At 69.2% G+C, this 115,343-nt stretch carries 98 protein-coding genes, 2 pseudogenes and 1 riboswitch (2 of these 101 running past the window's edge); of the genes and pseudogenes, 37 read left to right on the top strand and 63 right to left on the bottom strand.

Going from position 1 to position 115,343, the window contains the following annotated elements:
* From DEU38_RS07800 to DEU38_RS29050, 4 genes and pseudogenes are all read right to left on the bottom strand, one after another.
* Nucleotides 1-292: pseudogene (locus DEU38_RS07800) on the bottom strand (sigma factor) (its annotated part extends 414 nt beyond the left edge of the window); the annotation flags it as partial.
* An 8-nt stretch (nucleotides 293-300) separates the two neighbouring features.
* On the bottom strand, nucleotides 301-708 hold the full coding sequence (locus DEU38_RS07795) for a YciI family protein (RefSeq protein WP_114719718.1): 408 nt from the start codon (nucleotides 706-708) through the stop codon (nucleotides 301-303).
* 128 nt (nucleotides 709-836) lie between these two features.
* On the bottom strand, nucleotides 837-1,433 hold the full coding sequence (locus tag DEU38_RS07790) for a TetR family transcriptional regulator (RefSeq protein ID WP_114720024.1): 597 nt from the start codon (nucleotides 1,431-1,433) through the stop codon (nucleotides 837-839).
* Between the two features lie 80 nt (nucleotides 1,434-1,513).
* On the bottom strand, nucleotides 1,514-1,639 hold the full coding sequence (locus DEU38_RS29050; protein ID WP_258557711.1) for a hypothetical protein: 126 nt from the start codon (nucleotides 1,637-1,639) through the stop codon (nucleotides 1,514-1,516).
* A 284-nt stretch (nucleotides 1,640-1,923) separates the two neighbouring features.
* On the opposite strand from DEU38_RS29050, the gene DEU38_RS28325 reads away from it, so the two are divergent.
* The gene (locus DEU38_RS28325; protein ID WP_174909684.1) at nucleotides 1,924-2,076 is read left to right on the top strand and encodes a hypothetical protein; all 153 of its coding nucleotides are present in this window, start codon (nucleotides 1,924-1,926) and stop codon (nucleotides 2,074-2,076) included.
* 77 nt (nucleotides 2,077-2,153) lie between these two features.
* Here DEU38_RS28325 and DEU38_RS07785 read toward each other — a convergent pair whose 3' ends face one another.
* From DEU38_RS07785 to DEU38_RS07695, 19 genes and pseudogenes are all read right to left on the bottom strand, one after another.
* Entirely contained in the window at nucleotides 2,154-3,866 is a 1,713-nt protein-coding gene (locus tag DEU38_RS07785) for an alkaline phosphatase (protein WP_114719716.1), read from the bottom strand.
* Between the two features lie 137 nt (nucleotides 3,867-4,003).
* Nucleotides 4,004-5,590: an NADH-quinone oxidoreductase subunit NuoN gene (gene nuoN / locus DEU38_RS07780; protein ID WP_258557710.1), complete on the bottom strand. Its 1,587-nt coding sequence runs from the start codon at nucleotides 5,588-5,590 to the stop codon at nucleotides 4,004-4,006.
* Complete coding sequence (locus DEU38_RS07775) at nucleotides 5,587-7,167, bottom strand: NADH-quinone oxidoreductase subunit M (RefSeq protein WP_114719714.1); 1,581 nt, start codon at nucleotides 7,165-7,167, stop codon at nucleotides 5,587-5,589. Before DEU38_RS07775 ends, nuoN begins: the two co-directional genes overlap by 4 nt.
* Nucleotides 7,164-9,080: an NADH-quinone oxidoreductase subunit L gene (gene nuoL, locus DEU38_RS07770; RefSeq protein ID WP_114719712.1), complete on the bottom strand. Its 1,917-nt coding sequence runs from the start codon at nucleotides 9,078-9,080 to the stop codon at nucleotides 7,164-7,166. The genes DEU38_RS07775 and nuoL overlap by 4 nt, the downstream gene beginning before the upstream one ends.
* Before the next feature lies 1 nt (nucleotide 9,081).
* Nucleotides 9,082-9,381, bottom strand: a complete 300-nt coding sequence (gene nuoK, locus DEU38_RS07765; protein ID WP_114719710.1) for an NADH-quinone oxidoreductase subunit NuoK — start codon at nucleotides 9,379-9,381, stop codon at nucleotides 9,082-9,084.
* On the bottom strand, nucleotides 9,378-10,205 hold the full coding sequence (locus tag DEU38_RS07760) for an NADH-quinone oxidoreductase subunit J (RefSeq protein ID WP_114720020.1): 828 nt from the start codon (nucleotides 10,203-10,205) through the stop codon (nucleotides 9,378-9,380). The genes nuoK and DEU38_RS07760 overlap by 4 nt, the downstream gene beginning before the upstream one ends.
* A gap of 11 nt (nucleotides 10,206-10,216) precedes the next feature.
* A complete protein-coding gene (gene nuoI, locus DEU38_RS07755) occupies nucleotides 10,217-10,762 on the bottom strand; it encodes an NADH-quinone oxidoreductase subunit NuoI (RefSeq protein WP_114719708.1) in 546 nt (181 codons plus the stop codon).
* Nucleotides 10,763-10,820: 58 nt separating this feature from the next.
* Nucleotides 10,821-12,068: pseudogene (gene nuoH / locus DEU38_RS07750) on the bottom strand (NADH-quinone oxidoreductase subunit NuoH); the annotation flags it as partial.
* Nucleotides 12,065-14,524 (bottom strand): NADH-quinone oxidoreductase subunit G, encoded by a 2,460-nt coding sequence (locus tag DEU38_RS07745; protein ID WP_114719704.1) that lies wholly within the window; start codon nucleotides 14,522-14,524, stop codon nucleotides 12,065-12,067. The gene DEU38_RS07745 and the pseudogene nuoH, both read right to left, overlap by 4 nt.
* Nucleotides 14,521-16,641, bottom strand: a complete 2,121-nt coding sequence (gene nuoF, locus DEU38_RS07740; protein ID WP_114719702.1) for an NADH-quinone oxidoreductase subunit NuoF — start codon at nucleotides 16,639-16,641, stop codon at nucleotides 14,521-14,523. Before nuoF ends, DEU38_RS07745 begins: the two co-directional genes overlap by 4 nt.
* A complete protein-coding gene (gene nuoD / locus DEU38_RS07735) occupies nucleotides 16,638-17,972 on the bottom strand; it encodes an NADH dehydrogenase (quinone) subunit D (protein ID WP_114719700.1) in 1,335 nt (444 codons plus the stop codon). Before nuoD ends, nuoF begins: the two co-directional genes overlap by 4 nt.
* On the bottom strand, nucleotides 17,969-18,721 hold the full coding sequence (locus DEU38_RS07730; RefSeq protein ID WP_114719698.1) for an NADH-quinone oxidoreductase subunit C: 753 nt from the start codon (nucleotides 18,719-18,721) through the stop codon (nucleotides 17,969-17,971). Before DEU38_RS07730 ends, nuoD begins: the two co-directional genes overlap by 4 nt.
* Nucleotides 18,718-19,293, bottom strand: coding sequence for an NADH-quinone oxidoreductase subunit B family protein (locus DEU38_RS07725; protein WP_114719696.1), 576 nt, complete (start codon nucleotides 19,291-19,293; stop codon nucleotides 18,718-18,720). Before DEU38_RS07725 ends, DEU38_RS07730 begins: the two co-directional genes overlap by 4 nt.
* 39 nt (nucleotides 19,294-19,332) lie before the next feature.
* The gene (locus DEU38_RS07720) at nucleotides 19,333-19,704 is read right to left on the bottom strand and encodes an NADH-quinone oxidoreductase subunit A (RefSeq protein ID WP_114719694.1); all 372 of its coding nucleotides are present in this window, start codon (nucleotides 19,702-19,704) and stop codon (nucleotides 19,333-19,335) included.
* Between the two features lie 234 nt (nucleotides 19,705-19,938).
* Nucleotides 19,939-20,352, bottom strand: coding sequence for a response regulator transcription factor (locus DEU38_RS07715; protein ID WP_114720018.1), 414 nt, complete (start codon nucleotides 20,350-20,352; stop codon nucleotides 19,939-19,941).
* Nucleotides 20,353-20,429: 77 nt separating this feature from the next.
* Complete coding sequence (locus tag DEU38_RS07710) at nucleotides 20,430-21,113, bottom strand: M23 family metallopeptidase (protein WP_114719692.1); 684 nt, start codon at nucleotides 21,111-21,113, stop codon at nucleotides 20,430-20,432.
* A gap of 57 nt (nucleotides 21,114-21,170) precedes the next feature.
* Nucleotides 21,171-21,788 carry a YdcF family protein gene (locus DEU38_RS07705; RefSeq protein WP_114719690.1) on the bottom strand — a complete coding sequence of 206 codons (618 nt, stop codon included), beginning with the start codon at nucleotides 21,786-21,788 and terminating at the stop codon, nucleotides 21,171-21,173.
* Between the two features lie 103 nt (nucleotides 21,789-21,891).
* Entirely contained in the window at nucleotides 21,892-22,575 is a 684-nt protein-coding gene (locus DEU38_RS07700) for an O-methyltransferase (RefSeq protein ID WP_114719688.1), read from the bottom strand.
* 9 nt (nucleotides 22,576-22,584) lie between these two features.
* A complete protein-coding gene (locus DEU38_RS07695; RefSeq protein WP_114719686.1) occupies nucleotides 22,585-24,324 on the bottom strand; it encodes an acyl-CoA dehydrogenase family protein in 1,740 nt (579 codons plus the stop codon).
* 201 nt (nucleotides 24,325-24,525) lie between these two features.
* Between DEU38_RS07695 and DEU38_RS07690 the strand changes: the two genes are divergently transcribed.
* Genes DEU38_RS07690 through DEU38_RS07665 form a run of 6 tightly spaced genes read left to right on the top strand, consistent with a single transcriptional unit; the run spans nucleotide 24,526 to nucleotide 31,153 of the window.
* Nucleotides 24,526-25,461 (top strand): oxygenase MpaB family protein, encoded by a 936-nt coding sequence (locus tag DEU38_RS07690; RefSeq protein ID WP_114719684.1) that lies wholly within the window; start codon nucleotides 24,526-24,528, stop codon nucleotides 25,459-25,461.
* Nucleotides 25,462-25,469: 8 nt separating this feature from the next.
* The gene (locus tag DEU38_RS07685; RefSeq protein WP_114719682.1) at nucleotides 25,470-26,813 is read left to right on the top strand and encodes a cytochrome P450; all 1,344 of its coding nucleotides are present in this window, start codon (nucleotides 25,470-25,472) and stop codon (nucleotides 26,811-26,813) included.
* 21 nt (nucleotides 26,814-26,834) lie between these two features.
* Nucleotides 26,835-27,425, top strand: a complete 591-nt coding sequence (locus DEU38_RS07680; protein WP_114719680.1) for a TetR/AcrR family transcriptional regulator — start codon at nucleotides 26,835-26,837, stop codon at nucleotides 27,423-27,425.
* 28 nt (nucleotides 27,426-27,453) lie between these two features.
* Nucleotides 27,454-28,983 carry a succinic semialdehyde dehydrogenase gene (locus tag DEU38_RS07675; RefSeq protein WP_114719678.1) on the top strand — a complete coding sequence of 510 codons (1,530 nt, stop codon included), beginning with the start codon at nucleotides 27,454-27,456 and terminating at the stop codon, nucleotides 28,981-28,983.
* Nucleotides 28,984-28,991: 8 nt separating this feature from the next.
* Entirely contained in the window at nucleotides 28,992-30,341 is a 1,350-nt protein-coding gene (locus tag DEU38_RS07670) for an AMP-binding protein (protein WP_258557702.1), read from the top strand.
* Nucleotides 30,338-31,153: an SDR family NAD(P)-dependent oxidoreductase gene (locus tag DEU38_RS07665; protein WP_114719673.1), complete on the top strand. Its 816-nt coding sequence runs from the start codon at nucleotides 30,338-30,340 to the stop codon at nucleotides 31,151-31,153. The genes DEU38_RS07670 and DEU38_RS07665 overlap by 4 nt, the downstream gene beginning before the upstream one ends.
* Before the next feature lie 493 nt (nucleotides 31,154-31,646).
* Here the strand turns inward: DEU38_RS07665 and DEU38_RS07655 are convergent, their stop codons facing one another.
* On the bottom strand, nucleotides 31,647-33,392 hold the full coding sequence (locus DEU38_RS07655) for a proline--tRNA ligase (RefSeq protein WP_114719669.1): 1,746 nt from the start codon (nucleotides 33,390-33,392) through the stop codon (nucleotides 31,647-31,649).
* Between the two features lie 91 nt (nucleotides 33,393-33,483).
* Here DEU38_RS07655 and DEU38_RS07650 point away from each other — a divergent pair, with 91 nt between their 5' ends.
* From DEU38_RS07650 to yaaA, 4 genes are all read left to right on the top strand, one after another.
* Nucleotides 33,484-34,899, top strand: a complete 1,416-nt coding sequence (locus DEU38_RS07650) for an alpha/beta hydrolase family protein (protein WP_258557700.1) — start codon at nucleotides 33,484-33,486, stop codon at nucleotides 34,897-34,899.
* 213 nt (nucleotides 34,900-35,112) lie between these two features.
* A complete protein-coding gene (locus tag DEU38_RS07645; protein WP_258557699.1) occupies nucleotides 35,113-37,236 on the top strand; it encodes a hypothetical protein in 2,124 nt (707 codons plus the stop codon).
* Nucleotides 37,237-37,427: 191 nt separating this feature from the next.
* On the top strand, nucleotides 37,428-38,792 hold the full coding sequence (locus DEU38_RS07640; RefSeq protein WP_114719667.1) for a hypothetical protein: 1,365 nt from the start codon (nucleotides 37,428-37,430) through the stop codon (nucleotides 38,790-38,792).
* A gap of 171 nt (nucleotides 38,793-38,963) precedes the next feature.
* On the top strand, nucleotides 38,964-39,707 hold the full coding sequence (yaaA, locus tag DEU38_RS07635; protein WP_114720012.1) for a peroxide stress protein YaaA: 744 nt from the start codon (nucleotides 38,964-38,966) through the stop codon (nucleotides 39,705-39,707).
* Between the two features lie 10 nt (nucleotides 39,708-39,717).
* Here the strand turns inward: yaaA and DEU38_RS07630 are convergent, their stop codons facing one another.
* The 9 genes from DEU38_RS07630 to mqo form a co-directional block, all read right to left on the bottom strand.
* Entirely contained in the window at nucleotides 39,718-42,246 is a 2,529-nt protein-coding gene (locus DEU38_RS07630; RefSeq protein WP_114719665.1) for a polynucleotide kinase-phosphatase, read from the bottom strand.
* Complete coding sequence (locus DEU38_RS07625; protein WP_254622894.1) at nucleotides 42,247-43,641, bottom strand: 3' terminal RNA ribose 2'-O-methyltransferase Hen1; 1,395 nt, start codon at nucleotides 43,639-43,641, stop codon at nucleotides 42,247-42,249.
* Nucleotides 43,642-43,758: 117 nt separating this feature from the next.
* Nucleotides 43,759-45,237 carry a DHA2 family efflux MFS transporter permease subunit gene (locus DEU38_RS07620; RefSeq protein ID WP_174909651.1) on the bottom strand — a complete coding sequence of 493 codons (1,479 nt, stop codon included), beginning with the start codon at nucleotides 45,235-45,237 and terminating at the stop codon, nucleotides 43,759-43,761.
* A gap of 11 nt (nucleotides 45,238-45,248) precedes the next feature.
* Nucleotides 45,249-46,475: a uroporphyrinogen-III C-methyltransferase gene (gene cobA, locus DEU38_RS07615; RefSeq protein WP_114720008.1), complete on the bottom strand. Its 1,227-nt coding sequence runs from the start codon at nucleotides 46,473-46,475 to the stop codon at nucleotides 45,249-45,251.
* A gap of 47 nt (nucleotides 46,476-46,522) precedes the next feature.
* Nucleotides 46,523-46,894 (bottom strand): cobalamin biosynthesis protein, encoded by a 372-nt coding sequence (locus DEU38_RS07610; RefSeq protein WP_114719661.1) that lies wholly within the window; start codon nucleotides 46,892-46,894, stop codon nucleotides 46,523-46,525.
* Nucleotides 46,887-48,293 carry a cobyrinate a,c-diamide synthase gene (locus DEU38_RS07605; RefSeq protein ID WP_397484423.1) on the bottom strand — a complete coding sequence of 469 codons (1,407 nt, stop codon included), beginning with the start codon at nucleotides 48,291-48,293 and terminating at the stop codon, nucleotides 46,887-46,889. The genes DEU38_RS07610 and DEU38_RS07605 overlap by 8 nt, the downstream gene beginning before the upstream one ends.
* Nucleotides 48,290-48,904, bottom strand: a complete 615-nt coding sequence (cobO, locus tag DEU38_RS07600; RefSeq protein WP_114719657.1) for a cob(I)yrinic acid a,c-diamide adenosyltransferase — start codon at nucleotides 48,902-48,904, stop codon at nucleotides 48,290-48,292. Before cobO ends, DEU38_RS07605 begins: the two co-directional genes overlap by 4 nt.
* 37 nt (nucleotides 48,905-48,941) lie before the next feature.
* Nucleotides 48,942-50,885: a magnesium chelatase subunit D family protein gene (locus DEU38_RS07595; RefSeq protein ID WP_258557698.1), complete on the bottom strand. Its 1,944-nt coding sequence runs from the start codon at nucleotides 50,883-50,885 to the stop codon at nucleotides 48,942-48,944.
* 60 nt (nucleotides 50,886-50,945) lie between these two features.
* Nucleotides 50,946-51,022, bottom strand: a riboswitch (cobalamin riboswitch).
* 145 nt (nucleotides 51,023-51,167) lie between these two features.
* The gene (gene mqo, locus DEU38_RS07590) at nucleotides 51,168-52,706 is read right to left on the bottom strand and encodes a malate dehydrogenase (quinone) (RefSeq protein ID WP_181818698.1); all 1,539 of its coding nucleotides are present in this window, start codon (nucleotides 52,704-52,706) and stop codon (nucleotides 51,168-51,170) included.
* Nucleotides 52,707-52,930: 224 nt separating this feature from the next.
* Here mqo and DEU38_RS07585 point away from each other — a divergent pair, with 224 nt between their 5' ends.
* The 6 genes from DEU38_RS07585 (at nucleotide 52,931) to DEU38_RS07560 (ending at nucleotide 63,306) form a co-directional block, all read left to right on the top strand.
* On the top strand, nucleotides 52,931-53,950 hold the full coding sequence (locus tag DEU38_RS07585) for an alpha/beta hydrolase (RefSeq protein WP_181818697.1): 1,020 nt from the start codon (nucleotides 52,931-52,933) through the stop codon (nucleotides 53,948-53,950).
* Entirely contained in the window at nucleotides 53,947-55,341 is a 1,395-nt protein-coding gene (mtr, locus tag DEU38_RS07580; RefSeq protein WP_114719651.1) for a mycothione reductase, read from the top strand. The genes DEU38_RS07585 and mtr overlap by 4 nt, the downstream gene beginning before the upstream one ends.
* An 83-nt stretch (nucleotides 55,342-55,424) precedes the next feature.
* On the top strand, nucleotides 55,425-56,639 hold the full coding sequence (locus DEU38_RS07575; RefSeq protein WP_114719649.1) for a lipase family protein: 1,215 nt from the start codon (nucleotides 55,425-55,427) through the stop codon (nucleotides 56,637-56,639).
* A 215-nt stretch (nucleotides 56,640-56,854) separates the two neighbouring features.
* The gene (locus DEU38_RS07570; RefSeq protein ID WP_114719647.1) at nucleotides 56,855-58,300 is read left to right on the top strand and encodes an MFS transporter; all 1,446 of its coding nucleotides are present in this window, start codon (nucleotides 56,855-56,857) and stop codon (nucleotides 58,298-58,300) included.
* Nucleotides 58,301-58,373: 73 nt separating this feature from the next.
* Nucleotides 58,374-61,799, top strand: a complete 3,426-nt coding sequence (locus DEU38_RS07565; RefSeq protein WP_114719645.1) for a BTAD domain-containing putative transcriptional regulator — start codon at nucleotides 58,374-58,376, stop codon at nucleotides 61,797-61,799.
* 118 nt (nucleotides 61,800-61,917) lie between these two features.
* The gene (locus DEU38_RS07560; RefSeq protein ID WP_114719643.1) at nucleotides 61,918-63,306 is read left to right on the top strand and encodes an FAD-binding oxidoreductase; all 1,389 of its coding nucleotides are present in this window, start codon (nucleotides 61,918-61,920) and stop codon (nucleotides 63,304-63,306) included.
* A 108-nt stretch (nucleotides 63,307-63,414) separates the two neighbouring features.
* Here the strand turns inward: DEU38_RS07560 and DEU38_RS07555 are convergent, their stop codons facing one another.
* From DEU38_RS07555 to DEU38_RS07525, 7 genes are all read right to left on the bottom strand, one after another.
* Nucleotides 63,415-64,083 carry a methionine ABC transporter permease gene (locus DEU38_RS07555; protein WP_114719641.1) on the bottom strand — a complete coding sequence of 223 codons (669 nt, stop codon included), beginning with the start codon at nucleotides 64,081-64,083 and terminating at the stop codon, nucleotides 63,415-63,417.
* A complete protein-coding gene (locus tag DEU38_RS07550) occupies nucleotides 64,080-65,114 on the bottom strand; it encodes a methionine ABC transporter ATP-binding protein (protein WP_114719639.1) in 1,035 nt (344 codons plus the stop codon). Before DEU38_RS07550 ends, DEU38_RS07555 begins: the two co-directional genes overlap by 4 nt.
* Nucleotides 65,114-65,947 carry a MetQ/NlpA family ABC transporter substrate-binding protein gene (locus DEU38_RS07545; RefSeq protein WP_114719637.1) on the bottom strand — a complete coding sequence of 278 codons (834 nt, stop codon included), beginning with the start codon at nucleotides 65,945-65,947 and terminating at the stop codon, nucleotides 65,114-65,116. The genes DEU38_RS07550 and DEU38_RS07545 overlap by 1 nt, the downstream gene beginning before the upstream one ends.
* Before the next feature lie 31 nt (nucleotides 65,948-65,978).
* On the bottom strand, nucleotides 65,979-66,977 hold the full coding sequence (locus DEU38_RS07540; RefSeq protein ID WP_114719635.1) for an isopenicillin N synthase family oxygenase: 999 nt from the start codon (nucleotides 66,975-66,977) through the stop codon (nucleotides 65,979-65,981).
* A 367-nt stretch (nucleotides 66,978-67,344) separates the two neighbouring features.
* On the bottom strand, nucleotides 67,345-68,850 hold the full coding sequence (locus DEU38_RS07535) for a SulP family inorganic anion transporter (RefSeq protein ID WP_114719633.1): 1,506 nt from the start codon (nucleotides 68,848-68,850) through the stop codon (nucleotides 67,345-67,347).
* A 57-nt stretch (nucleotides 68,851-68,907) separates the two neighbouring features.
* Nucleotides 68,908-69,474, bottom strand: a complete 567-nt coding sequence (locus tag DEU38_RS07530) for an alpha/beta fold hydrolase (protein ID WP_114719631.1) — start codon at nucleotides 69,472-69,474, stop codon at nucleotides 68,908-68,910.
* Nucleotides 69,475-69,515: 41 nt separating this feature from the next.
* Nucleotides 69,516-70,817, bottom strand: coding sequence for a serine hydrolase (locus DEU38_RS07525; protein WP_114719629.1), 1,302 nt, complete (start codon nucleotides 70,815-70,817; stop codon nucleotides 69,516-69,518).
* A gap of 153 nt (nucleotides 70,818-70,970) precedes the next feature.
* On the opposite strand from DEU38_RS07525, the gene DEU38_RS07520 reads away from it, so the two are divergent.
* From DEU38_RS07520 to DEU38_RS07510, 3 genes are read left to right on the top strand one after another with little or no spacing between them, the layout of a single operon-like run.
* A complete protein-coding gene (locus DEU38_RS07520; RefSeq protein ID WP_397484417.1) occupies nucleotides 70,971-71,336 on the top strand; it encodes a GntR family transcriptional regulator in 366 nt (121 codons plus the stop codon).
* A complete protein-coding gene (locus DEU38_RS07515; RefSeq protein ID WP_114719627.1) occupies nucleotides 71,333-72,253 on the top strand; it encodes an ABC transporter ATP-binding protein in 921 nt (306 codons plus the stop codon). The genes DEU38_RS07520 and DEU38_RS07515 overlap by 4 nt, the downstream gene beginning before the upstream one ends.
* Nucleotides 72,250-72,999: an ABC transporter permease gene (locus DEU38_RS07510; RefSeq protein WP_114719625.1), complete on the top strand. Its 750-nt coding sequence runs from the start codon at nucleotides 72,250-72,252 to the stop codon at nucleotides 72,997-72,999. Before DEU38_RS07515 ends, DEU38_RS07510 begins: the two co-directional genes overlap by 4 nt.
* Here DEU38_RS07510 and DEU38_RS07505 read toward each other — a convergent pair.
* Nucleotides 72,980-74,500, bottom strand: a complete 1,521-nt coding sequence (locus DEU38_RS07505) for a cobyric acid synthase (RefSeq protein WP_181818706.1) — start codon at nucleotides 74,498-74,500, stop codon at nucleotides 72,980-72,982. The two genes, DEU38_RS07510 and DEU38_RS07505, sit on opposite strands and share 20 nt — an antisense overlap.
* An 8-nt stretch (nucleotides 74,501-74,508) precedes the next feature.
* Nucleotides 74,509-75,366 carry a type I methionyl aminopeptidase gene (gene map, locus DEU38_RS07500; protein WP_114719621.1) on the bottom strand — a complete coding sequence of 286 codons (858 nt, stop codon included), beginning with the start codon at nucleotides 75,364-75,366 and terminating at the stop codon, nucleotides 74,509-74,511.
* Nucleotides 75,367-75,532: 166 nt separating this feature from the next.
* Here map and murJ point away from each other — a divergent pair, with 166 nt between their 5' ends.
* The gene (murJ, locus tag DEU38_RS07495; RefSeq protein WP_114719619.1) at nucleotides 75,533-77,140 is read left to right on the top strand and encodes a murein biosynthesis integral membrane protein MurJ; all 1,608 of its coding nucleotides are present in this window, start codon (nucleotides 75,533-75,535) and stop codon (nucleotides 77,138-77,140) included.
* Nucleotides 77,141-77,173: 33 nt separating this feature from the next.
* On the opposite strand, the gene DEU38_RS07490 is transcribed toward murJ, so the two are convergent.
* Nucleotides 77,174-78,031: an alpha/beta fold hydrolase gene (locus DEU38_RS07490; RefSeq protein ID WP_114720002.1), complete on the bottom strand. Its 858-nt coding sequence runs from the start codon at nucleotides 78,029-78,031 to the stop codon at nucleotides 77,174-77,176.
* A 131-nt stretch (nucleotides 78,032-78,162) separates the two neighbouring features.
* Here DEU38_RS07490 and DEU38_RS07485 point away from each other — a divergent pair, with 131 nt between their 5' ends.
* A complete protein-coding gene (locus tag DEU38_RS07485; RefSeq protein WP_258557695.1) occupies nucleotides 78,163-78,492 on the top strand; it encodes a hypothetical protein in 330 nt (109 codons plus the stop codon).
* Nucleotides 78,493-78,524: 32 nt separating this feature from the next.
* On the opposite strand, the gene DEU38_RS07480 is transcribed toward DEU38_RS07485, so the two are convergent.
* The 5 genes from DEU38_RS07480 to ppk2 form a co-directional block, all read right to left on the bottom strand.
* Nucleotides 78,525-79,874, bottom strand: coding sequence for a diacylglycerol kinase family protein (locus DEU38_RS07480; protein ID WP_114719615.1), 1,350 nt, complete (start codon nucleotides 79,872-79,874; stop codon nucleotides 78,525-78,527).
* Between the two features lie 42 nt (nucleotides 79,875-79,916).
* Nucleotides 79,917-81,332, bottom strand: coding sequence for a DUF2252 domain-containing protein (locus tag DEU38_RS07475; RefSeq protein WP_114719613.1), 1,416 nt, complete (start codon nucleotides 81,330-81,332; stop codon nucleotides 79,917-79,919).
* A 110-nt stretch (nucleotides 81,333-81,442) separates the two neighbouring features.
* Nucleotides 81,443-83,146, bottom strand: a complete 1,704-nt coding sequence (locus DEU38_RS07470; protein WP_114719611.1) for a SulP family inorganic anion transporter — start codon at nucleotides 83,144-83,146, stop codon at nucleotides 81,443-81,445.
* 75 nt (nucleotides 83,147-83,221) lie between these two features.
* The gene (locus DEU38_RS07465; protein ID WP_114719609.1) at nucleotides 83,222-86,017 is read right to left on the bottom strand and encodes a cation-translocating P-type ATPase; all 2,796 of its coding nucleotides are present in this window, start codon (nucleotides 86,015-86,017) and stop codon (nucleotides 83,222-83,224) included.
* 33 nt (nucleotides 86,018-86,050) lie between these two features.
* Entirely contained in the window at nucleotides 86,051-86,854 is an 804-nt protein-coding gene (gene ppk2 / locus DEU38_RS07460; RefSeq protein ID WP_258557742.1) for a polyphosphate kinase 2, read from the bottom strand.
* 409 nt (nucleotides 86,855-87,263) lie between these two features.
* Between ppk2 and DEU38_RS07455 the strand changes: the two genes are divergently transcribed.
* Both DEU38_RS07455 and DEU38_RS07450 read left to right on the top strand, forming a co-directional pair.
* Nucleotides 87,264-87,713: a DUF6325 family protein gene (locus tag DEU38_RS07455; protein ID WP_114719607.1), complete on the top strand. Its 450-nt coding sequence runs from the start codon at nucleotides 87,264-87,266 to the stop codon at nucleotides 87,711-87,713.
* A gap of 17 nt (nucleotides 87,714-87,730) precedes the next feature.
* Entirely contained in the window at nucleotides 87,731-88,018 is a 288-nt protein-coding gene (locus DEU38_RS07450; RefSeq protein WP_114719605.1) for an SHOCT domain-containing protein, read from the top strand.
* Here DEU38_RS07450 and DEU38_RS07445 read toward each other — a convergent pair whose 3' ends face one another.
* Together DEU38_RS07445 and DEU38_RS07440 are read right to left on the bottom strand one after the other, a co-directional pair.
* Complete coding sequence (locus DEU38_RS07445; protein WP_114719603.1) at nucleotides 88,019-88,720, bottom strand: GntR family transcriptional regulator; 702 nt, start codon at nucleotides 88,718-88,720, stop codon at nucleotides 88,019-88,021.
* Nucleotides 88,717-89,259, bottom strand: a complete 543-nt coding sequence (locus DEU38_RS07440) for an HD family phosphohydrolase (protein ID WP_114719601.1) — start codon at nucleotides 89,257-89,259, stop codon at nucleotides 88,717-88,719. Before DEU38_RS07440 ends, DEU38_RS07445 begins: the two co-directional genes overlap by 4 nt.
* Before the next feature lie 97 nt (nucleotides 89,260-89,356).
* On the opposite strand from DEU38_RS07440, the gene DEU38_RS07435 reads away from it, so the two are divergent.
* The 6 genes from DEU38_RS07435 to DEU38_RS07410 are packed head-to-tail and all read left to right on the top strand — an operon-like array spanning nucleotide 89,357 to nucleotide 95,152.
* Nucleotides 89,357-90,484 carry a TIGR03364 family FAD-dependent oxidoreductase gene (locus DEU38_RS07435; RefSeq protein WP_181818696.1) on the top strand — a complete coding sequence of 376 codons (1,128 nt, stop codon included), beginning with the start codon at nucleotides 89,357-89,359 and terminating at the stop codon, nucleotides 90,482-90,484.
* A gap of 24 nt (nucleotides 90,485-90,508) precedes the next feature.
* Nucleotides 90,509-91,192: a phosphonatase-like hydrolase gene (locus tag DEU38_RS07430; protein WP_114719597.1), complete on the top strand. Its 684-nt coding sequence runs from the start codon at nucleotides 90,509-90,511 to the stop codon at nucleotides 91,190-91,192.
* A gap of 47 nt (nucleotides 91,193-91,239) precedes the next feature.
* On the top strand, nucleotides 91,240-92,298 hold the full coding sequence (locus tag DEU38_RS07425) for a 2-aminoethylphosphonate ABC transporter substrate-binding protein (protein WP_114719595.1): 1,059 nt from the start codon (nucleotides 91,240-91,242) through the stop codon (nucleotides 92,296-92,298).
* 1 nt (nucleotide 92,299) lies between these two features.
* Nucleotides 92,300-93,478 carry an ABC transporter ATP-binding protein gene (locus DEU38_RS07420; RefSeq protein WP_114719593.1) on the top strand — a complete coding sequence of 393 codons (1,179 nt, stop codon included), beginning with the start codon at nucleotides 92,300-92,302 and terminating at the stop codon, nucleotides 93,476-93,478.
* Nucleotides 93,475-94,380, top strand: a complete 906-nt coding sequence (locus DEU38_RS07415; RefSeq protein WP_114719591.1) for a 2-aminoethylphosphonate ABC transporter permease subunit — start codon at nucleotides 93,475-93,477, stop codon at nucleotides 94,378-94,380. Before DEU38_RS07420 ends, DEU38_RS07415 begins: the two co-directional genes overlap by 4 nt.
* Nucleotides 94,355-95,152, top strand: coding sequence for an ABC transporter permease (locus DEU38_RS07410; protein ID WP_114719589.1), 798 nt, complete (start codon nucleotides 94,355-94,357; stop codon nucleotides 95,150-95,152). The genes DEU38_RS07415 and DEU38_RS07410 overlap by 26 nt, the downstream gene beginning before the upstream one ends.
* Nucleotides 95,153-95,225: 73 nt before the next feature.
* On the opposite strand, the gene DEU38_RS07405 is transcribed toward DEU38_RS07410, so the two are convergent.
* The gene (locus DEU38_RS07405; protein ID WP_114719587.1) at nucleotides 95,226-96,017 is read right to left on the bottom strand and encodes an SGNH/GDSL hydrolase family protein; all 792 of its coding nucleotides are present in this window, start codon (nucleotides 96,015-96,017) and stop codon (nucleotides 95,226-95,228) included.
* A gap of 203 nt (nucleotides 96,018-96,220) precedes the next feature.
* Here DEU38_RS07405 and DEU38_RS07400 point away from each other — a divergent pair, with 203 nt between their 5' ends.
* The gene (locus DEU38_RS07400) at nucleotides 96,221-98,392 is read left to right on the top strand and encodes a hypothetical protein (protein ID WP_114719585.1); all 2,172 of its coding nucleotides are present in this window, start codon (nucleotides 96,221-96,223) and stop codon (nucleotides 98,390-98,392) included.
* A 136-nt stretch (nucleotides 98,393-98,528) separates the two neighbouring features.
* Complete coding sequence (locus tag DEU38_RS07395; RefSeq protein WP_147283478.1) at nucleotides 98,529-99,143, top strand: hypothetical protein; 615 nt, start codon at nucleotides 98,529-98,531, stop codon at nucleotides 99,141-99,143.
* Between the two features lie 70 nt (nucleotides 99,144-99,213).
* Here DEU38_RS07395 and DEU38_RS07390 read toward each other — a convergent pair whose 3' ends face one another.
* Complete coding sequence (locus DEU38_RS07390; RefSeq protein WP_114719998.1) at nucleotides 99,214-100,839, bottom strand: AMP-binding protein; 1,626 nt, start codon at nucleotides 100,837-100,839, stop codon at nucleotides 99,214-99,216.
* 96 nt (nucleotides 100,840-100,935) lie between these two features.
* Between DEU38_RS07390 and DEU38_RS07385 the strand changes: the two genes are divergently transcribed.
* Nucleotides 100,936-101,811: a helix-turn-helix transcriptional regulator gene (locus DEU38_RS07385; protein WP_114719581.1), complete on the top strand. Its 876-nt coding sequence runs from the start codon at nucleotides 100,936-100,938 to the stop codon at nucleotides 101,809-101,811.
* Between the two features lie 73 nt (nucleotides 101,812-101,884).
* Nucleotides 101,885-102,685, top strand: coding sequence for a nuclear transport factor 2 family protein (locus DEU38_RS07380; protein WP_114719580.1), 801 nt, complete (start codon nucleotides 101,885-101,887; stop codon nucleotides 102,683-102,685).
* A gap of 11 nt (nucleotides 102,686-102,696) precedes the next feature.
* Here DEU38_RS07380 and DEU38_RS07375 read toward each other — a convergent pair whose 3' ends face one another.
* The 4 genes from DEU38_RS07375 to dxr form a co-directional block, all read right to left on the bottom strand.
* Nucleotides 102,697-103,533 (bottom strand): GNAT family N-acetyltransferase, encoded by an 837-nt coding sequence (locus DEU38_RS07375; RefSeq protein ID WP_114719578.1) that lies wholly within the window; start codon nucleotides 103,531-103,533, stop codon nucleotides 102,697-102,699.
* Between the two features lie 123 nt (nucleotides 103,534-103,656).
* Entirely contained in the window at nucleotides 103,657-104,811 is a 1,155-nt protein-coding gene (gene ispG / locus DEU38_RS07370; protein WP_114719576.1) for a flavodoxin-dependent (E)-4-hydroxy-3-methylbut-2-enyl-diphosphate synthase, read from the bottom strand.
* Between the two features lie 79 nt (nucleotides 104,812-104,890).
* Nucleotides 104,891-106,120, bottom strand: coding sequence for an RIP metalloprotease (locus DEU38_RS07365; protein ID WP_114719574.1), 1,230 nt, complete (start codon nucleotides 106,118-106,120; stop codon nucleotides 104,891-104,893).
* A gap of 6 nt (nucleotides 106,121-106,126) precedes the next feature.
* Complete coding sequence (gene dxr / locus DEU38_RS07360; protein ID WP_114719572.1) at nucleotides 106,127-107,284, bottom strand: 1-deoxy-D-xylulose-5-phosphate reductoisomerase; 1,158 nt, start codon at nucleotides 107,282-107,284, stop codon at nucleotides 106,127-106,129.
* Nucleotides 107,285-107,433: 149 nt separating this feature from the next.
* On the opposite strand from dxr, the gene DEU38_RS07355 reads away from it, so the two are divergent.
* Nucleotides 107,434-107,703, top strand: coding sequence for a DUF2631 domain-containing protein (locus DEU38_RS07355; protein WP_114719570.1), 270 nt, complete (start codon nucleotides 107,434-107,436; stop codon nucleotides 107,701-107,703).
* 77 nt (nucleotides 107,704-107,780) lie between these two features.
* Here DEU38_RS07355 and rlmN read toward each other — a convergent pair whose 3' ends face one another.
* Nucleotides 107,781-108,893 (bottom strand): 23S rRNA (adenine(2503)-C(2))-methyltransferase RlmN, encoded by a 1,113-nt coding sequence (gene rlmN, locus DEU38_RS07350; protein WP_114719996.1) that lies wholly within the window; start codon nucleotides 108,891-108,893, stop codon nucleotides 107,781-107,783.
* An 80-nt stretch (nucleotides 108,894-108,973) separates the two neighbouring features.
* Here rlmN and DEU38_RS07345 point away from each other — a divergent pair, with 80 nt between their 5' ends.
* Together DEU38_RS07345 and DEU38_RS07340 are read left to right on the top strand one after the other, a co-directional pair.
* A complete protein-coding gene (locus tag DEU38_RS07345) occupies nucleotides 108,974-109,375 on the top strand; it encodes a lipopolysaccharide assembly LapA domain-containing protein (protein WP_114719568.1) in 402 nt (133 codons plus the stop codon).
* 71 nt (nucleotides 109,376-109,446) lie between these two features.
* On the top strand, nucleotides 109,447-110,286 hold the full coding sequence (locus DEU38_RS07340) for a CoA ester lyase (protein WP_114719566.1): 840 nt from the start codon (nucleotides 109,447-109,449) through the stop codon (nucleotides 110,284-110,286).
* A 3-nt stretch (nucleotides 110,287-110,289) separates the two neighbouring features.
* Here DEU38_RS07340 and DEU38_RS07335 read toward each other — a convergent pair whose 3' ends face one another.
* From DEU38_RS07335 to tsf, 6 genes are all read right to left on the bottom strand, one after another.
* Nucleotides 110,290-111,534: a lipase family protein gene (locus DEU38_RS07335; RefSeq protein WP_258557691.1), complete on the bottom strand. Its 1,245-nt coding sequence runs from the start codon at nucleotides 111,532-111,534 to the stop codon at nucleotides 110,290-110,292.
* A gap of 95 nt (nucleotides 111,535-111,629) precedes the next feature.
* On the bottom strand, nucleotides 111,630-112,373 hold the full coding sequence (locus DEU38_RS07330) for a class I SAM-dependent methyltransferase (RefSeq protein ID WP_114719564.1): 744 nt from the start codon (nucleotides 112,371-112,373) through the stop codon (nucleotides 111,630-111,632).
* Complete coding sequence (locus DEU38_RS07325; protein ID WP_114719562.1) at nucleotides 112,370-113,230, bottom strand: phosphatidate cytidylyltransferase; 861 nt, start codon at nucleotides 113,228-113,230, stop codon at nucleotides 112,370-112,372. The genes DEU38_RS07330 and DEU38_RS07325 overlap by 4 nt, the downstream gene beginning before the upstream one ends.
* A gap of 2 nt (nucleotides 113,231-113,232) precedes the next feature.
* Nucleotides 113,233-113,790, bottom strand: coding sequence for a ribosome recycling factor (frr, locus tag DEU38_RS07320; RefSeq protein ID WP_114719560.1), 558 nt, complete (start codon nucleotides 113,788-113,790; stop codon nucleotides 113,233-113,235).
* A gap of 67 nt (nucleotides 113,791-113,857) precedes the next feature.
* Nucleotides 113,858-114,586: a UMP kinase gene (pyrH, locus tag DEU38_RS07315; RefSeq protein WP_114719558.1), complete on the bottom strand. Its 729-nt coding sequence runs from the start codon at nucleotides 114,584-114,586 to the stop codon at nucleotides 113,858-113,860.
* A gap of 279 nt (nucleotides 114,587-114,865) precedes the next feature.
* Nucleotides 114,866-115,343, bottom strand: partial view of a translation elongation factor Ts gene (gene tsf, locus DEU38_RS07310; RefSeq protein ID WP_114719556.1) — the 3' portion only. The gene runs 347 nt beyond the window's last position; 478 of the gene's 825 nt are visible here — the last part of the coding sequence; its start codon lies off the right edge, out of view — the gene reads right to left on this strand; the stop codon is at nucleotides 114,866-114,868.

Below are 115,343 nucleotides of genomic sequence, written 5' to 3'. Positions count from 1 at the left end.
ACAACTGGAGCGTGTCGTCCAACCCCTGCGCGGGCCCGCGCTCGGGCTCCTCCTCGAACAACTCCTCACGCCGACGGCGCGCCGCGTCCGCCCGGGTCGCATCGAGGTACCGGCGCCAGGCCACGGTGACCAACCAGCCCTTCGGGTCCCGCGGCGGGTCGGCCGGCCAGACGCGAACGGCCTCGACCAGCGCGTCCTGCACGGCGTCCTCGCCTGCCGCGAAGTCGGCTCCGCGGCGGACGAGGATCGCGAGGACGCTCGGTGTGAGGCTCCGGACCAGGACCTCGTTCACCTCGGCGGTCATTCCGTGATGGTGGGCGGCTCGGTCAGGAACGGGCGCACCTCGAGCCACTCGTGGATGGGCTTTCCGCCTGCACCGGGCGCGGCCGACAGCTCCCCGGCCAGTTCGAGGGCCCGCTCGCGGCTGTCGACGTCGATCACCATCCAGCCGGCAATCAGATCCTTGGTCTCGGCGAACGGACCGTCGGTGACCGGCGGGCGACCCTCGCCGTCGTACCGGACCCACATTCCCTCGGGGGCGAGCGCCTGACCGTCGACGAACTCACCGGTCCCTTCGATCCGAGCCGCGAAGTCCTGCATGAACTGGATGTGGGCCGAGACCTCCTCGGGCGTCCACTGGTCCATGGGCACGTCGTTGACCGCAGCCGGGGCGCCACGGTAGTGCTTGAGCAGCAAGTACTTGGCCATCGTGTTTCTCCTCGGTACCGGTGCGATCCATTCTGGTCGCACTCACTACTGGGACGAAGCCAGTCACCGATTCTCGACATCGTCGTCCGCCACTTCACCGATTACCGGATCGGGACGCTGCTCGCCGCTCAGGAATAGTCGGCGAGGACCAGCCGACTCACGTCCTGGACGTTGCGCAGGGCCTCGGGAAACCCGATGCGGCCGGTGGTCCACAGGACCAGCGAATTGAGCATCGTGCTGCCGATCGACAGCGACGCCAGCCGGGCCCGTTCGGCGGGAACGCCGTCCATCAACTCGAACAGCCCCGTTCTGTTCACGGCCGATCGCTCGTCGAGCGTGTCGCGAACGTACGGGTCGTCCGACGTCTGCAGTTCCACCTCCAGGCGCGCGAAGTTCGGTCCGCGCTGGAACGCCTTCATCTGGCGGCTGTAGAGGTCGACCACCCGGTCGAGGACCGAACCCTGTGCGCGACTGCGACTCCCCGAGGCCTTCTCCTCGGCCAGACGCTCGGCGAGAATGTCGTTCCACGCGACCATCGAGGCCGCGAGCAGGTGTTGCTTCGCCGGGAAGTACCGGTACAGCGTGCCGAGAGCCACCCCCGACCGTTCGGAGACCTCTCGCATCTGGATCCTGTCCGGGCTCGTCTCGGCCAGCATGGCGATCACGGTGTCGAGCAGGTGCCGCCGACGCTCGCGCTGTGAATCGGTCATGTCGTCGGGGCTCATCGGCACGGCAACGGAATCGCTCACGGGTGCAGCCTAGTCACCGTCACCACCCGGCCGGCTGCTCCGTTGCGGTAACCCGGTCACCGCGGCTCCCTCGGCAATCCGAGGGTCTGCTCGGCGATGACGTCGAGCTGGATCCGGAGCACGCCGGCCGGATCGAATGGAACGACGCAACCGCCACACTGCCAGCCCAGTTGAACGGCCATGTGCGGATGATCGACACGGGCACCGACCGACGTCGACGCTCGCCCCACCGACCGGCGCGCGACCGCTACCAGATCACCTCCACGTGCGACGGTCGAATGCCCGAATCAGGGGCCCCGAGTAGGGGATTCCGTAGGTGAACGGGAGGCAGGACGATTCCCCTAGCAGTCCCCTAATCGCCCCCTAACCTGCCGCCGATCCCCCACGTCGGCGGCCCCGTGCACGGTCCACTGGCTCCTGACACCAACCGGTGTCGACCTGGATCGAGTGACCCACAGGAGCGAATATGTCCATCTCCGCGATCTTCTCGGCCCTGCTGTCCGCGATGTTCGGAGGCAATATCGGATTCGGTTCGGACGGCGGTTCGGCCGGCTCCGAGGCAGGAGCTGCCGGTGGCGGCGCCGGTGGCGCCGGTGGCGGGTTCAACTTCGGTTCCTGACGCACGACCCGCTGGAGGCCCCACCGACACGGTGGGGCCTCCAGATGGTTGTGTCACGGCCCGATCCCGGCCGACCGTCAGTCCGACTCGAGCACCGCCTGCCCGGCGGGGGTGCGGAACGATTTCGACGTCACCACATCGGCGTTCGGGTTCAGCTTGTCTACCGTGCGGAAGCTGAAACGCGCCTCGCCGGCGTCGACGTCGAGCAGTCCGTAGCCGTGGCTGACCATGTCGGCGTGCTTGATGTGTGGGTTGTGGTCGCGCCGGTTGATCTCCTCGGCCCGTGCCGCGCCGACCGGGTCGCCACTGCTGCCGCCGACGGTGTACCCGCCGTCCCCGGTGTTCGTGGACGTGACGGACGGGACCACGAACTCGACGCCCGCCCGCGCAGTGCCGGGCGCGTTCACCTGCTCACCGCTCGACGTGCCCGGGGCGAATCCGGTGTCCCACAACTCCCCCGCCCACCCGTCGTGGTCGTCTCCCGTGACGAGGACCATGTTCCCGACCGACTGGGCCGCGGTGGACAGGATCTCGGCCCGCTCGGCGCCGTAGCCGTCCCAGGTGTCCATGTAGGCCCGGGTGCCGTTGTCCGCCACCACCATGCCCATCATCATGTTCGCGTTCGCGACCACCTTCCAGGTCGCGTCCGACCCGGTCATGCCGTCGAGCAGCCACCGCTTCTGCGGCGCGCCCAGCATCGTGCGGCCCGGTGCATCGGCGTCCGCGCACACGATGTGATCGAGCGAATCGCCGCACGCCTGACGGTCTCGGTACTGCCGGGTATCCGGTGCGAACAACTCCACCGTCCGCCCCACCCGCAGCGACCGGTAGGTGCGCAACGGGTCGTCCGCGAACCGTGGCACCGGCATGTGCTCGAACCACGCCTGCCACGCCCACTGCTTCTTCTGCTGGAACCCGATCGCGCCGTCGATCGGTGAGATCACCGGGAAGGTCCACCCGTCCTTGCTGTAGTTGTTGCGGAACTCGTGGTCGTCCCAGATCGGCAGGAACGCGTGCCGGCTGTGCATCAGCCGCAGGTCGGCGTCCGAGCGGTACCTGCGGTACTTGTCCCGCATGCTGTCGAGCCCCTGTGGGAACGCATTGAGATCGAACCCACGGACCCCGGGCATGGTGAACTCGTAAACGTAGTCGCCGAGGCACACCACGAAGTCCAGGTCCTCCTCGGCGAGGTGGCGGTGGGCCGCGTAGTAGCCCTCCTCGAATCCCTGGCAGGTGAACCAACCGATGCGGACCGGTTCGTTGGAGTCGGCGGGCCGCAACGTCCGGAATCGGCCGACCGGGGACTCTCCCCCGTCGCCGCGGAACTGGTAGTAGTAGGTCTCGCCGGGGGCGAGCCCGGTCGCATCGAAATGCACTGTGCCGTCAGCATCCTCGCGCACCTGGACCCGCTCGGCCAGGACCGGCGCGGACAGGTCCTCCCGGGTGGACACGATCACCGCCAGTTCGCCGCCCGCGGCGCCGGCGCTGCCGAGCGCGCCGGAACCGAGGCTGCCGGGGCCGAGACTGCCGCCGGCGCTGGCGGAACCGAGGCTGCCGCCCCCACCCGGCGCACCGATCCGCGTCCACAGCGTCGCACCGTCGGTGCGCGGCACACCGGCCATGATTCCGTTCCCGAACTCCGGATTCCGAATCAATCCGGCCCCCGAGTCGGGGGCCTGGCGCAGGACCGGCGTCGCCTGTGCGGCGACGGGGAACACCGCCGCGGCGCCGACCACCGACAACCCCGTGAGGAAACTACGACGGGAGACGTTCCGGTCCGGAAAGCTCATGGGCCACCTCGGGGTTCGCGTGGAAGGATGGCGCTGACCATAACGTCGCTCGTTTCCCTGCGTGTGGGTTTTGCGTAACCCAGGTGAACGTCGGGTGTCGCACCCCGCGCCCGAGGTTGCGTGCCAGAACCGCCCGATCAGACGAGGGCGCTCGCCGCCCGCTCCGCGAGATCGAGCACTGGTTGCGGCACGATGCCCAGGATCACCGTCACCGCCGCCGCCACGGTGATCGCCGCGATGGTCGGACCACTGGATACCACCGTGGTCGGCGCGCCCGCCGGAGGGTCCGAGAAGAACATCAGCACGATCACCCGCACGTAGAAGAACGCGGCGATCGCGCTGCTGATCACGCCGACGATGACCAGTGGCACGGCACCGCCCGACGCCGCGGCCTGGAACACCGCGAACTTGCTGACGAATCCGCTGGTGAGCGGGATGCCCGCGAAGGCGAGCAGGAACAGCGCGAAGACCGAGCACAGCATCGGCGAGGTCCGGCCGAGCCCTGCCCACCGCGCCAGGTCGGTGACCTCGGCCCCGCGCGAGTCACGGACCAGGCTCACCACCGCGAACGCCCCGAGCGTGCTGAAGCCGTACGCGAGCAGATAGAACATCGTCGACGAGAGTCCGGCCTCGTTGCCGGCGATCAACCCGGTGAGGATGAATCCGGCGTGCGCCACCGACGAGTACGCCAGCATCCGTTTGACGTCGGTCTGGGTGACCGCGAGGACCGCGCCGACGACCATCGTCAGGATCGCGACCGCCCACAGCAGCGGACGCCAGTCCCAGTCCAGCCCGGGCACGGCCACGTAGAAGACTCGCAGCGCCGCACCGAAGGCCGCGATCTTGGTGGCCGACGCCATGAACGCCGTGATCGGCGTGGGCGCGCCCTGGTACACGTCCGGGATCCACGAATGGAACGGCACCGCACCGACTTTGAAGAGCAGGCCCACCGAGAGCAATCCGAGGCCGATCTGAGCCAGGGCCTCGTCGCCGGTCCCCGGAGCGATGGCGTCGGCGATACCGGACAGTTCGACCGTGCCGGCATAGCCGTACAGCAGCGCGACGCCGAAGAGGAAGAACGCCGACGAGAAAGCTCCGAGCAGGAAGTACTTGAGGGCGGCCTCCTGGGAGAGCAGTCGCCGTCGACGGGCCAACCCGCACAGCAGGTACAGCGGCAGGGACAGGACCTCGAGCGCGACGAACATCGTGAGCAGGTCGTCGGCCGCGGGGAACAGCAGCATGCCGCCGACCGCGAACATCGTCAGCGGGAACACCTCGGTCTGTGTGACCCCGGCCCTGGTCGCCTCCTTCTCGGCCACACTGCCCGGGACGGCGGACGCGCGCGGCGTGAACGCGTCGACCGGTCCGCCGCCGGCCGCCGCACCGACCCGATCGGCGCTCCGGTCCGTGCCCCGGTCGGCTATCAGCGCGATCGCGAGCATCGACACCAGCAGGATCGTCCCCTGCAGGAACAGCGTCGGACCGTCGATCGCGACGGACCCCGAGACGGCGACGGCCCGTGTCCCGGACAGCGCGACGACCGCGACGAACGCCGCAGCGAGACCGCCGAGCGCGAGCACGACGTGGGTCGCGTACCGGATGCGCCGGGGCCCGAACGCCTCGACGAGGACACCGACGACCGCGACACCGAACACGATCAGCATCGGCGAGAGCAGGCTGTACTCGATGCTGGGGGCGGGCAGAACTCCGTCGGCGAGAGTCACCGGGGGCCACCTCCGTCCTGCTCGGCGACGACCGGCCCGGGATCCTGCCGATCGATCGTGGTCAGCATGTTGTCGACCGCGGGTGTGATGACGTCGAGGATCGGCTTGGGATAGACCCCGAGGATCAGGAGCAGCGCGATCAGCGGCGCGACCACCGCGATCTCACGACGTCTCAGATCGCGGATGCGTTCGTTCCCGGTCCGGACCGGGCCGGTCATCATCCGCTGGTACAGCCACAGCACGTACAGCGCCGCGAGGACCAGCGCGATCGTCGCGAGGACCGCGGCCAGCGGATAGCGGGTGTAGGTCCCGATCAGCACGAGGAACTCGCTGATGAACGGGGCCAGCCCCGGCAGCGACAGCGTGGCCAGGCCGGCGATCAGGAACGTGCCGGCCATCAGCGGCGCCACCTTCTGCACACCGCCGTAGTCCGCGATGGCCCGGGTGCCGCGGCGCGAGACCAGGAATCCGGCCACCAGCATCAGTGCGGCGGTGGAGAATCCGTGATTGACCATGTAGAGGGTCGAGCCGCTCTGGCCCTGGCTGGTCATCGCGAACACGCCCAGCACGATGAAGCCGAAGTGGGAGATCGAGGTGTACGCGATCAGGCGCATCACGTCGGTCTGACCGATCGCCAGCAGCGCGCCGTACACGATGCTGATCACGGCGAGCGTCACCACGAGCGGCGCGAAATACTGTGCGGCGTCGGGGAACAGCTGCAGGCAGTAGCGCAGCATCGCGAACGTGCCCACCTTGTCGACCACGGCCATCATGAGGACGGCGCTGACCGGGGTGGCCTCGACCGCGGCGTCCGGGAGCCAGCTGTGCAGCGGCCACAGCGGCGCCTTCACCGCGAACGCGAACATGAACCCGAGGAACAGTGCGTTGGCGACCGGCGCATCGATCGGCAGCGCGCCGGAAGACACGGCGTCGACGATGGCCCGGAAGTCGAACGTCCCCGTCTCGAACGGGCTGTCCGCCCCCGCCGTCACCACGTACAGACCGATCACCGCGGCGAGCATGATCAGGCCGCCGAACAGGTTGTACAGCAGGAACTTCACGGCCGCGCGGGACCGACCGATGCCGGCCGGCCCGAACCCACCGATGAGGAAGTACATCGGGATCAGCATGGCCTCGAAGAAGACGTAGAACAGCAGGATGTCGAGGGACAGGAACGACATCAGCACCATCGACTCGACGATCAGGATCAGCGCGACGTACATGTGCGTGGCGCGCGGCCGAGAATCGTCCGGGGCCACATCACGCCACCCGGCCAGCAACAGCAGCGGCACGAGGACGGCGGTCAGCAGCACCAGCGCCAACGCGATGCCGTCGAGACCCAGCTCGTACCGGGTCCCGAAGGCCGGTATCCACGAATGCGATTCGACGAACTGATACTGCTCGCCACCCGGGTCGAAGCGGATCGCGAGGACCACGGCCACCACGAGGGTCAGCAGTGCCGCCGCCACCGCCAGCCACTTCGCGACGACCCTCGTCCGGGCCGGCGTCCCCAGTGCCGCGGCCGCACCCACCAGTGGCAGTGCCCACAGCACCGTCAGCCAGGGAAAGTCGTTCATCCCGCCCTCCCGACCAGTGCGGCGGCGACCACGACGGCCGCGCCGACGAACATGTACAGGGCGTACGACCGGACGAAGCCGGTCTGCAACCGCCGCAGCGCCACCGACGCGACACCGAGCAGGCCGGCGACACCGCCGACCACTCCGTCGATGCCCTTGTCCTCGACCGTCGTCAACGCCCGCACCAACTGCTGTCCGGGGCGCATGAACACGGCCTCGTCGACGGCATCGCCGTAGAGGTCGCTGCGCGCGGCGACGGTCAGGACCGACACCTCCTCCGGCGCCGAGGTGGGGACCGGGCGTGTCGCGTACTGCCGCCACGCGATGCCGACACCGACCAGGACCACCGCCAGCGTGACGACGGTGATCGCCCACACCGGGACGGCGAGTTCCGCATGCTCCGCGGCCGCGCCGAACTCGGTCCAGACCGGGTCGAGCCAGTGCTCGAGCGTGCCGCCGATCGCGAGCAACCCACCGGCCGCGACCGAGCCGACCGCGATCACCACCATCGGCACCGTCATCACACCGGGCGACTCGTGCGGATGGGTGCCCGCTTCCCAGCGCCGTTCGCCGAAGAACGTCATCAGCATCACGCGCGTCATGTAGAACGCCGTCAGACCGGCACCGAGCAGCGCGACGGTGCCGAGGGCGGCGCCACCGACACCGCCCGACCCGAACGCGGCCTCGATGATCTTGTCCTTGGAGAAGAAGCCGGAGAACGGCGGTATCCCGATGATTGCGAGGTAGCCGAAACCGAAGGTGGCGAACGTGATCGGCATCAGTGTCCGCAGTCCGCCGTAACGGCGCATGTCGGTCTCGTCGTTCATCCCGTGCATCACCGATCCGGCGCCGAGGAACAGTCCGGCCTTGAAGAACCCGTGGGCGAGCAGCAGCATGATCGCGAACGCGTAACCCGCCGGACCGAGTCCGGCAGCCATTACCATGTAGCCGATCTGGCTCATCGTCGACGCCGCGAGCGCCTTCTTGATGTCGTCCTTGGCGCAGCCGATGATCGCGCCGAACAGCAGGGTGACCGCTCCGACGAGCACGACCGCGACCTGTGCGCCGGGCGACGCCTCGAAGATCGGGCCGGATCGGACGATCAGGTAGACACCCGCGGTGACCATCGTCGCCGCGTGGATGAGCGCCGACACCGGTGTGGGGCCCTCCATCGCGTCGCCCAGCCACGACTGCAGCGGAACCTGCGCCGACTTGCCGCACGCCGCGAGCAGCAAGGTCAGGCCGAGCGCGGTGGTCACTCCGCCGCTCGCGTCGCCCACACCGCCGAGGACGTCGGTGAACGACACCGAGCCGAACGTCGCGAACATGATCATCAGCGCGACGATCAGACCCATGTCGCCGACGCGGTTGACCACGAACGCCTTCTTCGCCGCGGTCGCGGCGGTCGGCTTGAACTGCCAGAACCCGATGAGCAGGTACGACGCGAGACCCACACCCTCCCAGCCGACGTAGAGGCCGAGGTAGTTGTCGGCGAGGACCAGCAGCAGCATCGCGGCGAGGAACAGATTGAGGTACGCGAAGAACCGCCTGCGATCGGGATCTGTCTTCATGTAGCCGACCGAGTAGATGTGGATGAGCGATCCGACGCCGGTGATCAGCAGCACGAAGCTGATCGACAACTGGTCGAGCCGGAGGCCGAAGTCCACCTGCAGCCCGGCCACCGGAAGCCACGTGAACAGATCCTGCTGCGCGACACGGTCCGACGCGTCCCGGCCGATCAGGTCGACGAACAGTGCCACCGCGACCACGAAGGATGCGAGCGCCGCGGTGCACCCGAGGAGGTGGCCCCAGCGGTCGCTGCGCCGACCGGCGAGCAGTAGGACCGCGGCGCCGACCAGCGGCAGTGCCGGCAGGAGCCAGATGAGTGACTGAATTCCCGTCCCCCCGTTCACGTCAGTACTTCAGCAGGTCGGCGTCGTCGAGCGAGGCCGAACGACGGGTGCGGAAGATGGTCATGATGATCGCGAGTCCGATGACGACCTCGGCCGCGGCGACCACCATCGTGAAGAACGCGAACACCTGGCCGTCGAGGTTGCCGTGCATCCGGGCGAACGTCACGAAGGCCAGGTTGGCGGCGTTGAGCATCAGCTCGATGCACATGAACACGACGATCGCGTTGCGCCGCAGCAGCACTCCCGCCGCGCCGATCGTGAAGAGCAGCGCCGCCAGGTACAGGTAGTTCTCCGGGTTCATCGCTCCCCCTCCGGGTCGGACGACTCGGCGGCCGGCGGAACACTGCGCGGCGTGAGCAATTTGCTGACCGATTCCCGCGCGTAGGTGCCGTCGGGCAGTCGCGCCGGCATGTCGACGGCGTTGTGCCGCGCGTAGACGCCGGGGCTGGGCGGTGGCGTGACGCGGGCGGTCGCGTCGGGCTCGCCCGCACCCCAGTCGCGGAACCGCTGCTGGGACATCTCCCGCTGACCGAGGCGCCGCTCGAAGCGTTCGCGGTGCGCCAGCACCATCGCGCCGATCGTCGCGGTGATCAGCAGCGCGCCGGTGAGTTCGAACACCCACACGTACCTGATGAACACGACCTCGGCGAGGCCCTCGACGTTTCCGCCGGCATTCGCCCGGTCCAGGCCCACGAATCCGACCCGCGTGCCGTCCGGGCCGATCGACCCGACCGTCGCATTGCCGAGTCCCCCGATCAGCAGCAGCCCGAACCCGACCCCGGCCACGACCGCGGCAATCCGCTGCCCGCGAAGCGTTTCGACCAGCGAATCGGACGAGTCCACGCCGATGAGCATCACCACGAACAGGAACAGCATCATCACCGCGCCGGTGTAGACCACCACCTGCACGACGCCGAGGAACAGCGCACCCTGTGCAATGTAGAAGACCGCGAGGATGATCATCGTCATCGCGAGGAAGATCGCCGAGTACACCGCCTTGGGCGCGCACACCACGCCGAGCGCGCCGATCACCGCGATGGTGCCCAGGATCCAGAACTGCACGCCCTCACCGGTGGATGTCCGGGTGAAGGTGTCCGCGGCCAGCAGCGCCGTCGCGTTCAACATCCCGGCGTCCACTAGGTCACCTCCCCGGGTCGCGTCGCGGGACCGGTCGCCGTGCCGGTCACCGTCCCCCGGTAGTAGTCCTCGTCGGTGCTGCCCGGCGCCATGGGGTGTGGCGGGGGTTCCATGCCCGGCTGCAGCGGCGCGAGCAGCCGGTCCTTCTCGTAGATCAGGTCGGCGCGGTTGTCGTCGGCCATCTCGTATTCGTTGGTCATCGTGAGCGCGCGGGTGGGACACGCCTCGACGCAGAGCCCGCAGCCGATGCAGCGCAGGTAGTTGATCTGGTAGACGCGGCCGTACCGCTCCCCCGGCGAGAACCGTTCCTCGTCGGTGTTGTCGGCGCCCTCGACGTAGATCGCGTCGGCCGGGCACGCCCACGCACACAACTCGCAGCCGATGCACTTCTCGAGGCCGTCCGGGTGGCGGTTGAGTTGGTGGCGGCCGTGGTACCGCTCGGCCGTCGGCACCTTCTGCTCGGGATAGAACTCGGTCACGGGTTTCTTGAACATCGTCGAGAAGGTCACACCGAAACCCGCTACGGAGTCGAAGAAGTCAGGCATCGAAATCCTCCTTTCCGGAGTGGCCGGACCGCACGAGCGTGCGGTCGGACCGTGCGCCCTGGCCGGGCAGGGGCGGAACCGGGAATCCACCGGCCATCGGGTCGAAGGGTTCGCGCACCGACGGTGTCTCCGGGCCCGGCACCGGCGGTCCGGAACGCAGCTTGCGGTACAGCAGCGCCAGCAGGAGCAGTCCCACGACCGCGCCGCCGACCGCGAGGACAATCCACCGGGTCTCGTAGCCCTCGATGCGCATCGCGCGCACCGCGGCGACCACCATGACCCACACGACGGAGACCGGGATGAGCACCTTCCATCCGAGGTTCATGAACTGGTCGTAACGCAGGCGCGGCAGGGTGCCGCGCAGCCAGACGAACACGAAGAGGAAGCCCCAGACCTTCGCGGCGAACCACAGCAGCGGCCACCACCCGGAGTTGGCGCCGTCCCACATGTTCAGCGGCCACGGCGCGTGCCAGCCACCGAGGAACAGCGTCGCCGCCAGCGCCGAAACCGTCACCATGTTGACGTACTCGGCGAGCATGAACATCGCGAACCGCAGCGACGAGTACTCCGTGTGGAAACCGCCGACCAGTTCGCCCTCGGCCTCGGGCAGGTCGAACGGCGCCCGATTGGTCTCGCCGACCATCGACGTGACGTAGATGAGGAACGACGGCAGCAGTAGGAACACGTACCAGTGGCCGTTCTGCGCGGCAACGATTCCCGACGTCGACATCGTGCCGGCATCGAGGAACACCGCCGCGAACGACAGCGCCATCGCAACCTCGTACGAGATCACCTGCGCGGTGGACCGCAGGCCACCCAGCAGCGGATAGGTCGAACCGGATGCCCACCCCGCCAGCACGATTCCGTACACGCCGACGGAGGTGACGGCGAGGATGTAGAGGACGGCCACCGGCAGGTCGGTGAGCTGCAACGGTGTCCGGTGTCCGAGGATCGAGACCTCGGGACCGAACGGGATCACCGCGAACGCCATGAACGCCGGCACGGTCGCGATGATCGGCGCCAGGAGGTAGACAGGTTTGTCGACGCCCTTGGGGACGATGCCCTCCTTGAGCGCGAGCTTGATGCCGTCGGCGAGGCTCTGCAGGATGCCGCGGGGGCCGACCCGGTCGGGGCCGACCCGCATCTGCATCCACGCCAGCACCTTCCGTTCGGCGTAGATCGCGATCAGCACGGTGAGCACCAGGAACACGAAGATGCCCAGTGCCTTCGCGACGACCAGCCACCACGGGTCGTGTCCGAACATCGACAGGTCCGTGTAGGCCAGGGTGGTGATCGGGGTGGTCATCGCCGAGCCTCCCCCCGTGCCGGATTCGCCGCTGCGCCGGCGAACTCTCCGCGGCGGATGCGTACGACGTCGCCGGGCCCCCGGCCGAGTTGCCGGTACACCGCCGACCCGGGCGAGTTCAGCGGCAGCCACACCACCCGGTAGGGCAGGTCGGTCACCTCGAGCGGCAGCGTGACGGCTCCCGTGTCGCTCTCCACGGTCACCGGATCACCGTCCCGGGCACCGATCTCGTCGGCGCAGTCGGCCGAGAGTCGCAGCACCGGTGCGCGGGCCGTGCCCGCGAGGTACGGTTCGCCGTCCTGCATCCGCCCGGCGTCGAGCAGCATCCGCCAGCCCGCGAGCACGGCCTCGCCCGGACCCGGTTCCCGTGCCCCGCGCGGAACCACGTCGGGCGCGGTGGGGCGAGTCCCGTCCCACACCCCGAGCCGTCCGAGTTCGGCGTGCGCGGCGGCTACGTCCGGCAGACCGAGGCGGGCACCCATCTCGGCGGCGAGGGCGTCGAGCACCCGCTGGTCGGGCACGGTGCCGGTGGTGCGCAGCGCGGCCTCGAACGGTCGCCCACGGCCTTCCCAATCGACGAAGGCGCCGTCCTTCTCCGCGACGGGCGCCACCGGGAACACCACATCGGCACGGTCGGTGACCGCGCTGCGACGCAACTCGAGGCTGACGACGAACCCGGCGGTGTCGATCGCCGACAATGCGAGCCGCGGATCCGGCAGATCGTCGAGTTCGACACCACCGACCAGTAATCCACCGAGATCCCCCGATACGGCGGCGGCGAGCATGGCAGCGGTGTCGCGGCCGGTCGTGCCCGGGAGGTCGCCGACCCCCCACGCGGCGGCAACCTGCCGACGGGCCTCGGCGTCCACGACCGGCCGGCCGCCGGGCAACAGGCACGGCAGCGCCCCGGCCTCGAGCGCACCGCGCTCACCGGCCCGCCGCGGCACCCACGCCAGGTGCGCCCCCGTGTCGTCGGCGAGGCGCGCCAGCGCGGACAACGCGCCCGGGATCGCAGCGGCCCGCTCCCCGACCAGGATCACCGCGCCGGGGCAACGCAGGAACTCCGAACTGCCCAACTCGTCGAGGAGCGCCGGCTCGTCCCCGGGGACCGCACGCAGCAGCCGGCCGGACATCTTCCCGAGACCACGGCTCCCGAACGGCGCAATCGAGAGCACCACGGTCCTCTTGGTACGCACTGCCTTTCGCAGCCGCAGGAAGACGATCGGCGATTCTTCCTCGGGTTCGAACGCGACCAGCAGGACGGCAGGCGCCCGATCGAGATCGTCGTAGGTGACCGCCGCCGGATCTGCGCCCAGCATGCGGCCGGCTACCCGTGCCGCGAGGAAGTCCGCTTCCTCGGCCGAGTGCACGCGCGCACGGAAATCGACGTCGTTGGTGCCCAGCACGATCCGCGCGAACTTCGAGTAGGCGTAGGCGTCCTCGTACGTGACCCGCCCACCGACCAGCACACCGACACCGCCGTCGGCCGATCGCAGCCCCCGCGCCGCGACCGCCAGCGCCTCCGGCCACGAAGCGGGAACCAGATCACCCGTGGCGCCGCGGATCATCGGCGTCTCGATCCGATCCGGCTCACCGGCGTACGTGAACGCCCAACGGCCCTTGTCGCAGTTCCACTCCTCGTTGACCTGCGGATCGTCACCGGCCAGGCGACGCAGCACGGTGCCGCGGCGGTGATCGGTGCGCTGCGCGCATCCGCTCGCGCAGTGCTCGCACACGCTGGGGCTCGAGACCAGGTCGAACGGCCGCGCCCGGAACCGGTACGCCGCCCCGGTGAGGGCACCGACCGGGCAGATCTGGACGGTGTTGCCGGAGAAGTACGAGTCGAACGGCTCGTCCTCCCCGATGCCCACCTGCTGCAGCGCGCCGCGTTCGAGGAGTTCGATCATCGGGTCGCCCGCGATCTGCCTCGAGAACCGCGTGCACCGCGCGCACAGCACGCATCGCTCACGATCCAGCAGGACCTCGGTCGACAGCGGAATCGGCTTGGGGAAGGTGCGTTTGACGCCACCGAACCGGGACTCGGCCCGACCGCTGGACATCGCCTGATTCTGCAGTGGGCACTCACCGCCCTTGTCGCACACCGGGCAGTCCAGCGGATGGTTGATGAGCAGCAGTTCCATCACGCCCTTCTGCGCCTTGTCAGCGACCTCGGACGTGACCTGGGTGTGGACCACCATGCCGTCCGTCGCGACGGTGGTGCACGACGCGAGCGGCTTGCGCTGCCCCTCCACCTCGACGAGACACTGGCGGCACGCACCCACCGGTTCGAGCAGCGGGTGGTCGCAGAACCGGGGGATCTGAATCCCGATCCCCTCGGCCGCGCGGATCACCAGTGTCCCCTTCGGGACGGTGACCTCCACCCCGTCGATCGTGAAGGTCACCCGGTCCGACAGCACCGGCTGCCCGGACGCGTCGACGTTGACGTTGACGGTCATGGCGTCCCCCTTTCCGGTCCCGCGGCGACCCGGGAGACGAGTGCCGCCTCGCCCGGGTCGAACGGACAGCCGTGGTGGTCGAGGTGGGCGATGTATTCGTCGCGGAAGTACTTCAGCGACGACATGATCGGGCTGGCCGCGCCGTCACCGAGTGCGCAGAACGACTTGCCGAGGATGGTGTCCGAGATGTCGAGCAGCTTCGACAGGTCCTCCTCGGTGCCGTCGCCGCGCTCGAGCCGTTCGAGGATCTGCACCAGCCAGTACGTGCCCTCCCGGCAGGGGGTGCACTTGCCGCACGACTCGTGGGCGTAGAACTCCGTCCAGCGCAACACCACCCGGACGACACAGGTGGTCTCGTCGAAGATCTGCAGCGCCTTGGTGCCCAGCATGGACCCGGCCGCGGCGACGCCCTCGTAGTCGAGCGGCACGTCGAGGTGCTCGTCGGTGAAGATCGGCGTGGACGATCCGCCCGGCGTCCAGAACTTGAGGCGATGCCCGGCCCGGACGCCGCCCGCGTAGTCGAGCAACTGCCGCAACGTGATTCCCAGCGGTGCCTCGTACTGTCCGGGCCTGGTCACGTGGCCGGACAGGGAGTAGAGGGTGAACCCGGGTGACGCCTCGCTGCCCATGCTGCGGAACCATTCGGGTCCGCCGAGGATGATCGGCGGCACGCTCGCGATGGACTCGACGTTGTTGACCACCGTCGGGCAGGCGTACAGACCGGCCACCGCCGGGAACGGCGGGCGCAGACGCGGCTGCCCGCGGCGCCCCTCCAGCGAGTCGAGCAGCGCGGTCTCCTCACCGCAGATGTAGGCGCCGGCGCCGGCGTGGATCACGATGTCGAGGTCGTAGCCGGATCCGAGGATGTCGCGGCCGAGATATCCGGCGTCGTATGCCTCGGCCACCGCGGCCTGGAGTCGGCGCAGCACCGGGACCACCTCGCCGCGCAGATAGATGAAGGCGCGCGCGGCCCGAATCGCGTACGCCGCGATGATCACCCCCTCGATCAGCGCGTGCGGCGTCGCCAACATCAACGGAATGTCCTTGCAGGTCCCCGGTTCCGACTCGTCCGCGTTGACGACCAGGTAGTGCGGCTTGGCGGTGCCGGCGGCGCTGCTGACGGGCGGGTCCTGCGGGATGAACGACCACTTCATGCCGGTCGGGAACCCGGCCCCGCCGCGGCCACGCAGCCCGGCGTCCTTGACCGTCTGGATCACCTCGTCCGGGTTCGTTCCGAGCGCCTTCCGCAGCGCGATGTAGCCGTCGTGGCGGTGGTAGGTGTCGAGGGTCCACGACCGAGCCTCGTCCCAGTACCGGCTCAGCACCGGCGTCAGTGCGTCGGCCCCGTCGTGCCCCGGACGATCCTGATGCTCGCGACTGGCACGCAGGCCGGCCAGTGTCGCGTCGCCGGCCCCGCCGCCCGCCTCGAGCGCCCCGGGGCGCCGGTCGGGGAACCCGGCGAGCACCCGGGCCGTGTCGCGGAACGAGCACAGCGGCGCACCGCGACTGGGGGTGACGGTCTCTCCCGACCGGAGGGCGTCCACTATCCCGGTCGCCGACGCCGGTGTCTGGTTGTCGAAGAACTCCCAGTTCACCATCATCACGGGCGCGAAGTCGCAGGCCGCGTTGCACTCGATGTGCTCGAGGGTCACCGATCCGTCCGCGGTGGTCTCGCCGTCGTCGATCCCGAGGTGTTCACGGAGCGCGGTGTGGATCGCGTCGCCACCCATCACCGCGCACAGGCTGTTGGTGCAGACGCCGACGTGGTACGTGCCGGTGGGACTGCGCCGGTACATCGTGTAGAACGTGGCGACCGCGGTGACCTCGGCAGCGGTGAGACCGAGTTGTCGTGCGCAGAAGTCGATTCCCGCCGGGGAGACGTAGCCGTCCTCGGACTGCACCAGGTGCAGCAGCGGCAGCAACGCCGAACGGCCGGGGCCGTCGGGGCCGCGCTCGTGGTCCGCCGCGGCATCGCGGGTCTCGTAGCGGGCGATGATCTCCTCGGCGTCGGCCGCCAGCCGGGCGTGCACGTCCGGCGGATAGCTCGGACGGTCGCCGGGACGGCCCAACTCGACGAACACCGGGCCCGGTCCGTCGGCTTCTCGCGCGTCGGTCATCGGTCCACTCCCCCCATGACGGGATCGATGCTGGCGACGGACGCGATCACGTCGGCCACCATGCCTCCCTCGCACATCGCAGAGACGGCCTGCAGATTGGTGAACGACGGATCCCGGTAGTGCACCCGGAAGGGCCGGGTTCCACCGTCGCTGACCATGTGCACGCCCAGCTCGCCGCGCGGCGACTCCACCGCGATGTACACCTGGCCGGGAGGTACCCGGAATCCCTCGGTGACCAGCTTGAAGTGGTGGATCAGTTCCTCCATCGAGGTGCCCATGATCCGCCGGATGTGTTCGAGCGAGTTCCCGAGCCCGTCGGCGCCGACGGCCAGGTCGGCGGGCCAGGCAATCTTCTTGTCCGCCAACATGACCGGTCCCGGGCGCAGGCGATCGAGGCACTGTTCGACGATCTTCAGCGACTCGGCCATCTCGCGCAGACGGATGAGGTAGCGGCTGTAACAGTCGGATCCGGACTCGGTGACGACCTCGAACTCGTAGGTCTCGTAGCCGCAGTACGGATCCGACCGGCGCACGTCCAACGGCAGGCCGGTGGCACGCAGAATGGGTCCGGTGACACCGAGAGCCATGCAGCCCGTCAGGTCCAGGTAGCCGATGCCCTTCGTCCGGGCCTTCCAGATCGGATTGGCGCTCAGCAGGTCCTCGATGTCCTTCAACCGCCGCGGCATGAGGTCGAGCAGCTCGCGCACCTTCCCGACGGCGCCGTCGGGAAGGTCCTGCGACAGCCCGCCGGGGCGGATGTACGCGTGGTTCATGCGCAATCCGGTGATCATCTCGAACACGTCCAGGACCAGTTCGCGTTCCCGGAAGCCGAACAGCATCGGGGTGATCGCGCCCAGTTCCATGCCGCCCGTCGCGAGCGCGACGAGATGGGACGAGATCCGGTTGAGCTCCATGAGCAGGACACGGATGACGGTGGCGCGGTCGGGGATCTGGTCGGTGACGTCGAGCAACTTCTCGACGCCCAGGCAGTACGCGACCTCGTTGAAGAACGGGGACAGATAGTCCATCCGGGTGACGAACGTGACGCCCTGCGTCCAGTTGCGGTACTCGAGATTCTTCTCGATCCCCGTGTGCAGGTATCCGACACCGCAGCGGGCCTCGGTGACCGTCTCTCCCTCGATCTCGAGGATCAGCCGCAGCACCCCGTGCGTCGACGGATGCTGTGGACCCATGTTCACGACGATGCGTTCCGCCCCGGCGTCGTGCGCCGCGGTGGCCGCGTCCGCGAACTCGTCCCAGTCCTGCCCGCCGACGGTGAACACCGCGTCGCCGTCACCGTTCCGAGCGAAGGGATCGCGAGGATGGCTCACTGGTAGGCCCTCCGTTCGTCCGGTGGCGGGATCTTCGCCCCCTTGTACTCGACGGGAATGCCGCCGAGGGGGTAGTCCTTGCGCTGTGGGTGTCCCACCCAGTCGTCGGGCATCTCGATCCTGGCGAGCGACGGGTGACCGTCGAAGATCAGGCCGAAGAAGTCGTAGGTCTCCCGCTCGTGCCAGTCCGTGGTGGGGTACACCCCGTACAGCGACGGGACGTGCGGGTCGGCGTCCGGCACGGCCACCTCGAGCCGTATCCGGCGGCCGTGGGTGATCGACATCAGCGGGTACACCGCGTGCAGTTCCCGCCCGGAGTCCTGCGGGTAGTGCACCCCGCTGACCCCCAGGCACAGTTCGAACCGCAGGTCCGGGTCGTCGCGCAACAACCGTGCGACCGTCGGCAGGCACTCGCGCCGCACGTGCAGGGTCAGCTCCCCGCGGAAGACGACGACCCGCTCGACGGCGTCGTCGAACAGCGTGCCGCTGCCGTCGAGCGCGGCGGCGAGCGTGTCGACGACAACGTCGAAGTAGCCGCCGTAGGGACGAGATGTGCCGCCCGGCAACGTGACCGGTCGCACCAGTCGACCGTAACCGGATGTGTCGCCGGTGCCACCGACCCCGAACATGCCCTGCCGGAGACCGATCATCTCGCCGCCCGCGACCGACTCGGGTGGCACCGTCCCCTCCGGACCGGCGGTGGCCTCGGGATCGGGGCCACCGAGGCCGCGGTCACGCTCGTCCGTCATCGCAGCACCGTCCCCGCGCCGTGCCCCGGCAAGCCGAGGTCGATCGTGGGCCTGGCGGCCAGCGCCGCCTCCTCCGCCGCCCGCACGGCCTGCTCACGATTGACCCCGAGCGGCATCTCCTGGATCTTGGCGTGCAGCATCAGGATCGCATTGAGCAGCATCTCGGGGCGCGGCGGACAGCCGGGCAGGTAGATGTCGACAGGAACCACGTGGTCGACGCCTTGCACGATCGCGTAGTTGTTGAACATCCCACCCGACGACGCGCACACCCCCATCGCGAGCACCCACTTGGGCTCGACCATCTGGTCGTAGACCTGACGCAGCACCGGTGCCATCTTCTGACTGACCCGGCCGGCGACGATCATGAGATCGGCCTGGCGTGGGGACGCCCGGAACGCCTCCATCCCGAAGCGGGCGATATCGAACCGGCCGGACGTGGTGGCCATCATCTCGATCGCACAGCAGGCCAGGCCGAAGGTGGCAGGCCACAGCGAGCCCTTGCGCGCGTAGCCGGCAACGGTCTCGACCGTGCTCAGCACGAAACCACTCGGCAGCTTCTCCTCGAGACCCATACCCGGTTCACCTCCGCTCGGTAGTCACCCGAAACACGCCTAGTCCCAGCTCAATCCCCCACGCCGCCACTCGTACACGTAGGCCACCGCGACGTTGAACACGAACACGGCCATCACGGCCAGACCGAACACACCGAGCGCGTCGAAGTGGACGGCCCACGGGTAGAGGAACACGATCTCGATGTCGAAGATGATGAACAGCATCGCTGTGAGGTAGTACTTCACCGGGATCCGCTGTCCGGCCAGGCCACGCCCGACTTCCGCGGGGGTTGGCTCGATCCCGCACTCGTACGGCTCGAGCTTGGCACGGTTGAGCCGCCTGGGTCCCACGACCGACGCGACGATCACGGAGAAGACCGCGAACGCGGCGGCAATCGCCCCGAGCACGAGAATCGGCACGTATGCGTTCACGTCGCCTCAGCTCCTCTCGTCGCGAGCCTGGCCGCCCATGCCCGATGCCGGACGGTCGCACCCAGACCACGAGCGGCGGGTAGCCACGAGAGACGCACAATCACGCAATCAGGAGAATCCACCCGCAGAATGTGATCTACGCCTCAGCCTACCGGGACAGGCGCCACCCTTGGCTTCGGTTTTACCCCGCGAGTCTTCCGATGCCGGCGCAATATCGAGCCGGAACCGGTTACATCACGGCCGCCGCAGCAGCGGAACAACGGCCGCTGCCAGGCGGAAGGGGTCGATCGGGTGCGCCACCGCAGCCTCCGCCCGCGACCAGTCCGCGAGCCAGGCATCGTCGGCGCGTCCGGTCAGCACCACCACCGGCGGGCACACATCGAGCTCGTCCTTGAGCTGCTTGGCGATTCCCAGGCCACCTGCCGGCGCCGCCTCGCCGTCGAGAATCGCCAGATCGATCCCGCCCGCGTCCATCATGCGGACCACCACGGGCGCCGTCGCGACCTCCACGTACTCCAACTCCGGAAGGTCCGGATGCGGGCGCCGACCGAGGGCTCGCATCACCTGCTCGCGTGTCGAGGCGTCACTGCTGTAGACGAGCACACGCAGCGGATCGGAGGCATCGGAGCGGACGGTCGGATTAGCCACGGACCCGATGCTACGACCGGCCGGCACCCCACACCGGGAGGCGAGTCCGATTCGGGTCGGTCCGCCCGCCCCCGCGCCTAGCGACCGTCGGGAACGAGTGCGGTGACGATCGTGCCTTCCTCGGGGATACCCGAGTCGACGTCGCACAGGCCCGTGCCGTCACGGCTGCATTGGCGATAGTTCCCGAACTCCATCGGAACACCCTGCGCAACAGCAAGGTCGAGGCTGTCCATGACCTGGACGTGCACGTGCGGTTGCGTCGAGTTTCCCGAGTTCCCGCACTCGGCGATCTGTTGCCCCAGCGCCACCTCGTCGCCCACTGCGACGCTGAGCGTGTCTGCCCGCAGGTGGACCACCGCGACGAACATCCCGCTGCGCCGGTCCTGGATGATCAGGTGGTTCCCCGCGATCGAGGCCGGACCTTGCCGCAGGCGGGACGGCTGCCCCACCGCATAGGGGATCAGAGCAAACTGAGATCTGCGCGCCTGGTGATCGGGCTCCCCGTCATGCGCTTGAACGACCACACCGTCGACCGGAGCCAGGATCGGGCGCCCGAAGGCGAAGAACCGGGACGGCGGCTCCGTCGCAAGAAACGTGCGCCAGTCACGTGCCGACGCTGTCCTGCCTCGATCGTCGACCCCGACGAAGTCGATCGCGTATCGCTGGCCGAACACGTCGACACCATGGCTGGGCACTCGCCGTGCCGGACTGTTCTGCACCAGCCACCGACCCGTGAACGGCAGAGCCAACACAACCGCCATGCCTTACCTCCCCGCCGCGGCCGCCCACTCAGCCTGCCGTGGCGCGACGATCCGGTTTCACCAACCGGGAACGGCCACGGGCGTGTACCGGAACTGGCCCGACGCGGATCGGAACGCCCCGAGCGCCCGGTCGATGTGCGACGCGGAGGTGACGAGGACGGCTCCGTCCGCGCCATTTGCGGAGAGGATTCCGGTGGTGTTGCGCGCGTTGTCGACCGTCGAGTACGAGGCGTTCTCGAGGATGATGCTCGCGGGATTGACACCCCTCAGCACCAGGCCGGCGAACATCGCCTGCGATTCGCTGTACGGCAGAGGTTGCGTCGGCCCACCCGCGACGATCACCTTGTTCATCGGATGGAGGCGCGCGATCGCGGCCGCGGTATCCAACCGAGCGTTGAGAACCCCCGGCAGCAACCCGTCGGCGTCGAGTCGGGCACCGAGCACCACGATGTAGCGCGAGGCAGGATCACCGGTGAGATACGCGTGCGCGGCTGCGTACTGGCCCAACGAGGCAACGGTGTCGGAGACCCCGGACCCGGCGGTGTACTCGAGGGTGTCGATGCCCTGATTGATTAGTCCCGGGATGTTGAGCGAGGCGGCATGTGCCGGGGCAGCCGCGAGGAGCGGGAGCACGGCCAGCCCGGCCGCGGCAATAGTGGTTCTCAGCTTGTGCATTCGGCGGTGTCCCCCAGGTTCGACGGTCAGTTCGATTCACGCGCGTCACACCATACGTGCACGACGCGTCCGCGTCAGCTCGAACAGCGTCGGGGACCGCGTTTCAATTCACCACCAGCGCAAGAGCGAAACCGTCCCAGCCCTTCGACCCGACGGTCTGCAGCGCGGTGGCATCGAGTCGGGGTTCGGCCGCCAGCAGGTCGAGCACCTCGCGGCTGGCGCGGACGGCCTCGTCGTCGAGGTCGGGGTTGGACACCGATCCGCCGCGGACGACATTGTCGACGACGATCACCGTGCCGGGCCGCGACAACCGCAGCGCCCACCGCACATAGTTGGAGTTGTTCACCTTGTCGGCGTCGATGAACACCAGGTCGAAGGGCGCGATGCCGTCGGCCTCGACGGCCGGCAGGCTGTCCAGCGCCGCACCGACCCGGATGTCGACCCGGCCGCCGACACCGGCGCGGTCCACGTTGTCCCGGGCGACCGCAGCATGCCGGGGTTCGTACTCGAGCGTGACCACCCGCCCGGACTCCCCTACCGCACGGGCGAGCCAGATGGTGCTGTACCCACCGAGGGTGCCGATCTCGAGCACGCGCGTCGCGCCGACCATGCGCGCCAGCAGGTTCAGCAGCTTGCCCTGCGTCGGCGACACATCGATCGGCGGCAGCCCCGCCGACGCGTTGGCCGCGAGTGCGTGGTCGAGTGCGTCGTCCGCGCCGACCACCGTCTCGACCAGGTAGCGATCGACCTCGGCCCACCGATTCGCGTCATCCTTGCTGTCAGTCATGCCGTCAGCCTAGGGCCGCATCTCGTACGCGCCGTCGTACCCCACGACCTGCTCCCACACCCGGTCGAACCGCTCGGTGTCGACGGCGGGCTTGCGGATCGCGCCGATCGCCCACTCCTGCTGCGCGTCCGTCGACGACGGCTTGCCGTGCAGAGCAACGGCATACCGGGAGAAGTCGCGGATCTGGAAGTCGAAGATCTGCTCGAGCAGATCACGGTCGAGGCCGACGATGTCGGCCTGCTCGAGGATCAGCTGCCCGTAGACGACCAGCTCGAACAGATGCCCGACGGTGAGCAGGAAGTCCAGGTCCTCCCGCTGCGCGTCGTCCGGCCCGGCCGTCGCGAGCAACTCACGTAGCTCGAGCGCCTGCTCGTGGAACCGCGCGACATTGGGGATGTCGGCATGCTCGTCGAACACCCGGGTCCAGTCCTGGAACTGGACCTTGCCCGCGCCCCGGGTGGGGCCCTGCGCCCAGAAGAACGCGTCGTCGGTGGGGTCGGTGCGGGTGGCGACATCGGGATACGACGCCGGATTGAACAGGTAGTTCGGCATGAACTTGAGGATCAGCGCGACGTTGACGTGGACGGTGCCCTCGAGTTTGGGCAACGTGCCGATCAGCTCGGCGGCCTCCCGGAAGTAGGTGTCCTTCTCGTAGCCCTTGGCGGCGATGACGTCGTGCAGCAACGCCATCACCGATTCGCCCTCCGAGGTGACCTTCGCCTTGGTCATCGGGTTGAACAGCAGGTACCGGCGATCCTCCGGTCCCGCACTGCGGAAGTAGTCGACCGCGCGGGCGCTGAACAGCTTCATCGCTACGAGCCGGGTGTAGGCGTCCACGAAGTTGGCCCGCACGTGCGGAAAGTCGGTGACCCGCCGGCCGTACAGAACCCTGTTGTGAGCGTGCGTGATCGCTTCGAAGAAGGCGTGCTCGCAGATCCCGATCGACGCCGTGCACAGGTTGAACTTGCCGACGTTGACGGTGTTGAGCGCCGCCGAGAACGCGTCCGCACCGGTGTGCAGGATGTCCTCCTCCCGCACCGGGTAGTCGCGCAGCGCGAACGTGCTGACGTACATCTGCCCGTGCACGACATTGTCGATGAGGCGGTAGTGCAGGTGCCGGCTGTCGACGACGAAGAAGACGTAGCCGTCGGCCCCCTCGATGTCGGTGCGGCGCCCGAACACCGACACCATGCCGGCGACGTTGCCGTTGCCGATGTAGTACTTGGTGCCGTTCGCGCGGAACGCGGCCGTGCCGTCCGCCGTGTCGGTACGGGGGGTGAGCAGCATGTCGGTCGAGTACACGTCGGCGCCGTGCTCGCGTTCGGACAGGCCGAACGCCATGACCCCGCCGGCATCCAACTGTTCGGCCGCGCGTCGCCGGGCCGTCGGGTTGTCGCTCATCCAGATCGGCCCGAGCCCGAGCACGGTCACCTGCCACAGGTACCAGTAGGACAGCCCGTAGAACCCGAGAATCTCGCTCAGCGCGGCGTTGCGGGCGGCGTCCCACCGCTTGTTGGGATCGCCGTTCGCCTCGGAGGCCGGGGTGAGGAACGTCGCGAACAGACCCTCTCGCCCGGCGAAGTCCAGGAAGTCCCCGGTCCAGATCGCGTGCAGGTCGTCCTGCAGCAGCCGGCGTTTGCCCCGGGCCTCGAACCAGTCGATCGTCGCGCGCAGCAGTCGGCGCGTGTTCGGATCGAAGTCCTTCGGGTCGTAGTCGTGCGGATTCAGCAGCAGCTCGCCCACTGTCATCACCCTCCGGGAAACGGAAGCGGCGCCCGTCGAGGGGCTCATCGTCCACTCTCCCCGAGACCCGTCGCATGCGCGGACTTTCTCGCGAAGCAACTCGTCGTTCGAGCGGATCCGTTCTTGTGTCACAGATCACTCGGTGCTAGTTTCTGACACAGCGAGACACTTTTGTTCCACCGTCCCAAAGCAGACAGGGAACTACCGATGCCGCTCGACTTCGACGCCGCCATCCGCGAGGCGGTCCCCATGCCCGTCGACGCAGAGTCCGCCGCCGACTCGCCGCGCCTGGGCCCCGATTCACTGATCTGGAAGTACTACGGCGACGTGCGCGGACTACTGGGTTTCCAGCGACTCGCCGGGACCGAGAACTGCATCGAGCAGCTCGGTAAGGCGGTCGAGGACCACTCGGTGATCTTCTCCGACACCCTCGGCCGGGCCCGCCGCAGCGGGCCGCCGATCATGAAGACCGTCTACAGCGACGACCCCTATCACTGGGGACGCACGGTCCGCGACTTCCACAAGCCGATCAAGGGCACGATCAGCGACGGCTCGCGTTACCACGCGCTCAACCCGGAGCTCTTCTACTGGGCGCACGCCACCTTCGTCGACCAGGTCCTCTACATCACCGACACCTTCATCCGCCGGCTCTCGTACGAGGAGAAGGTGCGGATCTTCGAGGAGGGCCGGATCTGGTACCAGATCTACGGGGTCAGCGATCGGAGCCAGCCGCAGACCTACGAGGAGTTCCTGGAGTACTGGGCGCAGATGCTCGACCGGTTCGTGCCGACGCCGACGATCCTGTACGCCACCGGGTACATCCGCAAGGGCGTGCCGCGACCGCGGCGGATTCCGGCGCCCGTGTGGAACCTGCTGTCCGCGCCGATCAACGCGTTCATGCGCATCGTCGTTGTCGGCACGCTTCCCCCGCAGATGCGCGAGGTGTGCGGACTCGACTGGAATCCGAAGAAGGAGAGGCAGTTCCAACGGTTCGCAGCGTTCTCGCGCCGCATCAACCCGCTCGTCAACCGGCTTCCGCTCCGCGCGCTGTACCTGCCCTGGGCGTACGAGGCGTGGCGCCGGGTCGGGATCGACCCCCGACCGCTGCTGAACTCGCTCGGCGAATCCGCCCCCACCCGATAGGAGATCCCGTGCGTACCAAGCAGTTGGCACCACCGCCGGCCGGCAGCGACCTCCGCCCGATCAACGGTACCGGCGATCCGGGGGTCATCGAACTCCTGCGATTCTTCCGCAACCCGGTTCGGCTGGTGGCGCAGCGCCGGGAGGCCTTCGGGGACATCACCTACATCAACGCGTTCGGCCAGAAGTTCGCCGTGCCGCTCACCGCCGACGGCGCTGAGTCGGTGGCCGCGAATCGGCAGAAGGCGCTGGCCGCCGAGCCGGCGTGGGGGTTCCTCATCGGGCCGTTCTTCCGCCGTGGAATCCTGTTGATGGACTTCGAGGAACACCGACACCACCGGCTGATCCTGCAGCAGGCCTTCAACAACAAGCACCTGCGCGGCTACCTGGACGACATGCAGCCGATGCTGCGCGACGGCGTCCGTGGCCTACCCGTCGGCGAGAACATCCTGATCCTGGACCGCTTCAAGGAACTCACCCTGGACCTGGCCCTGGAGATCTTCCTGGGCATGGATCTGCCGCGCCTGGAGGCCGACCGGATCAACAAGGCCTTCATCGACTGCGTCAACGCCGGGATGTCCCTCGTGCGCAGGAACATCCCCGGAACCAAGTGGGCCCGCGGCCTGGCCGGTCGTGCCGTGCTCGAGGAGTTCTTCCGCGCGCACCTGCCGGCCAAGCGCGCCACCGAAACCCCCGACCTGTTCTCCGTGCTGTGTCGGGCACGGTCCGAGGAGGGCCACACCTTCACCGACGAGGACGTGGTCAACCACATGATCTTCGTGCTGATGGCGGCACACGACACCTCCACCATCACGCTCACCACGATGGCGTACTACCTTGCCCTGCATCCGGAGTGGCAGGAGAAGGCCCGCGCGCAGTCCCGCGCGCTGCCGCGGGACATCACGTACGACAACCTCGCGGAGTTCACGGTGCTGGACGCCGTCATGAAGGAGTCGCTGCGGCTGAACTCGCCGGTGCCCGGTCTGGCCCGACGAGCCTTGGAGGACACGGAGATCGACGGACACTTCGTCCCGAAGGGCACGTACGTCAGCGCGATCGGAATGGTCAACCACCACAACCCGGCGCTGTGGACGGATCCCGAACGGTTCGATCCGGACCGCTTCTCACCCGAACGCGCCGAGGACAAGTCGCATCGGTACGCATGGATGCCGTTCGGCGGCGGCGTGCACAAGTGCATCGGCCTGTACTTCGCCCAGATGGAGATCAAGACGATCATGCACAACCTCCTGCTCGAGTACGAGTGGTCGGTCCCCGACGGCTACACCTGGAAGCTCGACAACACCACGCTGCCGGTTCCGAAGGACCGCCTCCCGGTGACGCTGCGGGCGATCTGACGATGGATATGCTGACCGGTGATGACCACGCGCCGCACTCCCACCGCACTGCCCGCCGCCACCGCGGAGCAGGCGATGCTCGACGCCGCGCGGGAGGAGTTCGAGCGCTACGGGATTCGGCGCACCAACATGGACGACATCGCGAAGCGGGCGGGAATCAGCCGCAGCACCCTCTACCGACGGTTCCCGAACAAGGACGCGCTGGTCGAGGTGCTGATCCTGCGCGAGGCGGGGCTGTTCTTCGACCAACTCGACGCCCTTGCCCGGAATCTCGACCCGGCGCAGGCGGTCGTCGAGTGCTTCGCCCGGGGAATCCAATTGACCCGCGAGATCCCGCTGATCGGGCGCATCCTCGAGAGCGAGCCGGAGCTGATGGTCGAGGTGACCTCGCGGACCGACGGGGCGCCGATCGCGGTGACCGCCGCCCGGGTCGCCGCGGCGCTGCGTCACAGTGGGGCGGCGATGCCCGAGGAGGATCTGCTCGCGGCGTCCGAGATCCTCATGCGCATCGCGATGTCTTTGATGCTGCATCCGCACGGGCAGTTGGACACGACCGATCCCGCCGCGGTGCGCCGCTACGCCGAGAGGTACCTCACCCGACTGGTGTGGTGACCACCGTCCGCACGCGCGCGGGTGCGCCGTGCTGACCGCCCTGCACGAGGGCCTGCTGGCCCAGCTGCCGACCTCCTCCGAATTCTCCTGCGCCGCCGTTCCGTTCACCGGCGAGCCGCTCCCCGCCGTCCCGCAGACGTCCTCGGAATCGGTGGCCGCCGTCGCAGCCGTGGGCCGGGCAGCGCAGCCGGGTTGGGCGGCCCGGCCGGTCCGGGACCGGCAGGCGATCGCGGCGCGCTTCGCGCGTCTGCTCGTCGACCACCACGACAGCCTGTGCGACCTCATGCAGTGGGAGACCGGCAAGGCCCGCGTGCATACCGCCGTCGAGGTGCAGGGCGTCGTCGCCACCGCGCTGCACTACGCCGCCCACAGCACCCGCTATCTGGGCGAACGTCGCGTCCGGGGCGCGGTGCCGGGACTGGTCTCCGCCCGCGTCGGCTACCGGCCCAAGGGCCTGGTCGGGGTGATCGCGCCGTGGAACTACCCGCTGTTCCTGGCCGTCGGCGATGTGATCCCCGCGCTGCTCGCCGGCAATGCGGTGCTCAGCAAGGCCGACTCGCAGGCACCGCTCACGCTGCTCTACGCCCGCCACCTGGCGATTCGGGCCGGGGCGCCGGAGGCGGTGTGGCAGGTGGTGGCCGGTCCCGGCAGCCGCATCGGGCCCGCGCTGGTGGCCGAGGTGGACTACGTGAGCTTCACCGGGTCCACCGCAACCGGCCGGGAGATCGCCCGGCGCTGCGCGGACCGACTGATCGGGGCCTCGCTCGAGCTGGGCGGGAAGAACCCGATGATCGTGTGCGCCGACGCGGATCTCGCGGCCGCCGTGCGCGGCGCGGTGCAGGCGGCGTTCTCCAACGCCGGGCAGATGTGCATCGGCATCGAGCGGATCTACGTGCACGAGAGCGTGTTCGACCGGTTCGTGCGCGAACTGGTCACGCGCACCGAGCGGCTTCGGATCGGCGCCGGGTACGGCTACGACGTGGACATGGGTTCGCTGACGTCCCGCCGCCAGCTGGAGGCCACCGAGAAGCATGTCGCGGACGCTCTCGCGAAGGGCGCGACCGCCGTGACCGGCGGCCGGGCACGCCCCGATCTCGGCCCGCTGTTCCACGAGCCGACCGTCCTCACCGGCGTGACGGCCGAGATGGCGGTCCACGCCGAGGAAACCTTCGGTCCGGTCGTCTCCGTCTACCCCGTGGCGTCCGAGGTGGAGGCGGTCCGTCGGGCCAACGAGGGCGAGTACGGACTGAGCGCGAGCGTGTGGACCCGCGACGTGCGGCGCGGACGCCGGATCGCCGCCCAGGTGGTGGCCGGTTCGGTGAACGTCAACGACGGCTACCTGTCCGCGATCGCGTCACTGGGCGCCCCGATGGGCGGCATGCGCACCAGCGGGACCGGGCGCCGACACGGTCGCGAGGGCATCGTCCGCTACACCGAACCGCAGACGGTCACCACCCAACGCGTCGCGACCGCCTACCCCGACCGACTCCGCGGGCCCCTGCTGGCCGCGATGAACGCCGGCACCCGCGCCCTGCTCGCAGTGCGGCACCGAGCATGAGGCGAGCCATGCACATCGTCGACGAGGTGGGCATCCTGTGCCGCAACCACGCCGACGCCGTCGTCGCGCTGTGCGCGGCGTCGGCCGCCGGAGCCCGTGTGGTGCTGCTCAACTCCGACTTCGGGCGCCGTCAGGTCACCGAAGTGGCCGCGCGGGAGCGCCTCGACGCGGTGATCCACGACGAGGAGTTCACCCCGGTCGTAGAGGGATTCGACGGCCCGCGCTGGTGCGCGTGGACCGAGGATCCGGACACGGAGGGGTCGCTGTCGGCTCTCCTGACCGGCGCCCCGGACACCCTGTCGCCCAGGCCGCCGCGGCCGCCGCGGCCGCCGTCGCTGGTGATCCTGACCAGCGGCACCAGCGGGACGCCGAAGGGCGCACCGCGCGGGGATTCGCCGACGCTGTTGCTGCCGGCGGGTCTGCTGTCGAAGATCCCGCTGCGCGGCGACGAACGAGTCCTGGTGGCGGCGCCGATCTTCCATGGCTGGGGTCTACTGGTCGCGACGCTGACGCTGACCCTCGGGTCCACGCTGGTGCTGCGGCGACGATTCGACGCCGTCCAGGCGCTACGCGACCTGCATACCCACCGCTGCGCCGCCCTGATCGCGGTGCCGACGATGCTGCGCCGACTGCTCGGTGTGGTGGACGCGATGCCGGAGGCCGACCTGTCCGCGCTGCGGATCGTCGCGAGCGGCGGCGCACGACTGGACGCTTCCCTCGTCGCGCAGGTCACCGACGCGTGGGGCCCGGTGCTGCACAACCTGTACGGCTCGACCGAGGCGGCGTACATCAGCATCGCGACACCCGCCGACCTCGCCGTAGCGCCCGACTGCGCGGGGGTTCCCCCGCGCGGCAACATAGTTCGCATCGCCGACACCGACGACGGTCCGGTCCCACCCGGCGCCGAGGGCCGGATTCTGGTGCGCACCCCGGGCCAGATCGAGACCTACACCGACGGCACCCGCAAGAGCGACGCCGACGGCTTCCTCGACACCGGCGACCGCGGCCACCTCGACGCGGCGGGCCGACTCCACGTCGCGGGCCGCTCCGACGCGATGATCGTCTCCGGGGGCGAGAACGTCTTCCCCGAGGAGGTCGAGGTGGTGTTGCTGGCGCACCCGGCCGTCACCGATGCCGTGGTCGCCCCCGTCCCCGACGCCGACTTCGGGCAGCGCCTGCGGGCGTACCTGGTGTGCGAGCAGGGCCTCGACGAGCAGGCCGTCCGCGACTATCTCCCAGCCGAACTCCCCCGATCCCGGATGCCCCGCGACGTCGTGTTCGTCGACGCGCGGACCCGCGGATCGTCGGGAAAAGTGTTGCGCCGCACGCTCGACGAACTGAAGGAGAGCCACTCGTGAGAAGAACCGACATCACCGGTCGCGTCGTCGTGGTGACCGGCGGAGCGCGGGGCATCGGGAGGGCGACCGCAACGGCGCTGCGCGACGCCGGCGCACTGGTCGCGATCGGCGACATCGACGAGGCCGAGGTGCGGCGCACCGCCGACGCCGTCGGCGTCTTCGGTGCGGTCCTCGACGTCACCGATCCCCGTTCGGTCGAGTCCTTCCTCGCCCGTGTGCGGTCGACCCTCGGTCCCCCGTGGGGCTGGATCAACAACGCCGGCGTCATGCCGCTCGGCCCACTGCTCGAGCAGGACGACGCGATCGTCGACACCGTGGTGGACGTCAACCTGCGCGGGGTGGTGCACGGCACCCGCGCCGCGGGACGGGCGATGAGGGCATCCGGCGGCGGCCGGATCGTCAACATCGCCTCGATCGCCGGATGCATCCCGGCTCCGGGCATGGCCGCCTACAACGCCACCAAGGCCGCGGTGCTGTGCTTCGGCGACGCCGCCGACGCCGAACTGGCCGCGCACGGGGTGCGGGTCGGCACGGTGCTGCCGACGTTCACGAGCACCGGGCTGCTCGCCGGTACTCATCCCGGACGGTTGATCGCCCCGATCCGGCCGGAACAGGTCGCGCAGGCAGTCGTGCAGATCCTGCGGACCGGTCGCCGCCGGGCCGTCGTGCCGGGACGCCTGTCCGGTGCGCTGCTGTGGCCGCTGTTCCCGCGACCGGTCGCCCGCCTGTTGCGGCGGGCGACCGGACTCGAGCGGGTGTTCCTGGACGTCGACGCCGGACGCGCCGAGTACGACGCCCGGATCAAGCGCTGATCCGAACGGACTCACCGATGGCAGTCGGCGTGACGGCCCGCGGGCCGGGGGCCAATCGAACTAGATCACCCACACGCCGTGCGCGGATGGAACAAGCTCACGATCAGACTCGGTACCCCGTTGACCAGTACGAGCACTGCCACGACGACGGCGATGCTCACACCTGGCGATTCCCGCGTGGCATCGCCGAACGCGAGCGCGCCGATGATTCTCAGTACCCATCCGGTGGTCTGCAAGCGGCGCGTCCACCGAGATCGCCGCCCCGGAGGTCGACCATCGGCAGCCGACATCGGACGGCCGAGTTCCTGACGGGCCGAGAACCACGCCTCCAGAAGATGAAATGCGACGCCGAGCAGTACTGCACACGTTCCGATCAGCACCATGCCCCCCTCGAGCTGTCCGTCGGCCGAATGTATACGAGTGGCCGCCCACCCCGGTCAGGGGTGGGCGGCCACTGATCAAACGTGCCGCGGTGGCGGTACGCGGAGCTTCGTCAGCCGCGGATCGCGGTGAGGATCTCCCCGAGCGCGCCCTCGACGGGGACCTCGCGGGATTCGCCGGTGAAGCGGTCGCGCAGTTCCACGTTGCCCTCGGCGAAGCCGCGACCCACGACCACGACCAGCGGGATGCCGATCAGCTCGGAGTCCTTGAACTTCACGCCCGGCGACGCCTTGCGGTCGTCGAACAGGACCTCGACGCGGGCCTTGTCCAGCTCGGCGGCCAGCGCCTCGGCGCCCTCGCGGGCCGCGTCGTCCTTGTTCGCGATGACCAGGTGCACGTCGAACGGGGTGACCTCGGCGGGCCAGCGCAGGCCCTTGTCGTCGTGATGCTGCTCGGCGATGACCGCGACGAGACGCGAGACGCCGATGCCGTACGAGCCCATGGTGGGGCGGACAGGCTTACCGTTCTCGCCAAGCACGTCGACATTGAACACGTCGGTGTACTTGCGGCCCAGCTGGAACACGTGACCGACCTCGATACCACGGGCGGCGACCAGTGCACCGGCGCCGTCGGGCGACGGATCGCCGTCGCGCACCTCGGCGGCCTCGATGGTGCCGTCCGGGGTGAAGTCGCGTCCGGCGACCAGGCCCACGTAGTGCTTGCCCTCCTCGTCGGCGCCGGTGATCCAGCTGGTGCCGTCCACGACGCGGGGGTCGACGAGGTAGCGGACACCGTTCTCCTGCAGCGCCTTCGGGCCGATGTAGCCCTTGACGAGGAACGGGTTGTTCTTGAAATCGGTCTCGGTGATGAGCACGTACTCGGCCGGCTCGAGCGCAGCCTCGAGGCGCTTCTCGTCCACCTCGCGGTCGCCGGGGATGCCGATCGCGAGCAGTTCCCACTCGCCGCCGGGCACGCGGGTCTTCACCATGATGTTCTTCAGCGTGTCCGCGGCGGTCACGGTCTTGCCGAGGTCGGCGCCGTTGGCCCACTCGACGAGGGTGTCGATGGTCTCGGTGCCGGGGGTGTCACGAACCTCGGCGGCCGGCAGCCCGTCGAACGGGATCGGCGCGGGAGCCAGGGTCTTGACGGCCTCGACGTTGGCGGCGTAGCCGGACTCGATGCAGCGGACGTAGGTGTCCTCGCCGATCTCGCTCTCGGCCAGGAACTCCTCCGACGCGCTGCCACCCATCGCGCCCGACGTGGCGGACACGATGACGTACTTGACGCCGAGCCGGGACAGGATCCGCTCGTAGGTGTCGCGGTGCGCCTGGTAGGACGCCGTCAGGCCCTCGTCGGTGAGGTCGAACGAGTACGAGTCCTTCATCACGAACTCGCGGCCGCGCAGGATGCCGGCGCGGGGACGCTCCTCGTCGCGGTACTTGGTCTGCACCTGGTACAGGGTGACCGGGAAGTCCTTGTACGAGTTGTATTCGCCCTTCACGGTGAGCGCGAAGAGCTCCTCGTGGGTGGGGCCGAGCATGTAGTCGTTGCCCTTGCGGTCCTGGAGGCGGAACAGGCTTGCGCCGTACTCGGTCCAGCGGTTCGACGTCTCGTAGGGATCGCGCGGCAGCAGCGCGGGCAGCAGGATCTCCTGCGCACCCATCGCGTTCATCTCCTCGCGGACCACGCGCTCCACCTCGCGCAGCACCCGCAGACCCAGAGGCAGCCACGAGTACACGCCTGGCGCGATACGCCGCACGTAGCCGGCACGGACCAGCAGCTTGTGGCTGGCGACCTCGGCGTCGGCCGGGTCGTCGCGGAGGGTACGGAGGAACAGGTGCGACATGCGGGTGATCACGGTGTAGCAGCCTAGTCGGTTGAGCGTGCGAGACCGATCGAGGGCACAGCCGGTTGCCAGGTTCGCGTCGCACACTGGGTAGGTGGACTCCGTGGTCTCCCCCCTTCTCGCGGCCGCTCCGGCCGCCGGGGTGGCTGCGCAGGGCGGTTACCGCAGCGGCGTATCGCTGCTGGGCGGCTGGCTTCCACTGACGGTGGAGATTGTCAGCGTCGTCGTGTTGATTGCCGTCCTGGTCCGCCGCAGCAGGCGCTGGTGGCTGCTGTGGGTGCCGGTCGCCGCGGCGCTGGGCGTGGCGGCCGCGGCGACCGCGCACTGGTTCGTCGGACAGCAGGGGCTGGCGTCGGATCCGGCACCGATCCAGCTGTGGGCGTGGTCGGCGGTGTTCGTCGCCGCGATCGCGATCGCGGTGCTCGGGTGGCGGGGAACCCGCTGGTGGCGACGCGGCCTGTCGATCGTTCTGATCCCGTCGACCTTCGCGTGTGTGGCGCTGACGTTGAACCAGTGGGTGGGCTACTACCCCACCGTGCAGACCGCGTGGGGCGCGGCGACGGCCGGCCCGGTCCCGGATCAGGTGGATGCCGCGGACCTCCCTGTCCTTCGAAACACGACCATGTCGACGGGGAAGGTGGTGCCGGTCGACGTCCCCGACGCCGCGAGCGGTTTCAAGCATCGGACCGAGTACGTGTATCTGCCGCCGGCGTGGTTCGCCGGCGACACGCCTCCCGCGTTGCCGGTCATCATGATGGTCGGCGGCGAGTTCAACACTGCTGCGGATTGGCTGCGGACCGGCGGCGCCGTCGACACCGTCGACGCCTATGCGCAGGCACACGGCGGCCAGGCCCCGATCCTCGTGTTCGTCGATGCCGGCGGCAGCTTCAACAACGACACCGAATGTGTCGACGGCCCGCGAGGAAACTCGGCATCCCACCTGGTCGACGACGTCCGCCCGTACGTCGTGTCCACGTTCGGTGCATCGGCAAACCCCGAAAACTGGGGTGTCGTGGGCTGGTCGATGGGTGGCACGTGCGCGGTCGATCTCATCGTGATGCATCCGGACCTGTTCAGCACCTTCGAGGACATCGCGGGAGACGTCGCCCCGACCGCCGGCACCGACGAGCAGACCCTGGACCGCCTGTACGGCGGCGACACCGCGCTGCGGGACCGGTTCGATCCGACGAAGGCGATGACCGAACACAGGCTGTACCAAGGGATCTCGGGCTGGTTCCAGGACAGCGACGTACCGCCGCGACAGGGCGCGAACCTGTCCGGCCCCGCGCCGGCGCCGAGTCCGGGGATGGACGGAACGGGTGGCCACGACGACACCCACGATGCCGGCGAGACCGGTGCGGCCGAGCAACTGTGTGCCACCGCGTCGTCGGTCGGGATCTCCTGCGAGGTGCACACATCGAACGGTCGTCACACCTGGCAGTTCGCGGCACAGGGCTTCGCCGACGCGCTGCCCTGGCTGGCCGTGCAGATCCAAACGCCCGGATCCGCGACGCCCTAGCCGTCCGCCACTCACGGCCGGCAGAGCGCTCGTCCGCCGTCTCCTCCGGGGACCGAAATCCGTCGGCTACGAACCCGACCCGAAATCCTGGCTCACCAAAATCACGAAAAGTGATGTAGCTTAGGCTCGCCTAGGCCAACATAGGCTAACCTCACTCGAGGTCTGTCCGCCCTATGGCGCCGTGGACTGCGGCCGTGACCAGGAAGAAGGAAGATGCGCGCGTTCAGCAGGGCTGCGTTCGCGACCATGGCGGTCGCCTTGGCATTGACGACGCCGGTGGGCATCGCCATTGCTACTCCCGATACCCCAGACGGCAGCGACGCTGCCGCCCAAGCCATTTCCAGCACCCCGGTCACGACCGCCGCCACCACCACCCCGGTCACGACCGCCGCCAGCACTCCGGTGATCACGACCGTGGCCGGCGCTCCGGTGGTCAAGACCACCTCCGGCACTCCGGTCACGACCGTCTCGAAGAAGACCGGCCTGGTCGACGGTGAGACCATCACCGTCTCGGGCACCGGCTTCTCCGGCGCACAACCCGGCATCTACGTCGGCCTCGTCCAGGACGACAAGTTCTCGGCCACCGACGCCGGCGCATGGATAACCACCGCGTGGATCAAGGCAGCCGACATCAAGAGCGGCTCCTGGAGCACCACCGTCGATGTCGTAGCCGTCAAGGGCGACTCGGACTGCACCCAGAACGCGTGCTCGATCTACACCGTCGCCGCGCACGGCTCCGCCGACCGCAGCCAGGACACCGAGACCCCCGTGTCCTTTGCCGCAGTCACTCCGACGACCACCACGACACCGCCGACGACGACCACCACCACCAAGCCGACGACCACCACGCCGCCGCCGACCACGACCACCAAGCCGACGACGCCTCCGGTCACGGGCAGCGGCCCCCGGGTCAACGCGAGCAAGACGAGCGGACTCAATGCCGCCGGTGACACGATCAATGTCCGCGGCAGCGGGTTCTCGACTTCCGGCATGGGTATCTACGTCGGCATCGCGCAGACGAACAAGTACTCGTCCACCGACGCTTCGGTCTTCTACAAGCCGAAGTTCATCAAGCCGTCCGAAATGCCGGGTGGTTCGTTCTCGACGAGTATCGACGTCATCGGCGCATTCGAGGGCGGCGACTGCATCGCCGACAAGTGTGCCCTCTACACGCTCGCCGCGCACGGCTCGAGTGACCGCAGCCAGGACACCAAGACCTCCATCAGCTTCGTCGGCACCGCACCCCCGGTCACCGGTGGTGGCGGTGGTGGCGGCGTCGGAGCCGGGACCGGCGGGGCTGCTGGTGGCGGCGCGGCCGGCGCTGCGCCCGGCGAAACGTTCACGGCGAACAGCAGTTTGTCGGTGTCGCTCTCGAAGTCGAGCGGTATCAACCCGTCGGGTGAGACCGTCACGGTTTCCGGCTCCGGCTTCTCCGGCGCCGCTCCGGGCCTCTACGTCGGCCTCGTGCAGGACAACGTCTTCTCGGCCGCCGACGCGTCGGTCTGGATGACCTCGGCGTTCATCAAGCCGGAGCAGATCTCCGGTGGCAATTGGTCCCTCCCCGTGGAAATGATCGCTACCCAGGGCGCCTTCGACTGCATCAAGAATGCGTGCTCGATCTACACCGTCATTGCCCACGGCTCCTCGGACCGCAGCCAGGACACCAAGACCCCGGTGAGCTTCGTCGGCGGAGTCGCACCGGGCACCGTCACGGCGCCTCCGGTGCTGAATGCCGCCGGCGCTCCCGGCGCCGCGAAGACCGTGGCCGTGACGCTGTCGAAGGCCAAGGGACTCAAGGTCGAGGGCGACGAGATCACCATCTCGGGCACCGGATTCTCCGGTGCGCAACCCGGCATCTACGTCGGCCTGATCCAGGAGAACAAGTTCTCCACCACTGACGCCGGCGCCTGGATGACCACGGCGTTCATCACGCCGAGCAGGATCAAGGACGGCGCCTGGTCGACCACCATGAAGGTGCAGGCCGTCAAGGGCGACTCGGACTGCACCAAGAACGCGTGCTCGATCTACACGATCGCGGCTCACGGCTCGAGCGACCGCAGCCAGGACACGCAGACTCCCGTCAGCTTCGGCGACGACCCGAACGCACCCAACGCCGACAAGGCCGAAGAAGCAGCACTGGCGGCGGGTGCAGACGGCGGCTCGAACGACGGAGGCACGACCTCCTCGGACAACTCGAACACCGCCTCCTCGGCGATCCGCAATCTGTCGGACGCGTTCACCGACGGCACCGCCTGGATCCTGCCACTGCTCATCGGTGGCGTCGCCGGAGCCGGAATTGCAGTGGCAGCGACGTTCGCACTGCGCCGCCGCACCTAGCGCCACCCCTTTTCGTGTGAGGGGCATCCGAACCGGATGCCCCTCACCTGAACGTGCCCTGAACTGGCTACATGCGAACATCCGCGGCCCTGAAATCTGCTTCCGGCTACCCCTTTACCGCGAATTCAACTAAGGCGAGCTTTGCCTAATCTTCGCCGCGTTCCGGCGACCCACATCAGAAAGTAGGGAAAATGCGCGCGTTCACAAAGTCCGCGATCGTGGCGGTTGCCACCACGGTCGCCTGCACGATGCCGCTGGGCGTCGCCGCAGCGCAGACCAGCCCGTTCGGCTCGCTGGGCAGCCTCGGCTCCAGCGACCCGGGAACCGAGGAACCCGGCGAGGTGACGCCACTGGTGTCGCTGTCGAAGGCCACCGACCTCGTCGCCGACGGTGAGACCATCACCGTCACGGGCAGCGGCTTCTCCGGCGCCGGCGCCGGCATCTACGTCGGCCTCATCCAGGACAGCAAGTACTCCGCCACCGACTCCACCGCCTGGATGACCACCAAGTGGCTCGAGGCAACCGACATCGTGGGCGGCGCCTGGACCGCCGACATCGACGTCGCCGCCGTCAAGGGCCACTCGAACTGCCTCGAGAACACCTGCTCCATCTACACCGTCGCCGCACACGGCTCGCCCGACCGCACCCAGGACACCCAGACCCCGGTGAGTTTCGCGGCGCCCGTCGTCGTGCCGGCCGGCCCTGCCGTGACGGTCTCGAAGACGACCGGTCTGACGAACGACGAGGAGATCACCGTCACCGGCACCGGCTTCGGCCGCGAGGGCCAGGGCATCTACGTCGGTCTCGCCCAGGTCGACAAGTACTCCGGCACCAACAGCAGCGCCTTCCACTCCACCGAGTGGATCAAGGCCGCCCAGATCGTGGACGGCGGCTTCACCACCACGCTGAAGGCCACCGCGATCAAGGGTGACGCGAACTGCTACGAGAACGCGTGCTCGATCTTCACGCTCGCCGATCACAACACGATCGACGACCGTAGCCAGGACACCCAGACGCCGGTCACCTTCGCGCCGCCGGTCGTCGTGCCCACCGGACCCGCGGTGACCGCGAACAAGACCACCAACCTGACTGTCGGCGAGACGATCACCGTCTCGGGCACCGGCTTCGAAGGTGCCGCGGCCGGCACCGGCCTGTACTACGGCATCGTCCAAGACGACCAGTTCTCGACCACCAACGCCGGCGCGTGGATCACCACCGGATTCATCACCAAAGGTCAGATCGTGGGCGGTGCCTGGACCGCCACCATCAACGCGACCGCCGTCAACGGCGTCTCGAACTGCTTCGTGAACGCGTGCTCGATCTACACCGTCATGGCCCATGGCTCCACGGACCGCAGCCAGGACACCAAGACCCCGATCACCTTCACGGCGCCTGCTGCCGCACCGGTTTCCGCACCGGTCGTCGATGCTCCCGAGATCCAGAACGTCGCCAGCGTCCAGTCCGACGCCGGTGAGGGCCCGCCGGTCGCTCCGCTGGCCATTGGTGGCGTCATCGCTGCCGGCCTGGCCGTGACGGCACTGCGTCGTCGCTCCTGAGGTCGTCGCTCCTGAGGTCGTCGCACCCGAGCTGAACCCGCAGAACAACTGAGGTCTGGCCTTCGCTCCCCGGAGCGGAGGCCAGACCTGTTTCGTGTGCCCGACGGTTCGCGACTCAGATCCGCACGCCGCGAGCGTCGGCGCCGCGGCCGCCCGGTAGCGTTGGCGTTCGTGCTTGTCCTGCTTCCCCCTTCCGAAACCAAGTCCGACGGCGGCAAGGGCGCGCCGCTCGATCTCAGCGAGCTGTCGATGCCGCAGCTGACCGAGACGCGCGAGTTGCTCGTCCAAGCGCTCGTCGACCTGGCGGAGGACACCGAGGCTTCGAATCTGGCGTTGGGACTGGGCCCGAAGCAGGCCGACGAGATCGAGCGCAACGCCAAGCTGTGGGTCTCCGCCACCCGGCCCGCGCTCGAGCGCTACACGGGAGTGTTGTTCGACGCACTCGATGCGACGTCCTTCACGAAGGTGCAGCGGGAGAAGGCGTATCGCCGGCTCGGGATGGGCTCGGCGCTGTTCGGTGCGGTGCGGGCCGGGGACCCGATTCCCGCGTACCGGCTGTCCGGCGGATCCAAGCTGCCCGGCTTCGGGACGCTGCAGTCGCTGTGGAAGCCGGAACTCTCCGACGCCCTGGTCGCCGAGGCGGCCGGCGGACTGGTGGTGGATCTGCGCTCGGGCACCTACCAGCAGCTGGGCCCGGTGCCGGGTGCGATCATCGCGACCGTACTCACCGAGCAGCCGGACGGCTCCCGAAAAGTGGTGAGCCACTTCAACAAGCACCACAAGGGCCTGCTCGCGCGGGCACTGATCGTCTCGCGCGCCGAGCCGACCGACATCAAAGGTGTCGCCCGCGTCGCGTCGAAGGCCGGTCTCACCGTCGAGACCGCCTCCGACGGCGAACTGATCATCCTGACCTAGTCGGCTCGACCTACAACCGCGGGTCCACCGGCTCCGACTCGAGCGCGAGGACGGCGAACACCGCCTGATGGATCCGCCACAGCGACTCGGCCTTGATCAGCCGGTCGATCGCCTCCATTCCGAGCGCGTGCTCGCGCAACGCCATCGATTGCTTGTGGCCCAGGCTCCGATTCCGCAGTCGGGCCAGGTTCTCCGGCTCGGTGTAGTGCGGGCCGTAGATCAGCCGCAGATACTCGCGTCCCCGCACCTTGATGCCCGGCTGCACGCGTCCGCCACCACTCTGGTTGTGGAACGGCTTGACCACCATTCCCTCCCCGCCCGCTGCGGTCAGCTCCTCCCACCAGGCAACGCCTGACTCCTCCGATTCGGGCACTGTCGTGTCCACGACCAGTCGCCGCGTCGTCGTGAACAGCGTGGGCGCGACGTCGGCGAGTCGATCGGCGACCTCGAGGTGCCAACCGTGGTCACGGTCGCCGTAGCTCGCCCCTTCGGTCGCGAGCAACTGGAACGGCGCGAGCCGCACGCCGTCGAGCCCGTCCGTCGGCCACACGTATCTCCGGTACGCCTCGACGTAGCGCTCGACGTCGTCGGCTCGGGACCTGGTCACGGCCAGCAGAGCACCGACATCGAGTCCCCGCCCGGACGCGGCATCGAGCACCGCCACGCGCGCGGACAGGTCCGCGGACGCGGCCGCACCAACGGCCGCGTACTGCGACCGCAGCAGCTCCTCCGACTTCGCCGACCACGGCAGCAGTTCGGTGTCGAGCAGCAGCCAGTCGGTGCCGAGTTCGTCCCACAGCCCGGCGGCCCCGACGGCATCCGCGACCTTGGCGACCAGCAACTCGGTCTGCGTCTCTCCGAACATGCGCCGACCGGTGCGGGTGTGCACCATCCCCGACAGCCCGTCGCCGACACCGAAACGCTCCGCGGCGACGGAGGCATCACGGCACACCAGCGCCACAGCGCGCGAACCCATGTGCTTCTCTTCACAGATCACCTTGTCCACCTTCGCCTTTCGATAGGCAGCGAAGGCCTCAGCAGGGTGCTCGAGCAGTCCCGGGAGTGTGGACGCCGCGCACGGCGACATCGTCGACGGAAGGTAGGTGAGCCACCGCGGGTCCACCGCGTAGCGGCTCATCACCTCGAGTGCGCCCGCCGCATTCTCCGGGCGAACCGAGATCCGCCCGCGAGTCGACGTCTCCACTCCCCCGGCCCGAAGGATGTCGTCGATGTCGAGGGCCTGCGGATCCGAGGTGGGCTGGTGGATCGGCTTCACCGGTCGGTACCACTGCCGCTCGGCGGGCACCGACACCACTTCGCGTTCCGGGTATCTCATTGCGGTGAGCGCGCCGCCGAAGACGCATCCGGTGTCGAGGCAGGCGGTGCGGTTGACCCAACGCACGTCCGGCACGGGTGTGTGCCCATAGAGCACAATTGCCTCACCCCGATAGTCCTCGGCCCAGGGATAGCGCACCGGAAGCCCGAACTCGTCCGTCTCCCCGGTGGTCTCGCCGTACAGTGCGAAGCTGCGCACCCGGCCCGACGCGCGGTTGTGGTATTCCTCCTTGAGCCCGGCGTGCGCGACGACCAGGCGTCCCCCGTCGAGAACGAGGTGCGCGACCAGCCCGTCGCAGAAGTCCGCGACCTGTCTGCGGAACTCCTCGGGCTCGCCGGCCAGCTGCTCGAGAGTGCGCTCGAGACCGTGCGTGGCGCTGACCTTCCTACCGCGCAACGCTTTGACCAGTTTGTTCTCGTGGTTTCCGGGCACGCCGAGCGCATGACCGGCGCCGACCATCCCCATCACCAACCGGAGCACACCGGGAGAGTCGGGTCCCCGGTCGACGTAGTCGCCCACGAAGACCGCGGTCCGGCCGGCCGGCGGAACCGCGTCCACCGCCCGACCCAGGTCATCGCGGAGCACCGTGTACCCCAGCGCACCCAGCAGTGTTTCGAGCTCACCGAGGCAACCGTGGATGTCACCGATCACGTCGAACGGTCCGGTCAGGTCGCGGCGGTCGCTGCGCAGCGGCTGTCGGACGATCCGGGCCGACTCGACGGCGTCGACGCCGTCGAGCACGTGCGCGACCCGGAATCCCTCACGGGAGAACCCGCGCAACGAACGGCTCAGTTGCTGGTGCTGACGGCGCAGCACGGCGCGATCGAAGGCTCGGTCCCCGCGCGCCGCGTTGCGTTCGGCACAGACGGGCTCCGGGACGTTCATGACGATCGCCACGGGAAGAGTGTCGTGGCTGCGGGCGAGGTCGACCAGCTTCTTCCGCGCCGCCGGTTGAACACTCGTGGCGTCGACGACGGTCAGTTTGCCCGCACGCAGACGCTTGGCCGCGATGAACTCGAGCACCTCGAACGCGTCGGCCGTCGCGGCCTGCGCGTTCGGGTCGTCGCTGACGAGCCCCCGGCAGTGATCACTGGAGATCACCTCGTAGGGGCCGAAATGCCGGGCAGCGAACGAAGACTTGCCGGATCCACTGATCCCGACGAGCACGACCAAGGACGGTTCGGGAATCTCGAGGACACTCATCTACGAGCCCTCCTTTCGGGTGAATACGGCCATCTGGGTGGGCGCGCCGTGGGTCTCGTCGTGCTCGCCGATCCCGGTGAAACTCACGTCGTAGCCATGCGTGGCGGCGCCGTCGGCCGCCCAGGTCTCGAATTGTGTTCGGGTGTATTCGAACCGGTGATCCGGATGCCGGAACGCGCCCGCCTCGAGGTTCGGGTAGAGCACGTTGCACTCCGCGTTGGGTGTCGTCACCAGTACCACCCGCGGCCGCATGTCACCGAAGACCGATTGCACGAGGGCGGGCAAGCGCGACTCGTCGACGTGCTCGACGACCTCCATCAGCACCACCGCGTCGAAGCCACGAAGCCGCGCGTCGCGGTAGGTGGCCGAGGACTGCAGCACCGCGACACGGTCCCGCTGACCGTCCGGCAGTTCGTCGACGCCGAGCCTGCTCTCGGCCTTGCGGAGTGCGCGGTCGCTGACATCGACGCCGACGATCCTGGTGAACGACGGTCGGGCGAGCAGGGCCCGCAGCAGTCGACCCTCCCCGCAGCCCAGATCCACCACTCGTGCTGCACCCAGGTTCTCGAGGGTCGTCAGCACCGCGTCCTGGCGTAGTTGCGCGAGGCTCGTGTCGGGTGCGGGCGCGTCGGCGTCCTGCCCTGCCACATCGTCGGTCAGTCGATCGACGACCGACGACACCAGTTCTCGGCGGTGTGCGAGGTACCGCGACGCGATCAGTCCGGTCTCGGGGTGCCCGGCGAGCCATTCGCCGGCCACCCGCACCAGCTTGTCCGCCTCGTCCTCGCCCACCCAGTAGTGCTTGACGTCGTCGAGCACCGGCAGCAGCACGTACAGGTGACGCAGAGCCGCCGACAGTGTCGTGGTTCCCGCCAGCTCGAGGCGCACGTAGTCCGCGTCGCCCCACCGCGGAATCGTCTCGTCGAGGGGCAGCGGGATCGAAGTCACGTCCCAGCCGAGCGGGCCGAACAGTCGGCCGGGCAGATCTGCCCCGCCACGAGCGGGCATCGCCGGAATCGTGATCTGCAGCGGCATCGCGGCGTCGACAAGCTCCGGATGTGTCTTGCAGACGCCTGCCAACGCCGACTTGAATACCCGTGACAGGGCAACCGCCAGCATCGACGACCCGGCATACGGCCGGTCGTTCACATACTGGCCCAGCGCGAATCCGTCGCTGCCGCGGCGGAACTTGCTGCGCGCGAGTTCGATGGGATCGACGTCGAGCAGCAGCGCCGCGGTGCACCGCGCCCGGGTCGACTCCGGGTACAGCACCGTCGCGGTGCCCACGGACAACTCGAACGTCTGCACCCGATCGGGATGCTTGTGCAGCAGGTAGCCGAGGTCCGAGGCGTCCGGGACGCCGTCTGTGGCGGTAGCAGTCAGTGTCAGCAGCACCGAGGGCACGTTACGGGGCGGCGGCCCGTTCAGCCAGGACATTTCGGGCACAGCGCACCCGTGTGTCCCGGATGGATCCCGACGCCGCCGGCCCGCGCACGGCCGACCCGCGGCCTTCTATGCCTCCTGCGCGGCCTTCTCCGCGGCCTGGGCCTGCGCCACCTGCTTGGGGGTGAACCGGATGAACAGCGCGGTCAGCGCCGCCAGGAGCGCGAAGATGGCGCAGCCCAGCAGCGCGAACGTGTAGCCCTCGCTCAGTGCGAACAGCTGATCCGACGTCATGTCCGCGGCCACACCCGAGGTGCCGCCGAGCGAGAGGGTCTTGGACGTGGCCATCGCGCCGACGATCGCCAGACCGACCGGGCCGAACAGCGTCTGCGCGACCTGCGCGATCGCGGCCAGCGGGCCGATCTCTTGCGGGCCGACGCCGGCGATCGCACACAGCGGCAGCGGCACCACCGCGAGACCGACGCCGAAGCCGACTCCGACGACGAGCAAGAACATGTTGCCGACATAGGTCGCGGACGCGTCGAGCGTCGATCCGTAAAGCAGGCCGACGAACGTGATGAGGGTGCCGGTCACCACCAGCCAGCGCGCCTGCACCTTCACCGCGAGCTTCGACGCAACGAACGCGGCGGCACCGAGGCCGAACGCGAACGGCACGAACGCGAGGCCCGCGCGCAGCGGCGTGTAGCCGAGGATGTCCTGGACGAACAGCGCGACGAACGGCGCCAGCGAGAACATCACCATGCCGACGAGGGCGATGGAGACGAAGGTCGCGACCCGACTGCGGTTGCGGAACAGCGAGAACGGCAGCAGCGGGTTCTCCGCACGGCGCTCGACCGCGAGGAAGGCGCCCAGCAGGACCACGCCGCCGATCAGCCCGGTGAGTACGAGGGGGCTGCCCCAGCCCATCTCGGGGCCCTCGGTGAACCCGAAGACGACGGCGGCACAGCCGAGGGTTGCCAGGATCGCGCCCGGCACGTCGAGCTTCAGGCGCTCGGCGTTGGTCTCCTCCAGCGCGCGGAACGCGAACACCAGGATCACCAGGCCGATCGGCACGTTGATGAGGAAGATCCACCGCCACGACACTTCGGTGAGCGCACCGCCGATGATCAGCCCCAGCACCGAGCCGATGCCGGTCATCGCCGCGAAGATCGCGATCGCCTGATTCCGGACCGGGCCGGGCGCAAACGTTGTGGCCACCAGCGCCAGCGCGGTCGGTGACGCGATCGCCGCGCCGACGCCCTGGAGTGCGCGCGCCACAACCAGCGTGGCCTCGTTGACGGCGAGTCCGCACAGCAGCGACGTGACCGTGAACAATGCGACGCCGCCGATGAACACCCGTTTGCGGCCGAACGAGTCGCCGAGCCTGCCGCCCAGCAGCATCAGCCCGCCGTAGGTCAGCGCGTACGACGTGATGACCCAGTTGCGACCGGAATCGCTGAGTCCCAGGTCTTCCTGGATCTTGGCGAGCGCGAGCGAGGCGACCGTGCCGTCGAGCACCATCATCAGCTGCATTCCGCTGAGGACGACGATCGCGAGGCCGAACGCCCGCGTGGTCACGGGGTACTTCACGACGATGGAGTCAGACACGAGAGTTCACGTTACCGAGCGTCGGCGGAAAACCCGGCCACAGTGCCGATGACCACGATCGCAGGCGGGCGGATGTTCTCCTCCCGGACACGCGCCGCGACGGTCGCGAGGTCGGCGCGCAGCACCCGCTGGGTGCGCAGCGTGCCCTCCTGGATGACGGTGACCGGGGTGTCGGCGGGCCGGCCGCCGGCGACCAGGACGGTCGCGAACTGTTCGATCCGCTCGACCGCCATGAGCAGCACGATCGTGCCGCGCAGCTTCGCGAGCGCGGACCAGTCGACGAGCGAATCCGGATGGTCGGGCGCGACGTGTCCACTGACGACGACGAACTCGTGTGTGACGCCGCGGTGTGTGACGGGGATCCCGGCCGCCGACGGCACCGAGATGGCGCTCGTGATGCCGGGGACGACGGTTACCGGGACACCCGCGGCCGCGCACGCCTCGAGTTCCTCGTAGCCGCGGCCGAACACGTACGGGTCGCCGCCCTTGAGCCGGACCACGAACTTGCCGGCCTTCGCGCCCTCGATCAGGGCGGCGTTGATCGCCTCCTGCGCCATGGCGCGGCCGTACGGGATCTTCGCGGCGTCGATCACCTCGACGTGCGGACCGAGTTCGGCCAGCAACTCCGGCGGGGCGAGGCGGTCGGCGACGACGACGTCGGCACGGGCGAGCAGCCGTCGGCCACGCACGGTGATGAGGTCCGGGTCGCCCGGTCCCCCACCGACCAGCGCGACGCCGGGTGCGGGCGCCTCGTCGGTGTCGGAGACGGCGCCGGACTGCAGTGCCTCGAGCAGCGCCGTCCGCACGGCCGCGGAACGCCGGTGCGCGCCGCCGGCGAGGACGCCGATGCTCAGGCCGTCGAACATTCCCGTCGCCGGGGTCACGGCCGTGCCCTCGCGGGCACTGTCGGCGCGCACGCAGAACACGCGGCGGCGCTCGGCCTCCGCGACGATCGCGGCGTTGGTCTCGGGCTCGTCGGTGCACGCGATGGCGTACCAGGCGCCGTCGAGGTCGCCGTCGACGTAGTCGCGCAGTTCGAGCGTGATCTGCCCAGCGGTGGCCATGCCCTCCACCGCGGGGGTGACCGCGCGGCTGATGAGGTGCACTCGGGCCCCGGACGCGATCAGCAGACCGAGGCGGCGCTGCGCGACGGTGCCGCCCCCGACCACCACGACACGACGGTCCGTCAGGTTGAGTCCGACCAGGTAGCTGGTCTCGTCACCGGCGGCAGCAGACACTGCGTACTCCCTGTTCTCGAATTGCGGATTGTTGTTCATACGACAGATCACGAAACACTACGGGCAGCTGCGACAGTGACGCCATTCGTGACCCGCTTCGACACGACCAGGCGACCGCCGTCCGCGGCGAGGACGGCGGCAGCCTCGGCGACGCTCGGCGTCCCCACCGCCCCGGCCACAGCGTCCGCCGGATTCGGCACCGGAACCGCGGCGAGCCGATCGGCGGTGTACCCGACGAGCGTCGCGCCGAGGACCTCTGCGGCGTCCACGAAAGGGTCGGCTGTCACCTTCCGGTCGAGCGTGGCCAGCCTGCGCACCGGTTCGTCACCGCACACGTCCAGGACGGCGGCGACGATGTCCGCCGCCCCCACCCGGCTGCCCGCGCCGACCCCGACGCACCACCCGGCCCGGTCAGCCACGGGCGGCCTCGACGAATCGGCGCACGGACTCCGGGTTCCCGGCGGGATGGGTGTGCAGGTACGACGCGTGCACCGTGCCGGCGGAGCCTCCGGGTCCGGCGGGCCCGCCGACGAACCCTTCGCGGGTGGCGCCGGCGTCCCACGCGCGCCACCCCCACGCCGGGCCCGTTCCGTCGGCGGTGTCGGTCGTGAGCGACGTGCGGTGGAACTCGTGGCCCGTCACCCGCGTGCCGGCGGCGAACAGTGTCGACTCGGTGAGCGCGACGGCATCGCGGTATCCGAGGGTGAGCCGGGAGCCGAACCGCGCGTCGACGTCGACCACTCCGGCCATCGGATGCCCGTCGAGGCTACGGGCCAGGTACAGCAGCCCCGCGCACTCGGCGTGGATCGGTGCGCCGTCCGCGGCCAGCTGCCGAACCTGCTGCAGCAGTGCAGCATTCGACGACAGCGCCACGGCATGTTCCTCGGGGAATCCGCCGGGCAGCACCAGACCGGTTGCACCGGAGGGCAGTTCGTCGAGCAGCGGATCGAAGGTGACGACGTCGGCGCCCGCCGCCGTGAGCAGTTCGCGGTGCTCGGCGTAGCCGAAGGTGAACGCGACACCGCCGGCCAGCGCGATCACCGGCCGCGTGCCGGGGGCCACCGGACCGACCTCGCTCGCCGGGTCCCAGGTGGGCGTGTCGACCGACGAGCGCGCGAGCGATCGGATGGCGATCAGGTCCAGGTGCGCCGCCGCCAGTTCCGTCATCGCGGCGACGGCGTCCAGCGCCGCCCTGCCGTGTTCCACGGCCGGGACCAGCCCGAGATGGCGCGACGGCACCTCGAGTTCCGCCAGCCGGGGCACCGACCCGAGGACCGGCAGGCCCACTCGCTCGCACGCCTGCCGCAGCACCTGCTCGTGCCGGGCGCTGCCGACCCGGTTGAGGATCACCCCGCCGATCCGGACCGCCGAGTCGTACGTCGAGAAGCCGTGCAGGACGGCGGCGAGGCTCTGGCTGTGTCCGCGGGCGTCGATCACCAGCACGACGGGCGCGCCCAGCGCGGCGGCCACCTGCGCGGTGGACCCCTCCGCCGACGGTTCCGACGATCCGGGGTCGATCTTGCCGTCGAACAGGCCCATCACGCCCTCGACGACGGCGATGTCGCAGTCGGCGCTGCCGTGCCGGAACAGCGGCCCGATCCGGTCGGCGCCGACCAGGACCGGGTCGAGGTTTCGGCCGGGCCGTCCCGCGGCGAGCGCGTGGTAGCCGGGATCGATGTAGTCGGGGCCCACCTTGAACGGAGCCACCCGGTCCCCGGCGGCCCGCAGCGCCCCGACCAGTCCGGTCGCGACGGTCGTCTTGCCGCTGCCGGACGCCGGTGCCGCGATGACGACGGCGGGGGTGCTGGGGGTGATCACCACTCGATGCCGCGCTGGCCCTTGCGGCCGGCGTCCATGGGGTGCTTGATCTTGGTCATCTCGGTGACCAGGTCGGCCGCGTCGATCAGGGCCTGCGGGGCGTCCCGGCCGGTGATCACGACGTGCTGGTTGCCGGGCCGGTTGCGCAACACCTCGACCACCTCGTCGACGTCCACCCAGCCCCACTTGAGCGGGTAGGTGAACTCGTCGAGCACGTAGAAGCGGTGTGTCTCGGCCGCGAGCCGACGGGCGATCTCCTGCCAACCCTCGGCCGCGGCGGCCGCGTGGTCCTCCTCGGAACCCTGCTTGCGGGTCCACGACCAGCCCTCGCCCATCTTGTGCCACTGCACGGCGCCGCCGACACCGCTGCTCTCGTGCAGTTCGCCGAGCGCCCGGAAGGCAGCCTCCTCGCCCACCTTCCACTTCGCGCTCTTGACGAACTGGAACACACCGACGTCGAAGCCCTGGTTCCAGGCGCGCAGCGCCATGCCGAAGGCGGCGGTGGATTTCCCCTTGCCGGGTCCGGTGTGCACGGCGAGCACCGGCTGGTTGCGGCGCTGACGGGTGGTGAGCCCGTCCACGGGCACGTTCTCGGGTACGCCCTTGGGCATGTGCAGTCCCTTCCTCGGACTCGGATGTTCGGGCGGGTCAGGCGGCGGCGCGGACGACACCGGCGACCTGCTGCGCCGACAGCTCCGCGAGCCGCACGTAGCCGCCACGCAGGTCACGGGCCAGTTCGGCGGCCAGGCCGAGCCGGACCATTCCTGTCTCGCAGTCCACGACGATCGAGGCGGCGCCGGTGTCCGCAAGCATCGCGGCGGCGCGCTTGGCCCGCGACACGGCGTCCGGCCCGCCGGTGGCGCGGCCGTCGGTCAGGGACACCACCAGCGCGCGGCGGCGCGGATCGCGGACCCGTTCCCGCAACACGACGTCGCGGGCACTCAGGAAGCCTTCCGCCAGTGGGGTTCTGCCGCCGGTCTTCATCGACCGCAGACGCCGCACCGCGACGTCCACCGACGACGTGGGCGGCAAGACCAGCTCCGCGTCGCGGCCGCGGACGGTGATCACTGAGACCTTGTCGCGCCGCTGGTAGGCGTCGCGCAGCAACGACACCACCGCACCGGTGACCGCGGACAGGCGGTCCCGGGCGGCCATCGAGCCGGACGCGTCGACGACGAACAGCACCAGGTTGCCCTCGCGACCTTCCCGGATCGCTCCCCGAATGTCACTGGGCGCCAGCCGCATCGGACCGTCGCACCGCCCGCGGTCCGCCTGGTGTTCGGCGGCGGCGAACAGCGTCCCCACCAGGTGCAGGCCGTGACCGGACTCGGTCGTCGTCCGGACGGTGCGGCCCCGGGTCGAGCGGGAACGGGACCGCCGGCCGGGGGCGCCGTCGCCGACGCCGGGAATCTCGAGCATGCGGGTCCGGAACTGCGGGCCGGGGGTGCCGGCGTTGCGACCGGTCCCCGGTCCGGATCCCGGAGCGGGCGAATCCTGTTCGCGTGATTCCCCTTCGGATTCGCCGGACGGCGACTGCGGCGCCGGATCCGACGGGGACTCGCCGCCGCCGGGCCCGTCCGGATCGGGATCGGGGTCGGGGTCGGGCTCGTCGTGCGCCTTGACGTCGGCGTCGGCCTGCGTCATCGCGTCGTCGAGCTGCTGTTGGTCGAGGCCCGGCTCGTCGAAGGGGTCGCGCCGACGACGGTGCGGCAGAACGAGTTCCGCGGCCACGCGCACGTCCTCCTCGGCGACAGCGTCCGCGCCCCGCCAGGCGGCATGAGCGGTGGCGGTGCGTGCGAGGACCAGATCGGCTCGCATTCCGTCGACGTCGAACGACGCGCACAGCGACGCGATCCGACGCAGTTCTCCGTCGGACAGCTCGATGTCGTCGATGCGAGCGCGGGCCGCGGCGATCTGCCGGGCCAGCTCCGCGTCCTGCTCGGCGTAGCGGGCGGCGAAGGCGTCGGGGTCGCGCTCGTAGTCGAGGCGGCGGCGCACCACGTCCATGCGCACGTCGACGTCCCGGGACGCGGCCACGTCCACTGCGAGGCCGAACCGGTCCAGCAGCTGCGGGCGCAGCTCCCCCTCCTCGGGGTTCATGGTGCCGACGAGCACGAACTTGGCCGGGTGCGAGTGCGAGACGCCGTCGCGTTCGATGTGGACACGGCCCATCGCAGCGGCGTCGAGCAGCACGTCCACCAGGTGGTCGTGCAGGAGGTTGACCTCGTCGACGTACAGCACGCCCTGGTGCGCGTCGGCCAGCAGTCCTGGCTGGAAGGCGCGCTCGCCGTCGCGGAGCACCTTCTCGAGATCGAGCGATCCGACGACGCGGTCCTCGGTGGCACCGACCGGGAGCTCGACGAGGCGTGCCCGGCGGCGCTCCCCCACCTGCTCGATCTCGGGCAGCAGCGCCGTGAGCGCGCGCACAACGGTCGACTTCGCGGTGCCCTTCTCCCCGCGGACCAGCACCCCGCCGACGCCGGGGTGGACGGCGCACAGGATCAGCGCCAGGCGCAGCCGGTCCTGTCCGACGACGGCACTGAACGGGAAGCCGGCAGGCTCGTGAGCGGCCAGGTCATGACTGTGACGCAACGATCGAATCCCTTCACGTCTCGGTTTCCTCGCCGAGAGCTTGGCGGTGCGAAACGTTGCGGCATTCTGGCTTCGGGTGGTTCGGATCGAACACCGTCACAGTGGCGGGACCGCGCCTGATTCTCACAGGACTTCCCCGCAGACGTTTCTCAGCAGCACACTACCGTGCGGACCCCGGTGGCACGTCGCCGCACACCTGCGGGCGACACACAGCCGCACACCTGAGGTCGACACACAGCCGCGGCCCGGAGTTGCCTCCGGGCCGCGGTGGGTGAGCGATCGTCAGACGGACGCGGATTCGACGACCGGAGCCGCCTGAGCCGGGACGGAGTCGGACGCGCCGCCGAGCTGCAGCGAGCGGGTGCTCCAGTCCCAGACCTGCTGGAACAGGTCCACGTTGTCGGACAGCTTCTGGCCCAGCGACGGGACCATCTGCTGCAGCGTCGGCTTCCACGCCTCGAACTCGCGCGGGAAGCAGCGCTGCAGGACGTCGAGCATGGCCGGAACGGCGGTGGACGCGCCGGGCGAGGCACCGAGCAGGCCGGCGATGGTGCCGTCCTCGGCGTTGACGACGGCGGTGCCGAACTCGAGGACGCCGCCCTTGCCCTTCTTGCGGATCACCTGGACGCGCTGGCCGGCGGTGATGAGCTCCCAGTCCTTGCCGATGGCCTTCGGCACGAACTCGCCGAGGGTGCCGATCCGGTCGGCGGGCGACTGCATGAGCTCACCGATGAGGTACTTGGTGAGGCTCATCTCGGTGAGACCGACACCGAGCATCGACATCAGGTTGTTGGGCTTGACCGAGCCGGGCAGGTCGGTGATCTTGCCCTGCTTGAGGAACTTGGGCGACCAGCCGGCGTAGGGGCCGAACAGCAGACCCGGCTTGCCGTTGATGACGCGGGTGTCGAGGTGCGGCACCGACATCGGAGGGGCACCGACAGCCGCCTTGCCGTACACCTTGGCCCGGTGCTGGTCGATCAGCTCGGGGTTGGTGCAGCGCAGGAACTGGCCGCTGACCGGGAAGCCACCGAAGCCCTTGGCCTCCTTGATGCCCGACTTCTGCAGCAGGTGCAGAGCGCCGCCGCCGGCGCCGACGAACACGAACTTGGCGTTGACGGTCTTCTTGGCGCGGGTGCGCAGGTTCTCGACCTTGACGATCCAGCTGCCGTCGGACTGCTTGGTGAGGTTGCGGACCTCGTGACCGAAGTGGACGGTGCCACCCGAGGACGCGACGTGGTTGAGCAGCTGCTTGGTGAGCGCGCCGAAGTCGACGTCGGTACCGGACTCGGTCCAGTTCAGTGCGACCGGATCGGAGAAGTCGCGGCCCTTGGCCATCAGCGGCAGGCGCTCGGTGAAGAAGTCCTCGGACTCGGAGTACTCCATACCGGCGAACAAGGGATGGCTCGCCAGTGCCTCATAGCGCGCACGCAGGTACTTCACGTTGTCCGCGCCGTGCACGAAGCTCACGTGCGGGATCGGGTTGATGAACTCCTTGGGATCGGTGAGGATCCCGTTGTCCACGGCGTACGACCAGAACTGGCGGGAGACCTGGAACTGCTCGTTGACGTTGATCGCCTTGGTGATGTCGACGGTGCCGTCGGACTTCGCAGGCGTGTAGTTGAGCTCACACAGTGCGGAGTGGCCGGTACCCGCGTTGTTCCACGGGTCGCTGCTCTCGGCGGCAGCGGCGTCGAGTCGTTCGAAGGTGGTGATCGACCAGTCCGGCTGCACCTGACGCAGGATCGCGCCGAGCGTCGCGCTCATGATGCCCGCACCCACGAGCACTACATCGGTCTTCACCACTACGTTCTGCTCTGACACTGGAGAATCGACTTCCTTGTCTGTTCACACGCGACCTGTTCGCACGCATCGCCGGCGCAGAATCCTCGTTGTCACCGGAGTTCCGAAACCGACGACCGAATCCACTGAAGGCATCGCGTGCACAGACCGCAATTCGCGCGCCTGTGGCGCTTAGGTTACCTGTGCGTCACCTCCCCCAATTGTGCCCCTCGCAAACGACTCTGTTCGCCCAATAGAGTGTGATCGTGACTACTTGGGCTCCCGACGTCCTCGGCGACGGATACCAGCAGCTGACAATCCCTTTGGGGACCGATCCCGACGGAGAGGGAGACGTCGAGGCCACCCTGGTCCGCTACCAGCCCTCGTCCACACCCGCGAACCGGGCCGTGCTGTACGTCCACGGGTTCACCGACTACTTCTTCCAGCAGCATCTCGCCGAACATTTCGCCGAGCAGGGATTCTCGTTTTTCGCGCTCGACCTGCGTAAATGCGGACGGTCACGGCGGCCGGGACAGACGCCGCACTTCGTGACCGATCTGCGGATGTACGACGACGAGCTGAACCAGGCCCTCCGCCTGGTGCGCGAGCAGATCGGCGGCGGCCAGGTCCTGCTCGTCGCGCACTCGACGGGCGGGCTGATCCTGCCGCTGTGGCTCGATCGGCTCGAGCGCAAGCCGGGCGGTTCCGCCGGCGCCGGTGTGGCGGGTCTCATCCTCAACAGCCCGTGGTTCGACCTGCAGGGCCCGGCCCTGCTGCGCGCCGCAGGCACGACCGCGGCCATCGACGCACTCGGCCGGGTGTCGAGCAAGACCCCGATCCCCGGGCAGAAGCTCGACACGTACGGCTCGAGCCTGCACGTCAGCTCCAACGGGCCGTGGGAGTACAACCTCGACTGGAAGCCGCTGACCGGGTTCCCGGTGAGGTTCGGCTGGCTGCGCGCGATCCGGCGCGGACACGCCCACCTGCACCGCGGCCTCGACATCGGGGTGCCGTCGCTGATCCTGCGCTCGAAGAACACCGTCTTCGCGTCCCGCTACAACCCCACCGTCGACGCCGCCGACGCCGTGCTCGACGTCGACCAGATCGCCAAGTGGGCGGGCTGCCTCGGCAACCGCACCACGATCGTGCCGATCGACGGCGCCCGCCACGACGTGTTCCTGTCCACCGAGAAGCCGCTCGCGGCCGCGTTCACCGAGGTGGATCTGTGGCTGGACTGGCTCGACGCCCATCACCTGTCCGATCGAGAGTCCGGAGCCCCCGCGTGAATCACCCCGATACGACCCACTTCGACCTCGCGATCATCGGGACCGGATCGGGCAACTCGATCCTCGACCAGCGCTACGACGGGATGAAGGTCGCGATCCTCGAGGAAGGTACGTTCGGCGGCACGTGCCTCAACGTGGGCTGCATCCCCACCAAGATGTACGTCTACGCGGCCGAGGTGGCCCGCACGATCACCGAGTCGTCCAAGCTGGGGATCGACGCCACCCTCGATGACGTGCGCTGGCACGACATCGTCAAGCGCGTGTTCGGCCGGATCGATCCGATCGCGGCCGGCGGCGAGCGGTACCGCACCGAGGACTGCGCGAACGTGACGGTCTTCCGCGGGCACGCCAGGTTTGTCGGCCCCCGCACCATCGACACCGGCACGGGCGAGGTCATCACCGCCGACCAGGTGGTGATCGCGGCCGGTTCGCGGCCGATGATCCCGCAGGAGATCCTCGAAGGCGGCGTCCGCTTCCACACCAACGACGACATCATGCGGCTACCCGAACTGCCGGAGCGCCTGGTGATCCTCGGATCCGGCTTCATCGCTGCGGAGTTCGCGCACGTGTTCTCGGCGCTCGGCGTCCAGGTGTCGATCATCGGCCGCAGCGAGCGACTGCTGCGTCACCTGGACCGGGACGTCTCCGAGTGGTTCACCGAACTGGCGCACCGCAAGTGGGACGTCCACCTGAGCAACCCGATGGTCGCCGCGCGCCCTGCCGGCAACGGCATCGAGATCGAACTGTCCGACGGCACCGTCGTCGCCGGCGACGAGTTGCTGGTCGCGGTCGGCCGCACCCCCAACGGGGACCGGCTCGACGCGTCGCACGGCGGAGTTGCCGTCGAAGAGACCGGGCGGGTCATCGTCGACGAGTTCCAGCGCACCACCGCGGAGGGCGTGTTCGCGCTCGGCGACGTGTCGTCGCCGTACCAGCTCAAGCACGTCGCGAACCACGAGATGCGCGTCGTCCAGCACAACCTGCTCCACGATGCCTGGAACAGCTCCACCGCCGGGCTGCGGCGCACCGACCACCGGTTCGTCCCGGCGGCGGTGTTCACCGATCCGCAGATCGCGGACGTCGGCATGACCGAGGAGCAGGCCCGCGAGGCCGGCCTCGACATCACCGTCAAGGTGCAGAACTACGGCGATGTCGCATACGGCTGGGCGATGGAGGACGACGAGGGATTCTGCAAGGTCATCGCCGAGCGCGGCACCGGACGGCTGCTCGGTGCACACGTGATCGGCGCGCAGGCCCCGACCGTGATCCAGCCGCTGATCCAGGCCATGACCTTCGGCCTGTCGGCACAGGACATGGCCACCGGGCAGTACTGGATCCACCCGGCGATGCCGGAGGTGGTCGAGAACGCGCTACTCGGCCTGGAGATCTGAGGAAGGTCGCCCGCACGCCTTCCGTTGGGGTCGGTTCCGGCGAACCACCTCGACGAGTGATGGCGCTCAGCTAGATTCGGCGCATGACGGGTTCCGGGATCGGCCGCCGTATCGTCACCGCGATCGCTGTCGCACTGATCGCGGGCGCACCTCAAATCCTCGCTCCGGCCGCCCAGGCCGTCCCCGCCGTCACGCCGGCGCGCGACGATCCCGGGTCAGTCCTCGAGTCCGCCCCACTGCCCCAGTCGTTCTGGCTGCCGGGCACCGGCGCCGCCTACCGGATCACCTACCTGACCACGGGCCCCCGCGGCGACACGCCCTGCACCGGCATGGTGTTCGTCCCGGCCGGCCCGCCGCCGCCGGGCGGCTGGCCGGTCATCGCCTGGGCGCACGGAACCATCGGCGACTCCGACACCGATGCCCCGTCGGTCAACGGCGTCGACGCGGCCAGCAGTCGCTACGTGGCGAACTGGCTGGCCCGGGGGTACGCCGTCGCGGCCACCGATTACATCGGCCTGGGCACTCCCGGTGTCCCGCCCTATCTGGACGGGAAGTCCGCGGCGCACAGTGTCATCGATTCGGTGCGCGCGGCCCGCGCCGTCGACGACCGACTCTCGTCGCGGTGGGCGGTCGTCGGCCTGTCCGAGGGCGGGCAGGCGGCGGTGTTCACCGCGCACGCCGCCACCGAGTATGCGCCCGAACTGGATTACCGCGGCGCGGTCGCCGCCGGCGTGCCGTCGAACATCGAGACGATCGCCCCTCTGGCCGGACCGAACTTCCCGCCGCAGGGCCTCGCCGGGCTGACCAACTTCATGACGTTCGTGATCGCCGGATTCCGCGATACCCACCCCGAACTCGACGTGAACAGCTTCCTGACGCCGATCGGGCGCACGCTGGTCGACGCGGCGCCGGAGCTGCCATACCCGCAGTTCGCCCGACTTGCCGCGAATGTCTCTGTGGCCCAGATGCTCTCGCGGTCACTCAACGATCCGGCACTGCTGGCCGCGTTACGCGACTACCTGCAGGTGCCGACCTCCGGATTCGACCGGCCGCTGATGATCGCACAGGGCGCCACGGACCTGACCGTGCCGCTGCCGTTGACGGTCAAGCTGGTCGCGGACATGAACCTGGCCGGCACCCGACCGGACTTCAGGATCTATCCGGCCGACCACATCGGCAGCCTGTTCGCCAACGAGGCAGACGCGGTCACATTCGTCACGAAGGTGTTCGAGTGCGACCGCGGATCGGACGACCCCGGGTGCGAGCCGGCCTCCGCGGGTTCCATCGGGTCGAGCTGACCGCGGCGCCACCAGCGCGTCAGCGCACGGTGGTGGCCGTCGGACTCGGGTGGGGTGTTCTCGGGTGGGGCCCAACCGCGTTGGCGATCCCTTGGATCCGCATCACGGTTCTCGCGGGGCGACGGACTGTTCCAAGAGTTTCTCCTGACCTGTCCCAAGCGGGGAAGCGGAGGGTGTCCGAGGTACACCTTCCCTTCGGAGAGTCAGGACAGACCATGACCACACCGATCGTTCCGAGAAATGTCGCGACGCGACGAGCCACCCTGGTCGCGGTGTGCGTGACGACGGCGATGTTGATGCTCGACATCGCGGTCGTCAACACCGCCCTGCCATCTATCGCATCCGATCTGGAGCCGGGCGTCAGTGGCCTGCAGTGGGTAGTCGACGCCTACACCCTGGCGCTGGCCACGGTGGTCCTCAGCGCCGGATCCTGGGCGGACCGCCGCGGCCGACGGCACGTGTTCCTGATCGGCATCCTGTGGTTCACCGCGGCGTCGCTGCTGTGCGCGCTGGCACCGACCATCTGGGTTCTCGATCTCGCCCGCGCCGCACAGGGCGTCGGCGGAGCCGTACTCTTCGCGTGCTCACTGGCCCTGTTGGCGGATGTCTTCGAGAAGGGGCCGGCGCGCGCGTCTGCCCTGGCCGCCTACGGCGCCACCATCGGCGGCGCGTTCGCCATCGGCCCCCTCGTCGGCGGGCTGCTGACCGAGATGCTGGATTGGCGCGCAATCTTTCTGGTCAATGTGCCGATCGGCCTGATCACGCTCGCCGTCACCGTGCGCTGGGTTCCGGAGTCGCGCGATCCGCACCCGCGTGGGGGGGATGTGCCGGGACAGATCCTGGTGTCCACGGGCCTGGCGGCGCTGGTGTTCGGGTTGTTGCGAGGAAACGAGGCCGGCTGGTTGGAGCCGCATCCGGTGATCGCCCTCATCGTCGCAGCCGCCGCGCTGGTCGGGTTCGTCCAGCACGAACTCCGCACGAGCGAGCCCATGTTGCCCCCGCACCTGCTGGCCAACCGGGCCTTCGCCGGGGCGCAGATCGCGGCCTTCGCGATCTCCGCGTCGTTGTTCGCGGTGTTCGTCTACACCACGATCTACCTGCAGAATGTGCTGCACCTGTCGCCGGTCGAGGCCGGACTGGTGTACCTGCCGGCGACCGTCGCGATGTTCGTGGTCGCGGGCGCCACTGCGAAGTTCGACGGGCGTGTCCCGGTGTCCGTCTCCCTGACCTGCTCACTGCTGCTGGTGGCGGTCGGTCTGGTGATGATGACCGCCGTCGACGTCACCGGGTCCAAGTACGTGCTGCTCCCCGGGTTCGTCGTGGCCTGTGTCGGGGCCGGTGTGTTCAACCCGGTGATGAGCGGATTGGTGCTCGGCGAAAGTACGTCGGACCACTCCGGACTGGCTGCGGGCATCAACGATGCGTTCCGTCAGACCGGAATCGCGGTCGGCGTCGCCGGGCTCGGCGCGTTCCTGCCCGCACAGTCGATGCTGCCGGGTGGATCGCCGCATGAGTTCGTCGACGGCCTGCAGCAGGCCCTGCTGGTGGCCGCGTTCATCGCGGCGCTCGGGGCGCTGGTGTGCGCCGCCACGCTGCGCACGACCCGATCGGTTGACGAACCTGCTGAGGAAACGGGCGGGTCCGCACCCATGACCGTCTGACGATTTTGCCGGACAGCTGCCGAATCCGGTCCCTACACTTCAACGGTTGCTGTCCTTGTAAAAGGAGCCACGCATGATCTTTCGACTGCTGGGACCGCTCGAGGTGGTTCGACGCCCGGAGTCGGGCGGTGCGGTCGATCCGGGTGGCGCCGAGCGGGTGGTCGATCTGGGTCCGCGGAAGCAACGCGCGGTTCTGGCGGTCCTGCTGTTGCACCGGGGCCGCGTGGTCTCCACGGATCGGTTGATCGACGCGCTGTGGCAGGGCGATGCTCCGGCGAGTGCCATGGCGAGCATCCAGGCCTACATCTCCAACCTGCGCAGGGCGCTGCGCGGCGAGTCCGGGGGGACGTCCCCGATCGTGCGCCAGCCACCCGGGTACGTGCTCGACATCGCAGCCGAGGACGTGGACCTGTCCGCGTTCCTCGACGACGCCGAGTCCGCGCGCCGGCATGCGGACGCCGCGGAGTGGGAACTCGCACTGACGATGGCGGATCGGGGCCTGGCCTCGGTCCGGGGGCACCTGCTCGAGGACCTCAGCGACGAACCGTGGGTGGTGATGGAGGCCGCCGGTTTCGAGGAGGTCCGCACCGAGTGCCGCGAGACCCGGATCACGGCGCTCCTCGCGTTGGGGCGCCTGGCCCCGGCCCTCATCGAGGCGGCCCAACTGTGCAGCGAGTTTCCGTTCCGGGACCGCACCTGCTGGCTGCGCATGCTGGCCCTGCACCGGGCCGGTCGGTCCTCGGAGGCGTTGGAACAGTTCGGCATCCATGCGGCGAGGTTGGACACCGAGTTGGGGCTGCGGCCCGGGACCGAACTGGTCGCCCTGCAGGGTGCGATCCTGCGCCACGAGCCGGGCCTCGCGGCCTGGCCGCGCACCCCGGGATGGACTGGGGCGGAGCAGGTTCCAGCACCGGCGTCGGTGGTGACCGCGCCCGAGGCTCCCGACGCCGAGTCCGGGCGCGTGTTCGTAGGGAGCATGCCGGAAGCCGGGACGATCGACCAGATGCTCGACGACGTCCGCGGCGGTGCACCCCGCTGGCTGGTGCTGACCGGTCCGGCCGGGATAGGTAAGACCCGACTGGCGGAAGAATGCGACGCCCGGACGACGTCGATCGACGGTACGGCGGTGTGGGCGCGCTGCCTCGAGGACGACGGTGCGCCCGCGTGGTGGCCGATCCGGCGCCTGCTGCGGGAGTTGGGCGCCGACGCCGACGCCGTGCTGATTCCCCCGACCGACGTGGAACCGGACGAGGCGCGCTTCGCGGTGTACGAACGGGTGGCGGGCGTGATCGAGTCGGCCGCGTCCGGTGTGCCCGCGCTCACCGTGGTCGTCGACGACATCCAGTGGGCCGACCCGACCTCGCTGCGGTGCCTGATGTACCTGGTGGGCGCGCTGCACCGGGAACGCGTCTGGTTCGTGCTCACGCTGCGGGACTCGGAACTGACGCCCACCGTCCGAGCCTTCGTCGACGCGGTCCTGCACCGCGAGGGGAACCGGCACATCGTGGTGCCCGCGCTGGCGGAGACGGAGGTGGCGGCGCTGGCCAGTCACGTCTGCGGGGAGCGGCTCAGCGCGACCGAGGCGCGGGTGCTGGCCGAACGCACGGGCGGCAATCCGCTGTTCGTGTCCGAGTACGCCAGACTGCCGCGGGACGAACGCCTCGGCGGCGGGATCCCGATGGCCGTTCGATCGGTCCTGGGCCGACGGCTGACGGCCGTGGAACCGGCGGTGCTGCAGGTGCTTCGGGTGGCCGCGGTCATCGGCGACACCGTCGAGATGGACATCCTCGCCGCCGCGACCCGCCTCGACCTGGACACCCTGGCCGACTACATCGACGACGCGGCAGACGAACGGATCCTCGTCGCCGATCCGGGGATCGGGGGATACGCCTTTGCGCACGGCCTGCTGCGGGACGAGGTGCTCGCCGCGATCCCGGAACTGCGCCGCCAACGCATCCACGCCCGCATCGCCGAGGTGCTGGCGGACTCCTCCGACCCGGACCGCTCGAGCCGACGCGCACAACATTTGATGGCGGCCCTGCCGCTGGTCGATCCGCGCACCGTCCTCGACGCGTGCACCGACGCGGCCCGGGTGGCGACCGAGCGGTGGAGTTCGGAGACCGCGGCCCAGTGGTGGCAGGCCGCCGTGCAGGCGTTCGATCTGCTGCCGGGGTCGGAGCAGTCCGCCGACGACCGCGACGACCTGCTGGTGGCCCGGGTGGAGGCGCTCGCGCGGGCCGGACGGGGCCAGACGGTGCTCGACGTGGTGGACGCCGGCCTCCTCGACGCGGTCCGCGAGGGGCGGATGTCGGCGGCCGGACGGTTGGCCGCGGCGCTGCTCCGGGCCGCCGGTGCGTGGCCGTGGGTGTCCTACGGGGAGGACCCGGGCCCGCTGCTCGAGCGGCTCGCGGGCCTGGAGCCGTTCGTCGCGTCCGATCGGACCGCGCATGCGCGGGTGCTCGCGGCGCTGGCGGTGGGCAGTTGCTACCACCCCGACTCGTCCGTCCCCGACGCGATGAGCAGCACGGCGCTCACGATCGCCCGCGAGTTGGACGATCCGGACGTGATCGCCGACGCTCTGCTGGGCCGCATCCTCCTCTACTCCGGCGTGGCGACCCACAGCCACGAGTCGGTGCGGTTGATCGACGAGCTTTTCGCGCTGCCGCACCGGCAGTCCCGGTTCGACGATGTGATCGCGCACGCCGCGGCCAGCATGACGCAGATGAATCTGGCGGACGTCGATGCCGCCGTCGTGCACGTGCGGCACGGGATCACCGGCTGCGACCTGCTGCGGCTGCCGGTGTTGCGGGTCCAATTGCGGTGGATGGAGGCAACTCTGGCCGCCTGGCGCGGCGACTTCGAGGAGACGCGGCGGCAGTACGACACGGCCCGCCAGATCCACCTGCAGACCGAGTTGTACACCGCGGGCAGCGCCGACCTCGCCGCGCACACCCTGGAATGGGAACACGGCAGCCTCGGCGACGCGGATCCCGGCATCGTGGAGCCGGATTCGTGGAGCATCGCGATCGCCGGGGCGCGGGGCGACCGGGCGGTGGCGGTCGACGAGATCGCCCGGTGGTCAGCCAAGGGCGGTCCGTTCACCTGGACGACGTTGGGGCACCAGACGTTGATCGCCCGAGTGGTGGCCGATCTGGGGCTCGTCGAGTACGCCGAGATGTTCATCGACCTGCTCGCACCGTTCCACGACCGCATCGCCACGGTGGGCCAGGTGGGGGTGATCGGATCGGTGGCGGAGGTCGCTGCCCGCCTGCATGCGATGCTCGGCCGCACCGAGGCCGCGGTGGCGTTGCTCGCGCAGGCCGAGGACATCGCGACCCGGACGTCGAGCCCGCCGACCCTGCTGCGGTGCCGCCTGCTGCGGGCTCAACTCTGCGCGGCGTCGCCCGAGCGGGATCGGGCCATCGCCGAGATCGCGGATGAGGCCCAGCGTGTCGGGATGCTCGCGCTCGCCGCCTATGCGCGCTCGATAGCGGCCTGACCTGGCATAACGGTCTTGGCGAAACCTTGGATGGTTTCCGAAACTCGGGGCAAGAACCACCCAAGCGAGCTCGGACATTCTTTCTTCACACCCGAAACGCGGATGGAAGGAAGCTCCGATGAATCCTCAGACACCGACGATCGACGCCGTGCCGATCGACTCGCTCCGAAAGATGGTGTCCGGATCGGTGGCACTGCCCGGTGAGGCCGGATACGGGTTGGCGACACCCTGGAATGTCGCGGTACCGGTGCGTCCGTATGCGGTGGTCGCCGTGGACACCGCACGCGATGTCGCGGCGACCGTGCGATTCGCGGCGGATCACGGTCTGCGGGTCGCCGTCCAGCGGACCGGTCACGGCGCGGTGCCCCTGGACGGCGATGTCCTGCTCATCCACACTGGACGCCTGGCCGAATGCGTGGTCGATCCGGAGGGTCGCACTGCTCGCGTCGGAGCGGGGCTGGTGTGGCAGGACGTCATCGATGCCGCGACACCGCACGGATTGGCGCCGTTGGCCGGTTCCTCCGTCACCGTCGGCGTGGCGGGATTCCTCACCGGTGCGGGAATCGGCCCGATGGTGCGCACCTACGGACTGTCGTCCGATCACGTGCGTGCCTTCGAGATCGTCACCGGCGACGGCGAACTCCTTCGAGTAACCCCCGACGAACACGCCGAACTCTTCTGGGGACTGCGCGGTGGCAAGGCGACACTGGGAATCGTCACGGCAGTCGAGATCGATCTCATACCGATCTCCCACTTCTACGGTGGTGCAATCTATTTCGACGGTGCGGACGCTGCCGCGGTCGCCCACGCGTGGCTCGACTGGTGTGCCGATCTCCCCGAGCACAGTTCGACATCGATCGCATTTCTGCAGCTTCCGCCGCTACCGCAGGTTCCCCCACCCCTCGCGGGCCGGTTGACCTTTGCCGTCAGGTTCGCCAGCCTCGTGGAAGAACCGGAGGCCGAGGCGCTCATCAGCCGAATACGTTCTGTGGCCACCCCGTTGATCGACGCCGTCGGAATGATGCCCTATGCGGCCATCGCGGCGGTGCATGCTGATCCCGTCGATCCGATGCCGGTCCACGAATTCAGCGCTCTGACACACGAACTGTCACACGAAGCGATCGATGCTCTCCTGTCGGTCGCCGGGCCTGGTTCACACTCCCCGCAGACCGTGATCGAACTGCGGCTTCTCGGGGGCGCGCTCGCTCGCGAACCGCGTCATCGCAGCGCCTTCTGCCATCGCGATGCCGATTTTGCGCTGATGGTCGTCGGAGCCTTGGTGCCCCCCTCGGCGGATGCCGTTGTCGGACATGCCCACGACATCGATCGAGCACTGTCACAGTGGACCACCGGCGGCTCGTTGCCCAATTTCACGCCCAGCGCCGATCCGGACAGGATTGCGCGCACCTACGACGACGACACAGCTCATTGGCTCAGGGCGCTCGCCGACGAGCACGACAGCAAGGGTGTGCTGCACGTCGGCCAGGTCATGCGCCGGATCCGGTGAGCCGCTGCACTTGCCGGCGTCCGGCGTCGGCGGGCCGCGTCGACACCCCAGCAACGAGGAACGCTCCGCACCCGAAATCGGGTGCGGAGCGTTCGTCGTCTCAGAGGCCTACTTCCGGTGCGAGAGCGCCCGGACCACCCCGTCTCCGATGGACTGCAGGATCTGCACCAGCACGATGAGCACCACCACCGCGACCAGGAGCACCGGCGTGTTGAACCGCTGGTAGCCGTAGACGATCGCGAAGTCGCCCAGACCGCCGCCGCCGATGACCCCGGCCATCGCCGAGTACCCGACGAGCAGGACGACGGTCAGCGTCGCACCCGCCACCAGCGACGAAACCGACTCCGGCAGCAGCACTTTCCGGACGACCTGCATGTTCGTCGCCCCCATCGCCTGACCGGCCTCAATGCGACCGACGGGCACCTCCCGCAATGCCGACTCGACCACGCGCGCATAGAACGGGATCGCGCCGATCGTGAGCGGCACGATCGCCGCGGTCGGCCCGATCGCGGTGCCGACGATCAAGCGGGTGAGCCCGATGAGCGCGATCATCAGGATCAGGAACGGCAGCGAGCGGAAGATGTTGACGATCGTGCCGAGCACGACGTTGACGACGCGCTGCGGCCACAGTCCGCTCGGCGCGGTCACGTACAGCACGACGCCGAGCAGGATCCCGCCGAGCACGGTGAGCACGAAGGAGATCCCCACCATGTAGAGGGTCTCCTGCGTCGCCTCCCACACCTCGGGGAGCGAGTCGTACCAGGTCAGCTTGTTCATGCGGTGGCTCCCTGCGTCACGGCGCCGGTCGTTTCCGGTCCTTCACCCCACGCCAGGGTGGTACCCGGCTGGGCGTCCACGAACGCGGCGACGTCCGCCCGGTCCACGTCGGGACCGAAACGCAGACGCAGTCGGCCGACGGTGACGCCGGCGACCTGTTCGACCCGACCGCCGACCACGGAGATGTCGACGTCGAGCTTGCGGACGAGCTGCGCGAGCCACGGTCCGTGGGCCTCGTCACCGATCGTCGTGACCAGTGCGGTGTCCGCGTCGGCGCCCGCGGACGGGTCGTCCCCGACCGGGACGATCGCCGCGCCCAGAACCGAGCCGGGCGTACCGACCAGATCGAGGATCCGTCCGGTCTCCGCGATCCGGCCGTCCTCGAGCCGGGCGGCGGAGGTGCAGATGCGGCGCAGCACACCCAGTTCGTGGGTGATGAGCACGACGGTGACGCCGATCCTGCGGTTCAGCTCGGCGAGCAGGTCGAGCACCTGATCGGTGGTGTCGGGATCGAGCGCACTGGTCGCCTCGTCGCAGAGCAGCACGTCGGGCTCGGACGCGAGGGCGCGGGCGATGCCCACGCGCTGCTGCTGCCCGCCCGACAGCTGCGACGGGAACGCCTTCTCCTTGCCCGCGAGACCGACCAGTTCGATCAGCTCGTCGGCGCGGGCCCGGCGCTGCTTGCGGTCCAGTCCGGCCAGCTCGAGCGGGAACTCGATGTTGGCCCGCACGGTCCGCGAGTGCAACAGGTTGAACTGCTGGAACACGGTGCCGATGCGGCGGCGCGCCTGCCGCTGGCCGGCACCGGTGAGCTGCGAGACGTCGTCGCCGCGGAGCACGATGCGCCCGCTGGTGGGGCGCTCGAGCAGGTTCAGGCACCGCAGCAGCGTGGACTTGCCCGCACCCGACGGTCCGACGATGCCGAAGATCTCGCCCTCGGCGATCTCGAGGTCGATGCCGCGCAGGGCCGAGACCTCCCCCGCGCCGGCGGCGGCGGGGAAGGTCTTGACCAGATTCTCGACGGTGATCATCACTTCGCGGGGTGGACCGGGACGACGGAACCGCTGTAGTTCTCCTGGATCCACGCGGCGGTCTCCGGGGAGACGAGCGCGTCGGCGAGCGCCTTGACGCCCGGATCGTTCTCGTTCGCCGCGCGGACGACGAGCAGGTTCGCGAACGGGTTGTTCTCGACGTTCTCGGAGAGCAGGGCGTCGTCGGCCGGAATCAGGCCGGCCTCGATCGCGTAGTTCGAGTTGATGACCGCGGCGGTGATCTGCGGGTCGCCCAGGTTGCGGGCGATCTGCGAGCGCTCGATCTCGACGAACTTCAGGTTCTTCGGGTTGGCCTTGATGTTCTTCTGCGTGACGATGGACAGGTCCGCGTCCGCGAACGGCACGTCCATCTGGATCAGCCCGGCCGACTCGAGCAGGTACAGCCCGCGCGAGAAGTTGGTGGTGTCCTTGGGCAGGGCGATGGTCGACCCGTCGGCGATCTGGTCGATCGCGGTGACCTTCTCCGAGTACAGGCCCATCGGCTCGAGGTGGACGTCGGCGACCGAGACGAGGTCGCTCACACCCTTCTGCTTCTGCCAGTCCGCGAGGTACGGCGCGTGCTGGAAGTAGTTGGCCTGGACGTCACCGGCGACGAGCAGTTCGTTGGGATCGATCTCGCCGGTGACCGGCTTGATGTCGAGTTTGACGTCGCCCAGGGCGCCGGAGTCGGCGATGTGCTCGAGGATCTCCACGTGCGGGGTGCTCGACGCGGAGATCACCAGCGTCTCCCCGTCACCGCCCGAGGAGCAAGCAGCCAGGCCCACGGTGAGCAGGGCGGCGGCGGACAGAACAGCAGTGCGGCGCAAGAACATTGGGAGGTACCTTCCGATCGGGTCGAGATGGTCAGCCACGCAGTGCGGGCAGGTCGAGCAGGTCGCGGTGGTACCGCTCGGTGACGTTGGGATGGGCGCGCAGGCGCGACTTGAGGGCGTTGAGTCCGTAGCGGGCGTGCAGGGTGCCGCCGTGCTGGTCGGGTCCGACACCGGCCGCCTCGGCGGCCAGCGCGGGCGACAGCGGCACCGTGGGCAGGGCGTGGTCGTAGCCGGGGTTGAGGAAGAACGGCAGCGAGACGCGATCGGTGCCTGCGGCCGGCGGCAGCACCCGGTGCACGGTGGCCTTGAGGTAGCCGCCGGTGGCCACCTCGAGGAGCTCACCGATGTTGACCAGGAAGTGCCCGGGGATCGGGTCGACGTCGAGCCAACCGTTCTCGGTCTCCACCTGGAAGCCGCCGCTGGTCGGTTCGGGGTAGAGCAGGGTCAGGGCCCCGACGTCCTTGTGGCTGCCGACCCCCTGGTCGGTGACCGAGCCGTCGTGGCCCGGGTAGCGGGCAATCTTGAGCAGCGGATCAGGGTCGGCGAAGGCGGCATCGAAGAAGTCCGCGGGGGCGCCGAGCGACTGCGCCCATCCACTGATGAGGCGAAGTCCGGCGGTCTGCGCCTGGGCCGACCACTCGAGCGCCAGGTCGCGCAGCTGCGGGACGCGGGTGGGCCACAGGTTGGGTCCGTGCAGCACGTCCCACGGGCGGTCCGGATCGATCGGCTCGACCGCGGCACGCTCGGGTCCGATGTCGAGCTGCTCGCGCCAGTCGATGTAGCCCTGGGTGCGCTCGCCGCCGACGCGGGTGTAGCCGCGGAAGTGCGGCGAGTTGCTGTTCTCGATCTCGAGCTTGTCGGCCTCGGGCAGCGCGAAGAACTCGCGAGCCGCGGCGATCAGGTCGTCGGTGAGCTGCTGGTCGATGCCGTGACCGGTCAGGTAGAAGAATCCGATCTCGTGCGTGACGGTGCGCAGGGCGTCGATGTCGAGGTTTTCCAGATCGATGATCGGGAGGGAACGGGCGGACATGGAACGGATCCTTTCCCCACGGGCACCGGCGGAAAACTCACGCTGCGACGTTTCGGTGCCCGGTGGGAAGAATCAGCACGGGGATGCGGGACGGCCTTCGAGGTGCCGTCGCGCGGGGATCTCGTCTCAGCTCACGCGCATGCAGCGACAACACGCGCAACGCATTCGCGTCACGGTGGCGGTGGCTGCAGTGCCGCGCATCGAGGTCCTTCCCGGACAGGATCGAGAAACCGACACACCGGGTTCGGCGTGTCCGTGCCTGGAGGCTAACCCCCTTTCAGCCGTTCGATCAAATCGAACGTATACGCACGGCGACGAACGGCGACATTTGTTCGACGAACGGTCGTGGGCGGCACGGTCGAGCGATCTAGCCGAGCTTCCCGGACAACCGTTCGAGGCGGTGCAGACTCGCACCGTCGAGGCCCACGATGCGCGTGGACGTCCCCTTGGCGGCGTACTTGCGCCGCACCGCGTCGAGCGTGGCCACCGTGGAGGCATCCCACACCTCGGCGTCGGTGAGGTCGATGACCACCGAGTCCGGGTCGCCGTCGTAGTCGAAGCGGCGGATCAGGTCGTTACTCGACGCCCAGAACAACTCCCCGGTCACCCGGTAGGTCCGCTCGACGACCCCGCCGGCCTCACGGTCGTCGCGGTCGTGGACGTCGACGCGGGCCGTGCGGGCGACCCGCCGCGCGAACGCCACCATCGCGGTGAGGACACCGAGGACGACACCGACCGCCAGGTTCTCGGTCGCGAGGGTGCCCGCGACGGTCACCAGCATCACGAGGGTTTCGCTGCGCGGCATCAGCTTCAGGGTGCGCGGTGCAATGCTGCGCCAGTCGAAGGTCGTCACCGCGATCACGAGCATCACCGCCACCAGTGCGGCCATCGGGACGGCCCCGACGACGTCGCCGACGGTCACGCACAGCGCGAGCAGGAAGAATCCGGCGAGGAACGTGGAGATCCTGGTGCGGGCCCGCCCCTCCTTGACGTTGATCATCGTCTGGCCGATCATCGCGCAGCCACCCATGCCGCCGAACAACGCGCCGGCGATGTTCGCGACGCCCTGCCCCCAGGCTTCGCGGGTCTTGCCGGACGGGGTGTCGGTGATGTCGTCGACGAGTTTGGCGGTCAGCAACGACTCGAGCAGACCGACCAGCGCCAGGCCGAGGGCGAACGGTGCGACGATCGTCAGCGTCTCCCACGTCCACGGCACGTCCGGGATCATCCACGTGGGCAGGCCCGACGGCAGCTCACCCTGGTCCGCGACGTCGGGCACGTCGAGACGGAACAGTGCCACCACACTGGTCAGCACCACGATCGCGATCAGCGGGGCGGGCACCGCCGTCGTCAGCCTGGGCACGAACACGATCATCGCCAGCCCGGCCACGACCAGCGGATAGACGAGCCACGGCACGTCGAAAAGATGCCGCAACTGCGCGCTGAAGATGAGGATCGCGAGCGCGTTGACGAACCCGATCATCACCGACCTCGGGATGAACCGGACCAGTCGGGCGATTCCCGCCGCCGCGAAGGCGATCTGGAGTGCGCCGGCCAGCCACACCGCCGCGATCAGGTAGTCGATCCCGTGCGCGGCCACGAGCGGGGCCACCACCAGCGCCGTCGCACCGGCGGCGGCGGAGACCATCGCCGGCCGGCCACCGACGAACGCGATCGTCATCGCCATGATGCAGGACGTGTACAGCGCCACCTTGGGATCGACACCCGCGATGACCGCGAACGAGATCACCTCGGGGATCAGCGCGAGAGACGTGACCAGCCCGGCCAGCGCCTCGGTGGTGAGTCGGCGTGGGGAACGCAGCGCGGCGCGAACGGACGTGACGTCGGACGGGGCGGGAACGGTGTCGTGCACCGGAGGAGTCTAGAAACCTCCCGCCGGTGCCCGTGGATCAGCCCGCACCCCGAGCGGCTACCAGGAGCTCGTGCGGAGAACGATTTCGCTGGCCAGCTCCGGGGCCGCGTCCGCGGGGACGTTGCCGATGCCGTCGAGCTGGACGATCCGGAACTCCGAGTACGCGTACCGCCCACTGGCGTCCGCGCAGGGACGGCCGAGCGAGGTGCCCACGACGACGGTGGTCGGCAGTTCGACGGCGGGGCACGCCGCATCCCGAACCGAGCCGTCCGCCCCCGGCACCGCGGGGTGGCCACGGTCGGCGACGACGAGGCTCGCGAACCGGCCGAACGTCTTGGCGGCCAGCAGCCACGCCAGCTCGGCGCCCGACCCGGAGCCGACGAGGTTCACCCACGGCAGCTTCAGCTCGTCGAGCATCGCGATCACCGACGGCTCGTCGAGCCCATCGACGTTCTCCGGGACCACGGTCCGTAGATCCGAGTCGTGCAGGCGCGCGCAGACGGCGTCGAAGACGTCGGCCGAATCGCCCGCATCGGGCAGGAAGAGAACCGTGTGTCGGCTCTCGGGCCCACCGATACGGACCGTCCAGGTCCCGCTTCCCACCTCAACACGCGTCGACTCCATGGCTGGAAACGGTACGCGATCCACGTCACGGAATCGGACGCCTATGCGGGATAGACCTTGCCGATGATCTCCTTCGCGATGGTGGTCGCCGGATCCTGCCCGTTCGCGGCCGGAGCCAGATTGGTCCACACCACCAGGGTCACCTTGTTCTCGGGGTCGTGACCCATGAAGGAATTGAATCCCGGAAGCTCCCCGGTGTGCCCGAACATCGGACCCATTTTCGCTATACCCCAACCGTATTGGGCCGACGCACTGTCCGGACCCGTCGGCTGCACGCTGGCGAGGCGCTGGGCCTGCAGGTCGGCGTCGAGCAGCTTCCCGCCGACCAGGGCCTGCACCCACGTCACGAGGTCGTTTGCGGTCGAGATGCCGGCGCCCGCCGCCCATGCCCACGACGGGTTGACGTCGGTGACGTCGTTCGGCTGCAGCGTTCCGTCCTTCGCGGCGGCCTGCATGTCTGCCGGCAGCGCCGGATCGGTCAACGTGTCCATGTTCGTCCCGTACACGTAACCCTGTGAGTGCGGCGCGGGAATCGAACTGTCGGCGGTGTCCGGGAACGAGGTTCCGGTCAGCCCCAACGGACCGAACAGCCGCGACTGGAAGATCTGCGGCAACGGCTTGCCGTCCAGGCTCTCCGCGATGAGACCCAGCAGCACGATGTTGGTGTTGGAGTAGTGATACCCCTGCCCCGGCGGGAAGTACGGCGGATTCGCGAACCCGAGCGCCAACAGGTCGTCCGGCTTCCACTGCTTCTGCGGGTCGTTGTCGAGGGTCTCGTTGAGCTCGGCGGTCTCGGTGTAGTTGAACAGGCCGCTGCGCATGTCGAGCAACTGCTCGATGGTGATGTTGTCGCCGTTCGGCACGTCCGGCCGGTACTTCGAGACCGGATCCGTCAGCGCGATCTTGCCCTCCTGGACGAGCTGCAGGATCACCGTGCCGGTCATGGTCTTGGTGTTGGAGCCGATGCGAATGTGGTCGACGGTGGTCACCGCCGTCGACGCGCCGAGCTTTCCCGTGCCGTAGGTTGCCGTGAGGTCGCCGCCGGGCATCTTGAGGATGGCGACCGCACCCGGGACCTGCAGGTCCTTCGCCATCGACGCAACGGTCTCGTTCAGGGTGGCCGCGTCGATCTTCTGCAGCGCCACGGTGGTGGTCGCGGACGCCGTACTGCTCGACGGCGCGCTACTCGAGGCCGTCTCGCCGGATCCCGAATCACCGGAGGAACAACCGGCGATCGCGAGCGCCGCGACCAGCGCGCCGCACGCGACACGAATCCCCGTCCCGGTATCGAATCTGCTGCGCACGTCGACTCCCCTCACGCGGATGTCCAGGCCGTTCGGCATCGCTCCGGATCTTAGGTGCCGGAACCACTCCTCCGTGCCGAACGGACGAAACCGCCTCACGCCCGGCGCAATCGGGTTGACCGCACACCACACCGGCTCTATGGTTCATTACATGAGTAATGAACCAATCAGCCCTGCGGCCGGAGGGTCACGGTGCTGAACGAGGAGGGCAAGCCCCTCTTCCAGCAGATCGCGGGGCTCGTCGAGAACGCGATCATCGACGGTTCACTGCCGGAGGAGTCGCAGGCGCCGTCCAGCAACGAACTGGCGGCCTTCCACCGAATCAACCCGGCGACGGCGGCGAAGGGACTCAACCAGCTCGTCGCCGACGGAATCCTCTACAAGAGAAGGGGTATCGGCATGTTCGTCACCACGGGCGCACGGGACGCACTCCGGTTCCGCAGGCGCGAACAGTTCGCGACGCAATACGTCGCGCCGCTCGTCCGCGAGGCGGACAAGCTCGGAATGAGCATCGCCGAACTGAAATCCATGCTGGACAAGTGGGAGGAACGTCCATGACCGTCACAGACATCGACCGGGACACCATCGTCTCGGTACGGGCGCTCGGGAAGCGCTACGGCGACGTCACCGCGCTCGACGACATCTCGTTCGATCTGCGGGAGGGGAAGATCTACGGGCTGCTCGGCCGCAACGGCGCGGGCAAGACCACGCTGATGAAGATCCTCACCGGCCAGGAACTGCCGAGCAGCGGGGAGGTCAGTGCGTTCGGCGGGGCACCGTTCGAGAACGCGGACGTCCTGCAGAACGTGTGCTTCGTCAAGGAGAGCCAGAAGTATCCGGACGATCTGAAGGTCAAGCACGTCCTGTCCGCCGCGGCCCTCCTGCTACCGGGGTGGGACGGCGAGTTCGCCGGCCGATTGATGGACGACTTCCAACTCCCCGAGTGCCGCCGGGTCAAGAAACTCTCGCGCGGAATGACGTCTGCGCTCGGCATCGTCATCGGGCTCGCATCGCGGGCGCCGCTGACGCTGTTCGACGAGCCCTACCTGGGCCTCGACGCGGTTGCCCGCCAACTGTTCTACGACCGACTGCTCGCCGACTACGTGGATCACCCGCGCACGGTCGTGCTGTCCACGCATCTGATCGACGAGGTGGCCGACCTGCTCGAACACGTCATCGTCATCGACGGCGGCCGGGTCGTCACCGACGCCGATTCCGACGACCTGCGCAGCCGGCACGTGCTGGCCAGTGGTCGTGCCGCGGGCGTGGACGCCTTCACGGCGGGACGGACGGTCCTGCACCGCGAGGACATCGGCGGCTTCGCACGCGCAACCGTGCGGGGCACGATCTCCGCGGCGGACCGCGCCGAGGCTGCGCAAACCGACATCGAGCTGTCGCCGGTTTCCCTGCAGCAGATCACGATTCGCAACGCTCTCGACAGCCGCACCGACATCGGCAAGGAGACCCGGTCATGACCGTCGCCACACCCACCCGCACCGCCGTTCCGGCGGGCCCCTCGCCCACCGGCGTCCGACGCCTCCTGGCGGTCTGCCGACTCCACGTCGTGTCGTGGCCGCTCCTGCTGGCCGCACCCGCCGCGATCCTGGCCGTCACCTTCGCCATCAACCTGACGATCTTCGCGCTGATCGACTCCGAGGGCGAGACCCACGCCACCGGTGCCGCGCTCTCGCTGTACGGCTTCGTCGTGGCGTTCTACGCGCAGGCGATGACGCAGACGTTCCCGTTCGCGCTGGGCTTGAGCGTGACGCGGCGCCAGTTCTTCACCTCGACCGGCGTCGTGGCGGTGGTCCAGTCGGCCGCGTTCGCCGCGGTGCTGCAACTGCTGTCGGTGATCGAGGCGGCCACCGACGGGTGGGGCGTCGGGATGCGCATGTTCGGCGTCCTCCGCTACGCGACGGATTCGAGTGTGCTCCAGACCGTCACGCTGTTCGCGAGCCTGCTGCTGACCACATCGATCTCGATACTGCTCGGCGCGGTGTACCAGCGCTGGCGCACCCCGGGCTTCCTCCTCGCGGGCACCGGGACGATCGGAGCACTGGGCATCGCCGCTGTCGTCATCACGTGGGCACGTTGGTGGCCGGCGGTCGGGTCATGGTTCGTCGACGCGCCCAGGACGGTGGTGCTCGCGGTGGTTCCGCTGGCCGCCTCCGCGGCGGCGATTGCCGCGGCCTGGGCGGTCCTCAGCCGAGCGACGACCTGATCGTGGGCATTCCGCTCGGCGCGCCACCTCCGAGCAACGCGTCGAGCGCGTCCAGGTCCAGGTGCTGTTCCACCAGGTCGGCCAGCAGATCCAACTGCGCCTCCCGCACCCGCGCGACGTCGGTGTCGGGCGCGACGCGGAACCCGGGCCGACCGGCGGCGTCGGCGATCTCGGCCAGCAGGCGCCGGCGGTATTCGTCGCTCTCGAGGAGACCGTGCCAGTGGGTGCCGCGGACACCGCCCCGGACGCTGCCCTCCTTGGCGCCGTCCGCGCCGCTCAGCAGCGGCGCGTCGCCGTTGCGCCGGACGCGTCCGTGATGGATCTCGTAGCCGCGCACCGGGATTCCGTCAGCGTGACCGTCGACCTGCGCGAGCACCTTGTCGGCGGCGAACTCGATCTCGAGGTCGAGGAGTCCCAGTCCGGGTACCGCGCCGACGCCGGATTCGACGCCGTCGTCGATCACCGCGCCCAACATCTGGTAGCCACCGCAGATGCCGAGGATCGCGCCGCCTGCCTCCGCACGGCGGACGAGAGCGTCGCCGATTCCGCTGCGCCGCAGCCACTCCAGGTCGGTCACCGTCGACTTGCTGCCGGGCACGACGACGAGGTCGACGTCGGCGAGGCGCGACGGCTCGCTCACCCAGTGCACCGAAACGCCCGGCTCGCACGCGAGGGCCTCGACGTCGGTGGAGTTCGAGATCCGCGGCAGCCGGATCGCGGCCACCCGCAACCATTCGTCGCCGACGGGCGGGCCGGGCCGTCCCACCGGTGCGTCGCCGACCACGCCGAGCGAGTCCTCGGCGTCGAGCCACAGGTCCTCGGCGAACGGGATGACGCCGAGGGTCGGCCGTCCGGTGAGGGCACGCAGTTGCTCGAGGCCCGGTTCGAGGAGGCTCACGTCCCCGCGGAACTTGTTGATCACGAACCCGGCGATCAGCGTCTGGTCCTCGGGAGAGAGGACCGCGACCGTCCCGAACAGGTGGGCCAGCACTCCCCCGCGGTCGATGTCGCCGACCACGATCACCGGCAGCTGCGCGGCCTGCGCCAGCCCCATGTTCGCCAGGTCGGTGGCGCGCAGGTTGATTTCGGCGGGCGATCCGGCGCCCTCGCAGATCACGACGTCGAACTCGTCGCGCAGCGACGCCAGCTCGTCGGCGACGATGTCCCGGAGCCACTCGCGGTGGGTGATGTAGTCGCGGGCGCCGACACTGGTGACGGCTTTGCCGCGGACCACCAGCTGCGACGTCCGGTCGCCGCCGGGCTTGAGCAGCACCGGGTTGAACCGGACACTCGGCTCGAGGCCGCACGCCCGCGCCTGCAGCGCCTGGGCCCGGCCGATCTCCCCGCCGTCGAGGGTGACGACGGAGTTGTTCGACATGTTCTGCGCTTTGAACGGCGCCACCTTCACCCCGCGCCGCGCGAGCATCCGGCACAGCCCGGCCACCAGGACGCTCTTGCCGGCGTCGGAGGTGGTGCCGGCGACCAGCAGTGCGCCGGTCAGCGCCGCTGTCACGGCAGCGTGAGGATCTCGTTGCCCTCGTCGGTGACGACGATGGTGTGCTCGAACTGGGCGGTCCACTTGCGATCCTTGGTGACGACTGTCCAGCCGTCCTCCCAGATGTCGTAGTCGACGGTGCCGAGGTTGATCATCGGCTCGATCGTGAACACCATGCCGGGCTCGATGATGGTGTCGACGTTCGGCTGGTCGTAGTGCAGGATCACCAGGCCGTTGTGGAAGGTCTCACCGATGCCGTGGCCGGTGAAGTCGCGGACGACGCCGTAGCCGAAGCGGTTGGCGTACGACTCGATGACGCGGCCGATGACGTTGAGCTCGCGGCCCGGCCTCACGGCCTTGATGGCACGCATCGTCGCCTCGTGGGTGCGCTCGACCAGCAGGCGGTTCTCCTCCGAGACGTCGCCCGCGAGGAACGTCGCATTGGTGTCGCCGTGCACGCCGTCGATGTAGGCGGTGACGTCGATGTTGACGATGTCGCCGTCCTGGATCACCGTCGAGTCGGGGATGCCGTGGCAGATGACCTCGTTGAGCGACGTGCAGCACGACTTCGGGAAGCCGCGGTAGCCCAGCGTCGACGGGTAGGCGCCGTGGTCGCACATGTACTCGTGCGCGATCCGGTCCAACTCGTCGGTAGTAGCCCCCGGCGCGACGGCCTTACCGGCCTCCTGCAGCGCCTGCGCCGCGATCTTGCTCGCCACCCGCATCTTCTCGATGGTCTCGGGCGTCTGCACCCACGGCTCCTTGCCCTCCCGGGCCGTCGCCTTCCACACGTACTCGGGACGCTCGATGTCCTTCGGGACAGCGAGGGTGGGCGAGACGGTTCCGGGAACGAGCGCAGTGCGAACAGACATGGGTTCAGGGTAGACCGGTGGTCCCGGAGCTTTCCGACTTCCCCGCTACACGCCTCGACGGCGACAGCACCGCCGCGCCGTCGACATCCTGCCCCAGCCCGGATCCGCCCGTCCCCTGGACGGTGAGGCAACGCGCCGGTCGGGTGCGCCGTGAGAGCCTGAAATCATGGGGAGACATCGCAGGCAGGATGACGAGCCGGAACGCCTGGTCGCGCGGGCGGGGGGACGAGTCGCCGTCGCCGGCACGGTCAGCCGTGTGACGGGTTTCGTTCGCACGGCGGCGCTGGCGGCGGTGCTGGGGACTGCGCTGGTCGGCGATGCCTACAACGGCGCGAACAGCTTTCCCAACATGGTGTACGCACTGCTGCTCGGTGGTGTGCTCACGAGCGTGTTGATCCCCGTCCTGACGCGCTCACGATTACGTGGCGGCCAGGTGGACGTCGAGTTCACGCAGCGACTGGTGGCAGGCGCGACGGTCGTGATGGCGGCGGTCACCGTGCTCGCCGTCCTGTGCGCCCCGCTGGTCTCGTCGGTGTTCGTCAAGGACGCCGCGCAGCGGGACCTGACGACCGTGTTCGCGTACCTCCTACTGCCCGAGATCTTCTTCTACGGACTGGCGGCCCTGGCGACGGCGGTGCTCGACGTCCGTGGCGTCCACGGCCCCGCGGCCTGGGCGCCCGTGGTCAACAACGGCATCGTCCTGGCCACGGTGGCGGTGTTCGTCCTGCTGCCGGGGCCGGTCACGCTCACGCCGCAGTCGATGACCGTGGCCCAGGTGGCGGTGATCGGCGTCGGCACCACCCTGGGCATCGTCGGACAGGCGGCGACCGTCGTCCTCGCTCTGCGGCGCAACGGTTTCCGCTGGCGCTGGAGGGTTCGTCTGCTGCCGTACACGTGGCGTCCCGTGCGCGCCGGGCTACCGCTGATCGGATGGGTCCTCGCCTACGTCGTCACCAGCCAGATCGGCGTCGTCGTGGTGCTGCGCGTCGCCTTCAGCCACGGCGGCGTCTCCACGTACACCTACGCGGACCTGCTCTTCCAGGTGCCGTACGGGATTCTGGGCGTCTCGCTCCTGACGGTTCTGATGCCGCGCATCGCGCGCGCTGTCGCCGAGAACGATCACGCCGCAGTCCTGGCCGACCTCGGGCGCGGCGCCCGGTATTCGGTGGTCGCGCTCGTCCCGGTCACGGCCGCCCTGATGGTCCTGGGACCGACGTTGGCGACAGTCATCTTCGTCGGTCGTGTGGACCCGGCCGACGCCCACCTGATCGGCACGGCGCTGGCCGTTTCGGCGTTCGGGTTGGCGCCGTTCGCAATCGTGATGCTCCAACTACGGGTCTTCTACGCCGACCACGACACCCGCACACCGGCACTGATCAACATCGCGATGGTGACCACGAAGATCGCGGTCATCGCGGTCGCGGTGACGACACTGCCTGATCAGGGCGTGGTGCTGATGCTGTGCGTCGCCGGTTCCGTCTCCTACGTCGTCGGGGCGATGCTGGGACATGTCCTGTTGCGAAGGCGGTTCGGGCTGCTGGGCTTCCATCACGTGCGCGACACCGCGGTCCGGGTCGTCGCCGCGGCGACGATCTCCGGCGCCATCTGTTTCGTCGTCACGCACGCGACGAAGTCCCATCTGGGCGATCCCCGGACCGGTGCGGCCGCGGCGCTGGTCGCCGGAACCCTCACCGGAATCGCCGCCTTCGCGCTGGCGGCCAAGCTCATCGGGGTTCCGGAGATCCGTCACGCTCGCAGGATCCTTCGGCCCTGACCGCGTGCCCGGTCGCAGCCGGCGGCCGAAGCGTCAGCGCTGCAGGAACTCGAGCACGGAGCGCTCGAACGCCGTCTTCGCCTCGATCATCACCCAGTGCCCACACTTGGGAAAGACCCGCAACTCGGCGTCCGGGATGAGGCGCATCGACGCCATCCCCATGTCGGGAGGACTCATCCGGTCGTCGAGGCCCCACGTCAGCATCGTGGGACACGACACCTTGTGCATCATCGCCCAGTATGGCGGCCGTCCAGACCGGAGCAGGGATTGCTGCTGCAGCGCAAAGGATTCCGCACCGTACATGACCCGCGCGGCTTCGAGCGAATCCGGATCTCGGGCCGCCTCCCATCGCTCCTCGATCAACTGCTCGGTGACGACGTCGGTGTCGTAGACCATGGCCCGCAGCCAGCGGGCCAGATTCTCCTTCGACGGGTCGGCGACGAAGTCGTGCAGCAACCGTCGGCCCTCGCTGGGATCGGGGCTGAGGACGTGTGGGCCCACCCCTCCGATCGTGATCAGCCTGCTCACCCGGGCGGGGGCGTGGATCGCGAGATTGACGGCGACGATCCCACCCATCGAGTTGCCGACCATCGCCGCGGACGCGATCCCGAGGGCGTCCATGAAGCCGGTGACCGCCGACCCGGCCGCGAGAACCGGGTGCCCCTCGGTGGGGTCGCTCACGCCGAACCCCGGAAACTCCAGGATGTAGCAGCGGTAGTGCTCGGCGAAGACCCCGAGGTTGCCGCGGTAGTTGCGCCAGCCCGACACACCCGGCCCGGAGCCGTGCAGCAGGAGCAGCGGCGGCGCATCCTCGGCGCCGGCCACGTGGTAGCGGAGAACCCCCTCGTCCGTCACCATCTCCCGTTTGGTGCCCCCGTAGCTGACGTCGATCGTCATGTCTCCCCCTCGCGATGGTGTACCGAGAGGCCCAGAGTAGAACGCGTTCCAGTTTTGGGGGTCGATTTCGACGGAGATGCGTTTGTCCCCAGTTTGGGTATGGTGGCGGGTCAACCTGATCAGAAGTGAGGGTGGCAATGGGCCAGCAGTCGCGGGCCACCGAACGTCGGTGGGCTCCGGTCAAGGTCAGTAACGTCGTCTCGACCGTGTCGGGCGACATCGTCCGTGTCGACGCCGAACTCGGCGGCGACATCCGCCCCGAGTGGGCCGAGGCATTCGAGCGCATGAGCCGAAGCCGGCAGAGCGATCTCACGCTTCACGCCGACGCCGAGCCGCCCCGCATCACCCTGATGGCGCGAAGCGACCACGGCGACAGCCCCGAGATCGTCATCCTGTACGCCGTGGAGGAAGTGAACCTCTACGTACGGCTGGCGCTCGAACTCGTCGGTCGATAGCCCCGGGGTCCACCGGCGCCCGCCGGAAGGGGTCACCCTCGCGGGACCCGATTCCGCTGGGAGAACCCGGTCGGCCAGCCCGTCAGTCGGTACAGGCGCGCCAGTTCGATTCCCGGCTTCTTCGGAAGCGCACCCGGCCGGTGCCGCGGCAGACGCACCCGCAGCACCGCGGGCGCGATGGTGCACACAACCGGGGTGCGGACCATCCGGGATTCTCCGTCGACGCCCACCGGTATCACCGACTGATCGGCGTCGACGACGACCTCGGCCGCGCGGGCCGTGCTCACCCCCCGCGCATGAGCGCCCTGCAGCAGACCGACGGCTTCCCGGGCACTGTTCACCGACATCGTCACCACGCCCAGGACACCGTCGTCCAGGCGTTCTCGCCGTCCCATACCCACGAGATCACCGGTGCGGTAGGGGCCGTTGCTCACCAGGACCGCCTGTGGACCGCCGACCGTGACGTCGCCGATCTCCACGGTCAGCAGATAGCCCCGATGGCGGTCGAGCAGCTCGGGCAGCATCTCCAGCACGGTTCCCGTCTTGTCGTCGCGGTAGGCCGGGCTCTGCACCAATTCCGCGTACACCCCGAACGAGGCGTTGTTGACGAACGGGTGCCCGTTCATCCATCCGAGATCGACACGCACCTCGACGCCGTCGGCCAGCGCATCGAGGCACGTGGCAGGGTCGTCTCGGTCCAGCCCGAGATCCAGCGCGAAGTGGTTGCGGGTTCCGGCACTGATCACCAGGAACGGCAGGTCGTGCTCGGCCGCGACGGCGGCCACCAGGGCCTGTGTGCCGTCGCCGCCGGCGACACCGAGCAGATCCGCGCCGCGTTCGACGGCCCGCCGCGCCAGTGCGGCGACGTCGGCGTTCTCCGGTCCGTCGAGCAGAATCACCTCGGCCCCGAGGTCTTCGGCCTTGCGCTGCAGACCGAACTTCGCCACCTTGCCGCCGCCCGAGCGCGGATTCATCAGGAGGAACGGCCGACGTGGGGCGGGGGCGGTGTACTCGGGCATCGCGTTCTTCTCGGGCTCCCCCAGCGCGGCGCGGGCGCACAGGACGGCCGCGAGCAGCAGCACGCACGAGAGCACCACCGCCCACAGCAGATCGGCGCGGAGCAATAGGACGAGTACGACGATCGGCGCGAGCACCACCAGGACCGACGAGATCGCGCGTAGCACGCCGTGACTGGTGAGAAACCAGTACGACGCCGCCACTGTCGCCGCGACGCCGCCGATGCCCACCGCCAGCACGGCGGCGGTGCCGAACAACCCGGCGAACGCGATCGGCGTTGCGGCCGCACCGAATGCCGCCACGAATGCGGCTCGGGCCCACCATCGGCGAACCCGCGGCCGGGTGTCCGTGTTCTCGTTGCCCATCTCAGTCCTCATCGGTATCGGACACTGCGCCGCGCACTTTGGTCACACCCCGAACTGTGCGGCGATACGGCGTTCGTCGATGGCCTCGAGCAGGACCGCGTGGTCGCGGGCATTCTGGTCGGCGTACGACTCGGCGAACTCGGTGACGGCCTTGTCGAATTCGCTTCCGGAGTCGAGGTAGGCGGCGATCGCGATCCGGTCCCCGGAGCGGGCGTGGCCGTAGGCCAGTACCCGTCCGCACAGCCGCCCGTACAGTTCCATGCCCGACGGCGTCATCGCTTCGATTACCGCCGAGCCCTTGCCGTCGCGCAGTTGACGCACGTAGAAGTCCCGGACCACCCCGTCCGGGTCCGCCCCCTGCTGCCATCCGAGGAAGATGTCGCTCGCGGCCTGCATCAACCGCTGTCCCGCCACGACGCGCTCCCCCTGGTTCGTGAACGACGGGCCGTCCACGTAGTTCGCGAGCACCGACGGCCGCGCCTCCTTCGCCTGCAGGAACAGCGGGTCACCGTCGACGCCCTGCAACAGCAGAATCCACGCCTGGGTTCCCACGCTGCCCACTCCGACCACCTTGCGTGCTGCCTGGACGAACTCGAACTGTCGCAGCAGCACCCGGCGGTTGTCCTGCAACGTCTCCCGATAGTCGTCCAGCCGTCCACGCAGCTCCTCGAACAGCGACTCGGCGTCCGCCTCGGCGAAGACCTCCTCGATCGGCACGATCAGCGGTGGCATACTGACGACCCTCCGGCGGCCGTCCACCTCCGTGGTCAGTTTGGCCAGGGCATGGACGCTGTCCCGGTGCCACGACTTCTCGAGGGTTCTGCGCATGCTCTTCTTCGAGGACGTGTCGAGTTCGTCGCGGAGCGCGACCAATTCGGCGGAGGGCTCGATGTGTGAGTACCAGACCGCGAGGTTCCCCCGTTCCGCCTGCTGCAGCATGGTTTCGCGGTACTCCGCGGCGCACGCGCGGACGACCTTCGTCCGTTGTTTGCCGCCGAGCCCCCGCTCGCGGCCCGCCACCGCGAGGCTCGCAAGAAGACGCTTGACGTCCCACTCGAACGGCCCCGGGTACGTCTCGTCGAAGTCGTTGATATCGAACGCCTGCATCCGTTCGGGGGTGGCGAAGATCCCGAAGTTGCTCAGGTGCGCGTCCCCGCACAACTGCACGGTCAGTCCCGTCCGGGGCGCGCTGGACAGGTCGTCGGCCATGATCAGCGCGGAGCCGCGGTAGAAGGCGAACGGGCTGCTCGCCATGCGCCCGTACCGCACCCGGACGAGGTCCGGGATGCGGGCCGCGGACTGCTGCTCGAGCAGGCCGATCGGATCGCGCCGGGCACCGGTCGTGCATTCGGCGAGGGCCGAGAACGGAGTCGCGCGCCTGGCGGCCAGACCACGCTCGGCGCGCTCGGCCCGGCTGAGCGTCGCCACTCCAGGTTGCTGTCTGTCGATGTCCGGCATGGTGAACCGTCCTGCCGCGCGGCCGAGGCCCGACCATCGGGTGCGATGAAGATATTGTCCGCCGATCCTCGGTGCGCCCGCGGCGGTTTCCCGATTCCGGGTCCATCGCGTCAGGCGCCTTCGCGCGGATGTGCACGCCGGTGAAAGTCGTCGACCGCGGCGTCGAGTGTGGGGTAGAAGTGGGTGGCATCGAACCGATCGCCGACACCGAACTGGACGAGGCGGTCCTTGATGGGCCCCTTCATCTCGGCGAAGGCCAACCGAATACCTCGACCTTCGAGATAGCGGTCGAGATCGACGAGTTCGTCGACGGCCGTGGTGTCCAGACCGGTGATCGGTTCGGCGGCGATCACCACCCATGCGACCGGGGTCTGCGCCCGCGCCACGACCGACCGCACGTAGTCGTCGAAGATCCCGCCGTTCGCGAAGAACAGTGGCGCATCGAACCGGACCAGCACCAGACCGGGGATGCGGTGCCCTTCCGGGTGCCGGGCGACATCGTGGAATCCGGTCCCGGACGTCTCGACCAATTCCGTGCGGTACGGCTGCCACGCCCGCGCGACGACCGCGACGAACGACAGCCCGATCGCGACCAGGATGCCCTGGAGGACTCCCGCCAGTGCGACACCGAGGAACGCGGCGATGGCGAGACCGGTCTCCACCCGACTCATGTGCCACATCGAGACCATTCCGCGCACATCGATCAACGCCGACGCCGCGACGATCACCACCGCTGCCAGGGTGGCGTCGGGCAGGTAGGCGGTGATCCCGGGGGCCACGAGCACGAACACCAACACCGCCACCGCTCCGACCGCGCCCGCCAATTGCGTGTGCGCACCGCTCTGCTCGGCCACCGGGGTCCGGGAACCGCTGGCCGAGATCGGGAATCCGCCGAACAGGCCGCTCGCCACGTTGGCCGCCCCGATCGCCTTCATCTCCGTGCTGCCGTTGACTTCCTCACCACGGCGGGCCGCGAAGGTCCGCGACAGCACGCCGGTGTCGGCGAAGGCGATGAGCGCGATGCCGGCGGCCGGACCGATCAGCGCGAGTGTGTCCTGCCAGTCGACGCCGCCGAACTGCGGCAGCGGCAGCCCCTTGGGCAGCGCACCGACCATCCCGATCTCCTCGTCGAGTCCGATCGCCGCGGAGAGCGCGATCGATCCCACGACGGCGACGAGGACACCGGGAACGCGGGGCAGCCACACCCGGAAGGCCATGATGACGGCGAACGAACCGATGCCCACCGCGGCGGCGACCGGGGTGCTGTCGCCCGCGAGAATCGACGTGCCGATGGCGGCGATCTCGCCCAGCAGGCCGGACGCGTCGACGGAGAAGCCGAGCAGTTTCGGCAGCTGTCCGACCACGACGATGAGCGCAATCGCGTTCAGATAGCCGAGCCGGATGGGCTTCGAGAGCAACTCGGTCACGAAGCCCAGACGCAGGAACCCAGCGATGATGAGGGTCGCCCCGACCAGGATGGCGAGTACCCCGGCGAGGGCGAGTGCGCTCTCCGGGTCACCGACGGCCGCCAGCGGCAGCACCGCCGCGGCGATCAACGGCGCCAGCGACGAATCGGGACCGAGCACAAGGATTTTCGACGGGCCCACCACGGCGTAGGCGAGCAGCGGCACGATCGTTGCGTACAGCCCGGCGTACGCGGGGAGTCCGGCGGCCTCCGCATAGCCCATGCCGGCCGGGATCAGCAACGCGGTGAGGACGAGGCCGGCCGTGACGTCGGTGCGCAACCATCCGCGCTGGTACTCCCGGGCCGTCGCCACCCCGGGTAGCCGTCCGAGGCTCTCCCTCCAGGGCATCCTCGAATTATCGCCCCCACACCCGCTGCCGGCACGGGGATTCGGGGCTATCGGTCCGCGGGCGCGGGAAGCGGATCAACGCAGATGTGCGCGCTGCGGCGCGACCACCTCCGCCGCGGGAATCGGTGCGGGCGGCGCCGACCTCCGTCGGCGTCGGCGTCGCAGCGCCTTCTCCGCCTCGATCACGACCGGGACGATCAGCGACCACCCGAGACACGCGAGCCACTGGCCGCCGGTCAGCGTCGTGGTGGTGAGAAGGTCCTGGAGGAAGCCGAGTTCGACCGCGAACACCGTCACGACGGTCGGAATCGACAGGATCTTGATCGCGCCGAGAATCGGTGCGGTGAGCCCGGAGTCGGGATCACGCCGCAGAACCAGCCCGGCGAGGATGGAACCGAAGGACAGCACGACGAACGCCATCGTCATCGGGACGTTCGGTTCGGTCGGGCTCATCGGTCCGGGGGCCAGGAGCATCGCCGCCAGGGTGACCGCGAACTGGAGGGCCCCGTACGCGAACCACTGCACGAACGACCGCTTGTTGGCGATCGGCCGGCCCGGGTCCCGGGGCGGCTTGTCCATCAGATTGGGTGGTGGCGGGTCCTGCATGATGACGATCACCGGGAACAGCGTGATGAAGAAGTGCTGGAACAGCACCATCAGCGGTGTGAGTGCGACGCCGTCGTTGATCCCGAACACGCTGGCCACCAGGAACAGCAGCACCAGGGAGAACAGCTTGGACATCTGGTAGCGGATGTACGACACGATCTTGTCGTAGATGCTGCGACCCAGACGGATCGCGGTGACCAGGGTCCCGAAGTTGTCGTCGGTGAGGATGAGCTTGCCGGCCTGTTTGGTCACCTCGCTGCCCGACCCCATCGCGACACCGATGTCGGCCTTCTTCAGTGCGGCGGCGTCGTTGACCGCATCACCGGTCATCGCCACGATCGCGCCACCCTGCTGCATGACGCCCGCGAGACGGAGCTTGTCCTGCGGTGTGACGCGGCCGAAGACGTGGAGTTCCGGCAGCGCGGCCGCAAGTTCCTCATCGGTCATGGCCTGGAGTTCGGCGCCGCCGATCGCCCCCGGCCCGAGTCCGAGTTCGGCGCCGATCGCGGACGCGGTCACCGCGTGGTCGCCGGTGATCATGCGGACGTCGATGCCCGCGGTGTGCGCGGTGCGCACGGCATCGATCGCCTCCGGCCGCAGCGGGTCGATGATGCCCACCATGCCGACGAAGACGAGGTCCTCGACGAACGCCATCGGATCGTCGGTCACCGCTCGTTCCTGGCCGTCGAGGATGCGGGCGGCGAAAGCCAGGACACGAAGGCCCTTTTCGGACATCACGCGATTGGCAGCCGTGATCTCGTCGCGGACGTCGTCGAGGGGAACCAGTTCCCGACCCGGCCGGAAGGCGGACCCGCACCGCGCGAGAACCACGTCCGGTCCGCCCTTGACGAGCTCGACGAACCGGGTGTCGCCGTCGACCGGTAGCTGGTGGAACGTCGACATGAACTTGTATGCGGAGTCGAACGGAACCTCCGCCACCCGCGGATACGTGCGCCGGGTGCTCGGGGCGTCGACCCCGAGCTTGGCCGCGAGGACGACCAGCGCGGCCTCGGTGGGATCGCCGACCACCTCCCCGCTGTCGGTGACGGTGGCATCGCTGTCGAGGCACAGCCCGTACGCCAACAGCGTGAAGTCCGGAACCGGCTCCCCCGCGACGTGCGCGACGGTCCCGATCTTGCTGTAGCCCTCGCCGTCCACCGTGAACCACCGGCAGTGGAAGTACAGCGACCGGACCGTCATCTGGTTCATCGTCAGGGTGCCGGTCTTGTCGGAGTTGATCGCGCTTGTCGCGCCGAGGGTTTCGACATCGCTGAGGTTCTTGACGACCGCCTTCGCATCGGCCAGCCTGCGAGCGCCGTACGCCAGCATGGCCTGCACGAACGTCGGCAGACCGGTCGGGATCGCGGACACCCCCATCGAGATGCCGAGCAGCATGACGGTGGTGAGATCCTGCCCACGCAGCAGTCCGATGACGACGATGATCGCCACCGCGACCCACGCGATGACGCCGAGCACCTTGGTCAGCGAATCGAGTTCTCGTTGCAGCGGAGACTTGACGGGAGCGATCGCCGACAGCATCGACGCGATCCGCCCCATCTCGGTCCGCATGCCGGTCTCCGTCACGACCATCGTCGCGGTGCCACGGGTGACGGAGGTGTTCTGGAACAGGATGTTGCTGCGATCGCCGAGTGGGACATCCACGGCATCGAGTGTCTGCGGATCCTTGGCGACGGGCGCGCTCTCCCCCGTCAGCGCCGCCTCCTGGGTTTCCAGGGTGGCCGAGCGCAGCAGTCGGCCGTCCGCGGGGACGAGGTCCCCGGCCTCGAGTTCGACGATGTCGCCGGGGACGAGATCCGGTGCGGGCAGCTGGATCAGTGTGCCGTCACGGATGACCCGTGCCTGCGGAATCTGCATCCGGGCCAGGGCGTCGACGCTGGCTCGCGCTTTCAGTTCCTGCTGCGTGCCCAGCACGATGTTGAGGACGACCAGCGCCACCACCACGAGCGCGGTCGGGATCTCCCCGATGATCAGACTGACGATCACCACCGCCACCAGCATCAGGTTCATCGGATCCTTCAGCTGCAGCAGAGCCACCGCCCAGATCGACGGGGCGGGCTCTGAGGCGATCTCGTTGACGCCGTACCGCCCGCGCCGCGCGTCGGCCTCGTCGGTCGTCAGTCCGGTACGGCGGTCGGAGTCCAGGGCCGACACGACGGCGTCGGCGTCACGGATGTGCCATTCCGACCGGGGCTCCCCGTCCCTGGGGGACTGCGCCCGATCGGGCACGGGGTGTTCGGTGGCCATCGCGCCTCCTCCTTGCCCGGTGACTCGGGGATGTCAGAACGGCGTCGGAATCCAGTGCAGCGGCTGAGTGGGCGGTCGGTAGCCCTCGGCGCTCTGCTGCTCGGGCAAGGAGACGTCGTGATGCTCCAGCGGCTCGTAGGGAACCTGACTCAGCAGGTGACTGATGACGTTGAGGCGTCCGCGTCTCTTGTCGTCGTTGAGCGCGACGTACCACGGCGCCCAGCCGGTGTCGGTGAACCGGAACATCTCATCCCTGGCCCGCGAGTAATCGAACCAGTGGCTGTACGACTCCAGGTCCATCCGGGAAAGCTTCCAGATCTTTCGCGGGTCGTCGATGCGACTCTGCAGACGGAGCGTCTGTTGGTCCTGACCGACCTCGAGCCAGTACTTCAGCAGGATGACGCCGGATTCGACGATCGCGCGTTCCACGGTCGGAATGATCTGGAGGAACTGCCGCGCCTGGTCCTCGGTGCACAGGCCGAGGACGCGCTCGATGCCCGCACGGTTGTACCAACTGCGATCGAAGATGACGACCTCGCCGGCCGCGGGTAGGTGCGGCATGTATCGCTGCACGTACATCTGCGACTTCTCACGATCGGTCGGCGCGGGTAGGGCCACGACCCGGAACACCCGGGGTGAGACCCGCTCGGTGATCGCCTTGATGACGCCGCCCTTGCCGGCCGTGTCGCGGCCCTCGAACACGATGCACACCTTCGCGCCGGACGCCTTGACCCATTCCTGCATCGCCACCAGCTCGGCGTGGAGCGGTTTGAGCTCCCGCCGGTAGTCCTTGTTCTTCATCGGCGCCGCAGATTCGACGGTGCCTGTCTCCGTCAGCTCACCGGCGTCGGGGGTGCGCCCACCGGGCGGCCCCGCGCGCTTGCCGGGCTTCCCGCCCCCAGCCTTCTTGCTCACGTCATCCACGGCCCTCAGTACGTCGCGCGACGGACACGTCCTCGGGACATGGCCATCCCTTCGGTGCCGGCCCGACCGGGCCGCGCATCCCATTCTCTCTCTCCGCAGGGGTCGCTCGTCGCGGAATTCGACACGATCACCGAGAGGTTCGTGTCCGGTCGGGGGTGTTCGAGACACTCGCGCCGTTCGCCTCGAATTGCACTGACTTCGATGCCGTTTCGAGCTTGACCACGCGTCGGCAGACCCAGACGATTGTTGGGCGAACGGGGACGGGGAGGTACTTCACGTCGACCGAGCGGTCCACCTGTTTTCCGGAAAGAGAGGCTCCGCAGTGAACGACACCGAACTCGACGATCTCGGGCCCATCGACTATCTCGTCGTGGAGTTTCCGGCCGATCGGCAACCCGACGGCTCCGCACTACCCATCCTCCGCGGGCTCGTCGAACGCGGCATCATCCGCGTGCTCGACCTCGCGTTCGTCCGCAAGGAGGCCGACGGATCGCTGTCGGGCATCGAGATCGACGACGTCGGCTTCGAAGGTGAGATCGACGTGACGCTGTTCGCAGAGGCGTCATCGGATCTGCTGAAGGAGAGCGACCTCGAGGAAGCCGCCGCCATCCTCGAACCAGACTGTTCCGCAGCGGTTCTCGTGTACGAGAACCGCTGGGCTGCCCCCTTCGCGGCAGCACTGCGCCACAGCGGCGCGCAGCTCGTGGCCACGGGGCGCATCCCCCTCCAGACGATTCTGGAGAACCTCGAGTCGCTCGACACCGCCAGCTGACGATCAAGGAGCACACCATGCCCGGACTTCTCCGCGGAATCGCACGTACCGCCGCAGTGGCCGGAACCGCGACGGCGGTCTCGAATCGAGTGTCCCGACGCCAGGGCCAGCGGTGGGCGGCCGAACAGCCGGCCCCGCAATATGCGGCACCCCAGGCGCCACCACCTCCCCCGCCGCCTGCCCCACCGCCCGCCGGAGGCCCCGACCGGATCGCCGCCCTGAAACAACTCGGTGAACTCCGGGACCAGGGTGTGCTCACGGACGCCGAGTTCGCCGCCGAGAAGGCCCGGATCCTGGCTTCGTGATCAGCGCAGTTCGGTGACGAACGCCATCCGGTCCCCGCGGTAGAGGGACCGGACGCGCTCGATCGGCACACCGTCGGCGTCGCGGGAGACGCGGTGCAGTTTCAGCATCGGCATCGCGGTGCTCGATTCCACCAGTGCCGCCTCCCGCGGCGTCGGCAGCGCGGTCTCGATGCGTTCGGTCGCCGTGGTGAACACGATGTCCCGCGCCCGGATCGCGGCATACAGCGAGGTCTCGGGATCGAACGTGTCGTGCAGATCCGGAAACCGCCGCTGCGGCAGGTACGTGCTCTCGAGACCGATGCGCTCACCGTCCGCGAGGAGCACACGTTCGAGGTGGATCACCGGTTCACCGACTGCGATCTCCAGGATGTCAGCGAGCTTCGCGTGAGCGTCGATCTCCTCCCACCGCACCAGGAAACGCCCCGGCTCCCGGCCCTGACTGAGCGCACCCTCGGTGTAGGAACCGAGCGAGAGCGGTTGGACGAGCTTGGGTCGCGCGACGACGGTCCCCCGACCGCGGCGTTCGATGCGGCCCGCCACGAGCAACTCGTGCAGCGCCTGCCGCACCGTCTCGCGCGAGACGGCGCACCGCGCGGCGAGTTCCCGCTCGGCGGGGACGGAATCGCCCTCGGACAGGTCGGCGAGCAGATCCTCGACATGCGTCCGAACCAGGTAGTGCTTGGGCAGGCTCTCGGCGGTCATCGGGACACCCCCAGCCCATCGCGCACGCGTCGTGCCACCACGACGACGTCGTCGATCGACGGGGATTGCGCGCCCGGCACTTTCGCGCGATCGTCGTACCGGCGCAACCGCACCGCATCCGGCCACCACGGGTGCGAGGTCCATGCCTCCTCCACCGCCGGACCCCCCTGCAGCCCCAGGCTCGCGACGGATTCCGCGGACAGCCCGTGCCCGTAGCCCGGTTCGGTGGCCACCAGGAACCGCTTGGCCGCGACGTGTGCACCGGCCAGCCAGCCCACCCGCTCACCGAAGCGCGGGGTGAGCCACTCCCGGGCGAACCGGTCGTGCGCGGTCGCGGCCTCGACGCCGACGAGCGGGCTGCGTGCCAGATCGTGCAGCGCGCAGGCCAGTACCAGTTCGTCGTCGGCCCCGTCGGCGATGGCGTGGCCCGCCGCCTGCAGCGCGTGGGCGAGTTCGTCGACCGCTTCCCCGTCGAAGATCCCGCGCAACGAATCCAGCAGCGCGGCAGTCTCTTCGAGCACGATCGTGTTGTCGTTCATGCCTGCAGACTACACAAATACGGTCTATACCAATTGTTCATCTGACGTTTCCCGAACATCCCCCAGATGGTCTAGACCAATGCGCATGCTGTGTCCCATGCGAATTGCAATTGTGGGCGGAGGAATCCTCGGAACGGCACACGCCGACGAGGCGATCCGTCGAGGACACGACGTCATCCATCTCGAACGCGAACCCGAGGCGCGCGGTGCCACCGTGCGCAACTTCGGATTGGTGTGGGTGTCCGGTCGGGCCGAACACGAACTGGACGCGTCGCTGCGCTCCCGTGAACTGTGGGCCGACCTGGCCCGCCGCGTCCCCGGGATCGGCTTCCGCGCCGCGGGCTCGATGACACTGCTGCGCACCCCCGAGGAAGTCGCGGTCGCCGAGGACATGGCGGCCCGCGACGACGCCGACGTCCGCGGCTTCACACTGCTCGAGCCCGACGCGGTCCGCGCCGTCAATCCCGCGTTGCGGGGCAAGTTCCTCGCCGGCCTGCACTGCACCCGGGACGGTGCAGTGGAGTCCCGCGTCGCACTGCCCGCCGTCCGCCGTCATCTGGAGGCGTCGGGCCGCTACGCCTTCCACGCCGGCACCGAGGCCCGCGAGATCACCTCCACTGCGACCGGCGTCCGCATCCGCGACGACCACGAGCGCACGTTCGACGCCGACCTGGTCATCGTGTGCCCTGGCGCGACGCTCGGCGGCCTGGCCCGCGATCTCGCCGGCGACCTGCCGCTGCGCCGGGTGCGCCTGCAGATGATGCAGACCGCACCGCTCGGCGAGGCGCTCACCACCGCGATCGCCGACGGCGACAGCATGCGCTACTACCCTGCCTTCGCAGGGTCGGCCCTCGACGCCCTGCGCGACGCCCAACCGCAGGAGCCCACCGCCGCCGAGCACCGGATGCAGTTGCTGTGCGTGCAGCGCCTGCACGGCGGCCTGACCATCGGCGACACCCACGAGTACGACGAGCCGTTCGACTTCGACGTCGACGAGGCCCCGTACCGGCACCTGACCAGCGTGGTCGAGGAACTGCTCGGCCGGGACCTGCCGCCGATCGTCAAGCGCTGGGCCGGGGTGTACAGCCAGTGCCTGGACCCGCAGCAACTGGTGCACCGCGCACAGCCGGCCGACGGCGTGTGGGTGGTCGCCGGGCCGGGCGGACGCGGCATGACCCTGGGCCCCGCCCTCGCCGAACAGACCGCCGACCAGCTGGGCCTCTGAGCCCCGAACCCCACAGGAGCCACCGTGACCACCATCAAGCTCGCCGTCCTCGACATGGCCGGCACCACCGTCGCCGACGACGGCCTCGTCCTGCACGCGTTCGACGCGGCCGGCGTCGCGGCCGGGCTGCCCACGACCGGCCCCGAGGCCGGCGCCGCCCGGCAGTACGTGCTCGACACGATGGGTCAGTCCAAGATCGTCGTGTTCCGCGCGCTGTTCGGCGACGAGGACCGGGCCCAGGCCGCGAACCGCGCGTTCGAGGCCGAGTACGACCGCCTCGTCGACGAGGGCGGCGCCACCGCGATTCCCGGTGCCGCCGAGTCGATCACGGCGCTGCGTGATGCTGGCGTCAAGGTGGCACTGACCACCGGGTTCAGTCGCACCACGCAGGACAAGCTCCTCGCCGCGCTGGGCTGGCAGACGCTGGCGGACCTCACCCTCGCCCCCGCCGAGGCGGGACGCGGGCGCCCCTACCCGGACCTGATCCTCACCGCCCTCATGCGTCTCGGCATCGACGACGTGAAAGAGGTTGCGGTGCTGGGCGACACCGCCAACGACGTCACCAGCGGCCTGCGTGCCGGCGCCGCCATCGTGGCGGGCACCCTCACCGGCGCGCACGACGAGCAGCAACTGCGCACCGCGAATCCCACCCACGTGGTGCCGTCGGTCCGCGAGTTCACCGATCTCGTTCTCTCCCGTAGCAACTGACCCCTCCCGTCACCGTTCGAATCCCTCACCCAGACAAGGACATCCGAATGAGCAGGAACACCGAGCGTTTCCGTGTCGGTATCGCGGCGATCGCGATGACGACCGCGGCCCTCACCCTGACCGCCTGCGGCGGCACCGGCACCGCGGCGACCGGCGACGGCGGTACCGTCACCGTCTACAGCGCCGACGGCCTCGCCGGCTGGTACAAGACCCAGTTCGCCGCGTTCACCGAGGAGACGGGCATCGCCGTCAACCTCGTCGAGGCCGGCTCCGGCGAGGTCGTCTCCCGCGTGGAGAAGGAGCAGTCCAACCCGCAGGCCGACGTCGTGGTGACGCTGCCGCCGTTCATCCAGAAGGCCGACGCACAGGGACTGCTCGAGCCCAGCGGCATCGATACCTCCGCCGTCCCCGCCGACGTCCAGGACCCGGAGGGCAAGTACGTACCCCTGGTCGACAACTACCTGTCGTTCATCGCCAACCCCGGCGCCAACCCGGCCCCGGCCACGTGGGACGACCTGCTCACCGACCAGTTCAAGGGCAAGCTGCAGTACTCCACCCCCGGCCAGGCCGGCGACGGCACCGCCGTCCTGCTGCTGCTCCAGCATCTCAAGGGCAAGGAGGGCGCGCTGGACTACCTCGCGAAGCTGCAGGCCAACAACGTCGGACCGTCGTCGTCCACCGGCAAGCTGCAGCCCAAGGTCAGCAACGGTGAACTGCTCGTCGCGAACGGCGACGTCCAGATGAACCTCGCGTCCATCAAGGATGACGGCTCCAAGTTCGACATCTTCTTCCCCGCCGACGGCGGCAAGCGCACCACGGTCGCACTGCCGTACGTGATGGGCCTGGCGAAGGGCGCCCCGCACTCCGACGACGCCAAGAAGCTGATGGAGTACCTGCTGTCGGAGAAGGCGCAGAAGACGGTCGCCACCGACGCGCTCGGCGTCTCGGTGCGCACCGACGTCCGTGACGCGGCGGGCACCTCCACCGACAAGTCCACCCCGACCGGGCTCGTGAACGGTGTCGAGGTGTGGACCCCGAACTGGAACGACGTCCTCGCCTCGCTCGACGCCGACATCGCCGCCTACCAGAAGGCCACCGGTAACTGACATGTCTCGATTCGAGTCCGGGCGGTCCCTCGGCACCAGAGCCCGCAACGGCGGCGCGACCGCGCACTCCGCTCCGGCCATCACGTTCGACCGGGTCACCGTCTCCTACGGCCGCGGCCGCGGGACCACCCGGGCCCTGGTCGACTTCAACCTGCGGGTCGCCCGCGGCGAGACCGTAGCCCTGCTCGGCCCCAGCGGGTCGGGTAAGTCCACCGCGCTCAAGGCACTGGCCGGCTTCACCCGGCCCACCTCAGGGACCGTCCGACTCGGCGGCGAGGACGTCACCGATCTGCCCCCGGCCAAGCGTGGCATCGGCGTCGTCGTCCAGTCGTATGCCCTGTTCCCGCACATGCGGGTCGCCGACAACGTCGCATTCGGACTACGCGCACAGCGTGTTCCGCGGTCGGAGATCGCGGACCGGGTGTCCGATGCCCTCGCGATGGTCGGCATGTCGGCCTACGGCAAGCGGTTGCCACGAGAGCTGTCCGGCGGTCAGCAGCAGCGCGTGGCGATCGCCCGCGCACTCGCCATCCGCCCCAAGGTGCTGCTGCTCGACGAGCCGCTCGCCGCCCTCGACGCGCAACTGCGCCAGAGCATGCTCACCGAACTGCAGGAACTGCGGGCGGCGCTCCCGGACACCGCGATGCTCTACGTGACGCACGACCAGTCCGAGGCGCTGGCACTCGCCGACCGCATCGCCGTCATGCGCGACGCCCGCCTGGTGGACGTCGACACCGCCGAGAACCTGTGGAAGCGCCCGCCGAGCAGCTTCACCGCCGCGTTCCTCGGCGGCGCGAACCTGCTGCCCTGCACGGTGACCCGGGTGATCGGAACGTCGGCACTGGTGTCCGTGGGCGGCACGCCTGTCACCGCGCACGCACCCCAGCCCGAGATCGGCCGCACCGAGTGGGAGTCCGACGCCGGCGCCCTGCTGTGCCTGCGACCGCACGCGATCACCCTCACCTCCCCCGCCGAACGCGGGGCGCTGCCGGCCCGCATCGTCGCGAGCGTGTGGCGCGGGTCGTCGACGCGGGTCACGATCGCGCTACCCGGACTGCCCGAGACGCCGATCGACGTCGACGTGCCCGGCCACGACGAACGTCCGGTGGGCACCGAGGTCGGGCTGCGTTTCCCGGAGCGGGGCGCCGTCCTGGTGCCGGCCCCGGAGGCGGTGTCGTGACCGCCCTCCTCGAGGCCCCGGTCGCCGCCGACCCGCCGACCCGGCCGGAGCCGTCGCGGTGGCGGTCCGGGCTGTGGGTGCTTCCGCCGCTGCTGCTGGTGATCGGGTTCGCGGTGTACCCGATGGCGCGAGTGCTGGCCGAGTCCACCGTCACCGACACCGGCCGGGGCTGGTCGGCGTGGACAGACATGCTGTGGTCGGCGTCGTTCCGAAAGACCTTGTGGCGCACGATCGAAGTGGCGCTCGCCTCCACGCTCGGGTGCCTCGTGCTCGGCACGTTCCTGGCGCTGGTCCTCGCGTTCGTGCCGTTCCCCGGGTCGAAGGTGGTGGGACGCCTGATCGACACCATCCTGTCGCTGCCCTCGTTCCTCGTCACGCTCGCGTTCACGTTCCTGTACGGCACCGCCGGTGCCGTGAACGCACTGATCAGCCGCATCGCGGGCGCCGACCGGGTGCCACTGAACTTCCTCAACACCCCGCTCGGCGTGATCGCCGCCGAGATCACGTTCTTCACCCCGTTCGTGGTGCGACCGCTGCTCGCGGCGTTCACCCAGATGCCCCGCGAGCAACTCGACGTCGCCGCGAGCCTCGGTGCCTCTCCCCTGCGGGTGCTGCGCACCGTGATCCTGCCCGAGGCCTGGCCGGCGCTGATGGCGGGCGGCTCGCTGGTACTGCTGTTGACGCTCAACGAGTTCGGCATCGTGCTGTTCACCGGAGCCAAGGACGTCATGACCCTGCCGGTGCTGATCTACACGCACGGCATCGTCACCTTCGACCTCCCCGGCGCCGCGGTGATCGCGACCGTCCAGGTGGCGCTGTCGCTCACGCTGTACGGCGGCTACCGGTTCCTGTTCACCCGACTGATGGGAGGCAGCCGTGCTGCTCTGGACCCGACGCGCTAGGTACCTCACGCTGGCGTTCTTCGGCGCGGTCGTCATGACCGTGTTCGTCGCCCCGATCGCGACGGTGATCGCCGCCGCGCTCGCGGGCGCGTGGAACGGCCCACTGCCCTCGAACCTGGGGACGAAGAACCTGTCGGCGGCACTGTCCGACGACAACCTCGCGAGCATGACGGTGAGCCTGCAGACCGCGATCATTGCCGGCGGCATCGCGTTGTTCCTCGGGGCCTGGGCCGCGTTGGCCGCGCGCGAGGCGCCGGTGTGGCTGCGCAAGGTCACCGACGCGGTCTTCCACCTCCCGGTGGCGCTGCCGTCCGTCGCGATCGGCCTGGGCATGCTCATCGCGTTCAACGAGCGGCCGCTGCTCCTCGGCGGCACCAAGTGGATCGTCATCCTCGCGCACGCCGTGCTGGTGCTGGCCTTCGCGTTCAGCTCGGTCTCCGCCGCACTCGACCGTCTCGACCCCGCCTACCGTCAGGCCGCCGAATCCCTCGGCGCCGGCCCCGTCCGGGTCCTGTTCCGGATCACGCTGCCGCTGCTGGTGCCCGCCCTCGGCGCGGCCGCGGGCCTGTCCGTCGCGCTGTCGATGGGCGAACTGGGCGCCACCATCATGGTGTACCCGGCGACGTGGAAGACGTTGCCGGTGGCCATCTTCGGCCTCACCGACCGCGGCCAGGTGTTCCAGGCCGCCGCGAACACCACCCTGCTGCTCCTGGTCACCCTCGTGGCGCTGCTGGTGCTCGGACGGGTCCGCGGACGCGGCGCGGCCCGCTGACCCCTGTCGGCCTGAGCGCCCACTCCTCCTCTCATCTCGCGGGCTTCCGCGGAACGAGGCAAGGAATGGGCGCTCAGGCCGATGTCGTATCCCGCTCGCCATCCCGCCGGACCGGAGCAAGTTCCGGTCGCTTCGCGACGCGCCCGGCGCCCGACGACGTCCCGCGCACGCGACGCCCGAGCCATGGCCCGAGGAACCGGACCGCCCACTCGGTGTCGGCACGAATTCGCCCGAGTGCGGTGACCGGCGGCAGCGGACCCAGACTGTCCTGCCAGCGCAGGTCGGTGCCGGGCACTCCCAGCGCCGTCGCCGCGGCCGCGGCCAGACGGTCGTGGCCATCCGCGTTGAGGTGCAGTCGATCCCAGCTCCACAGCCGCGGGTCCGTCGCGACCGGGTACACCTCGAGGTCGATCACCGCGACACCGTGCCGTGCCGCGGCCGCCCGGATCTCCTCGTTCAGCGCCGAGATCCGCGCCATGATCGCCCGGCCGCCCGGCATGCCCGCCCCGAGCGTGGGGAACGCCATCGTCAGCACCCGCGCGCCCGACGCGGTCAGCGCCTCGAACCCGATCTCCAGTTCGGCTGCTATCGCGACAGGTTCGAACTTCGGTCGCAGCAGGTCGTTCACGCCGGCGACGACGGATGCCAGGTCGGGCTCGAGCGCCAACGCGGGGGCCAACTGTTCCTCCCGCACCTGGCGGGCCAGCCGGCCCCGGATCGCGAGGTTGGCGTAGAGCATCTCGGGGTTGATCTCCGCAAGCCGCTCGGCGAGCCGGTCCGCCCAGCCTCGATAGCCCAGCTGGTCGTCCCCGTCGTTGAGTCCTTCGCTCTGGCTGTCACCGATCGCCACGAACCGACTGAACACGGCCCCTCCTCATCTCAGCTTCTGCGGTGCGACGAGCCTAGACCTCGCGTCCTCCCCCGCCGAGCGCACGCCGGCAATGGCAGACTCCTCGGCGACCACCGACGCCAGGCGGCGGCACACCGACTCGGTGCAGCCCGTCGCGGACGCGGCGAAGCTGTACAACGGCCTGCCCGACATCGGGCTGTCCCACGGCAAGGAGACCCATGAACAGCGCGCACTGGCGCACCCACCTCGCCGACGTCGACTGGCCGACGCTGGAGCACGCATACGGTGATGCGAGCGACGTGCCGGGCTGGATCGAGGGACTGACCGGGGCGGAGACAGTCGAGGAATCGCTGCACGAGCTGTCGTCGGCGGTGTTGCATCAGGGAACCCTCTACGACTCGACCGAGCCTGCGATGACGTCCATCGCGTCGGTGCTCGGCGCCCGGCAGACCGCGGATGCTGCGGGCACGGCGTGGTTGCTGCTGATGTTCGCCGACGCGGTGCACGACTATGAACAGGTCGGGGTGGACGACGTCGAGACGGCTGCCCTCGTCCGCTCGGCCCGAGACTCGTTACTCGGAATCGCAGCGCTCGTACGACCACTGATCGCCGACGACGGCCCGGAAGCCGCGGCCTCGGCACTGCTGCAGGCCGCGGCCCGCACGGCCGATTCCGCTGCGGTAGAAACACTCTCGGCACGGGCTGACGCACGCCCGGCCGCGCAGGTCGAGCAGGCATGTGTCGCCGCGCTCACGACTCTCGGTGCCGATGTCGCGGCGGCTCTCGCCGACGGGGATCCCGGCCTGATGATGGCGGCGACGCTCGCGCGGATCGCGGCCGGGAGCACCGAGACCACGGACCTCGACGCGCTCGTCACGGGATGGGAGCTCGCCGTCGAGGTGGCCTCGCACATCGCGTTCGATGTCGGAAACCTTCCGGAGTGGTTGAGCGCGACCAACCCCGAGGCGTCGGCTCACGTACTCGCTGCGCTGCCGATGCCGGACGAGACGACGATCGCCGGGCTCGTCGATGTCGTCGTCGGTTCCCGGAGCAACGCTCCGGCCGCGGTCCGTCGTCTGCTCGCACTCGCGGCGCTCCCCGAAGCCGGGCCGGAGTCGATGATCGCAGCGCTCCGGCAGTGCCCGGCGACACCCGAAGTCCGCGACGCGCTCGTTGCCCTCGCCGAGCGGGTCACCACCGGTGACACCTCCGCCATCGGGTCGAGCACCTTCGACACGGATGCTCGGACAGATGCCGCGCTCGCCCTGCTGCGGGCCGGCGACGGACGGTGGGCTCGCCCGATGGCCCAGGCCCTGCTCACGAACCCCGCAGCACGCGGCCTCATGGTTGCCACCTCCGCGTCGGGACGTTCCGCGCTCGGCTACGCGCTCGTGCGCGAGCACGCACCGTCCTCCACCATGGTCGTCGCCGGCATCCGGCAGGCGCTGCGGCAGAAGCCTCCTGCCGATCCGTCCCGCGACGGCGCCGGACACCTCGTCGAGTTGCTGGCCTCCTGGCCCGCCGAGGCTGCCGCGGACGCGCTGTCCGAGGTCCGGGAACTTCTCGCGGTCGCGCCGAGGCAGTCCGCCGACGCGCTGGCGACGTGGGGCGACACCGCCGGTATCGACCGTGTCCGCGAGGCGAGCGTCACCGGCGACGCGACCGTGCTGCTCGCTCTCGCACGCCTGACGAAGGACACGGATGACTTCCATCATGTCCTCGACGCCGACCTCGAGCACAAGGAGTCAGAGGTGCTCGCGCACTGGGCTGACCCCACCGACCGGCGCTTCCTCGACTGGTGTCGCGGCCTCGTAGGCACGAAGGCCGCGACAAGCGACCACCAGCGAGGTAACCAGCTCACCGCGCTGCGCATCCTCGCCGCCGTCGACTCGGACGAGGCCGCAACCGGCTGGCCTGTGCTCCGCAGCATCATCGACGCCGGTCGCGGCCCCATCGAGGAAGCGATCGGTCTCGCGCTCGATTGGCGCGCCCGACAGTTGCTACCGCCCGAGGCGTGCACCGACTTCGAGGCGCTGCTCACCGATCTCGTCGTCACCGACCGCAAGGACTACAACGGCCCGATCGTCAAGACGAGCGCCGCCGCCGCGATCGCCCTCCTCGACGTCGGGCTGCCCCTGCCCGACGCTCCCGCACGAATCGTGAAGGTCGTCGCGGGGGCCGTGACCGACCGGTGGGCGCGCGAGCTCGGCCTCCGCCTCGCCGAACGGCTGGCGGCGGCACCGGAAACGGTCCGCCGCGCGGTCGCGAAGAAGCTCCGCTCCCTCGTCGACCGCGACGAGCGCTTCGACTCCACCGGCGACATCGCTGTCGAGGACGCGCGAACCGTTGCCCGCCTGCGCCCGATCCTGCACAAGCTGGAGACCGAATGAGTCCGCTGTGTGCGAGGAGCCGTCAGCTCGCTTCCCGAACGACCGAGCTCGAGCGCCCACTCCTGCGCTGATCTCGCGGGCTTCCGCGGACGCCGGCAAGGAATGGGCGCTCAGGCCGATGTCGCACAATCACTTCATGTCCGGTTCCCTCGGATGGGTCGGCGATTCGTCACCCGACGCCGCGACGTGGCTCGCTCCCTACCGCTACCCGGATGCCGGGCCGGCGAGCGGGTGGCCGGCCGATCGATTCCCCTATGTCCTGCGGATCCTGCACCCCGCTCACCGGGGCCCGGACGGGAAGGCGCAACCGGTCACCTGGGCCGAGATCGCCGAGGCGCGGAATGTGCCCCTCGAGCCCGGCATGGCCTTCCAGGACCTCAGTGGATTCGACGATCCGTGCGCGACCGTCGACGGACTGTTCGACGCGGTCTATGCCCACCTCGACGACGCGGCTCACGGCCTGTTCTGGGACGGGTGGAACGGGTTCCTCGACCAGCCGATCCGCGAGTGCGCCCGGGTACGGGAGGACCCGACCGGGCTGTCGTATCAGGTGGTGCGGGCCACCAGGCCTGCCGCGACGGGCGCTGTCCGACAGCGCACACCGAACTTCTGGTGGCCGACAGATCGCTCGTGGTGTGCCGCCACCGGAATCGACGACATGCACACCCTCGTCGTCGCCCGAGATCCCGAGAGGCTCGCAGCAGCGCATGCCGATCCGCGATTCGAGACCCTGCTGTACCGACGAGCCTGAGCGCCCACTCCTCCCCTGATCTCGCGGGCTTCCGCGGAAAGAGACAAGGAATGGGCGCTCAGGCCGAACGTCACTGACCCTGGCGCAGGATGTACCGCTGAACCTTGCCGCTGGGAGTCTTGGGCAGCTGCGGGACGAAGTGCACGGTCCGCGGGTAGGCGTGGGCGGCGAACTTCTTCTTCACCAGCTGCTGCAGGTCCTTCTCCAGCTCGTCGGTGCCCTCGACGGCGGAGCGCAGCACCACGAACGCCTCGAGCACCTCGCCGCGCAGCTGGTCCGGCATCCCGACGACCGCGGCCTCGACGACGTCGTCGTGCATCACCAGCACACTCTCGACGTCGAACGGGCCGATGCGGTAGCCGGCCATGATGATCACGTCGTCGTCGCGCGAGGAGAAGAAGAACCGGCCCTGCTCGTCGACCTGCCCCGCGTCGCCGGTGATGTACCAGCGGCCGTCGGGCGTGAAGCGGGCCGCGGTCTTCTCGGGGGCGTCGCTGTAACCGGTGAACCACATGAGCGGGCTGGCGGTGGTGTCGATCACCACGCGGCCGGGGGTGTTCGGCGGGGCGATCTCGTCGGCGTCGTCGGAGAGGACCGCGCAACTCCACCCGGGCAGCGGGCGACCCATCGACCCGGCGACGACGTCCTCGCGCAGGCCGTCGGCCCACGCGTTGATGATGAACATGCCGTGCTCGGTCTGCCCGTAGTGGTCGCGGACGGTGACGCCGAGCTCGGCCTGCGACCAGGCGATGACGTCGGGGGTGAGCGGCTCGCCCGCCGAGGAGGCGCGGCGCAGCGTCACCGACTCCGGCACCGGGGTCTCGTCGGCGCGCAGGCTGCGGTAGACGGTGGGCGCGGCCGCGAAGTTGGTGACGCCGAACCGCTCCATCACCTGCCACGTGAGCGGCGCCGAGAACCCGGCGTGCAGCAGAATGCTGCGGACGCCGGCCGCCATCGGACCGAGCAGCGCGTAGTACAGCCCGTACGCCCAGCCCGGATCCGCGGCGTTCCAGAACACGTCGTCCTCGCGGACGTCGAGTCCGAACTCCATGTAAGACTGGAACGACGCGAGCGCGCGGATCGGCACCGGGACACCCTTCGGGGTGCCGGTGGTGCCGCTGGTGAACAGCCGGACCATCGGGGCATCGCCGCCCATGGTGACCGCGGCGCCGCGCGGGTCGTCCGCCGCATGCCCCTGCACCAGGGCATCGAACGACAGCGCGCCGGATGCGGCACCACCGGCCACGACGACGCGCCACGCTGCGTCGGCCGGCATGTCCTCGCCCGGCGCCAGCTTGTCGAGCTGGTTGGCATCGGCGATCACGACACGGGCACCACTCGCCTCGAGCCGGAACGCGATCGCCGGCGTTGCGAACGCAGTGAACAGCGGGACGTGGACCGCGCCGCGACGCCAGATCCCGAGCAGCGCCACCACGAGGTCCGCCGACTTGCCCATCAAGGTCGCGACGCAGTCCCCCGGCTCGACGCCCAGGTCCGCCAGCGCGGCCGCGAAGCGGGTGGACTGCTCCCGCAGCCACCCGTACGTTAGATCGGTCGACGACAGGTCACTCTCGACGACGGTGAACGCGACCGCATCGGCCGGGTGCCGATCGCACAGCAACTCCGCGGCACAGGCCTGCGGGGTGTCGTACCGGTCCGCGAGCTCGCGAAGGCGGGTGGTCGGGTCGACGGTCATCGTCACTCCTCGTCGTCGGGGCCCCGTCGCCGCGGGGCCGTCGTGCCACCTATGATCCGTGTCACAGCATCGACCGGCTACCCCCGGAAAGGGGTGATGAGGGTGCCCACCCACACCACGGCCCTGCTGCGTCCGCGTGACCGCGACGCACTGCGCACCGAACTACGAAAAGTGGCCGCGACCGGCATCGTTCCGGTCGTGTTCGGCGGGGAGGTCTACGACGGCACCCTGCACCTCGGCGAGTTCGTCGGCACCCACACCGACGGCCTGCGCGGCCTGGCCGTCTCCGAGAGATCCGGCCTGGGCGGACACGTCGTCGCGCGCCGCAACCCCGCGGCGGTGCACGACTACGGGCGGGCCCGCACCATCACCCACCACTACGACGGCCCGGTCCTCGCGGAGGGACTCTGCTCGGTACTGGCGGTGCCGGTGGTCGTTCGCGGGAACTCCCGCGCAGTCATGTACGCCGCGATCCGCGAGCGTGTACAACTGGGTGACCGCATCGCCGACGTCATGATGCAGGCCGGTCGCCGCCTCGCGAACGAGATCGCGATCCGCGACGAGGTGGACCGGCGGGTCCAACTGCTCGACGCGGCGGCCGCCGAGCGCACCGCCCCGAACGGCGCCGACACCGAGGAGATCCGGGACGTCCACGCCGAACTCCGCAGCCTCGCGCACACCGTCGACGACCCCGCGCTGCAGGAACGGCTGCGCCACCTGTCGAGCCGACTCGCCGGCGTGGGATCGACCCCGGAACCCGATCGCGGCGCCCTCGCCGTCACTCTGTCACCGCGCGAAGTCGACGTCCTCAGTCACGCCGCTCTCGGCTGCTCGAATGCCGTTATCGCCGAGCGCCTTTCAGTCAAGGCCGAGACCGTGAAAAGCTACCTGCGCAGCGCCATGAGCAAGCTCGATGCGCACTCGCGGCGCGAGGCCGTCGTCGCGGCACGGCGGCTGGGCCTGCTCCCGTAGGACCCGAAGCCCGCGTCCGGACGTGTCCCCGTTTTCTGGAACACGTTCCACCCTCTGTGCGATACTCGCGACCATGTCAGCGACACCGGCCGGGCCCACCACGATCACGCGAACGGCAACCCCAGAGGACCTGCTCGAGTTGGCGCGGCAGTCCCCCGCCGCCGTCGCCGTGCACGACAAGAAGGCCTGGCTGGGGCTGTTCGCCGACCGCCACGTCGTCGAGGACCCGGTGGGCGGACGCCCTGTCCTCGGTGGTCTCTACGACCGCCGCAGCCATGTCCGCGGCGGCGAGCCCCTCGCCCGTTTCTGGGACACGTTCATCGCGCCCAACGACATCCGGTTCCACGTCGAGAACGTCGACATCGTCAGCGGACTGGACGTCGTCCGCGACGTCACGATCGAAACCCGACTCGGCGGCGGGGTCGTCGCGAAGGCCCCGATGCACCTGCTGTACGAGACGACACTCGACGACGGCGCGCCGCGCATCCGCCGGATCGCGGCGCACTGGGAGGTCGCGCCGATGTTCGCTCAGGTCGCGGGCATCGACCGCGCGAAACTCGGTGTCGCGGCGGCGATGAGCGCGCGCATGCTCCGCCTGCAGGGCCTCGGTGGCTCGCTCGCGTTCGGACTCGCGGTGCGCAGCGTCGGCGAGAGGGGGAAGCAGGCGGTTCGCCGACTGGTCGAATCCGCGCAGCGCGGCGACCGGACCGCACTCGATCTTCTCGGTGGCCGAGCCGTCGCGGACGTCACGAAGCTCATTGCCGCGGGCGACGCCGTCACGGCGACGTGCACCGTCGACGGCGCGCACGCGGTGCTGTTCTGCTACCTCGACCGAAAGACGATGCAGGTCACGAGAGCCGTCGTGTACGCGTAGCCGGCGAACGATCAGTCGAGCAGCACCGTCGCGAAGGTGGCGACCTGTGTGAACCCGACCGTCGCGTACGTTCGGCGTGCGCGCTCGTTGTAGCTGTTGACGTACAGGCTCGCGATGCGTCCCCGCGCGGTGACCGCACCGGCGACGGCCGCGGTGCCGGTCGCTCCCAGGCCCTCGCCGCGCCGCGCGGGATCGACCCACACACCCTGGATCTGGCCGACGGTGGCCGACATCGACCCGACCTCCGCCTTGTAGACCACTTCCCCGTCCTCGAACCGGGCCCAGGCCCGCCCCGAGGCGATCAGGTTCGCGACCCGACGTCGGTAGCTCCGCCCGCCGTCGCTGGCCCGCGGATCGATCCCGACCTCCTCGATGAACATCGAGACCGCGGCGGGCAGATACGACTCGATCTCGTCCATCCGCACCTGCCGCACCAGCGGATCGGGGCGCACAAGCGGCTCGTCGCGGAGTGCGAGCAGCGGCTGCTCGGATCGCAGCTCGCGCGGCGGGCCCCAGTCGGATTCCAGCAACTCCCACAGCGGAAGCGCCAACTCGGCCCGTCCGACCAGCGACGAACACATCCGCGGAAACCGACTGGCCCGGTCGGCGAACGACCGGAGGTCGTCCAGCTCCCCCAGCAGCGGAACCAGATTCGCGCCCGCGAAACACAGCGACTCCGCCGGGCCCCCGCGGCTCCACATCTCACCCTGCAGTGCACGGGGGTCGAGCCCCGAATGCTGCACCCTGGCCGCGACCATGCATGCCGCGACGGGGTCCGATTCGAGCACACGCAGCACCTCGGCGGTGTCCCGACCGCCCAGTTGCCTCGCCCCGAGGAGCTTGAGCACTGACGCACCCCCTTCGTCACACGTCTCTGTGAGACCGCTCGGCGTGATGTCTGTCAGCGTCGGGCTGTCAGTGCCGGATCTGGGGACCACATTGCCATGAAGGTGCGTCGAGGTGGGCGGATTTCAGCTCACGGTGACCACCGGCGCGCCGCTCGTCTCGCCGCCTTCCATCTCCTCCGCGATTCGCATCGCCTCTTCGATGAGGGTCTCCACGATCTGGGCCTCGGGGACAGTCTTGATGACCTTGCCCTTGACGAAGATCTGGCCCTTGCCGTTGCCGGACGCGACACCGAGATCGGCCTCGCGGGCCTCGCCCGGGCCGTTGACGACGCAACCCATCACCGCGACCCGCAGCGGGACCTCCATGCCCTCGAGCCCGGCGGTCACCTCGTTGGCGAGCGTGTACACGTCCACCTGCGCGCGACCACACGACGGGCACGAGACGATCTCCAGCTTGCGGGGCCGCAGGTTCAGCGACTGCAGGATCTGCCCGCCGACCTTGATCTCCTCGGCCGGCGGCGCGGACAGCGACACCCGGATGGTGTCGCCGATGCCCTCGGACAGCAGGGCGCCGAAGGCGACGGCCGACTTGATGGTCCCCTGGAACGCCGGACCCGCCTCCGTCACACCGAGATGCAGCGGGTAGTCGCACTGCGCCGCTAGCTGGCGGTACGCCTCGACCATGACGACCGGGTCGTTGTGCTTGACCGAGATCTTGATGTCGCCGAAGCCGTGCTCCTCGAACAGGCCCGCCTCCCACAGCGCCGACTCGACGAGCGCCTCCGGGGTGGCCTTGCCGTACTTCTGCATCAGACGCGGGTCCAGCGAGCCGGCGTTGACGCCGATCCGGATGGGGATACCGGCGTCACCGGCCGCCTTCGCGACCTCCTTGACGCGGCCGTCGAATTCCTTGATGTTGCCGGGGTTGACGCGGACCGCGGCGCAGCCGGCGTCGATCGCGGCGAAGATGTAGCGCGGCTGGAAGTGGATGTCCGCGATCACCGGGATCTGGCTCTTCTTCGCGATCGTCGCGAGCGCGTCGGCGTCCTCCTGCCGCGGGCACGCGACGCGAACGATGTCGCAGCCCGACGCCGTAAGCTCTGCGATCTGCTGCAGGGTCGCGTTGACATCGTGGGTCTTGGTGGTGCACATCGACTGCACCGAGACCGGGTAGTCGCTGCCGACGCCGACGTTGCCGACCATCAGCTGACGGGTCTTGCGTCGCGGTGCGAGGACCGCAGGAATATCGGGCATGCCCAAACCGACGGGGCTGGTCACGTTTCGCCTTCTTTCGTTGGTACGGGGCAAGTCTATCGTTCGGGAGTTTCCACGGTCCGGCTCGAAGCGAGCGCCGAGATCACGGGAACAACTGGATCGGGTTGACGATGTCGGCGGTCAGGGTGAGCAGCATGTAGGCGCCGCCGATCACCACCACCACGTATGTGATCGGCATCAGCTTCATGTAGTCGACCGGCCCGCCGTCCGGCTTGCCGCGCAGGTTCCGGAAGAAGTTCCGGACGCGCTCGTAGATCGTCACGGCGATGTGCCCGCCGTCGAGCGGCAACAGCGGCAGCAGGTTGAAGATGCCGAGGAAGAAGTTCAGCGTGGCGAGCAGCCCGACGAAGACCTCCCACAAACCACGCTCGGCGACCTGTCCGCCGATGACCGAGGCGCCGACGACGCTGATCGGGGTGTCGAGCGCTCGCTCGCCACCGGTCACCGCCGTCCACAGATCCACGACCTTCGCCGGCATCTGGGTCAGCGCGTGCGCGGTCTGCACGAAGATGTCACCGGTGTAGGCGAACGACGCGGGAACGGCCGCGAGCGCCGAGTACTGCACGACGCCCGGGGGCGCCTGGATGCCGATCGCTCCGACGTCCTGCGAGACCGGGGGCTGCGGGTTCTGCTCGGTGGAGTCCGGGTTGTTGACGTACCGCTGTGCCTGCTGCACCTGGACCGGGATGACGAGCGTCTGCCCGTCGCGTTCGACGGTGAAGTCCGCCGTCCCGGTCAACGGCTGCGTCTTCTTCACGAGGTCACCGAAGGTCGGGGTGGGTTCACCGTTGACCGCGGTGATCAGGTCACCGGCACGGATACCGGCCGCCTCGGCGGGACCGACTCCCGAGCACTCCGCGAGCGCGAAGTCCGGGCCGGCACTCTGCGTCGGCGACACGCACACGGTGCCCTCGACGACCGCGCGGTCCTCCGAATTCGGCAGGCCCCAGCCGACCGCGAGGATGAACACCAGCACGAGTCCGAGCAGGAAGTTCATCGCGATGCCGCCGGACATCACGACGATCCGCTTCCACGCCTTCTGCTTGTACATCGCGCGGTCGACCTCGTCGGGCGCAAGTTCGTCGACCGCCGTCATGCCGGCGATGTCGCAGAACCCGCCCGCGGGGATCGCCTTGAGGCCGTACTCGGTCTCGCCGCGGCGGAACGAGAAGATCTTGGGGCCGAAGCCGATGTAGTAGCGCCGGACCTTCATGCCGAGGGCCTTGGCGGTCCACATGTGCCCGGCCTCGTGCAGCGCGATGGACGCGCCGATACCGAGGGCGAACAGCACCACACCGAATGCGAAGACCATGCGGTTCTAGCCCTCCTGCTTCACGAGCTCGCGTGCCCGTGCACGGGCCCACCCGTCGGCGGCGAGCACGTCGTCAACCGTAGCGGGAGGCGCGGCCCATTCGCCGCCGGCCGCGAGAACCCGCTCGACCGTCCGCACGATTCGGGGGAACCGGAGCGTGCCGTCGAGGAACGCCTCGGCCGCGATCTCGTTCGCCGCGTTGTAGACGGCCGTCATGCAGCCACCGGCCTTGCCGGCGTGGCGCGCCAGGTCGATCGCCGGGAACACCACCGAATCCACGGGTTCGAACGTCCACGTCGACGCGGTGGAGAAGTCGCATGCCGCGGCCGCACCCGGCACCCGGTCCGGCCAGCCGAGGGCCAACGCGATGGGCAGTTTCATGTCGGGCGGGCTGGCCTGCGCGAGGGTCGAGCCGTCGGTGAACGTCACCATCGAATGCACGATCGACTGGGGGTGCACCGTGACGTCGATGCGGTCGTAGTCGATGCCGAACAGCAGGTGCGTCTCGATCAGCTCGAGCCCCTTGTTCACGAGCGACGCCGAGTTGAGGGTGTTCATCGGGCCCATCGACCACGTCGGGTGCGCGCCGGCCTGCTCGGGTGTGACGTCCTCGAGCGCCGCGGCCGTCCACCCGCGGAAGGGTCCACCCGACGCCGTGAGGATCAGCCGGTCCACTTCCTCGGCGCGGCCGCCACGCAGGCACTGCGCGAGCGCGGAGTGCTCGGAATCGACCGGAACGATCTGGCCGGGTGCGGCGGCCGCGGTGACCAGTGGACCACCCGCGACGAGGGACTCCTTGTTGGCCAGCGCCAGACGCGCGCCGGACGCGAGTGCCGCCAGGGTCGGTTCGAGGCCGAGCGACCCGACGAGCGCGTTGAGCACGACGTCGGCCTCGGTCCCCTTCACCAGTTCGGTGACCGCGTCGGGACCCGACAGCACACCGGGCAGGTCCAGCCGGGCCGCCGCGGCGGGATCGGCGACCGCCACCCGGCTCACGCCGGTCTCGCGGATCTGGCGGGCGAGCAGGTCGATGTTCCCGCCACCCGCCGCGAGCCCGACCACCTGGAACTTGTCGGGGTTGGCGGCGATGACCTCGAGGGCCTGGGTGCCGATGGAACCGGTGCTGCCCAGCAGCAGGACGCGAGTCGGTTGGGTGTCAGCCACGGATCCATTGTTCCTGACGGATGCTGAGAGAATCACACAGGATTGATCTCGGCCGCGGCAACACGGTCGGGACCCCACTTCGTACGACGCACGGTCGTATGTCACGATATGCGGCGATAGCGCATTCGTATGATCAGGAGGATCGAGCCGTGGCCGGTACCCAGTTGGACCCCACTTCCAACGACCCCGTCGTCGCCGCGCACGTCGACACCGCCGAGGTGCCCTCGGCCGCATGGGGCTGGAGTGGCGAGGCTCCGCGAACGTTCCGTTTCGCCGGCTGGTTCTTCGCCGCGTTCCTGCTGCTGATGATGATCGGTAACCACAGCGGCAAGGTCGAGGACCTCTTCCTCATCGGCTTCGCCGGTGCGATCGTCTTCGTCCTCGTTCGCGACATGGTCGTGCGCCGCAAGCCGCGGTAGGCGACGCCGCCGCAGCACCGAAGACAACGAAGAAGGACCCCGCACTCTCGGTGCGGGGTCCTTCTTCGTCGAACGGCCTAGTTCTCGGCGGCCAGCTGACCGCACGCGGCGGCGATCTCCTGACCGCGCGTGTCGCGGACGGTGCAGGAGACGCCCTGCGCCTGCACGCGGCGGACGAACTCCCGCTCCACCGGCTTGGGGCTGGCATCCCACTCGCTGCCGGGCGTCGGATTGAGCGGGATCAGGTTGACGTGCACCAGCGGGCCGAGCGCCTTGTGCAGCTTCTTGCCGAGCATGTCCGCGCGCCACGGCTGATCGTTGACGTCCCGGATCAGTGCGTACTCGATCGACACCCGCCGGCCCGACTTGTCGGCGTAGTAGCGCGCCGCATCGAGGACCTCGGCCACCGGCCAGCGGTTGTTGACCGGCACGAGGGTGTCGCGCAGCTCGTCGTCGGGCGTGTGCAGCGAGACCGCGAGACGCACCGACATGTCCTCGTCGGCGAGCTTGCGGATCGCCGGGGCCAGCCCGACCGTCGAGACGGTGACGGAGCGCTGCGAGATGCCCAGGCCGTCCGGTGCGGGCGACGTGATCCGACGGACCGCGGCCACCACACGCTTGTAGTTGGCCAGCGGCTCCCCCATACCCATGAACACGATGTTCGACAGGCGACCCGGACCACCCTCGACGTCGCCGTCCCGCAAGGCCGCCGCGGCGGCGCGCACCTGGTCGACGATCTCGGCGGTGGACAGATTCCGCTGCAGGCCGCCCTGCCCCGTCGCGCAGAACGGGCAGGCCATGCCGCAGCCCGCCTGGCTGGAGATGCACAGCGTCGCCCGGTCCGGGTAGCGCATGAGCACGCTCTCGAGCAGCGTGCCGTCGTTCGCCTTCCACAGCGTCTTGCGGGTCTGCCCGGCATCGCACGCGACGTGCTTGACGGCCGTCAGCAGCTGCGGGAACAGCGCCGCGCCCACCTTCTCGCGCATTCCCGCGGGCAGGTCGGTCATCTTCTCCGAGTCGGCCTCGAGTCGGCCGTAGTACTGACGGGCCAGCTGGTCGGCACGGAAACCGGGAAGACCCAACTCCTTGACCGCCGCCTTGCGCTCGTCGGCGTCGAGGTCGGCGAGGTGTCGCGGCGGCATCCCGCGGCGCGGCGCATTGAAGACGAGAGGAACAGGAGTGGCAGTCATAGTGTCGCCCATTCTCCCATTACCCGGTCTCCACGTCCGATGCGCGTGCGCAACGCCATACTGTGGGTGATGATCGACACATGACCGATGTACCGAGCGAGGACCCCGGCAGGGCTCACGAGACGGTCCACGACGAGCCGGCCGCCACACCGTCAGCGAAGGGCCGGCACGAGGCCGCCGCGCCGGCCCCGACCCACGACGCCGCCAGGATCGCGCGTACCCGGGCCGCCTCCACCTGGACCGGACTGGTCATCGGCATCGTCGTCGCGATCCTGCTGCTGATCTTCATCCTGCAGAACCTCGATTCCGTGACGTTCCAGCTGTTCGGATGGCAGTTCACGCTTCCGGCGGGCATCAGCCTGCTGCTGGCCGCCATCGCGGGCGCGTTGATCATGGCGCTCGCGGGCGGCGTGCGGATCATCCAGATACGCCGGGTCGCGAAGCGCGCGGGTGCCGTGACCGACCACACGTCGCCGGAGTAGCTGCAGCGACGCTTCGGGGGCACGATGGGAGCCATGACAGGAGCACGGTCTTTCACCCGAGGAGTCGATCCGTGACGACCCGCACGCAGCAATCCGAGCGACACACCGTCCGCCCCGACCTCGCCCGCTCCTGGCTCCTGACCGCGGCCACGAAACCGGACGGCTTCACTCGTCCCGAACACGTCGACGCGATCATCCTCGACCTCGAGGACGCCGTCACCCCCGACCGCAAGCCCGAGGCGCGCGACGCCGTCACCGCGTGGCTGTCCGGTCGCGGCGAAGCGTGGGTGCGAATCAACGACGCCACCACCCCGTACTGGGAGCAGGACCTGCGGGCCCTCACCGGGCTCCCGGGCCTGCACGGTGTGATGCTCGCCAAGACGGAGAGCGGCGGACAGGTCGATGCGACCAGCGAACTGCTGCCGGACACCCCGGTCCTGGCACTGATCGAATCCGCGGTCGGGCTCGAGGCGGCACCCGAGATCGCCCGCGCGGACGGCACGTTCCGGCTCGCGTTCGGCAGCGGCGACTTCCGCCGGGACACCGGGATGAGCGACGACGTCACGGCGATGGCCTACCCGCGCTCACGGCTGGTGATCGCGAGCCGGGCCGCACGACTGGCCGGGGGCCCGATCGACGGCCCCACCGTGTCCGCGAACGAGACCATCCTGCAACGGGACTGCGAGGCGACGGTGTCGCTCGGGCTCACCGGCAAACTGTGTCTGCACCCGGATCAGGCGTCGGCTGTCAACCGCGCGCTGAGCCCGAGCCCGCACGACATCACCTGGGCCCACGACGTGATCTCCGACCTCGGTTCCGACGGCGAGCGGGTACGGGACGGCAGCGACCTGCCCCGACTCGCCAAGGCCAAGAAGATCACCCACCTCGCCGACGTGTTCGGCCTCGACTGACCGTCAGGCGGTGCAGGTGGACTTGGTCGGCGCCCCGGTGAGCCGGTCGGTCATCCAGTCGAGCGCCTGCGGCAGCCCCGAGACCATCGGCAGGCCGTGCCCGACGATGAACCCCGGTGCGATCGGCGGAAACTCGGCTGTCGAGAACTCGACGGTGGCACCGGCTCCACACCAGTCCGTGGCGAGCTGCTGCGCCTGCGGGTACGGGATCACGTCGTCGTTGCGCCCCTGCACGATCAGGACCGGCGCGGTCGGAACCGCGCGGCCGATGCGCTGCTCGTCCACCACCGCGCGCACCGTCGGCAGCGCGTCGATCAGTTCCGCGACCGATCGTCCGTCCCGCGTCCACTCCGACGTCCGGTGCATGCCGTACCGCGCGATCGTCTCGGGGACACACTGGTTCGCGATGTCGTCCAGCGCCTGCCGCCCGGCCGGACTCAGGGCACCGTCGATCTCGGCGCGGGTCTCCGGGTAGCCGGCGTAGATGTTGTTGACGGCGTAGCCGAGAAGACCGGCCGCGAGGCCGCCGTCGAGTGCGGCCGCGACGGCCCGCAGATCGGCCGGGGGGCCGCCGGCGTAGGTTCCGCTGATGTTCAGTTCGGGCGCGTACGCGGCCTGCAGTTCGGCCGCGGCCGCCGCCGCTCCCCCGCCCTGCGAGTACCCCCACAGTCCGATCGGGCTGTCCGCGCCGATCCGGTTGCCCGGCAACGCTTTCACCGCGCGGGCCGCATCGAGCACGGCGTGTGCCTCGGCGCGACGGTCGACGTAGCTGTGCATGCCCTCGGTACCGAGGCCCTGATAGTCGGCAACGACGACGTCGATGCCCCGGGAGAGCAGCGCGTGCACCTGCAGCAGTTCGTACTCGACCGCGAAATCGAGCGGCGGGCTGTAATGGATCGCCTCGGCGAAGAGCTTCGACGGCGCACACTGGTCGCCCTGCCCTTGCGTCCCGGGCGCGAGGACCACGAGCGGTCGCGCACCCGCACCCACCCACGGCAGGCTCGCGTCGAAGTACGTGGCGGTCGCGGCGGTGGCGTCGCCGTGAGCATCCGTGGTGCGGTACATGATCCGATTCGCACCGGACGGCCACGGCCCCGCCTGGTTCGGAATCGACAGCAGCGGCGCGTACGGATCGGTGCGCAGCACGACACCGGGATCGCCGGCCGGGAGCGGCGCCGCGACCTGATAGAAGTCCGCGGGCGCGGGGGCCGCCCCGGCCACCCCGGCGGTCGCTGCCGCGAGGCACACGCCGAGAACCCCTGCTGTCCAACGAGTCCGTCGCGCTGAGAACATGAGGCCCAGCTCACACGACGGCAGCGCCAGTGTCAATACTCCGAGTAACACTAACCAGACGGAAGGATGAGACCGCTCGACACCGCCCTCGTGTGGATGCGGTAGCCGACTTCCAGTCCCAGGCCCGGCGTTTCGGCGAACGCACGGGCCGCGGTCCGCGCGGTGAACTCGATGCCCAGCACCGCACGCAACGCGTCCCTGCCCTCGAACTCCCATCGGGTCCGCACCCGACGCATCGCGAAACCCTGTGCGTCGAAGAAGGCCTCGACGGCCACCGGGTCGTAATGCGGAAGGTCCGCGCGCATCCACCCGCCGTACGGGGCGACGGTCGCATCGAGATCGACGATCGCGAGCACCCCGCCGGGACGGAGCACCCGCATCGCCTCGAGAATGCCCGGACCGCATCCGGGACCGAAGAAGTATGCGGTGCGCGCGTGCACGACATCGACGCTGTCGTCGGGCAGCGGAAGCGCGTCCGCGGATCCTTCGACAACACTGACCGCGGCGTGTCCGGCGGTGCGGCGGCGCGCTGCCGCCACCAGCGGCGGATGCGGCTCGACACCTACCACCGACCGGGCCGCCTCCGCGAACAGGGGCAGGTGGAAACCTGCACCGCAGCCGAGGTCGAGGACGTCGCGGTCGCGCCAGTCCGCGACCTCGGCGAGTACGCCGAACACGACGCCGTCGACGTCCTGGGCACGGTTCTCGACCTCGTAGATGTCGGGCCAGTGCCAGATGTTGGGGCTCGGGATCGTTCCCCGAGCGCTCCCCCGGCTGCGGTCGGCGCGGCTCACACCAGGACGGTGAGAACGAGCCAGGTGACGAAAGCGGACGGCAGCAACGAATCGAGACGATCCATGATGCCGCCGTGCCCGGGCAGCAGGGTGCCCATGTCCTTGATTCCCAGTTCGCGCTTGACCTGGGATTCGATCAGGTCACCGAGCGTCGCGGTGAACACCAGCGCAACGCCCAGGAGGGCGCCGATGAACGGGTTCGCGTCCAGGATGAACGTCACGGTGAGGACGCCACCGATGACGCAGAAAACGAGCGACCCGGCGAAGCCCTCCCAGGACTTCTTGGGGCTGATCGCCGGCACCATCGGATGCTTGCCGAAGAACACGCCCGCGACGTAGCCGCCCACGTCGGAGCACACCACGATGATCATGAGGCAGAGCACCCGGCCTGCGCCGTCGTCCTGCAGCACCATCAGCGTCGCGAAGGACGCCAGCAGCGGAATCCACGCGGCAACGAAGACCGTGATCGCGGTGTCCCGCAGGAAGTTGCGCGGCGTGGCCTTGAGGCCGTGGTCGAACAGGCGCCACACCATGCACACCAGCACCGTGCCGGCGAACGCACCGAGCACCCCCTCGGTCCCGTACGGCCAGCTGAGCCAGATGACGGCCTGACCGCCGAGCAGCAGGGGAATCACCGGGACGCGGATGTCGGCCTCGGCCAGTCGCTTGGCGACCTCCCACGTGGCGATCGCCATCGCCACGGCAACAACACCGATCCACACCAGCGGTGCGAAGGTCAGGATCAAGATCAACGCAACGCCGATGCCGCCGCCGACGGCGATCGCGGCAGGCAGGTTGCGTCCAGCTTTGGAGGCCGGGGCGGCGGTCGCCGCGGAGGCGCCGTCAGCTTTCCCCACGGCTAAACCTCCATCAATTCTGCTTCCTTGTGCTTCACCAGGTCGTCGATCTGGCTGACGTAGCGCGCGGTGGTCTTGTCGAGCTCCTTCTCGGCGCGACCGACCTCGTCCTCGCCGGCTTCGCCGTCCTTCTGGATGCGCGACAGCTCGTCCATCGTCTTGCGGCGGACGTTGCGGATCGAGACCTTGGCGTCCTCGCCCTTGCCCTTCGCCTGCTTCACGAACTCGCGACGACGCTCCTCGGTGAGCTGCGGGACCGAGATGCGAATGATGCTGCCGTCGTTGCTGGGGTTGACGCCCAGGTCGGAGTTGCGGATGGCGTTCTCGATCGGTCCGAGCTGCGACGCCTCGTAGGGCTTGATGATGACCATCCGCGCTTCGGGCACGTTGATGCTCGCGAGCTGCGTGATCGGCGTCATGGAACCGTAGTACTCGATGACGATCCGGTTGAACATGCCCGGGTTGGCTCGACCGGTCCGGATGGAGCCGAGGTCGTCCTTCGCAACCGTGATGGCCTTCTCCATCTTCTCCTCGGCCTCGAAGAGAGCTTCATCAATCACGGCTGTTCCTCCGTCTCGTTCGTGTGACGCTCGAATACGTCCCGCATCTTGATCGTGCTGCACGACATCATGACTTGACCAACGTTCCGATCTTCTCACCGGACACCGCGCGCGCGATATTTCCCCGCGTCAACAGGTTGAAGACCATCATCGGCATCTGGTTGTCCATGCAGAGGCTGAAAGCGGTCGCATCGGCGACCTTGAGACCCTTCTCGATCACCTCGCGGTGGGTGACCTCGGAGTACATCGTCGCGTCCGGGTCGAGGCGCGGATCGGCGGAGTACACGCCGTCGACGGCCTTCGCCATGAGCACCACCTCGGCGCCGATCTCGAGGGCGCGCTGCGCTGCCGTCGTGTCGGTCGAGAAGTACGGCATGCCCATGCCGGCACCGAAGATCACCACGCGCCCCTTCTCCAGGTGGCGGCGGGCCCGCAGCGGAAGATACGGCTCGGCGACCTGCCCCATCGTGATGGCGGTCTGCACGCGGGTATCGATGCCCTGCTTCTCCAGGAAGTCCTGCAGCGCAAGGCAGTTCATCACGGTACCGAGCATGCCCATGTAGTCCGAGCGCGCGCGGTCGAGACCTCGCTGCTGCAACTCGGCGCCACGGAAGAAGTTGCCGCCACCGATGACCACCGCGACCTGAACACCCGAGCGCACCACCTCGGCGATCTGCTCGGCGACCGTCGTCACGACGTCCGGATCGAGCCCGACCTTGCCGCCACCGAACATTTCACCGCCGAGCTTGAGGAGCACACGTCGGAATCCTGGACGTTCGTCGGCCGGTGCGGTCATAACTCTCCCTCGGTTCTGCAGGTTGTGCGGTTCTAGAAGTATTGCGGTTCTTCGGCGAGCGGGCCACGAACGGGCCGGGCCAGACGTCGAGGACCCGTCCGGCAGATCCTCCGGAACAGGCTCTACCATCCTGCCTCATCGGCCCGGGATCACCAGCGCTGACCCCACCCACCGCACACGTCGGCCCCGCACGGACCGAATGGGCGGACCGACGATCCGGATGAACCGGATCGACGACTGCACCCACCCGGCCGGCGGGGCCGATGTGTGGAAGTGCGACTAGCTGGCGCCGACCTCGAACCGCGCGAAGCGGGTGATCGTGACGCCGGCCTCGTCCAGGATGGCCTTGACGGTCTTCTTGGAGTCGGTGACCGAGGACTGCTCGGTCAGGACGACGTCCTTGTAGTAGCCGTTGACGCGACCCTCGACGATCTTGGGGAGCGCAGCCTCGGGCTTGCCCTCCTCCTTGGCCGTCTGCTCGGCGATACGACGCTCGGCCTCGACGATGTCCGCGGGGACCTCGTCGCGAGTGACGTACTTGGCCTTGAGCGCAGCGACCTGCATCGCGGCGGCGCGAGCGGCCTCAGCGGCAGCATCGCCCTCACCGGTGTACTCGACGAGCACGCCGACGCCCGGGGGCAGATCGGAGGCGCGCTTGTGCAGGTAGGTCGCGACCGGGCCGTCGAAGGAGACGACACGACGCAGCTCGAGCTTCTCGCCGATCTTGGCGGAGAGCTCCTGGACCAGGGCGTCGACG

Source organism: Rhodococcus sp. AG1013 (assembly GCF_003350365.1).
In the GTDB taxonomy this organism is placed as follows: Bacteria; Actinomycetota; Actinomycetes; order Mycobacteriales; family Mycobacteriaceae; genus Prescottella.
Note: the sequence above shows the minus strand (reverse complement) of the source record. Positions and strands in the feature narration are given on the sequence as shown.

Bases quoted from the DNA above. Each gene is read 5' to 3' on its own strand.
- DEU38_RS07795 (WP_114719718.1), bottom strand. From the start codon at position 708: ATGGCCAAGTACTTGCTGCTCAAGCACTACCGTGGCGCCCCGGCTGCG.
- DEU38_RS07790 (WP_114720024.1), bottom strand. From the start codon at position 1,433: ATGAGCCCCGACGACATGACCGATTCACAGCGCGAGCGTCGGCGGCAC.
- DEU38_RS29050 (WP_258557711.1), bottom strand. From the start codon at position 1,639: ATGGCCGTTCAACTGGGCTGGCAGTGTGGCGGTTGCGTCGTTCCATTC.
- DEU38_RS28325 (WP_174909684.1), top strand. From the start codon at position 1,924: ATGTCCATCTCCGCGATCTTCTCGGCCCTGCTGTCCGCGATGTTCGGA.
- DEU38_RS07785 (WP_114719716.1), bottom strand. From the start codon at position 3,866: ATGAGCTTTCCGGACCGGAACGTCTCCCGTCGTAGTTTCCTCACGGGG.
- DEU38_RS07775 (WP_114719714.1), bottom strand. From the start codon at position 7,167: ATGAACGACTTTCCCTGGCTGACGGTGCTGTGGGCACTGCCACTGGTG.
- nuoK (WP_114719710.1), bottom strand. From the start codon at position 9,381: ATGAACCCGGAGAACTACCTGTACCTGGCGGCGCTGCTCTTCACGATC.
- DEU38_RS07760 (WP_114720020.1), bottom strand. From the start codon at position 10,205: ATGTTGAACGCGACGGCGCTGCTGGCCGCGGACACCTTCACCCGGACA.
- nuoI (WP_114719708.1), bottom strand. From the start codon at position 10,762: ATGCCTGACTTCTTCGACTCCGTAGCGGGTTTCGGTGTGACCTTCTCG.
- DEU38_RS07745 (WP_114719704.1), bottom strand. From the start codon at position 14,524: ATGACCGTCAACGTCAACGTCGACGCGTCCGGGCAGCCGGTGCTGTCG.
- nuoF (WP_114719702.1), bottom strand. From the start codon at position 16,641: ATGACCGACGCGCGAGAAGCCGACGGACCGGGCCCGGTGTTCGTCGAG.
- DEU38_RS07730 (WP_114719698.1), bottom strand. From the start codon at position 18,721: ATGACGGACGAGCGTGACCGCGGCCTCGGTGGCCCCGATCCCGAGGCC.
- DEU38_RS07725 (WP_114719696.1), bottom strand. From the start codon at position 19,293: ATGGGTCTCGAGGAGAAGCTGCCGAGTGGTTTCGTGCTGAGCACGGTC.
- DEU38_RS07710 (WP_114719692.1), bottom strand. From the start codon at position 21,113: ATGGCGGTTGTGTTGGCTCTGCCGTTCACGGGTCGGTGGCTGGTGCAG.
- DEU38_RS07705 (WP_114719690.1), bottom strand. From the start codon at position 21,788: ATGCACAAGCTGAGAACCACTATTGCCGCGGCCGGGCTGGCCGTGCTC.
- DEU38_RS07700 (WP_114719688.1), bottom strand. From the start codon at position 22,575: ATGACTGACAGCAAGGATGACGCGAATCGGTGGGCCGAGGTCGATCGC.
- DEU38_RS07695 (WP_114719686.1), bottom strand. From the start codon at position 24,324: ATGACAGTGGGCGAGCTGCTGCTGAATCCGCACGACTACGACCCGAAG.
- DEU38_RS07690 (WP_114719684.1), top strand. From the start codon at position 24,526: ATGCCGCTCGACTTCGACGCCGCCATCCGCGAGGCGGTCCCCATGCCC.
- DEU38_RS07680 (WP_114719680.1), top strand. From the start codon at position 26,835: ATGACCACGCGCCGCACTCCCACCGCACTGCCCGCCGCCACCGCGGAG.
- DEU38_RS07670 (WP_258557702.1), top strand. From the start codon at position 28,992: ATGCACATCGTCGACGAGGTGGGCATCCTGTGCCGCAACCACGCCGAC.
- DEU38_RS07645 (WP_258557699.1), top strand. From the start codon at position 35,113: ATGCGCGCGTTCAGCAGGGCTGCGTTCGCGACCATGGCGGTCGCCTTG.
- DEU38_RS07640 (WP_114719667.1), top strand. From the start codon at position 37,428: ATGCGCGCGTTCACAAAGTCCGCGATCGTGGCGGTTGCCACCACGGTC.
- DEU38_RS07630 (WP_114719665.1), bottom strand. From the start codon at position 42,246: ATGAGTGTCCTCGAGATTCCCGAACCGTCCTTGGTCGTGCTCGTCGGG.
- cobO (WP_114719657.1), bottom strand. From the start codon at position 48,904: ATGCCCAAGGGCGTACCCGAGAACGTGCCCGTGGACGGGCTCACCACC.
- DEU38_RS07575 (WP_114719649.1), top strand. From the start codon at position 55,425: ATGACGGGTTCCGGGATCGGCCGCCGTATCGTCACCGCGATCGCTGTC.
- DEU38_RS07570 (WP_114719647.1), top strand. From the start codon at position 56,855: ATGACCACACCGATCGTTCCGAGAAATGTCGCGACGCGACGAGCCACC.
- DEU38_RS07565 (WP_114719645.1), top strand. From the start codon at position 58,374: ATGATCTTTCGACTGCTGGGACCGCTCGAGGTGGTTCGACGCCCGGAG.
- DEU38_RS07560 (WP_114719643.1), top strand. From the start codon at position 61,918: ATGAATCCTCAGACACCGACGATCGACGCCGTGCCGATCGACTCGCTC.
- DEU38_RS07555 (WP_114719641.1), bottom strand. From the start codon at position 64,083: ATGAACAAGCTGACCTGGTACGACTCGCTCCCCGAGGTGTGGGAGGCG.
- DEU38_RS07550 (WP_114719639.1), bottom strand. From the start codon at position 65,114: ATGATCACCGTCGAGAATCTGGTCAAGACCTTCCCCGCCGCCGCCGGC.
- DEU38_RS07545 (WP_114719637.1), bottom strand. From the start codon at position 65,947: ATGTTCTTGCGCCGCACTGCTGTTCTGTCCGCCGCCGCCCTGCTCACC.
- DEU38_RS07540 (WP_114719635.1), bottom strand. From the start codon at position 66,977: ATGTCCGCCCGTTCCCTCCCGATCATCGATCTGGAAAACCTCGACATC.
- DEU38_RS07530 (WP_114719631.1), bottom strand. From the start codon at position 69,474: ATGGAGTCGACGCGTGTTGAGGTGGGAAGCGGGACCTGGACGGTCCGT.
- DEU38_RS07525 (WP_114719629.1), bottom strand. From the start codon at position 70,817: ATGCCGAACGGCCTGGACATCCGCGTGAGGGGAGTCGACGTGCGCAGC.
- DEU38_RS07515 (WP_114719627.1), top strand. From the start codon at position 71,333: ATGACCGTCACAGACATCGACCGGGACACCATCGTCTCGGTACGGGCG.
- DEU38_RS07510 (WP_114719625.1), top strand. From the start codon at position 72,250: ATGACCGTCGCCACACCCACCCGCACCGCCGTTCCGGCGGGCCCCTCG.
- map (WP_114719621.1), bottom strand. From the start codon at position 75,366: ATGTCTGTTCGCACTGCGCTCGTTCCCGGAACCGTCTCGCCCACCCTC.
- murJ (WP_114719619.1), top strand. From the start codon at position 75,533: ATGGGGAGACATCGCAGGCAGGATGACGAGCCGGAACGCCTGGTCGCG.
- DEU38_RS07480 (WP_114719615.1), bottom strand. From the start codon at position 79,874: ATGGGCAACGAGAACACGGACACCCGGCCGCGGGTTCGCCGATGGTGG.
- DEU38_RS07475 (WP_114719613.1), bottom strand. From the start codon at position 81,332: ATGCCGGACATCGACAGACAGCAACCTGGAGTGGCGACGCTCAGCCGG.
- DEU38_RS07470 (WP_114719611.1), bottom strand. From the start codon at position 83,146: ATGCCCTGGAGGGAGAGCCTCGGACGGCTACCCGGGGTGGCGACGGCC.
- DEU38_RS07465 (WP_114719609.1), bottom strand. From the start codon at position 86,017: ATGGCCACCGAACACCCCGTGCCCGATCGGGCGCAGTCCCCCAGGGAC.
- DEU38_RS07450 (WP_114719605.1), top strand. From the start codon at position 87,731: ATGCCCGGACTTCTCCGCGGAATCGCACGTACCGCCGCAGTGGCCGGA.
- DEU38_RS07445 (WP_114719603.1), bottom strand. From the start codon at position 88,720: ATGACCGCCGAGAGCCTGCCCAAGCACTACCTGGTTCGGACGCATGTC.
- DEU38_RS07440 (WP_114719601.1), bottom strand. From the start codon at position 89,259: ATGAACGACAACACGATCGTGCTCGAAGAGACTGCCGCGCTGCTGGAT.
- DEU38_RS07435 (WP_181818696.1), top strand. From the start codon at position 89,357: ATGCGAATTGCAATTGTGGGCGGAGGAATCCTCGGAACGGCACACGCC.
- DEU38_RS07425 (WP_114719595.1), top strand. From the start codon at position 91,240: ATGAGCAGGAACACCGAGCGTTTCCGTGTCGGTATCGCGGCGATCGCG.
- DEU38_RS07420 (WP_114719593.1), top strand. From the start codon at position 92,300: ATGTCTCGATTCGAGTCCGGGCGGTCCCTCGGCACCAGAGCCCGCAAC.
- DEU38_RS07400 (WP_114719585.1), top strand. From the start codon at position 96,221: ATGAACAGCGCGCACTGGCGCACCCACCTCGCCGACGTCGACTGGCCG.
- DEU38_RS07395 (WP_147283478.1), top strand. From the start codon at position 98,529: ATGTCCGGTTCCCTCGGATGGGTCGGCGATTCGTCACCCGACGCCGCG.
- DEU38_RS07390 (WP_114719998.1), bottom strand. From the start codon at position 100,839: ATGACCGTCGACCCGACCACCCGCCTTCGCGAGCTCGCGGACCGGTAC.
- DEU38_RS07385 (WP_114719581.1), top strand. From the start codon at position 100,936: ATGAGGGTGCCCACCCACACCACGGCCCTGCTGCGTCCGCGTGACCGC.
- DEU38_RS07380 (WP_114719580.1), top strand. From the start codon at position 101,885: ATGTCAGCGACACCGGCCGGGCCCACCACGATCACGCGAACGGCAACC.
- DEU38_RS07365 (WP_114719574.1), bottom strand. From the start codon at position 106,120: ATGGTCTTCGCATTCGGTGTGGTGCTGTTCGCCCTCGGTATCGGCGCG.
- rlmN (WP_114719996.1), bottom strand. From the start codon at position 108,893: ATGACTGCCACTCCTGTTCCTCTCGTCTTCAATGCGCCGCGCCGCGGG.
- DEU38_RS07345 (WP_114719568.1), top strand. From the start codon at position 108,974: ATGACCGATGTACCGAGCGAGGACCCCGGCAGGGCTCACGAGACGGTC.
- pyrH (WP_114719558.1), bottom strand. From the start codon at position 114,586: ATGACCGCACCGGCCGACGAACGTCCAGGATTCCGACGTGTGCTCCTC.